Raw genomic sequence first — 113,113 nt, 5'->3', positions numbered from 1 at the left:
CCGGCGGGTCGAAGGGACACCGCCGGGTCATCGGAAAAGCGGGCACACCGTCCGTCATGAGGACCTCCCGAAGCCGCCGCACAGTTCGACAAGAAATTACATAGCTATGCTAAGCATCTTGTCGCGACTCCGCCACACTCCGTTCAGGCGACAGCGGGAAGATCACACGAACACGAGCGACAACAGCTCGTCGACGAACGGCTCCACCAGCTCGGCCCCGGTCCGGTGCAGCACGCTGTGGAACAGTGCGACCCGTCCGTGCGCGCCGACGAACACCACCGCGGCCGCGCGACCCGGCGAAACCCGCAGTGGGTGGCCGGCTTCGACGCACCGCTCGAACGCCGCGGCCAGCCCGTCGATGACGTCCAGCAGCGGCCCTTCCGCGCGCGCGTCCGGATCGGGCCGGGACGCGCCGTTCGCGAGCATCAGCCGGTAATGTCCGGGATGGTTCATGGCGAACGCGCAGTAGGCGTGGATCTGCGCCCGCACCCGGCCGACGACGTCGGTCTCGCCGAGCGACTCCTCCGCCGCGCGCATCGAGTCGCGCAGCCGCGCGTATTCGTAGTCCAGCAGCCCCTGCACGAGTTCCGCGCGGTCGGCGAAGTGCTGGTAGATGCTGGCCGGGGCGATCCCGACCGCGCGGGCCACCCCGCGGATCGTCAGCCCGTCCTCGCCGCCGAGCTCGGCGAGCAGCCGGGCGGCGGCCGCGAGGATTTCCCCGCGCAGCCGATCCCCTTCGCCCCAACGATTCCTGGTACGGCCGATTCCCGCGTTGTCCGGCACCCGCCCATTCATACGCCGGTGGCCGCCGCGGCCGTGCTCCGGGGGTCCCGGAATGACCATGGCGGCCACTCGCCGTCCTAAGTGGACTCAGGCGGTCAGGCTCGGGTACAGCCCGGTCAGGTCGCCGGAAAGCCCGGCGCGCACCCCCCGGCTGACGTCGTCGGCGAGCACCTCGTAGCGGCCCTGTTCGACACCTTCGAGAGCGAGACCGGCCACGACCGCCGGGTCGATCTTCGGGCCGTCGACGTGCTTGGCCATGTCGGTGTCCATGTACCCGACGTGCAGCGCGGTCACCTGCGTCTTCTGCGACGCCAGTTCCAGGCGCAGCGCGTTGGTCAGCGACCAGGCCGCCGACTTCGCCGCGGAGTAGGCCGCGACCTGCGGCGAGGTGAACCAGGACAGCACCGAAAGGACGTTGAGCACGGCGCCGCCGCCGTTGCGCTCCAGGATCGGCGCGAACTCGCGCGTCACGGCCAGCGTGCCGAAGTAGTGCGTGTCCATCTCCAGCCGGATGTCCTCGAGGGACCCGCCGAGCACCGACGCCCCGGTGGACGAGCCGGCGTTGTTGACCAGCAGTGTGACGTCCCCGGCGATCGCGGCGGCGGCGCGGACCGACTCGGGGTCCGTGACGTCGAGCTGCAACGGGATCACTCCCGGCAGGTCCACCGACTCCGGGTTGCGCGCGGCCGCGTAGACCTTCGCCGCTCCCCGTTCGACGAGGGCGGCCGCGAACTGCCGGCCGAGCCCGCGGTTGGCCCCGGTGACCAGCGCCACCGCACCTGTGATCTCCATGTCGAGCTCCTCTCGCATCTGGCTTGCTCGTTGCAAGCTAGCTACCGGCGACCCTACGGCGTAAACTTGCTCCAAGCAAGCCAGCTCGAAGGGATCACACATGAGCCGTCGCATCACCTGGGAGGACGCCTCCTGCCCGATCGCCCGCGCCGCCGACGTCCTGGCCGAGCCGTGGACGCTGCTGATCCTGCGCAACGCCACGGCGGGCACGACCCGGTTCGAGGACTTCCGCAGCGAGCTCGGCATCGCCGACAACGTGCTGACGACCCGGCTCGGCAAGCTCGTCGACCGCGGGCTGCTGACGAAGCTCCCCTACCGCGACGGCGGCCGCACCCGGCACGAATACCGGCTCACGCAGGCCGGTTCGGACGCGTTGCCGGTGCTCCACGCCCTCGGCGCGTGGGGTGACGCCCACACCGATTCGGTGAGCGCGTACGGCCCGATGAAGCTCGTCCACACCGGCTGCGGGCAGCTCACCCGGCCGGGCCGAAACTGCGACAGCTGCGGAAAACCACTGGTCAGGGACGATCTGGCGTGGCGCGGCTCGTGGCTGAGCGAAGGTGAGATCCCGCTGGCCGAGCCGATCTCCTGAGCCCGGCGGGGCATCCTCGTATGCGTGGCAGCGCATGTCAACACTGCAAAATGGTTGGTAAATCACCACTAAACACGCAGTACGAAAGTCGGGTCACAAGCGGCGCCCGGATACGTAAATTCGGACCACAGCATACGCAAACCCGGCAAATTCCCCACAGCTGCCCTACCGCGAGGAGCCGTCCCGATGTCCAGGAAGTACTTGCTGCCCGGAGCCGCTGTCGCACTGGCGATGATCGCCACCCCGATGACCGCCGCCCCGGCCTTCGCGGCCCCGGCCCAGGCCGAAGCGGCCACGATCGTCTACTACGACACCTCGGACGCCCCCACCTTCCGCGCCCAGATCAACGCCGGCGCGGCGAACTGGAACGCGGCGGTGTCGAACGTCAAGCTGGAAGAAAGCTCCTCGGGCGCCACGCTGCACTACACCGAAGGCAACGACCCGCAGGGTTCGTACGCCCAGACCGACGGCCACGGCAGCGGCACCATCTTCATCGACTACACGCAGGCCGAGGAGTACAACCAGACCCGCATCACGGCCCACGAGACCGGTCACGCGCTGGGCCTGCCGGACCACTACGAAGGCCCGTGCACCGAGCTGATGTCCGGCGGTGGCCCCGGCCCGTCGTGCACCAACGCGAACCCGAACGCGGACGAGTCCGCCCAGGTGGAATCCCTGTGGGCCAGCGGTTTCCGCGCGGCGGCCGGCACGCCGACCCGCATCTACGAAGTGACGATGCCGGTCAAGTGACCCGCAGCTGACGTCGTCGGGGGAGGCCGCACCGGGTACGCCCGGTGCGGCCTTCGCACGTGACGGAAGGGTCGACACGCGTGATTGCGAAGCCGACACGCGTGATTGGCGGGTCGACACGGCGTTCAGAGGCGGGAGACCAGGCGGTCCCGGGCCACTTCCAGGTGGGCGGTCATCGCCTTGCGGGCGCCGGACGCGCTGCCCGCCACCAGGGCGTCCACGATCGTGCGGTGCTCGGCGATCGTCTGCTCGCCGAACGGCTGGTTGTAGTTCAGCCGGAAGAAGTGCAGGTGGCAGTGGGTGCGGGCGAACGCCTGCTCCACCGCGACGTTGCCGGCCAGGTGCAGGATCAGCTCGTGCAGCCGGGCGTCGTGCGCGGTCAGGGCCTTGTAGTCGCTGTACGCGTCGTCGACCGGGGCCGCCGGGCACGTCGCCAGCTCGGCTTCCAGCGCGGCGACACTCGCGTCCGACATCGCCGCCGCCGCCAGGGCCGCAGACGGCGGCTCCAGCAGCAGCCGCAGCGCGTACACGTCGTCGACTTCCTTGCGGTTCAGCAACTCCGTGACGCGGTAACCGCGCAACGGCAGCCGGCTGACCAGCTCCTCGGACTCCAGCCGCGCCAGTGCTTCGCGCACCGGCGTGCCGGAGACGCCGAGCTCGCGGGCGATCTCGTCGATGTTCACCCGCGCGCCCGGCTCGATGCCGTCGTTCATGATCAGCGCCCGGATCTGCTCGTAGACGCCGTCCGCCAGCACCTGCCGGTTCGGCAGTGCCTCGAGCCGTCGTCCGGAACTCACCCTGACTCCCTCATCGCTGGTGACTACAGGCTACTGCTTGCCCAGGATCTGGCTGCTCTTCCGCGCCATCTCGGCGAAGACGTCGTCGTCGCGCTGGTGCGCGAAGTACGCCTCGAACAGCGGCCGTTCTGCGTCCTGCAGCGCCGCGCCGTTGCCGTAGACGACGGCCGGGACGAGCGAGCCGTCCTTCATCATCGTGGTGAACACCGACAGGTCGACGCCCTGGCCCTTCATCGCCGCTGCCGCCGCGTCCATCGACGCCGGGATCGACGGGAAGAACGTACCGCTCGCGCCGGCGGCCGACTGGCAGTCCGGCGAACCCATGTACGAGACCCACTTCCAGGTCAGGTCCGGGTTCTTCGTGCCCGCCCGGATGTTGTTCCCGTTCGAATTGGACAGCAGCGCGCGCTTCCCGGACGGCCCGAGCACGGTGGGCGCGATGCCCACCTTGACGCCGGGCAGCTTCGCGAACGTGCCGGCCGTCCACGACCCCGCCGTCTCCATCGCCACCTTGCCCGAGCCGATCAGGTCGGTGTCGCTGATCGTCGCCTGACCGCCGGTGGTGAACGTGCCGATCTTCGGGGAGAACCCGCGGTCGGCCAGTGAGCGCACCCAGTTCATCGTCTTGGCGAACACCGGGTCGTCGTAGCCGAACTTCGTCGGCCACGTCTGCTTGTCGGCCAGGCGCCAGCCGGTGGTCATCGCGAACGAGCTCCACGTCGACTCGCCGATGAAGTCCCGCGAGGCGAGCTGGCCGGTGCCGAAGGTGGCGACGTGGTCCTTGTCGAAGCCGGGCTGGTCGCCGCGGACGCCGTTCTTGTCGACGCTCAGGTGCTCCGCGACCTTCTCGAACGTCCCGCCGTCGTCGGGGTTCCAGGTCAGCTTCGCCAGGTCGGCAGGGGTGTAACCGGCCTTCGTGATGGTGTCGACGTTGTAGTAGATCCCGGTCGCGGACCAGTCGAGCGGCAGCGCGTACTGCTTGCCGTCGGTGAACTTCCACGAGTCGACGCCGACGGAGAACCGCTTCAGGTCGAACTTGTCGCGGGCGACGAGGTCGTCCAGCGGCAGCAGCTGGTGCTGCGCGGCGTAGGCCTGGAAGTACTGGACGCTGTTCTGGAACGCGTCGGGCGCGGTGCCCGCGACGAACCCGGCGGTCAGCTTGGTGAAGTAGTCGTCCACGTTGTACTGCGTGATCTTCACCGTGGTGCCGGGGTTGGCCTTCTCGAAGGCGGACGCGCAGCTCTGGTAGGCCGCCGCCTGCTTGTCGTCCCAGGTCCACCAGTTGACGGTGTTCCCGTTGCCACTCGCCGAGCCGCCACCGCAGGCGGCCACCAGCGCACCCAGCGTCGCCACCAGGCCGATCGCCAAAGTTCTCATCAGATCACTCCATTGTGGATGGTCATGGCCGCAGGATCGGCCGGAACCCTTCGAGTACCGCCTGGACGTCGTCCGCGCCGCCGGCGTCGTGGCCGTTGTATTCCCAGACGCCGATCTGCTTCGGGCCCTTGTAGGCGTGGTAGGCGCCGAACACCGTGGACGGCGGCACGATCCCGTCCATCAGCCCGGCGGAGAACCAGGCGGGCGCGGTGGCGCGGGCCGCGAAGCCGACGCCGTCGAAGTAGGACAGCACCTCGAACGTCCGCGCGACGGCGTCCCGCTTGTCGGCCAGGTACCGCGTCAGCTCGACGTACGGCCGCTCCCCCGCGATCAGGCTGGCGCGGCGGAAATCGCAGAGGAACGGGGCTTGGGCGTGCAGCGCGGCGACGTCCGGCACCAGCGCCGCCGTGGCCAGCGCGATGCCGCCGCCCTGGCTGTTGCCGAGCACCGCGACCCGCGCCGGGTCGACGGCGTCGAGCGCGCGCACGGCGTCCACCGCGCGGGCCGCGTCGGCGAAGATCCGCCGGTAGACGTAGGTTTCGCGGCTGTCGATGCCGCGCGTCAGGTGACCGGGGTACGCGGGTCCGCTGCCGACCGGGTCGAGGGTCACGCCGCCCTGGCCGCGGACGTCGACCTGCAGGTGCGCGTACCCGGCGGACGCCCATGTCAGCTCCTGCAGCGCGCTCCCCCGGCTGCCGCCGTACCCGTGGAACTGGACGATCGCGGGCCGTGGGCCGTCGAGGCCGCGCGGCAGCCGCAGCCAGGCGCGGACCGGGTGGCCGCCGAAGCCGGCGAACGTCACGTCGAAGACGTCGAGGGTCCGCAACGGCGTCTCGACCGGTGTGACTTCCAGGGCCAGGTCGTGGTCGCGGGCGTCGTCGAGGGTCGACGTCCAGAACTCGTCGAAGTCGGCGGGGGCGGCGTAGTCGCTGCGGTACTCCCACAGCGCGGCGAGGCCGAGGTCGGTGAGCATCAGAGTCCTTTCAGGACGGTGGACTCGCCGGCCCGCAGCCGCAGCTCGGTCCCCCGGCCGCGGTAGCGCACGCGCACCACGTCGGCCGGGTCGCCGGACAGCCGCCGCAGCACGGCGTAGACCAGCTCACCTTCGCGCCATTCGAGGTCCACCGCGAGCCCACCGCGGCAGCGCAGCCCCCGCGCCTCGCCGTTCGCCCACTCCGCGGGCACGGCGGGAAGCAGCGTGACGACGTCGTTCCGGCTCTGCAGCACCAGTTCCGCGAGCCCGGCGGGGAAGCCGTAGGTGCCGTCGATCTGGAACGGCGGGTGCGTGCTGAACAGGTTGGGCAGCAGCCCGCCCCACTCGGAGCCGTCGACCGGCGCGTCGCGGTGCCGATCGCCGGTGAAGGGCTGCGACGCCTCGCCGAGCAGCTTCCGGGCGGTCTCGCCGTCGCCGAGCCGCGCGCGCAACGCGATCTTCCAGGCCCACGACCAGCCCATCGCGCCTGGTCCGCGGCGTTCGAGCAGGGCTCGTGCGGCGGCTGCGAGGTGCGGCGTCGCGACGGCGTCGATCTGCCCGAGCGGGTAGAGCGCGACCATCTGGGACATGTGCCGGTGCGCCGGATCGTCCTCCGGGAAGTCCTCGGCCCACTCCTGCAGCCAGCCGCCTTCCGTGATCGCCAGCGGACGCAGGCGGGGCAGCGCGAGGGCGATCTCGGCGCACAACGGATCGTGGACGTCGAGCGCGTCCGCCGCGGCGAGGCAACGCTCGAACACCGCGCGGATCAGCGCGATGTCCATCGTCACCGAGTACGTCAGCGACTCCTTTGTCCCGGCTTCGGACCGGAAGAGGTTCTCCGGGGACGTCGACGGGCACGTCTCCAGGAAGCCGTCTCGTTCGACCAGCCAGTCCAGGCAGAACTCGGCGCACCCGCGCAGCAACGGCCACGCCGTCTTCTCGAGGAAGGCGCGGTCGCGGGTGAAGTCCCAGTGCTCCCAGGCGTGCTGGACCAGCCACGCGCCGCCCATCTGCCAGAGCGCCCACGACGGGTTGCCGTGCCCCATCCCGGCCGGCAGCGCCCAGCCCCACGGGTCGGTGTTGTGGTGGGTGACCCAGCCGCGGGCGCCGTACAGCTCGCGCGCGACGTCGGCGCCGGTGACCGCGAGCTTGCCGAGCAGGTCGAACAGCGGGAGGTGGCACTCGCCGAGCCCGGTCGTCTCGGCGGCCCAGTAGTTCATCTGGGTGTTGATGTTGACGGTGTAGTTGGCCGACCAGGCCGGGCGGAGGTCGTCGTTCCAGATGCCCTGCAGGTTCGCCGGCGGCGCGCCGGGCCGGGACGCGCTCGCCAGCAGGTAGCGGCCGTACTGGAAGAGGACGGTGGCGGTGAGCTGCTCGTCCGTTCCGGACAGCAGTTCGGCGACGTCGTGGGTGCCGCCGCGACGGTCGCCGATCCTGAGCGAGGACGCGCTCAGCAAGGGCCGCAGGTCGGCTTCGTGCGCGCGTCGCAGCTCCGCCGTCCCGGTCTTGATGGCCTGCTCGGCGAGGACCGCGGCGCGTCGACGGTGCTCGTCGCGAGTGTGCTGGCGGTCGCCGATCCAGGCGTCGTACGCGCTGGTCGAGCTGGTCAGGGTGATCAGGACCTGGGTGCGGGTGTGGCTGACGCGGACGGCGACCGCGGCGAAGGGGTCGTAGCCGTCCGCGGTGCCGTACCGCAGCGGCTCTTCCACCTGCGGTTCGTGCCGCGGCGCGCCGTCGACCGGGATCTCGATGCCCAGGTCCAGGCCATCTCGCGAGACCTCCCGCAGCCGTGTCGACACATCGACGTCGACGTCCAGGGGCCCGGACGACGTCAGCGCGACGCACAGCGCCTGCGCGGGACGGCTCACCCAAGTCGTCCGCTCGACGTCGTGACCGCCGATGGTGAGCCGTTCGGTCGCGACGCCGTTGTCGAGGTTGAGCGTCCGGCCGTGGGAGGTGCCTTCGGGCAGCGTCAGCCAGAGGTCCACATAAGGCAGGAATTCCTGGCTGTACGGCCCTTCGAACGCCATCAGGAGGTCTTCGGCTCGCCGGAAGTCCTTCGCGAACACGGCTTCGCGCACCTCGGCGAGCTGGTCCGGTCCAGCGTCGATGTCCTTCAAAGCAGACGCGGGACCATTCGGCGTGCCGGACCAGACCGTGGCGTCGTTGACCTGGATCCGCGTGCGGCCGGCGCCGCCGAAGACCATCGCGCCGAGCCGGCCGTTGCCGATCGGCATGGCCTCGGTCCATTCCGCGGCCGGGTGTGGCCAGGAGAGCAGGAGATCCGTCATTTCAACCCCGTGAAGCCGATGGAATTGACCAAGCGGCGGCCGAACGCCACGAACAGCAGGAGCATCGGGAGCGCGGCGACGAGCGTGGCGGCCATCAGGCCGGCCCAGTCCAGGGCCGCCTGCGGCGACGACTGCTTGAACACCGCGAGCGCCAAGGTCAGCGGGCGGACGGTGTCGTCGTTGGTGACCAGCAGCGGCCACAGGTAGTCGTTCCAGGTGTTGATGAACGTCAGCAGGCCCAGGGTCGCAATCGGGGCGGCGCTCATCGGGAGCACGATCCGGAAGCAGACGCGCAGCGGGCCGGCGCCGTCGATGATCGCGGCTTCCTCGATCTCGGTGCTGAGGCCGAGCATGAACTGGCGCAGGAAGAAGATGTTGAACGCGGAGAAGAACGCCGTCGGCAGGATCATCCCGCCGAAGCTGTTGAGCAGACCGAGGTCCTTGATCAGCACGAAGTTCGGCAGCAGCGTCAGCACCTGCGGCACCATCAACGCGGTCAGCAGCACCGCGAACAGCGCGTTGCGCCCCTTCCACCGCAGCCGCGAGAACGCGAACGCGGCCAGCGCGGAGAAGAACACCGTGCAGACGGTGAGCAGCACCGCGTAGACGATCGAGTTCCGCAGCGCCGACAGCAGGTCGATCGACGCGGCCGACCCGCCCTGCGCGGCGGCTTCGGCCGGGGACGCCAGGCCGAGCGTGCGTTTGAACGCGCCCAGCGTGAAGTCGACCGGGACCAGTGAAGACGGGTCCGTCGCCATCGCGTAGTTGTTCGACAGCGCCGTCCGGACGATCCAGTAGAACGGGAAGATCGTCACCACCAGGACGATCACGAGGTACGCCCAGGCGACGACCCGGCCCGGGGAGAACCGTCTGCGCACGACCACTCCTAGTCGGTGTCGGACTCGCCGGCGCGAGCCATCCGGAGCTGGGCGAAGGTGACGGCGGCCAGCAGCACGAACAGCGCGAGCGACATGGTCGCGGCGTACCCGAAGTCGAACTGGCCGAACGCCTTGTCGTAGATGTACATCTGCAGCACCTTCGACGCGTCCGCCGGACCGCCCTTGGTCGTCACCTGCACGATGTCGAAGATCTGGAACGAGCTGATCACCGTCAGCACCACGACCATCACCAGGATCGGCCGCAGCAGCGGCACGGTGAGCCGGCGGAACATCTGCAGCTCGCTCGCGCCGTCGATCCGGCCGGCCTCGTAGATCGTCGCCGGGATGGTCTGCAGCCCGGCGAAGATCAGGACCGCGTTGTAGCCCATGGACTTCCAGACGTTGAGCCCGGCCAGCGTCGGCACCGCCCAGCCGCCCGAGCCGAAGAACAGCACCGGCTCGCCGGTGAGCTTCGTGATGACGACGTTGACGATGCCGAGCTGCGGGTCGAGCATCCACGACCAGACCAGCGCGGTGACGACGCCGGAGATGAGGAACGGCAGGACCATCAGCCCGCGGACGGTGGCCGACACCGCGAGCCGGTGCAGGATCACCGCCGTCACCAGGGAAACCAGGATGCCCAGCACCACCGAGACCGTCACGAAGTAGATCGTGACGACCAGCGAGTGCCAGAACGTGGCGTCCCCGAAGAGTTCCCGGAAGTTGCCCAGGCCGATCCAGCGCGGCTCGGACAGGACGTGGAACTCGGTGAAGCTCAGGTACAGCCCGCGCAGGGTCGGGTAGGCGAAGAACACGGCGAACCCGGCGAGCGCGGGGCTGATGAGCAGCCACGCGATCGGCGCGTCCCGCCGGTGGGCGACCGACCCCACTAGACGGTGATCTTGTCGACGTCGTAGACGTACCCGGCCTGGTTGCCGATCTGGACCGTGTTGGCCCCGGCCTGGAGCCAGACCTGGACGGTCGTGCTCTGCGGCGTGTTCCAGTCGTCGTCGTTGCTCCCGGCGACGGGCAGCGGGAACGACGTCCCGTTGATCGTCACGATGCCGGTCCGGCTGGAGTCGGCGTCCACATAGGACAGCTGCAACAGGTAGACGCCGACCTTGGGCACGGTCACCGCCGGCAGCACGACGTAGCCGCTGCCGCCGAGGTAGCCGACCTTCTTGCCGCCCGAGCACGCGCAGTCGTAGACGGTCGCGCCGCCCTGTGGGGTGCCGTTCTCCGCCTCGTACGTCTTCGGGCCGTCGGCTGCCGGTGTCGTCAGGGAGAACTTCTGGCTCGGCGCGGACGGGCGGCCGTTCCGCTGGTTCGCGACAACCGTGAAGTCGTACGCGGTCGAGGGTTTGAGCCCGGTGACGGTCGCGTTGGCGGTGTTGGTGGACGTCATTTTGTGACCGTTCGCGAAGACGTCGTAGTTCTGCGCGCCCTTCGACGCGTCCCAGGCCAGCGAGACACCGGTGCCGGTGACGCCGGTGGCGCGCACGACACCCGGCGCCTGCAGCGTGTCGCGGTCGCGCGGGGTGACCTTCAGCAGGCGCGAGCCGTGCACCGGCAGGTCGGCGGAAGCGGTGCTTTCCCGGTGGGACCAGAGGTCGCGGATCCGGACCGGGCCGGTGATGCCGAGCTGCGCGAGGTCCGCGGTGACGCGGGCGGGCGTCGCGGCGAGGTTGAACAGGGCGACGGTGTAGCTGCCGTCGGCGTTGCGGTTCGACCAGACCTGCTGGTCGCTGGTCTGGCTCACCGGCTTGGCGGGAATCCCGGCCTGGTTGACGGCGATGACCTCGTCGTTGGTCAGGAGCTTGACGCCGTAGTCGTCGAGCTGGGTCAGGTCGTCGCCGATGTAGAGCGGCGCGGCCTCGATCGCCCAGAGCGTCATGTAGCTCTGGCGCTCGGCCTCGGTGAGGCCGTCCATCTTTCCGCTGCCGACGTCGAGGGAGTCGAGGTTGTTCCAGTGCCCGGGGCCGGCGTCGGGGATCCACTGCACGACGTCGTTCCAGCGCTGCTTGACCGAGTTGTTCCAGGTCACGAGGGTGTCGCAGTAGCACTCGACGTCCGTGTCGACGCGCCAGCCGTTGGTGTTGGCCTTCCAGACGCCGGCCTGGCGGTGGCTCAGCGCCCAGGAGACGACGAACTCCATCGGGCGGCCCGTCTTGGCGATGGCTTTGTGCCACGCCTCGACGTCGGTGGTGTTGGTGTAGTTCGGGCCGCCCTTGAAGGAACCGGGACCGACGCCGTCGAGCTTGAGGAAGTCGACGCCCCAGCCGGCCAGCAGCTGCGCCACGGAGTCCACGTAGGACTGGGCGCACGGGTTCGTGAAGTCGATCTTGTAGGCGGAGTCCCAGCCGTTGGTCTTGCGCAGGTCGGGGTAGACGAGGTCTTTGGTGTGGCAGTTCGTGGTGCCCGCGATCGGCGAGTTGCCGTCGTTGTAGGCCTTGAGGTCGAGGCCGACCGCCAGGTACGAGCCGAGCTTGAGGCCCTTCTTGTGGACGTAGTCGGCGACGTACTTCATGCCGTCCGGGAACGTCGCCGGGTTGGCCACTGGGCGGGCGTACTGGTCGAAGGCGTTGGACCAGCCGGCGTCGATGTTGACGTACTCGTAGCCGTGCTGCTTGAACTTCGCCGCGAGGACGTCGGCCTGCTGCAGGACGTGCTTTTCGGTGAGCCAGCTGGCCGAGCCGGTCGGATTGACGCCGGGGTAGTTCGTCGACTCGAGGCTCCAGCTGCTCCAGCCCAGGTACGGCTTCTGGGCGAGCGGCTGCTGCCGGTTCTCCGGGGCCGCTTGGGCCGCTTGGGCCGCTGCCGGCGCCGTGAGCAGGCCCGCGAGCACCGTCAAGCCGCCGAGGACACCCAGGGCCCGGCTGACACGGGAGGCTGCCATTGACCACTCCTTCGAGGTCGGGGTAACTACGTCAGACATCGGAGGACCACGGCCCGCATTGCAAGAACCATGGATCCTATAGGATCGACGACTGGAGATTCTGACTGCACAGGCCCGATGCTGTCAACGCTTGCGCGCGACCAAAGATCTGATGAATCGGAAGTTGTCGGGGGTGGCGGTTAGGTTCGAGGCATGTTGACCACGCTGGCTGTCGAGAACTACCGCTCGCTGCGCGACCTGGTGCTGCCGCTGTCCGGGCTGACCGTCGTCACCGGGCCGAACGGCAGCGGCAAGTCGAGCCTGTACCGGGCGCTGCGGCTGCTGGCGGACGCGTCCCGCAACGGCGCCGTGGCGGCGCTGGCCCACGAGGGCGGGCTGCCGTCGACGTTGTGGGCCGGCCCGGAGACGATCGGGCGGTCGGTGCGCGAGGGGCGCACACCGGTCCAGGGCACGGTGCGGACGAAGGCCCGCGGCCTGCGGCTGGGGTTCGCGGGCGACGAGTACGGCTACGCGCTCGACCTCGGCCTGCCGCAGCCCCTGGACACGATGTTCAACCGCGACCCGGAGTTCAAGCGCGAGGCGGTGTGGTCCGGCCCGGTGCTCCGCCCGTCGGCGTTGCTGGCCGACCGCGCGGGCCCGGCGGTCCGCACGCGAGTGGCGTCCGGCGGCTGGGGCGAGGACGTCCACAAGATCCGGTTGACGGACAGCATGCTGAGCGAGTTCGCCGACCCGAGGGCGTGCCCGGAGCTGCTGGTGGTCCGCGAGCGCATCCGCGGCTGGCGGTTCTACGACCACTTCCGCACGGACGCGGCGGCTCCGGCCCGCCAGTCCCAGATCGGCACCCGCACCCCGGTCCTGTCCCACGACGGCGCCGACCTGGCGGCGGCCCTGCGCACGATCATCGAGATAGGCCGCGCTTCGGAGCTGGACGCGGTGGTGGACCAGGCGTTCCCGGGATCACGCCTGGAGGTGGTGGCACCGGAGGGCCGGTTCACGGTCCGCTTCCACCAGCACGGCCTGCTGCGTCCGTTGGAAACCGCCGAGCTGTCGGACGGGACTCTACGGTTCCTGCTGTGGGTGGCGGCGCTGCTTTCGCCGCGTCCCCCGGAGCTGCTGGTGCTGAACGAGCCGGAGACCAGCCTGCACCCGGACCTGTTGCCGGCGTTGGCATCGCTGATCGCCGTCGCGGCGAAGGAGACCCAGGTGGTGGTGGTCTCGCACGCGCAGCCGCTGATCAGGGCGCTGTCGGAGATCGCGGAGGTGGGAGAAGTGGAGCTGGAGAAGGAGTACGGCGAGACGAAGCTCGTCGGCCAGGGACGGCTGGACCGCCCGTCGTGGCACTGGCCGGCCCGCTGAGGGCTGTCCCCAGCGGGTGGGCTCGCGTACCGGGAGGGTCGGCTCACGTACCGGAAGAGTCGGCTCACGTACCCGAAGAGTCGGCTCGCGTGCCCAGAGGGTCGGCTCGTGAGCTGACTGCCCAGGTACGCGAACCGACTGCCTGGGTACGCGAGATGACCGTCGGGGTACGGGTCCAATGGCCCTGGCTCTCCGGGCGAGCTGGGCACATGGTGAGTGGAACGTCCGCCCTGCCCGAAAGATCCCGATCATGCGCCACTTCACCGCCGCCGGAGTGCTGGTCGTCGCCGTGTTGACGGCCGCCTGCTCGCCGACCCCCGCCGCGCAGCAGCCTCAGCCGGTGCCGACCACGGTCACGGCCGAGCCGGTGACCGTCACGGAGACCGTGGTGACCACGGTGACCAACGTGGTCACCACGACCACCACCGCCCCGGCACGGAAAGCCGCGACCACCCGGCCCAAAGCCGAGGACTGCGCGACCGGCGGCTGCTTGAACGCCGCACGTGGCATGTCCCAAGCGGATGTCGAACGCGAACGCGACGCCTGGCTCGCGAAGCACCCGGGCTGGTGCGCGGCCGGCACGACCGGAGCCGTCGCACCCTGCTGAGCGTCAGCGGCCCTTGGTGCTTTCGCGGATCTCCAGAGCGAATGGTGTCTGGACGTCCTGTGGTGGCGCCGACTTCTCCCCCGTGATGCGGCGGTGCACCAGGTCGATCGCCGCTTCTGCCAACGCCGTCTTGTCCGGGGCGATCGTCGTCAGCGCCGGTAGGGAGAACGCGCTCTCCTCGTTGTTGTCGAAGCCCACGATCGCGACGTCCTCGGGTACCCGGAGTCCCAGCTCCGCCACCGCCCGCAGTGCGCCGATCGCCAGCAGGTCGTTGAAACAAAAGACCGCATCAGGCCGCGACGGCAACGCCAGCAGCGACTTCATCGCCGCCGCTCCGTAACCTCGGTGCCACTTCTCGGCCGGCGCCACCAGGGAGTCCGAATAGGACAGTCCCGCGTCGGTCAGCGCGGAGCGGTAGCCCGCCAGGCGCTGGGACGACGTCCCGCGCGCCGGGTTGCGGCCGATCGCCGCGATGCGGGTGCGGCCTAGGGAGGCCAGGTGGGACACGGCCATGTGCGCGGCCAGGACGTTGTCTATCGCGACGTGATCGATGGGGACGTCGACCGCGTGCTCGCCCAGCATCACCAGGGGGATGCCGCCCGGGTCGTCCGGAAAATCCGCGGCCTCCAGCGCCTCCGGGTGGACCAGCGCGCCGTCGACCAGGTGGGGGCCCAGCGACGACAGCGTCTTGCGCTCGCGCTCGCGCGTGCCCTGGGTCTGTTCGATCAAGACACTCCAGCCGCGTTTCTGGGCCGCCGTGATGACCAGGCCGGCGAGTTCGCCGAAGTACGGGATGGACAGCTCCGGCACCATCAGCGCCAGGAACCCGGTGCGGCCGCGACGCAGGTTGCGGGCCCCCACGTTCGGCCGGTAACCGGTCGCCGCCAGGGCTTCTTCGACGCGCCGGCGGTTCTCCGGCTTGACGAAGGCATAGCCGTTCACCACGTTCGACACCGTCTTCACCGACACTCCGGCGAGCGTGGCGACGTCCTTGAGCGTCACGGTCACGGGCGATCCCTTCACATCGGCGTGAGCCAGAGCATAGCGACAATTTGCCGGTTTACAACGTTGTTCCAACGATGTAAAAAGTACCTCAAGGCTCCCGCGGTGACTCCGATCACCCCGGTGAGCGGGCCACCACCGTCGCTGCCCGAGGAGTCGCTGTGCCGCTGTCCACCCGTCCCCGCCTGGTCCTGGTCACCGCGGCCGCCGCCGCGCTCACCCTCACCTCCTGCACCGCTCGGGAGGAGACCCCGGCCGCACCGTCGAACGGCGGCGGGCCGGCCGCGTCCGCCTCCTCCGCCGCGCCCTCCGCCGACGGCTGCACGCTGGCGAAGACCGGCTACCCCAAGATCGACCCGAAGACCGCGGTGATCGGCTTCTCGCAGTCCGAAAAGGAGGCCAACCCCTTCCGGATCGCCGAGACGCAGTCCATTCGCGACCAGGCCGCGAAGCTCGGCATCCCTGCCGACAAGCTGCTCGTCACCAACGCCCAGAGCGACCTCAACCGGCAGATCAGCGACATCAAGTCGCTGCTCGACCGGGGTGCGCAGCTGCTGATCGTCGCGCCGCTGAACTCCGACGGCCTCCAGCCGGCGCTCGACGCCGCGAAGGCCAAGAAGGTCCCGGTCGTCACCGTCGACCGCAAGGTGACGTCGGCGCCGTGCACCGACTACCTGACCTTCATCGGCTCCAACTTCGTCGAGCAGGGCAAGCGCGCGGCCGACGCGATGGTGAAGGCGACCGGCGGTAACGGGAAGGTTGCGATCCTGCTCGGCGCGTCGGGCAACAACGTGACGACCGACCGCACCTCGGGCTTCAAGGACGAGCTGGCCAAGACGCCCGGCCTGTCCGTGGTCGCCGAGCAGACCGGCGAGTTCGACCGGTCCAAGGGCCAGGCCGTGATGGAGCAGCTGATCCAGAGCCACCCGGACCTCACCGCCGTCTACGCCGAGAACGACGAGATGGGCATCGGCGCCGTCAACGCGCTCAAGACCGCGGGCAAGGCGCCGGGCAAGGACGTCAAGGTCGTCTCGGTCGACGGCACGCGCAACGCCGTGCAGCTGATCGCCGACGGCAGCTACAACGCCGTCATCGAGTCCAACCCGCGCTTCGGCCAGCTCGCCTTCGACACGCTCCAGAAGTTCGCCGACGGCCAGCCGATCGCGCCGAGCATCGTGATCACCGACGACCAGTACGACGAGACCAACGCGGCGCAGAAGGTCGGGAACGCGTACTGATGACCGCAGCCACCGAAGAGGACGTCGCGATGACGACCGCACCGGTGCTCGAGGTGGCCGGGGTGACCAAACGGTTCCCCGGCACCCTCGCGCTCGACGACGTCAGCTTCCGGCTCGCCCCCGGCGAGGTGCACGCCCTCGTCGGGGAGAACGGCGCCGGCAAGTCGACGCTGATCAAGGTGCTCACCGGCGTCTACCAGCCCGACGAGGGCGAGGTCCGCCACCTCGGCGAGCCGGTGACGTTCAAGCGGCCGATCGAAGCTCAGCGGGCCGGGATCTCCACGATCTACCAGGAGGTCAACCTCGTCCCGCTGATGAGCATCGCCAGCAACGTCTTCCTCGGCCGCGAACCGCGCACCAGAGCGGGGCTCGTCGACTGGTCCAAGATGTACGCCGACGCCCGCGAGCTGCTCAAGGGCTACGGCATCGACGACGACGTCAAGCGCCCGCTGCACACCCTGGGCGTCGGCGCGCAGCAGATGGTCGCCCTCGCCCGCGCGGTGTCGACCGAGGCGAAGGTCGTCATCATGGACGAACCGACGTCGTCGCTCGAACCGCGTGAGGTCGAGACGCTCTTCCAGGTGCTGAACCGGTTGCACGCCGAAGGCATCGCGATCGTCTACGTCAGCCACCGGATGGACGAGCTGTACCGGGTCTGCGACAGCGTCACCGTGCTGCGCGACGGCCGCGTCGTCCACAGTGGACCACTGGCCAAGCTCCCGCGCATCGAGCTGGTGTCCCTGATGCTCGGGCGTGAGATCCGCCAGATCCGCGAAGAAGGCGTCACGGCGTTCGGCGAGGAACACGACGTCGAACGCGAGCCGCTGCTCAAGGCCGAGCACCTGTCCGGCATGCGCCGGCTGCACGACGTCTCGGTCAGCATCCGGCCCGGCGAGGTCGTCGGCCTGGCCGGGCTGCTCGGCTCCGGCCGCAGCGAGACCGCGCGGGCCATCGTCGGCGCGTTCCCGCTCGACGGCGGATCCGTGCTGCTGGCCGGAAAGCCGCTCAAGAAGGGCAAGGTCGCTTCGGCGATGCGCGCGGGCATCGCGCTGCTGGCCGAGGACCGCAAGACCGACGGGATCATCCCGAACCTGTCGGTCCGCGAGAACATCGTGCTCGCCGCGCTCCCGACGCTCTCGCCGTTCGGCCTGGTCAGCAAGGCCAAGCAGGAGAAGGTCGTGAAGATCTTCATGGAGCGCCTGCGGATCAAGGCTTCGAGCCCCGAGCAGAAGGTGTCCGAGCTGTCCGGCGGCAACCAGCAGAAGGTGCTGCTCGCCCGCTGGCTGGCCACCGGCCCGAAGATCCTGCTGCTCGACGAGCCGACACGCGGCATCGACGTCGGCGCGAAGGCCGAGGTCCAGGCGCTGATCGACGAACTCGCGAAGGAAGGCCTCGGCGTGCTGCTCATCTCGTCCGAGCTGGAAGAGCTGATCGACGGCTCGGACCGCGTCGTCGTCCTGCGCGACGGCTCGGTCGTCGGCGAGCTGACCGGCGACGGCATCACCGAGGAAAACGTCCTGGCCGCGATCGCAGCGGAAGGTGACAACGATGTCTAGCGCCACCCTGACCAGGGCACCGGACCGGGCCAAGGTCACCGCCTGGCTGCAGAACTACGGCGTCTACCTGGCCGTCGTCGTGCTGCTGCTGTTCAACGTCTTCTTCACCGAGAACTTCCTGTCCGCGGCCAACTTCCGCACGCAGCTGGTGCAGGCCGCGCCGGTCTGCATCGTCGCGCTCGGCATGGCGCTGGTGATCGGCACCGAGGGCATCGACCTGTCGGTCGGCTCGGTGATGTCGATCGCCGCCGCGCTCATCCCGCTCTACCTCGGCGCCGGGCCGCTGACGGCGGTCATCGTCGCGGTGATCGCGGGCATCCTGTCCGGCCTGTTCAGCGGCTACCTGGTGGCCTACCTGGGGATCCAGCCGATCATCGCGACACTGGCGCTGCTCGTCGGCGGCCGCGGGCTCGCGCTCGTGATCGCGCACGGCCAGCTCGTCCAGCTGCGCAACGAGGACTTCCTGGCGCTGGGCACGGGTGACGTCCTCGGCGTGCCGGTCATGGTCATCGTCGCGGGCGTGCTCGCGGTGCTGGCCGGGTTGCTGGTGCAGCGCACGACGTTCGGCCGCCAGCTGGTCGCCGTCGGCGGCAACCGGACGGCCAGCTCCCTGGCCGGGCTCCCGGTGAAGCGCGTGCTGGTCGGCGTCTACGTCATCTCCGGGGCGCTGGCCGCGGTGGCCGGCGTGCTCGCGACGTCGAGGCTGGGCGCCAGCGACCCGAACGACCTCGGCCTGCTGATGGAGCTGTCCGCGATCACCGCGGTCGTCGTCGGCGGCACGCCGCTGACCGGCGGCCGGGTCCGCGTGCTCGGCACCGTGTTCGGCGCGCTGCTCATGCAGCTGGTGCACGCCACCCTGATCAAGCACAACCTGCCGGACTCGACGGCGCAGATGGTCCAGGCGGCCATCATCGTCGTCGCCGTCTACGTCGCCCGTGAGCGGAGCCGCAAATGACCGCCACCCAGACGACAGCTCGCAACGCCGCGTTCGCCGGGGTCCTGCAGCGCCAGGGCGCGGCCGTCGTGCTCGTGCTCGGCCTCGCCGCCGCGTGGTTCGCGTTCCCGCGCTTCGGGTCCGCGGACAACCTGCGCGACCTCGCGCTGCAGGGCTCGTTCCTCGCGGTGATCGCGCTCGGCATGACGTTCGTGATCATCTCCGGCGGCATCGACCTGTCGGTCGGCTCGAACTACGCGCTCGGCGGCGTGCTCGCCGCGTACGGCGCGCAGTACGGCCTGCTCGTGGCGCTCCTGCTGCCGCTGGTGGTGTGCTCGGCGATCGGCTTCCTCAACGGCGTGCTCATCGCCCGCACCGGGATGGCGCCGTTCATCGTGACGCTGGCGACGCTGCTGTTCGCCCGCGGCCTGCTGCTCGCCATCACCTCCGAAGGCGCGACGACGTTCAAGATCGAGCCCGGCTCGGCGATCCTCTGGCTCGGGCAGGGCACGATCTTCGGCATCGGCGTCCCGGTGTACCTGACGCTCGTCCTCTTCGCGCTCGGCGGCGTGCTGTTGCGGCGCACCGGGTTCGGCCAGTCGGTGTTCGCCATCGGCGGTGCCGAGCAGTCGGCGCTGCTGATGGGCCTGCCGGTGGTCCGCACGAAGATCGCGCTCTACACGCTGAGCGGCGCCCTCGCCGGCTTCGCGGGCATCCTCACCGCCGCGTACCTGCAGTCCGGCGTCACGGTGATCGGCGTCGGCACCGAGCTGGACGCGATCTCGGTCGTCGTCATCGGCGGCACGCTGCTCACCGGCGGCGCCGGGACGATCGTCGGCACGCTCGTCGGCGTGCTGCTGCGGGTGCTGATCCAGAACGTCATCAACCAGGTCGGCACGCTCGACTCCAACTACCAGACGGTGGTGAGCGGGGCCTTCCTGCTCATCGTCGTGGTGATCCAGCGCCTGCTGGCTCGGTCCCGAACCCGCTGAGCTCCCTTCCCCTCACCAGGAGGTCTCAACGATGTTTCGTCCTGCCCTCAGAACCCGCCGATGGCTCACCGCCACCGCCGCGTTCGCCGTCGCGGTGGCCGGTCTCGGCACCGTGCCGGCGGCGGCGAGTGCCGCGGCCGCACCCCAGTGGCAGCGACTGACGCCCCCGCTGTCCACGCCGTGGACGAAGGACGTCTCGCCGGCCAACGCCCTGCCCGACTACCCGCGGCCGCAGCTGACCCGCGACAAGTGGCAGAACCTCAACGGCGTCTGGGAGTTCGCCAAGGCGACCCCGGGTGAGGCCGCGCCGATCGGGAAGACGCTCGGCGAGCGGATCCTCGTGCCGTACCCGGTCGAGTCCGCGCTGTCCGGGATCATGCGCCACGAGACGAACATGTGGTACCGCCGCACCTTCGAGGTGCCCAAGAACTGGCAGGTCGGCAAGGGACAGCGGCTGCAACTGCACTTCCAGGCCGTCGACTACGACGCCACGGTCATCGTCAACGGCAAGACCGTCACCCGCCACACCGGCGGCTACGACTCGTTCGCCGTCGACGTCACCGACGCGCTGACCACGGCCAAGACCCAGGAGATCGTCGTCGGCGTCGCCGACCCGAACGACCAGGGCGGGCAGCCGATCGGCAAGCAGCGCCAGCCCGGCGACGGCATCTTCTACACGCCGTCCTCCGGCATCTGGCAGACCGTCTGGATGGAGCCGGTCGCCTCGGCGCACATCGACCGCCTCGACACCACCCCGGACGCCGCGTCCGGGTCGGTCACGATCAACGCCGTGGTCGGCGGCCCGGTCAAGCAGCGCGTCGAAGCGATCGCCTACGACCACGGCCGCCAGGTCGGGCGCGTCACCGGTGACGCGAACAAGCCGTTGAAGCTCAAGGTGGACCGGCCGCACCTGTGGACGCCGGACGACCCGTTCCTCTACGACCTGAAGGTGCGACTGTCCACAGGGGACGAAGCCGGCTCGTACTTCGGCATCCGGTCGGTCAGCGTCGGCAAGACCGCCGACGGCAAGCAGCGGATGCTGCTCAACGGCAAGTTCGTCATGCAGGTCGGCCCGCTGGACCAGGGTTTCTGGCCGGACGGCATCTACACCGCGCCGACCGACGCGGCCCTGAAGTTCGACCTGCAGCAGGAGAAGGCGCTCGGCTTCAACATGGTGCGCAAGCACATCAAGGTCGAGCCGGACCGCTGGTACTACTTCGCCGACAAGCTCGGGTTGCTGGTGTGGCAGGACATGCCGGCGATGAAGGACGACGTCGAGCCGAGCACCGCGTCGCGCGTCAACTACGAGTCCGAGATGCGGCGGATGATCGACCAGCACCGCAGCTTCCCGTCGATCGTCACGTGGGTGCCGTTCAACGAGGGCTGGGGCGACTACGAGGTCGGCCGGATCGCCGACGAGGTCAAGTCGTGGGACTCCTCGCGGCTGGTCAACGCCGAGTCGGGCGTCAACTGCTGCCGGTCCGAACCGGACAGTGGCGCCGGTGACATCTACGACGACCACACCTACACCGGGCCGGGAACGCCGGTGCAGACCGGCACGCGTGCCGCGGTCGACGGTGAGTACGGCGGGCTCGGCCTGAAGGTCGCCGGGCACGAGTTCGACCCGGCGGGCAGCTTCGCCTACGAGATGGAACCCGACAGCGCGACGCTGACCCGGCGCTACGGCGAGCTGCAGCAGCGCCTGCTGCTGGTCGCCCAGCGGTGCGGCGTCTCGGCCGGCGTCTACACGCAGACCACCGACGTCGAGAAGGAGGTCAACGGCTTCTTCACCTACGACCGGCAGGTGAAGAAGATGGACTTCGCGGCGGTCCGCGCGGCCAACCAGGCGGTCATCAAGGGCGCCACCGGAATGCCGGTGTCCGGGCCTTCGGTGCCGGCGGGCACGCCGGGGATCGACGGCATCGCCGCCTACCCGTTCGACGAGAACACCGGCACCGTGGCCGCGGACGCCGTCGGCGACCACGACGCCACGCTGGTCGGCGGCGCGTCGTGGACCGAGGGCAAGAGCGGTTCGGCACTGGCGGTGAACGGGTCGGGCCAGTACGCCGACACGGGCGCGTCGCTGGTGAACACCGAAGGCAGCTACAGCGCGGCGGCGTGGGTCAAGTTCAACGCCGTGGGTGACGGCTTCCAGACGGTGGTCAGCCAGGACGGCGACAACACCAGCGCGTTCTTCCTGCAGTACTCGGGCGCGGACCACCGGCTGGCGTTCAGCTTCGTGGGCACGCGGGCGTTGGCGCCCACCGCGCCGGAGGCGAACCGCTGGTACCACGTGGTCGGCGTCCGCGACGCGGTTTCGGGCACGCTGAAGCTGTATGTGGACGGCCATCTGGCGGCCACGAAGAGCGTCTGCCTCGGCGACGCTTCGACGGGCCACACGGTGATCGGCCGAGGCAAGTACGGCGGCGGCCCGGTCGACTACCTCGACGGTGCGGTGGACCAGGTGCACGTCTACGACCGGGCGCTGTCCGACGCGGACGTGAGTGCCTTGTACAGCAGCGGAAAGTAGCCGGTTTCGTCCGGAAAGGCCGCATCGGGAAGATCCCGGTGCGGCCTTTCCGCGTTCCCGGGTAACACCATCCGGACCCCCTCGATACGGGACTGAACCGACACTCCAGGGGGAGGCCCGATGGGGTGCCGGGCGTCGTGACCTACACCTACACCTACGGCGGGTCTGCGGTCACCGTCCCCGCCGGACCGGACGGCACGGCGAGCGCGGTCCTGACCCCGCTGACGACCGACACGCAGTACCTCGAGGTGACCAGCACCTTCGCCGACGGCACGGTGTCGGAAACGGCGTACTACTCGTTCTACCCCCGGTCCGCGGCGCCGCCGCTCACCTGTGACGCGAACGGCGGCGCACAGCCGGGCCAGGTGGTCCACTGCACGGTTACGCCGGTGCAACCGGGCCTGGCGTCGTACGGCTACTCCGTCCGGACGTGGAGCACCACCGGACCGGAGGTGGCCGTCCAGCCCGCCGCCGACGGCACGGCGGCCTTCGAGTTCACCGCGCCGGCGCTTCAGGAGCGTGAACTGCTGTCGGTGACGGTCTGGAGCGCCAACGCGGCGGGACAGCGTTCCGACACCTCGTACACCAGCTTCTACGTCACCCCGGATCCGGCGAGCCTGCCGCGCGCGGTGCGGGCGAGCTGAATCCGGGTTTGACCTGGAGTGCGCTCCAGCCCCTAGCGTCGATCCCGACGAGATCGCTGGGGGAAAGGAAACCCGACATGACCGACGAGCGCTTCGAACGTGGCCTGAAGACCCTGACCGAGATCGACGGCGAGGGTGGGCAGCGCGTCATCGACAACCTCGCCGACGTCTCGCCCGCGTTGGCTGAGGCTGTCGTTTCCTGGGGGTTCGGGGAGATCTACTCGCGGCCGGGGCTGGCGCCGCGGGATCGGCAGCTCGTCACGCTCGGCATGCTGACCGCGCTCGGCGGGTGCGAGCCGCAGCTGGACGTGCACGTCAACGCGGCGCTCAACGTCGGGCTGACGCCGGCCGAGATCGTCGAGGCGCTGCTGCACTCCGCCGTCTACTGTGGATTTCCGAAGGCGTTGAACGCGACCTTCGTGGCCAAGAAGGTCTTCGGCGAGCGCGGGCTGCTGCCGGTGGCCGGGGAGTAGGGGTGGGCTCGTGCGGGTGATCCTGTTCGGCGCGACCGGCATGGTCGGGCAAGGCGTGCTGCGCGAATGCCTGCTGGACGAGCAGGTCGAGGCGGTGCTGACCGTGGGCCGGGCCCCGGCCGGCACCACCCACCCGAAGCTCACCGAGAAGGTCGAGAAGGACCTCTTCGCCCTCGAGCCGATCACCGGCTACGACACGTGCTTCTTCTGCCTCGGCCTGTCGTCGGTCGGCGTGGCGGCCGAGGAGTACGAGCGGATCACCTACCAGCTCACCCTTTCGGTCGCGCGGACGCTGCCGGCGGACACCACGTTCGTGTACGTCTCGGGCGCGAGCACCGACAGCACCGAACGCGGCCGGGTGCGCTGGGCCCGCGTCAAGGGCGCGACCGAGAACGCGCTGGCCAAGCTGCCGCTGCGGACGTTCTTCTTCCGCCCCGGCTACATCCAGCCGCGGCACGGGATCACGTCGAAGACCCCGCTGTACCGGACGATCTACCGCGTGGCGGCGCCGCTGTACCCGGTGCTGAGCCGGCTGGCGCCGCGGGTGGTGACGACCACCGAGGACATCGGCCGCGCGATGCTGGAGGTCGCGGCCCACGGCTACGAGCGGCAGATCCTGGAGAACCCCGACATCAACGCGGCCGCCGGACGCGCGAGCTGAGCCGTCACCGGCCCCGCGCGACCAGCCCCGCGAGCAGGTTCGCCAGGCCCTCGGCCAGCGCCGTCGTGAAGAGCTCCCCGGCCGGCGGGCCGCCCAGCTCGGCGGTCACCGCCGCGACGGCGTCGGTCGGGTTGGCGTAGGGCCACAGGCCCGACACCACCACGACCACCGCCCCGGCGAAGTGCGCCGCGCCCTCGGCCGTCAGCTCGGGGACCCGCTTCCGGACCAGCTCGCCGAGCCGTTCGGTGTTCGCGGCCGCGCGGCGCTTGAAGCCGCGGGCGAACTCGAGCGAGATGTTGCGTTCCAGGACCGACCCCATCGAGCTGATCAGGTCGCACAGCAGCGGACGCCCGGCCAGCGACGTCGCGAGCGTCCCGGCGAGACGTTCTTCGCGGGCGAAGCCGGGTTCGTCCGGGCCGGGGTCGGCGAGGGTCGCTTCCAGGTCGTCGAGCCAGTCCGTCCAGGTGGCGTCGAGGACCTCGAGGAAGATCGCCTCACGGCTGTCGAAGTAGCGCAGGACGTTGGACTTCGCGAGCCCGACCCGGCAGCTGAGCTCCCGCAGGCTGATCTCGGCGACCGGCCGCTCGGCGAGCAGCTCGCGCGCGGCGGCGAGGATCGCGGTGCGGCGCGCCTCGATCTGCTCGGGCCGCCGGGCGCGCTGGAATCCGCCGCTCATGGGGCCGAGGTTACCGTCCGGGCGGGCCGCGCTGAACGATCGTTCAACTAGAATCGGGGCCATGGCCACCCGGGACCCCGCCGCGAAGCGCCGTCAGCTGCTCGAAGCCGCGCTGGCGGAGTTCGCCGCGCACGGCATCGCCGGCGCCCGGATGGACCGGATCGCGACGCGCGCGAAGTGCAGCGCGGGCCTCGTCTACACCTACTTCGGCAGCAAGGACGACCTGTTCGACGCGGTTTTCGACACGATCGTCGAGCGCACCCTCGCCGAGACGCCGATCACCGCCGACGACCTGCCCGGGTACGCCGGCCGGCTGTTCGACAACTACGTCGCCTACCCCGAAGTGACGCGGATCTCCGCCTGGTACCGCCTCGAGCGCGCCGGCACGGGCCGCACGATCCAGGCGATCGCGGACTCGGCCAAGGGCAAGGTCGAGGCCGTCCGCGCGGCCCAGAAGGCGGGCACGGTCTCGGACCGCTTCGAGCCGGAACAGCTGCTGATGATGGTGCTGACGCTGGCGGCGATGTGGTCGGCTCAGACGGTCGAGATGATCGCCACGGCCCCCGACGACGAGGCCTACCGCCGTGCGACGGTCACCGAAGCGGTCCGCAAGCTGATCAGCTGACCCCGCGTCAGAGCGGCACTTTCACGTGAAAGTGCCGGTCCTGATCAGCTGACCGCCTTCTCCTCCCGGCGGGACTTCACCCGGCGGTAGCTCCAGATCAGCAGCGCGAACAGGATCACCGACGACAGGATCAGGCTCGATCCGGTGCTCCAGCCGCTGAACGGCAGGGACTTCACCGTGCCCCAGACGATGCCCGCCGCCAGCAGGGCGAGCCCGGCCAGCACCGAGCCGGCGATCCGCAGGGGTGACGAGACGCTCTCCTCGGCCGCCTTCATCGCGCGGTCGCGGACCGGGTCGACGTACCGCTCCAGCTTCGGGAATTCCGACGCGAGCAGCAGCAGCCCGGCGAGCACCAGCAGCAGGCCGGGCCCCGGCAGGACCAGCAGCAGCACGCCGACCACCAGCAGGATCCCGCCCGCCACCGTGATCATGACGCGCTTGGCCTGTTTACCGATCCCCACTCGGCCACTCCCCTCGTTCCGTCCGATTCTTCCCGGTTGTGCCGTCGCGTGCCACTCGCGAGTACCCGGATCCGCGCCGCGGACACCACGAACGCGCAGAGCGTGGCCGCGGCGAGCCAGCTCACGACGCCCGGCCAGACGTACAGGAGCTGCCCGAACGTGCCCCGCCGGCCGGCGAACACGACGCTCATCAGCTGCGGCAGCAGCGCCAGGACCACCGCCGGCAGCAGGCTCGGCAGCAGCCGGAGCCCGGCCCGCCACCACGACGTCCGGCGCGCCGCCCACCGCCGCGCGTGGCGGACGCCGAGCACGGCGAGCACCACCGAGAGCAGGATCAGCCCGGCGAGCACCCGGTCCGCGACGACGCCGGCGGGCAGCGCGAGCTCCGGCGTCCCGCCCTGCACGAGCGTCGCGAGGCCCTGCGCCAGCGAGTCGGCGTCGTTGTCCAGGGCCAGCCCGGTGGTGGCGAGCACCGTGACGCCGTAGCCGCCGGGCAGCAGGATCTGGGCGGCGGTGTGGCCGAACCACTCGCCGTTGTGGGACGGCTGTCCCGGCCGGTAGGCACCCCAGCCGAACGCGTAGTCGCGCCCGGGCGCCGGGGTGTGCGCGAGCGCGGCCGACGCCGGCGAGAGCACGCCGCCGCCGTCCCGCTGCGCGATCAGCCACCGCGTCAGGTCGGTCGCGGTGCTCAGCACGCCGTGGCTGCCGCCGGTGAACCAGTCCGGCTCACCGACCGGGACGGCGAAGCCGAACGCCCGCACGTACCCCGGCGAGAGGCCGGCCGGCGGACTGTCCACAGTGGAGCTGGAGGTCATGCCGAGCGGCGCGAACAGCCGCGTCCGCAGGTAGTCGGCGAACGGCTGACCGGCGACGACCTCGACGATCCGGGCAACCACCTCGTAGTTCGGGTTGTGGTAATGGAACTTCGCGCCCGGCTCGTCGGCCAGGCCCGCGTCCCGCAGCCGGGAGACGGCTTCGGCGAGGGTGTGCGGCTGCGGCAGCGTCAGGTCGGGGAACGCCGAGTCGGCCATCCCGGACGTCTGGTCGAGCAGCATCCGCACGGTGATCCGGGCACCGCGCGGGTCGACGAGCCGGAACTCCGGCAGGTAGCGCGTGACCGGCTGATCGAGCCCGACGCGGCCGGCGTCGGCGAGCCGGAGCACGGCGAACGCCGTCATCGACTTGCTCAGCGACGCGATCGGCAGCCGGGTCGACGCGGTGATCGGCGCGCCCGCCGCGTCGTGGCCGTAGCCGGCGACACGCACGACGTCGGCGCCGTGCGTGACGGCGACCGCGGCGCCGGGCAGGCCGGTGTGGTCGAGGTAGGCGCGGACGTAATCGTCGATGCCCTCCCGGGCGGGAGCGGCCGAAGCCGGGGTCGCCAGCAGGAAGAAGAACGCGCCGAGCAGCGCGAAAAGCCTGGTCATGGCCCAAAAGTAGGCAGCGGACCCTCCCGCCGTCGGCTGCCGGACGGCGCGAGCCACCCCCTACTTTCGGCACCTCCTTGACGGCGCCCCCGCGAGTTCTTATATTCAACACATCGGTTGATAAACAGATTGGTTGATAAAGATGGCGGTTGACGACGAGACACTGGATCGGGCGTTCACCGCGCTCGGCGACCCCGTGCGCCGCGCGCTGATCGCCCGGCTCTCCCGCGGCGAGGCGACGGTCAACGAGCTGGCCGAGCCCTTCGCGATCACCAAGCAGGCGATCTCCCGGCACCTGCAGGTGCTGGAGCACGCCGGGCTGATCAGCCGCGGCCGCGACGGCCAGCGGCGGCCGTGCCGGCTCGTCCCGGCCGCCCTCGAAGAGCTGACCGGCTGGATCGACACCTACCGGCTGGCCACCGAACGCAGTTACCGGCGGCTCGACGCCGTCCTGGAAACCTTGGAGGAAAACGGATGAGCACCACCATCACCGCCCAGCCCGGCACCCCGTTCATCGACGTCACCCGCGAGGTCGCGGCGGCACCGGAGAAGGTGCTGCGGGCCTACACCGACCCGGACCTGATCGTGCGCTGGCTGGGCCCGCACGGCATGGAGATGGAACTGCTGGAGCTGGACGCGCGGTCCGGCGGCGGTTACCACTACGTCCACCGCGACGAACGCGGCGAGTACCGCTTCCGCGGCGTCTACCACACGGTGAGCGCCGGGAAGATCATCCAGACCTTCGAGTTCGAGGGCGCGCCGGGTGACGTCTGCCTCGAGACGATCACCTTCACCGGCCTCGGCGACGGTCGTACCCGGATCGACGGCCACTCGGTGTTCCCGTCGGTCGAAGCCCGCGACGCGGCCGTCGAAAGCGGCATGGAGGCCGGCATCACCGACTCGTACGAACGCCTCGACACGCTGCTCGAGAAGGACGCCTGATGACCGTCGCGGCGAGCTTCTGCATGTCGCTGGACGGGTTCGTCGCGCGGCCCGACAACTCCGTCGGGCCGCTGTTCGACTGGTACTCAGCCGGCGACGTCGAGGTGCCGATGGTCGGCTACCCGATGACGTTCCGCGTCGCCGAGGCGAGCGCGGGCTACCTCCGGCGGCAGCTGGCTCAGGCCGAGCACAGCGCGTTCGTGTGCGGCCGCACGGTGTTCGACCACACGCACGGCTGGGGCGGCCGCCCGCCCGGCGGCGGCACGGCGTTCGTCGTCACCCACCGCCCACCGCCCGCGGACTGGCCCGCGGAGAACCTCGCGCCGTTCACGTTCTGCCCGGACGTCGAGACGGCGATCGAGCGGGCGAAGGCCGCGGGTGACGGCAACGTCGGCGTCTCCGGGCCGGCCATCGCCCGCCAGTGCCTCACCCTCGGCCTGCTGGACGAGCTGGCGATCGACCTCGTGCCGGTGTTCCTCGGCGAGGGCGTGCGCTACTTCGAGAACCTCGGCGCCGGCGGAGCCGAGCTGGACCGGGTCGAGGTCGTCGAGGGCGAAGGCGTCACCCACCTGCGTTACCGGCTGCGCTACCGGTCCTGAGTGGACGCCAGCAGCTGGTCGAAGGGCACGAAGGACGGCGTCTCGGGCACGACCGGGCGGCCCGCGGCGAGGGTCGCCAGCTCGCCGCCCGCCCGCTCGATCCGCCGTTGCAGCGCGCCTTCACCACTGCCCCAGTCCGACGACGCCGCGTAGACGCCCGTCGCGACCGGGTCCGCCTTCAGGTACCCGAACAGCGGCCGCAGCTGGTAGTCGAGCACCAGCGAGTGCCGCTCGGTGCCACCGGTCGCGCCGAGCAGGACCGGCTTGCCCACCAGCGACTCCGCGTCCAGGACGTCGAAGAACGACTTGAACAGGCCGCTGTAGCCGGCGGTGAACACCGGCGTGACGGCGATCAGCGCGTCCGCCCCGGTGACCGTCTCGATCGCCTGGCGCAGATCCGGGCTCGGGAAGCCGGTGAGCAGGTTCTTCGTGACGTCCAGCGCGATGTCGCGCAGCTCGACGACGTTCACCTCGACCGGCGACCCGGCCGCGACCCCGTTGATGGTCGCCGCGGCCAGCCGGTCGGCCAGCAACCGGGTCGAGGACGGCACGGACAGGCCGGCCGTCACCACCGCGAGCTTCACGCCTGGCTCCCGACGAGCGCCGCGTCCTTCGAGGCCTTCAGGGATTCGTGCGTCGGCGCGTCCGGCACGTGCGCCGGGCGCATCGCGTCGAGTTCCTTGCGCAGCACCGGGACCACGTGCTCACCGAGCAGGTCGAGCTGCTCGAGGACGACCTTCAGCGGCAGGCCGGCGTGGTCCATCAGGAACAGCTGGCGCTGGTAGTCGCCGAAGTGCTCGCGGAAGGTCAGCGTCTTGTCGATGACTTCTTGGGGGCTGCCGACGGTCAGCGGCGTCTGGTCGGTGAACTCCTCCAGCGTCGGGCCGTGCCCGTACACCGGGGCGTTGTCGAAGTACGGCCGGAACTCGGTCCACGCGTCCTGCGACTTCGGCCGGATGAACGCCTGGCCGCCGAGCCCGACGATGGCCTGGTCCGCGCTCCCGTGGCCGTAGTGCTCGAAGCGCTGGCGGTAGAAGGCGATGAGCTGCTGGAAGTGCTCCTTCGGCCAGAAGATGTGGTTCGCGAAGAAGCCGTCACCGTAGTAGGCGGCCTGCTCGGCGATCTCCGGGCTGCGGATGGAGCCGTGCCAGACGAACGGCGGGACGTCGTCGAGCGGCCGCGGCGTGGCGGTGAAGCCCTGCAGCGGCGTGCGGAACTTGCCCTCCCAGTCGACGACGTCCTCGCGCCAGAGCCGGCGCAGCAGCGCGTACTTCTCGATGGCGAGCGGGATGCCCTGGCGGATGTCCTCGCCGAACCACGGGTAGACCGGGCCGGTGTTGCCGCGGCCCATCATCAGGTCGACGCGGCCGTCGGCGAGGTGCTGCAGCATCGCGAAGTCCTCGGCGATCTTCACCGGGTCGTTCGTGGTGATCAGCGTCGTCGACGTCGAAAGGACCAGCTTCGACGTCTGCGCGGCGATGTGGCCGAGCATCGTCGTGGGCGAAGAGGGCACGAAGGGCGGGTTGTGGTGCTCACCCGTCGCGAAGACGTCGAGACCGACTTCTTCGGCCTTGAGCGCGATGCGGACCATCGCCTTGATCCGCTCGTGCTCGGTCGGCGTGGTGCCGGTCGTGGGGTCCGTCGTGACGTCGCCCACCGTGAAGATTCCGAACTGCATGACCTGCTCCCTTTCCGAAGGCGCGTGCCCATCTTACATGCGCGTTCAACTACTTCCAAGCAAGAGATATTCCGCCCCGTCGGCGTCCGAGGGGCACCAGCTAAGGTCAGAGGCATGGACGCGGAGTTCGCTCGGCTGGGTTTGGCAGAACGTTCGGTACGACTTCTCACCGGCCGCGACATCTGGGCCTCGATCACCCCACTGCTCAGCCCACGCCGGAACCTGGTGGCCGCCTTCGGTCACGTCGGTCCCGGCGCGGCCGCCCTGCTGCCGTTGCAGCCGGGCGACACGCTGATCACGGACGCGGGCCTGGATTCGGTGCTCGCCGGCACGACGAGCCCGCACGCCCTGCTGCACTGGGTGAAGGCCGGCGTGGCCGTGCACTCGCTGCGCGGGCTGAACGCGAAGCTGGTGATCGCCGAGGACGACCCGGCGTTCGTGGTGGTCGGCTCGGCCGACGTCACCGCCGCCGGCCCGCGGCAGCTGTTCGAGGCGGTCACGCTCTCGACGGAGAAACACACCGTCGAGGAGGCTCAGGAGGCCTGGCTCGAATGGGCCGACCTGGCCGGGCCCTCGCTCACCGCCGGTGACCTGGAGCCGCTCCTGGAGCAGTACGGCGCCGGGAAGCTGGTCACCCCGCCGCGTCCGGCGACGCCGGCCCGCACGCCCGCGGCCCGGCCGGTCGTCACGACCCGGCAGGTGACGCCGGTCCGCCCGGCCGCCGCCACTCCCCCGCCGTCCCCGGTCCGCCCGGCCCCGCCGGTCACGCCGGTCCGCCCGGCACCGCCCGCTCCGTCGCCGGTGCGCCCGGCGGTGGCCGACACGCCGGCCCCGGCCGAACCGTCGGACGCCACACCCGTCGAAACCCCCGCGGTCACCGCTGGAAGCCCGGAACCGGTTGCGGCTCCGGCCGAAACCGAACCGGCCGAAGCCACCGACGTCCCCCGGCCGTCCTGGCCGCGCCCGGCCGAGCTGTACCTGGTGAGCATCGTCGAAGGCGGCGAACCGTCGGCCGAGGCCGAGTACCGCCTGGAGGAGCTGGCCCGCGAGCACACCCACCCCGGCGACGACGGCGAGGCGCCGTTCCGCGTCGAGCTGTTCTGGGCCGACGACGGCCAGGGCCAGGACCCGCCGCGCACGCTGCGCGCCGGCGTGCACGTGATCCGCGTCTACAGCCAGAAGCAGGGCCGGGCGCTGGTCGGGTCGCGGATCGAGGCCCCCGGCCTCGTGCTGCACGCCTACATCGACGAGTACGCCTACCCGCGCCGCACCTACTGCTACATCCTGACGCGCGAGACGGTGTCGCGGCCGGCGTTCGGGGACCTGCGGAAGGGGCTCGCCACGATCGGCGAGAAGCCGAACTTCCGGAACAGCTTCCAGGTCCCGCGGAAGATCGAAGCGGTGCTCAGCCTGTGGCCCGACCTCGGTTTCGACCCCCGCTAGGGGGCGGTTCACGCCACACCGGGGGACGGACGCGCGGAAGTTGTCGGAGCAGGCGGATATCCTGCAGTACGGTGCAGGCCGAGTCCGCACCTCACTGAACCTTCGCGAGCCACGATCCGGGAGAACGACCCTGTGACTGCCGAGACCTTGTACGGGGCCGATGACCTGACGCATCTCGAGGGTCTCGAAGCCGTCCGCAAACGCCCCGGGATGTACATCGGCTCCACCGACAGCCGTGGTATCAACCACCTCTTTTCCGAGGTGGTGGACAACTCCACGGACGAAGGTGTCGCCGGGTACGCGACGAAGATCGTCGTCACCCTGCACGCCGACAGCAGCGTCCAGGTGGACGACGACGGCCGGGGCATCCCCACCGGCACGCACGCCAAGTCCGGTTTGTCCGGCGTCGAACTGGTCCTGACCCGGCTGCACGCCGGCGGCAAGTTCGGCGGCTCCGGCTACAAGACCTCCGGCGGACTGCACGGCGTCGGCGCGTCGGCGGTCAACGCGCTGTCGCACCGCTTCGACGTCACCGTGAAGCAGGACGGCAAGGTCCACCAGATGTCGTTCAAGCACGGCGTCCCCGGCACCTTCGACGCGCCCGGCCCGAAGGCGAAGTTCACCCGCCGCTCCGGGCTGAACCTCGTCGGCAAGATGAAGCGCGGCGAGCGCGGCGGCACCTCGATCCGCTACTGGTACGACTCGCGGTACTTCGAGTCCGGCGCGGCGCTCGACGTCGAGGGCGTGCGGGCCAAGATGCGCAACACCGCCTTCCTCGTCCCGGGCGTCACGTACGTGCTGCGCACCGCCATCGAGGACACGATCAACGAGGAGACCTTCCACTTCCCGCACGGGCTGGTGGACATGGTCGACTTCCTCAGCCCGTCGGGCGAGAAGCCGGTCTGCGGCACGCTGCTGATCACCGGCGAGGGCACGTACAAGGAGAACGCGGCGGACGCGGCGGGCGTCATGCAGTCCAATGTGGAGCGCCGCGCCGAGATCGAGGTGGCGCTGCGCTGGGGCACCGGCTACGAGCGCACGGTGGAGTGCTTCACCAACACGATCCGCAACGTGCACGGCGGCACGCACCGCCGTGGCTTCGACCGCGCGATGGCGAAGGCGCTGCAGGACGCCATCTCCAAGACCCGCGGGCTGCTCAAGCCCAAGGAGGACATGCCGACGATCGAGGACGTCCTCGAGGGCATGACCGCGGTGATCCACGTCCGGCTGCCGGAGCCGCAGTTCACGTCCCAGACCAAGGACGAGCTGTCCACCGCCGGCGCCACCCGCGTCATCCAGGGCATCGTCGACAAGCACGTCAAGGCCTGGACCGAGGACCGCAAGACCAAGTCCGAGGCGAAGGTCGTGCTGCAGAAGGTGGTCGACGCCTCCCGCGTCCGGCTCACCCAGAAGCAGCAGAAGGACGCCGCCCGGCGCAAGACCGCGCTGGAGGGCGCGGCGATGCCGCCGAAGCTGGTCGACTGCCGCACCACCGGCGTCTCCCGCAGCGAGCTGTTCCTGGTCGAGGGCGACAGCGCGCTCGGGTCGGCGCGGATGGCACGCGTCTCGGAGTACCAGGCGCTGCTGCCGCTGCGGGGCAAGATCCTCAACGTCCAGAAGGCCTCACTCGGCGACACGCTGAAGAACGCCGAGATCGCGTCGATCGTGCAGGTACTGGGCGCGGGCACCGGCCGCACGTTCGACCTGACGACCATGCGCTACGGCCGCGTCATCCTGATGGCGGACGCGGACGTCGACGGCTCGCACATCCGGACCCTGCTGATCACCCTGTTCGCCAAGTACATGCGCCCGGTGATCGAGGACGGCCGGCTGTACGCCGCGATGCCGCCGTTGCACAAGCTCGTCACCAAGGGCCGCAACCCGGAGACGCACTTCACCTTCACCCAGCAGGAGATGGAGTCGAAGTTCGCCCAGCTGGAGCGGGCGGGCAAGAGCATCGTCACGCCGGTCCCGCGGTTCAAGGGCCTCGGCGAGATGGACGCCGACGAGCTGTGGGACACCACGATGAACCCGTCCACCCGCTCGGTCCGCCGCATCACCATGGACGACGCCGACGCCGCCGAGGGCGCGCTGGAACTGCTGATGGGCGAGAAGGTCGAGCCCAGGCGGAACTGGCTGGTCGCCTCCTCGGACCGGATCGACCGCGACGCCATCGACGCTTGATATTTTCGTAGCTACCAAGGAGTTCTGCCGTGGCACGCCGCAAGGGCCCCACCACCAAGGTCGATCCCAGCGCGTTCGACTCCGCCGGTGCGAACGTCTTCGACAACTCGCTGAAGACGGAGATCGAAGACTCCTACCTGGAGTACGCGTATTCGGTCATCCACTCACGCGCCCTCCCGGACGCGCGAGACGGCCTGAAGCCGGTGCACCGCCGGATCCTGTTTTCCATGCACGAGCAGGGTTACCGGCCCACGCACGCGTATGTGAAGTCGTCCCGCGTCGTCGGTGACTGCTTCGTCCGCGGCGCGCTGGTCTCGGCCCCGGGCGGATTGCGGCCGATCGAGGAGATCGAGATCGGCGACCGGGTTCTCGACAGCCGGGGCCGAGCGGTTCCCGTCACCGAGGTCTACGAGAACCCGGCGTCCGACCTCGTGCGTATCACGTGGTCGAACGGGCACACGATGCTCGTGACGCCGGGCCAGCGGTTCCGGACCGTGGCCGAAGACTCGACGCTGACCTGGACGGACGCCCGCGATCTCACCGGGCGGCTGACCGTCGCCTACGGGAACGCCCGCCGGGACGAGCGGCCGGCGGGCGGCGACCGCTACGCCTACCTCCTCGGCTTGATCACGGCCGAAGGGTTCGCGGTCGACCGCAACCGCGACGCGGACGGCCGGGTCCGGGTCCACATGTGCGACGTCGAGCCGCTCGACGCGGTGTACGCATGGGCGACGGCCAACGGTCTGGGTGTGTCCCGGGGACACCGCGCCGCGGCGAAGCCGGAATGGCGCGACCAGCACATCCTCACCTTCTCCCGCCACGATGGTCTGCTCGCGGCCGGGAGCCCGCTCAGTGACGCGAAAGCCGTTCCGGCGGAGGTCCTCGCGGACCGGTCTTCGTGGGCGCCGTTCCTCGCCGGCATCTTCGACGGCGACGGTTACATCCGCAAGAACCACCGGGAGATCGTCTACGTCAGCACGAGCGAAACGCTCGTCCGGCAGGTCTACGCGATGCTCGCGGATCTGGGGATCCACGGTCATCACTGGTCCAACCCGAAGACCGATGGTCACAAGACCCTGCTCGGCCTGTCCGTCAGCGGATCGGACGCCGCCGCGCTGGCGCGCATCCTGCTGCCGTGGACCGAGATCGGCTACAAGAAGAGCGATCTGGAACGGCTCACGGAGATCGTCTACGACTACGGCGGCAAGCAGGGCAACGACCGCCTGCCCGCCAAGGCGGTCATGGCCGAGTTCTCGACCACCCACACCGGCGGCGGCATCGCTCTGGCCGACCGCTCATTCCCCCTTCCGCAGGCCAGCCAAGACGGCTGGATCGACAAGCTGCGCCGGATCGGCTCCCCGCTCGCCGACAACCTCGACGCGCTGAAGGGGTTCTCGTTCCTCGAAGTCGTTTCGGTCGAACCGGTCGCGGCGGACGTCACCTACGACATCCAGGTCGGCACCGACGAGCACGAATTCACGGCCGAGGGTTTCGTCGTCCACAACTGCATGGGCAAGTACCACCCGCACGGTGACACCGCGATCTACGACGCGATGGTCCGCCTCGCGCAGGACTTCTCCCTGAACGCGCCGCTGATCGACGGGCACGGAAACTTCGGTAGCCCAGACGATGGACCGGCTGCTTCGCGTTATACCGAAGCACGCATGTCACCCGAGGCCATGCAGCTCGTCGGGGAGCTCGGCGAAGACACCGTCGACTTCCGGCCCAACTACGACGGTTCGCTCGAAGAGCCGACCGTGCTGCCCGCGGCGTTCCCGAACCTGCTGGTCAACGGCACGTCCGGGATCGCGGTCGGGATGGCGACCAACATGATCCCGCACAACCTCGGCGAGGTCGTCGCCGCGGCGCGGTGGCTGATCACGCACCCGACCGCGACGCTCGACAAGCTGATGGAGTTCGTCCCCGGCCCCGACCTGCCCACCGGCGGCAAGCTGCTGGGCCTGGACGAGGTGCGCCGCGCGTACGAGACCGGCCGCGGTGTCGTCCGGATGCGCGCGAACGTCGAGACCGGGCCCCTCGAAGGCAGCCGCGGGCGGCAGGCGATCACCGTCACCGAACTGCCCTACGGCGTCGGCCCGGAGAAGGTGATCGAGAAGATCACCGACGAGGTCAACAAGTCCAAGCGGCTCACCGGCATCGCCGACGTCAAGGACCTCACCGACCGCGAGAACGGCACCCGGCTGGTCATCGAGTGCAAGGTCGGCGTCAACCCGCAGGCCCTGCTGGCCGACCTCTACCGGCTCACGCCGCTGGAGCAGTCGTTCGGCATCAACAACCTCGTCCTCGTCGACGGCCAGCCGCAGACCCTCGGGCTCAAGGAGCTGCTGGAGGTCTTCCTGCGGCACCGCTACGAGGTCGTCACGCGACGCACGAAGTACCGGCGCCGCAAGCGCGAAGAGCGGCTGCACCTGGTCGACGGCCTGCTGATCGCCCTGCTGAACATCGACAAGGTGATCAAGCTCATCCGCGAGAGCGACAACGCGCAGGCCGCGAAAGACGGCCTGATGTCGCGCTTCAAGCTCTCCGAGATCCAGGCGACGTACATCCTCGACACCCCGCTGCGCCGGCTGACCAAGTACGACCGCATCGAGCTGGAGTCCGAGCAGGAGCGGCTGCGCGAGGAGATCGCGGAGCTGACGAAGATCCTCGACGACGAGTCCGTGCTGAAGAAGCTCGTCTCGTCGGAGCTGGCGAAGATCGCGAAGGACTTCCCGACCGAGCGCCGCACCGCCCTGATCGACGGCGACCTGAAGGAGGTCCTGGCCGCGTCGAAGCCGTCCGGGCCGCTGGAGGTCGAGGACGACCCGTGCCAGGTGATCCTGTCGGCGACCGGCCTGGTCGCGCGCACGGCGGCGGAGTCCGAGGAGTCGACGGAGACCCGCCGGCGCAACGGCCGTGTGAAGCACGACGCCGTCGCGGCGGTGGTCCACACGACCGCGCGCGGCCAGGTGCTGCTGGTGACGAGCCGCGGCCGGGCGTTCAAGACGGACGTCCTGCCGTTGCCGGTGCTGCCGGAGCAAGCGGGCACGGTCTCCCTGCGCGGCGGCATGGCGGCTCGCGAGCTGGTCCCGCTGGAGAAGGGCGAGACGGTCGTGGGCATCGCGCCGCTGGGCGAGCAGGCGGCGGGCTCTCCGGGCCTGGCGCTGGGCACGCGCGCGGGCGTCGTGAAGGTGTGTTCGCCGGAGTGGCCGGTCCGCTCGGACGAGTTCGAAGTGATCAGCCTGAAGGACGGCGACGAGGTCGTCGGCGCGACGTGGCTCCGCGACGGCACGGAGATGCTGGCGTTCCTGACGTCGGAGGCCTCGCTGCTGAAGTACGCGGCGTCGCTGGTCCGCCCCCAGGGCCTGAAGGGCGGCGGCATGGCGGGCATCAACGTCGGCGCGGGCGCGGCGGTGTTCTTCGGAGCGCTCCGCACGGACGACGACGAGCACGGCGAGCCGATGGTGATCACGGCGACGGGCGTGAGCGTCAAGGTGACGCCGTTCAGCGAGTACCCGGCCAAGGGCCGAGCCACGGGCGGCGTCAGGGCCCAGCGGTTCTTGAAGGGCGAGACAGAGCTGAGGGTGGCCTGGATCGGCCCGCGTCCCGCGGGTTCGGCCCGCAACGGCGACCCGGTGGAGCTACCGGAGGTGGACGTCCGCCGCGACGGCTCGGGCCACGCGCACCCGGGCCCGGACGTGGTGGGTCACCTCATCGAGCGCGACTGACGGTCGTGAGTGAGTAACAGTGTTAGAACACTGTTACTCACTCACGACCTCGCTAGGCCAGCAGGGCTTTCGCGATGTGGGTCACCTGGATTTCGTTGCTTCCCGCGTAGATCATCAGCGACTTCGCGTCCCGGGCCAGTTGTTCCACCCGGTACTCCGCCATGTAGCCGTTGCCGCCGAACAGCTGGACCGCCTCCATCGCCACCTCCGTCGCGGCTTCCGATGAGTACAGCTTCATCGCCGACGCCTCCGCCAGCGATGGGCGCTTGCCCGCGCGCAGCTTGGCCACCGTCTGGAACACCATGTTCTGGACGTTCAGCCGCGCCACCTCCATCTTCGCCAGCTTGAGCTGGATCAGCTGGAAGCGGCCGATCTCCTGCCCCCACAACCGACGCGACTTGGCGTACGAAACGCACAGCCGCTGGCATTCGTTGATGATGCCCAGCGACAACGCCGCCACGCCGACGCGCTCCGCCGCGAAACTCTCCCGCGCGCCCTCGGAACCGGACGACGACAGCAGCCGATCGGGACCGAGGCGGACGTCGTCGAAGAACAGCTCGCCCGTCGGGGACGACATCATGCCCATCTTCTTGAACGCCTTGCCCTGCACGAACCCCGGCATGCCGCGGTCGAGCACGAAGGCGAGCACCGGCCGGTCGCGCGGCGACGAGCCGTCGTCCAGCTTCGCGTAGACCACGACGACGTCGGCGTGCGGGCCGTTCGTGATGAACGTCTTCTGGCCGTTCAGGACGTACTCGTCGCCGTCGAGCCGCACGGACGTCCGCATGCCGCCGAACGCGTCCGAACCCGAGTCGGGCTCGGTGATCGCCCACGCGCCGATCTTCTCGAACGTCGCCAAGCCCGGCAGCCAACGCTCCTTTTGCTCCTGCGATCCCTTCGACAGGATCGTCGCGGCCGTCAGACCCAGCGACACGCCCAGCGACGCCACGATCCCCAGGCTCACCCCGGCCAGCTCGCTGATCGCGATCAACGCCAGCGTTTCCTGGCCTCCCATAGAGGAAGACGAGCCCGAAGACGGCGACAAGATCCGCGAGACCGCCTCCGAAGCCATTACGTCCAGCCCGAAAGCGGCAAAGAGCTTCCGGATGATGTCGTACGGTGGCAGCTGACCGCTCTCGAGCGCGTCCAGCTGAGGACGGATCTCCTTCGCGATGAACTCGCGGATCGAGTCGCGGACCAGCAGGTCCGTCTCGGACCACTCGATCACGGCAGCCTCGCCGCGATGTCGTCGATCCCCCACGGGCCTTCGGTCTCGATCACCTTGACGTCGTGCCAGCCCGCCAGTTCCGAGATCGCGCCGCCCTGGACCGCGAACACCTTGCCCGTCAAAGCGCACTTCTCAGTAGCCAGATAGGCCACCAGCGGCGAGATGTTCGCGGGCGAGAAGGCGTCGAACTCGCCTTCGGAGACCGGTGCCGCGAAGATCGCGCCCATCCCCGGGGTCGCCAGCGTCAGCCGCGTCCGGGCGATCGGGGCGATGGCGTTGACGCGGACGCCGTAGCGCTCCAGCTCGGCCGCCGCCACCAGCGTCATCGCCGCGATGCCCGCCTTCGCCGCGCCGTAGTTGACCTGGCCCGCGTTCGGCAGCGTCACCCCGGACGCCGACGCCGTGTTGACCACCGCCGCCGCGACCGGCGTACCCGCCTTCGACTGCGCTTTCCAGTACGCCGCCGCGTGGTGCAGCACCGCCGCGTGGCCCTTGAGGTGCACCGCGATGACGTCGTCCCACTGCTGCTCGGTGATCCCGGCGACGAACGCGTCGCGCAGGATGCCCGCGTTGTTCACCACGACGTCGAGCCGGCCGAACTCCGCGACCGCCTGCTCGACCAGCTCCGACGCGCCCGCCCACGACGTCACGCTCGACGTGTTGGCCACCGCCTCCCCGCCCAGCGCGCGGATCTCCGCGACGACGTCGGACGCGGGCCCGGCGGAAGCGCCGCTCCCGTCGTTGTCCCCGCCGAGGTCGTTGACGACCACCCGCGCGCCTTCGCGGGCGAACAGCAGCGCGTGCTCCCGCCCGATCCCGCGGCCCGCGCCGGTGATCAGCGCGACGCGCCCGTCGAGTGCACCCATCAGTGGTCTCCGATCTCGGCGAAGCCGTCCTTGACGACGACCTTGTCCCCTACGGTGGTCTCGAAGGCGTAAACACCAGGGCCCGCCGCCCAGATGGACGTCGAGAGGTCCTGCCCGGGCAGCACCGGCGACGCGAACCGCACGGCCAGCCGCCGCAGTCTGTCCACATCGGACCCGGCCACCTCGGTCAGCACCGCCCACGACGTGAACGCCATCGTGCAGAGCCCGTGCGCGATGATCCCCGGCAGCCCCGCGGCCCGGGCGACGTCCTCGTCGAGGTGGATCGGCATCGGGTCACCGGCGGCCGGGCCGTAGCGGAACGTCTGGTCGTCGTCGACGTGCTGGCTGACCTTCGCCACCGGCGGCTGCGAGCGCAACGAGTCGTCGAAGCGGTGGCCGGGGCCGAGCACCCCTTGCTTCTCCCCGGTGTCGAAGCCGCGCACGAAGAACGTCACGTACTGCTCGTTGACCAGTTCGCCGGAAACGGAACGGCACTCGAGGTAGACCGTCGCGCGCGTCCCCTTCGGCAGCCCCTCGTAGCCGGTCATCTTGGCCCGCGACACCAGCGCGTCGCCGGGCCGGATCGGGCGGTGGAACCGGAAGTCCTGCTCGCCGTGCAGCACCTTGCCGAACAACGACGTCGGCACGACTTCGAGGGCCGGTTCCAGCAGCGACTGGAACACCGGCACGATCGCGAACACCGGGCTCGCGACGTCACCCGCGCGGTGCGCGGGGATCGGATCATTGGTCGTCAAGGCGTATTCGACGAGCCGCTCGCGCGTGACGTCGAAGGCGACGGGGTCGGTCCACTTGTCCAGCCCGGTGGCGTCGAACTTCATGCGACCAGGGCCTTGAACTTGCCGAGGGACTCGTCGAGGTTCTTCTTGCCGTCCTTCTCGACGGCCTTGCCGAGCGCGCCGACGATCATCTGGCCGGTGAACTCGGCGTCGATCGAAGCCACCGAGCCCGGGCCGGCCGCCGCGACCGACAGCGAGAACCGGATCTTCACCCCGGCCATCCCGGTCCCGGAGATGACCAGCCGGTGCGGCGCCTCGTAAGCGTCGACGGTCCAGGTGATCGTGTTCGCCATGCCGAGCATCGTGACGACCTCGGACACCTGGGCGCCCTGCGCGAACTCGGCGGGGACGTCGCCCTTCCACTTGGTGTGGATGGTCAGCCACTTCTCGAAGTTGTTCGGGTTCGAGAACTCCGCCCACACCTTGTCCGGCGTGGCGGGCAGTTCGACGGACGCGGTGATCTGACCCATGTCTCTCCTAAGCTCGCTGGTAGGCGGTGACGACGGCGGCGCCACCGAGTCCGATGTTGTGCTGCAGTGCGGCTTGCACGCCGTCGACCTGCCGGTTGCCGGCGTCGCCGCGCAGCTGCCAGGTGAGTTCGGCGCACTGGGCGAGGCCGGTCGCGCCGAGCGGGTGGCCCTTGGAGATCAGCCCGCCGGACGGGTTGACCACCCACTTGCCGCCGTACGTCGTGGCCCCCGCGTCGACGAGCGTTCCGCCTTCGCCCTCTTCACAGAGCCCGAGCGCTTCGTACGTCAGGAGTTCGTTGGCGGAGAAGCAGTCGTGCAGCTCGATGACCTGGAAGTCGGCGGGCCCGAGCCCGGCCTGGTCGTACACCTTCAACGCGGCCTGGCGCGTCATGTCGTAGCCGACGATGTTCTTCGCGCTGCCGTCGAAGGTGCTGCGGAAGTCGGTGGTCATGCCCTGCCCGACGATCTCGACGGCCCGCTCGGCCAGGCCGTTCGTCTCGACGAACGCCTCGCTCGCGAGGATCGCCGCGCCGGAGCCGTCGGACGTCGGCGAGCACTGCAGCTTGGTCAGCGGGTCGTAGATCATCCGGGACGCGAGGATGTCGTCGAGCGAGTAGACGTCCTGGAACTGCGCGTACGGGTTGTTCACCGAGTGCCGGTGGTTCTTCTCGCCGATCTTCGCGAAGTGCTCGGCCGTGGTGCCGTACGCCTTCATGTGCTCGCGGCCGGCGGCGCCGAACATCCACGGCGCGGGTGGGAACAGCACCTCGGAGATCTCGGCGAGCGCCTGCATGTGGTTGCCCATCGGCTGTTCGCGGTCGTCGAAGGTCGACCCGAGCGAGCCGGGTTTCATCTTCTCGAAGCCCAGCGCCAGCACGCAGTCCGCGCGGCCGCCGCGGATCGCCTCCGCGGCCAGGTACAGCGCGGTCGAGCCGGTGGAGCAGTTGTTGTTGACGTTGAGCACCGGGATCCCGGTCATCCCCAGCTCGTAGACGGCGCGCTGCCCGGACGTCGACTCGCCGTAGACGTAGCCGACGTAGGCCTGCTCGACGGCGTCGTACCCGAGCCCGGCGTCCGCCAGGGCGTTGGTCCCGGACTCCTTCGCCATCTGCGGGTAGTCCCAGTTCTCACGCCGGCCCGGCTTCTCGAACTTCGTCATCCCGACGCCGACGACGTACACCTTGTTCGCCATGCAACAAACATACAGACCGGCATGTATTTATCAAGAGTGAGAGCCTGCCGCTTTCACGTGAAAGCGGCACTTTGTGCCGCAAAGCGGCACTTTCACGTGAAAGTGCCGCCCCGGGGCTAGCCCAGCGGGAGCAGCGGACCCGGGTAGCGGGCCGGGTCGAGGCAGCTGCCCAGGCCGTCGACGACCGAGCAGAAGCCCGGCGGCCGGACCGGCGTGTAGCCCGCTGGGACGCCGTGCCCGTCGATCAGCTGCCGGTACGTCGTGACCGCGTCCGTCGGACGCCGGGTCAGCGACGGATCGGTGGCGGCGTCCACTGTGTACAGACCGAAGCGGGGCTGGTAGCTGCCCCACTCGTAGTTGTCGGTGAGGCTCCAGTAGTTGTAGCCGATCACGTTCATGCCGTCGGCCTTCGCGCGCTGCACCCAGTAGATGTGGTCGCGCAGGTGGTCCGAGCGCGTGTAGCCGTCCGGACGCGCGTTGCCGTTGTCGGTCGGCATGCCGTTCTCGACGACGTAGAGCGGCAGCCCCGGGAACTTCCGCGCGTAGTACCGCAGCGCGTAGTAGATCCCGTCCGGCTGCGGTGTCACCTTCCAGAACTCGCCGCTCGCCGCGTGGATCGCGCTGAGGTTGTCGAGGCTCGCGCCGTAGTAGTAGTCCAGGCCGGCGAAGTCGAGCTTGTCGCGCACCTGGTCGAGGAACGACGCGTCCAGCACACCCTGCACCGCCGGGACGTACGCGGTGTTGCTGGAGACGAGCGCACCCGGGTCGAGCTGGTGGATCAGGTCGTACGCGGCGCGGTGGACGCGCACCAGCCGGGCCTGCGCCCACGGCAGCTTCCACCCGGCGAGCCCGCCGTTGGCCGTCTCGTTCTGCAGGTAGACGGTCGGCTCGTTGATCGTGATCCACAGCGCGCCGAGCCCCTTGTAGCGGTCGACGACGCGGCGGGCGTTGACGAGCCAGGCGTCGACCGTGCGGTCGCTGTCCCAGCCGCCCTGGTCGGCGACCCAGCCGGGGTAGACCCAGTGGTCGAGGGTGATCATCGGCCGCATCCCGGCGTCGAGGACGTGCCGGACGACGTCGTCGTAGTACGCCAGCTCGCCCTGGTCGACCTGCCCGGGCCGCGGTTCGATCCGGGCCCACTCGACGCTGAAGCGGAACACGTTCACGCCGAGCTGCTTCGCACGATCGATGTCCGCGACGTAGTTGTGCCGGAAGTCGACGGACTCGCGGTAGGGCTCCTTGATCGACGACGTCTTCGCCTGCTCGTAACGGCGCCAGTTGCTGTCGGGCGCCGCACCCTCCGCTTGGTAGCCCGAGGTCGCGACGCCCCAGAAGAACGGCTGGGTGACGGCCACCGCCGGGGACACCCCCGCGACGAGACCCGCGAGCACCGCCAGGACCACGAGGACCGCACTGCGCCGCATCGCTCCCCCATTCATGAAGGAGCTTCATGTTAGCGGCGCGGTGACTCGCCGCACATCCACCGAAGGACGGAAGACAAACGAGGTAAAGCAAGGCTAACCTCACTTCGATCTTCACCGAGCAGAAGGACGTCATGACCGCCGAAGCACCCACGCTGACCAGGACCGTTCCGCCGCGACGCGCGGTCCGGCGCTGGTACCGGCGCAAGCCCGTGCGGCGCGCGCTCGTCGTCACGCACCGGTGGACGTCGCTCGTGCTCGGCCTGCTGCTGGTCCTCGAGACCACTTCCGGCGTCATCCTGCTCTACCGCGCCGAGTACTTCCGGGCCACGCACGGCGACTTCTACGCGCACACCGACAGCTCGCGCCCGCTCGGCCTGCAGCAAGCGCGGGACCTCGTCAAGCAGGCGCACCCGGAGTTCGCCGCGGCCTGGGTCAGCGACGACGGCGGCATCATCGCCGTCGGCGACACCGACTACACCACCGCCTACGCCGTCGACCCCGGCAGCGGGCGGATCACCGGGCCGCAGAAGCTCGACGACGGCGTCATGGGCTGGCTGACGAACCTGCACGACTGCGCGTTCACCTGCAAGGACGACCCGGGGTACGTGTCGTGGCTGGCCGCGCCGGTGCCGTCGATCGGCTTCGACTGGCCGGCCGGGACGAACTGGGGGCTGCTGCTCCTGGTCGTGCTCGGGCTGCTGATGATCCTGCTGGCGATCACCGGGATCGTCGTCTGGTGGCCGGGTTTCAAGACGTTCTCGCACGGCTTCCGCGTCCGGCTCGGCAAGGGCCGCTTCGCGCGCGACTACGACCTGCACAACGTGATCGGCCTCGTGTCGGTGCCGTTCGTGCTGATGTGGGGCGTCACCGGCGCCGCGTTCTACCTGCCGCCGGTGGAAAACGCGTGGCTCGCGATCACCGGCGGCACCACGCCGGACGAGGCGAAGTACAGCTTCACGGCGAACCCGGCCGCGCCCGGCACCCCGGAGATCGGCATCGACCAGGCGTCTTCGGCCGCTTTGGCCGCGTCCCCCGGCACCGTCCGCTACCTCGTCCCGCCCTCCGAAGGCACGGACTACTACTCGGTGTCGATCGCGGATGACGGCTACCAGCCCTACGGCGCCCGCGCGTTCTTCGGCGGCGATCGCACGGTGTACGTCGACAGCCACGACGCCACCCACGTGTCCTCTGTGGACGCCGCGCCGGAGCCGACCGCGAACCGCTTCTACAGCAAGGTGTTCGAGGCCGCGCACTTCGGCTGGCTCGTCGACGGCTGGTGGCGGCTCGTCTGGGTCGTCCTCGGCCTGGCGCCCTTGGCGCTGATGCTCACGGGCATCTCGACGTGGCTCTTCCGCCTCGGCACGAAACGCCGTCGCCGCAAAGCGCGCCGGGCGTGATCGAGCCCCTGGCCTTCGCCACGACGGCGCTCTGCCTGCTGTCCGGCCTGACGGCCCTGGTCGTGAGCGCGACGGGCCGCTACCGTTGGCCACCCTGGCGCCCGCTCGCTGTCCTGATCGAACTGGCCCTGCTCGCGCAGGCGATCGCAGGCCTGGCGTCCCCTCACCACCCAGCGGAACCGGGCACGCACGTGGCCTACCTGGTGACGTCGCTGGCGATCCTCCCCGCCGCCCTCGCGTGGGGCGCCCGAGACGACACGCGCTCGGCAGGCGTGCTCCTCGCCGTCGCCCTGCTCACCTTGGCCGTCCTGGTGATCCGCCTCCAGACGACCTGGCGCTGAAAGCCGTGAAGGACTCCTTACCGGCCATAAGAGCCGGTAAGGAGTCCTTCACGGACCTTCCCCTAGCCGACCTTGAACGACTGAGCGGCGCTGCCGTTACAGGTCGCCTGGACCAGCTGGACACTGTCCGCGGTGGACGATCCCGGCACGGTCAGGCACTTGCCGGTGTGACGGACGGCGAAGTGGTAGTAGCCACTGCCTTCCGACACCGGCTGCCACTGCTGGTTGTTGCCGCCGCTGTAGGCCCACAGCTGCAGGCCGGCGTTGTCGGTCGTCGCCACGTTGGCGACGTCGATGACCTGCGCCGGGTTGATCCGGTTGTTGATCCGGTCGTACCCGCCGCTGGTCGGGGCGAACTGGAACTGCTGCGCCGTGGTGGCGTTGCAGGTGTACTGCTGGATCACGGTGCCGTTGGCGCTGGCCGCGGCCCGCGCGTCGACGCACTTGCCGTTCGCCTTGTTCGACACCGCGTACCAGGCCGACGGGTCGATCGTGCCGGCGGGCGGCGGGGTGGTCGTGCCGCCGCCACCGAGCCACTTCAGGCCGTCGAGCAGGAAGCGGTTCTGGTCGGCGCTTTCGAACGTCGAGGACAGCGCGGTGTTCGTGTCGTAGTTCATCGCGTTGTGGCCGAAGTTCGAGTAGATCATCTTGTAGCTCTTGTTGGTCCACGAGATCGGGTAGTACCCGCTGTACCAGGTCTGGCTCGGGTCGGTGCCGATCGGGAAGGTGGACTGGTCCATCGACGCCAGGATGGTGATGTTGCTGTTCTGGCGCAGGTCGTTCTGCCAGGCGTACCACTCGGACGTCGACGACTTGATCGTCGCCGGCAGGTTCACCGTCGACGGGTGGGTGCGGTTCTCGATCTTCAGCGTCTCCGGCGTCGGTCCCCAGGAGTTCGAGGTGAACCGGCCGGTGCCGAGGAAGTCGTTGTGGAACCAGTTGGCGTACGACGGCGTGGTGTCGTCGTTGTAGGCCGTGACGTGGAAGCCGTAGAACCCGCCACCGGCCTGCATGTACCGCTGGAAGCCCTGGAACTGCGCCTGCGACTGCGGCTGGTCGTCCAGGAACATGACCACCTGGTACTGGTCGGGCGTGATGGACGTCAGCTGGTTCCAGTTGGTCGTCGAGGTGTAGGTGAAGCCGTTGGCCGCCGCCTGCTGCGGGAACCAGACGTTGGCTTCCTTTTCGAAGCTGATGTGCGCGGCGTCGTAGGTGCCGCTGTAGAAGGCGAGCACCTTGAACGGCGTCGCGGCGTGGGCGACCGGCGCGGCCGGGCCGCCGAGGCTGAGCCCCAGCAAGACGGCGAAGAACGCCAATATCCGGATCAGCGGGCGGCGGGTTCTGGACGGCATACGTGTTCCTTCCGGTGGGGGCGGGGACCGATCACCAATGGCGCGGGTAGTGGAGGCCGTAGCCGAACGGGAACAGCGCGGGCTGGCCGTCGCCGACGTTGATCGGCTGCTGGTCGGCGCTGCGCATCCAGGTCACCGGCAGCTTCCCGGTCGGGTTGTAGCCGCCGAAGAGGACGTCGGCCACGCCTTGGCCCTCGCTGCCCGGCAGCCACGACTCGACGAGCCCGGCCCAGTCCCCCACCTGCGCCGCGATGTCGAGCGGCCGCCCGGACACCAGCACGACGACCGTCGGCACGCCGGAGTCCTTCAGCTTCTGCAGCGTCGCGAGGTCCGCGTCGTCCAGGCCCATCCCTTGTGGACGGTCGCCCTTCGTTTCGGCGTAAGGCGTTTCCCCCACGACGGCGACGGCGACGTCGTAGCTCTGGTCGATCCCGGTGCCGTCCTTGGCGTAGGTCACCTTCGAGGAACTGCTCGTGATGCCCTGGAGGATCGTGGTGCCGGGGATGACCGGGCCGCTGGTGCCCTGCCAGCCGACCGTCCAGCCGCCGGACTGGTTGCCCATGTCGTCGGCGCTCTTGCCGGCGACGAAGATCTTTTCGTGCCTGGAAAGCGGCAGTACGTGGTGGTCGTTCTTCAGCAGCACCTGGGATTCGCGGACGGCCTGGCGGGCCAGGTCGCGATGTTCCTTGCTGCCGATGGTCTTCAGGAACCGCCGGTCGGTCAGCGGGTGCTCGAACAGGCCGAGCTCGAACTTCTTGGTGAGGATGCGGCGGTTCGCGTCGTCGATGCGCGACAGCGGCACGCGCCCCTGCTGCACCAGCGTGCGGAGCGTGTCGATGAACTTCTGCCAGTCGTAGGGCACCATCACCATGTCGATGCCGGCGTTGATCGAGGCCTCGACCTCTTCCGGCGTGAAGCCGGTCTTGCCGTCGATCTTGTCGACGCCGTTGTAGTCCGAGACGACGATCCCCTTGAAGCCCAGTTCCTTCTTGAGGACGTCGTTGATCAGGTACGAGCCGGCGTGCATCTTGACGCCGTTCCAGCTGCTGTAGGAGATCATCACCGAGCCGACCCCGCGGTCGACGGCAGCTTTGAACGGCGGCAGGTGGATCGCGCGCAGCTCCTGCTCGCTGATCTCGGTGTTGCCCTCGTTGACGCCGCCGGTCGTGCCGCCGTCACCGACGTAGTGCTTGGCGGTGGCCATGACCGAACCGGGCTGGTCCAGTGAGCGGCCCTGCAGTCCGGTGATGACCGTCGACATCTCGGTGGCCAGCTGCGGGACCTCGCCGAACGACTCGTAGGTGCGGCCCCAGCGGTCGTTGCGGGCGACGCACAGGCAGGGCGCGAAGTCCCAGTCGATGCCGGTGCCCGAGACCTCTTCCGCGGTGGCGCGGCCGATCTTCTGCACCAGCTGCGGATCGCGGGACGCGCCGAGGCCGATGTTGTGCGGGAAGACGGTCGCACCGTAGACGCCGTTGTGACCGTGGACGGCGTCGACGCCGTAGATCAGCGGGATGCCCAGCGGCGTGGCGAGGGCGGCCTTCTGGAAGCCGTCGTACATGTCGGCCCAGGTGACGGGCGTGTTCGGCGTCGGCTGCGAGCTGCCGCCGGAGAGCAGCGAGCCGAGCCGCCCGGTGGTGACGTCGGCCGGCGACTTCACGCCGAGGCGTTCGGCCTGCATCATCTGCCCGAGCTTGTCGTCGAGCGACATGCGGCCGAGCAGGTCGGCCACCCGGACCTTGACGGGCCGCCAGGAGTCCTTGTAGGCCGGGCCGTTCCCGGCGAGGGCCGGGGTTTCCGACGTCACCAGGAGCCCGAGGGCCAGCGCGCCGATACCCAGTCTGCGTCCGAGACCCATCCGGGTCCTCCTCGTCGAGAGACCGAAATTCACGCCTTGAATTAAGGCACAGGCTTTCGACGTTGGTCCAGACCTCTGAGCGAACTCGGTTGCCACTGAGCGGGATTGCGCTTTCCGGTCACCTTCCGGCCTAATTCGGCCGACTCCGGCGCGGCGAAGCGCACGACGGTCAGCGCCCTGACGCTGGGCGGCTTGATCCGCCACCTGGCCACGGGCGAACGCCGGTGGCTGCAGATCCTGCGTTCCGCCGACGGCTCGCTGCCCGAGGGGCATGCTGGACGTCGATCGGTACTGGACGGCGCCAGCTCCACGGCCCAGCTCAACTGAACCGGGAACTGTCGGTCCTCACCGGTAGCGTGGAAAACGGGGGCTGCTCAGCGCCGGTCAGCGGTCCGAACGCAGCGAAGCCGGATCGAAGGAATCCCAGTACGCGTCTTCGTCCTCGACACTCGAAACCGGCGCCGGAGCAGCGGGAGCAGCGGGCGCGGAACCCAGGCGTTCCTCCCGCAGCCGCTGGAACTCCTCGACCGTCATGCCCGGGTCGTCGTCCTCGGCTCGGGCCGGGGCGGGCATGCCCGTCATCTGCTCGATCATGAACGTCATGTCCTCGCCCAGCAGCAGCGCGACCTTGTTGTAGCCGTCCTGGGTCGCCTCGCGCATGGCCGCCCGGGCGATCTCCACCACCAGCGGGCCCAGCCGCTCGCCCAGGTTCACCGCGGACGGCGCGAGCCACAGCCGCAGGAGCTTGCCGCGGCCGTCGACCGTCGCCTCGACCTGGCCGTCGTGGTCGTGGGCCGTGCCGGACGCCGAAGCGAGCAGCTCGTCCACCCGCGCCAGCGCCTCTTCGCGCGCCCGGGCCTGGGAAATCAGCTCACGCGTCGTGGGCATCGCGCTCACCTTCCGTAGGAGACGGACTCGGCGTCCGGGTCGTCGTCCGGGATCGGCTCGTAGCCGAGCGCCTCGAGCTGTGACGCGTCCACGACCGGCGCCAGCGCGTGGTACATCTTGTCGCCCGCGCGGCGGGTCGCGCGCTGGGCCAGCTCGACGATCTGGTCCGCGATCACCGCCGACCCGTGCCGCAGCGCGGACCGGTGGATCGTCAGGCCGGTCAGCAGCCCGCCCGGCGCGACCTGGACCTCGATGGTGCTGTCTCCCGAAGCGGCCTTGCCCACCACGGGACCCGAGCGCTCGAAGCGCGCGGCGGCGTCCGCGCCCGCCCGGTCCGCCTGTTCGGAGACGCGGGCCGCCGCCAGGTCCATGTCGAAGTCAGCCACGATGCGAAGTTACCCCGTCGGCCGGTAGAACCCGATGAACGACTGTCCCGCGTTCGTGGTGCGGATCTTGCTGATCTGGACCGGGTCGCCGGCCTCGACCATCTGGCCGTCGCCGATCACCATCGCCACGTGCCCGGACCAGACGACCAGGTCGCCGGGCAGCAGCTGGTCGATCGAGGGCACTTCGGCCCCGACCGTCTGCTGTGCCGCCGTCCGCGGCAGCTGCAGGCCCGCGTCCTGGTACGACGTCATAGTCAGGCCGCTGCAGTCGAGGCCCTGGCCACGCGCGGTGCCGCCCCAGACGTACGGCACGCCGAGCTGCGAAAGCGCGTTGCGCACGGCCTTCGCGGCGGTTTCGTTGGGCGCCATGACGGTCTTGCCGCCGGGCAGGTTGATGCCGACGCCGGTGCCGGGCTGCGGCGGGACCGCGACCGGCAGCCGCGGCTTGTGCACGGCGCCGCCGCCCCCGCCTCCCCCACCGCCCCCGCCCCCGCCATCGGAGCCGCCGCCGGAGTAGCCGCTATTGCTGTTGAAGGACGAAGCCACCTTCGTCGGCGAAGCGCTGCTCGCCGACGTCGTCTGCTCGCCGCCACCCAGCTTGGTGCCGATGTCGGTGAGCTGGTTGATCGTCTGCTCGCTGAACGTCGCGGCCTGGCCGGTCAGCTGGCCGATCTTGGTCTGCAGCTTCATCAGGATGTCGCGCGACGCGGCGCCGCGGCTCTCCGGCGGCTGGATGCTCTTGACCGCCGCCAGCGCCTTCATCGACGCCGAGATCTCCTTGATGATCTGGTCGCGGACCTGGTCGTTCTTGATCTGGCCCAGGTTCAGCGTCTCGGCGGCCTCGGCGACGGCCCGCTCGATCTCGGCGCTCTCGTCGAGCAGGTCCTGGACTTCCTGCTCCAGGCTCTTGGACGTCGCCGTCGCGCGGTCGGTCGTCGAGCCGGAGCTGGCGGACGTCAGGTTGACGCGCTGCGCCGACGCGGTGTCGTGGGTCTTGCCCATCGACGTCTGCAGCGCGACGTGGCCGTCGCGCGCGCCGCTGATCGCGGCCGGGTCGTGGTGCAGCTTGTCTGCGAACTGGTTCGTGGTGTCCAGGCCGTGCCGGACGAGCAGGTCGGCGTGCTCGGTCACGTGAGATCCGTCCCGAGCCGCCGGACGACGTCGCTGTGCTCGGCCTCGACGCCGGCGTAGTTGCGGTCGGTCTGGCGGGCGGCGTCACCCATCGCGCTCCAGCCGCCGCCGACGCGGTGCAGCTTCTCCTGCAGCGCCCGCATCCGGCCGGTGTAGGCGCCGGTCAGGCCGGACTCCGCGCCCATGTCGGAGAAACCGACCCCGACGTGCGGGCCGACGTGCTTCTCCGCCGCGCCTTTGACGTCTTCACCGAGCGGGTCGACCTCACGCGCGTACCGCGTGTACGCGCCGTCGTCGACGTGAAACCCCGAATGCGAACCGTCCACTGGCCCTCCCTGTCACCAGGGATGCGACGTGCGCCCGCCATCCCCGGTTCCCCACCCTGCGGGATAAGCCTAGTCCACGGTCCGTACCCGAGTGGGCGAATTGCCCGGACTCAGCCGAGCACTCCGGTGAGCCAGCTCTGGTCCTGCCAGTTGACGATCGCGCCGTTCGAGGTGACCGTCGGCGTGCCGAACCCGCTCTGGCCGCCGCCGAAGTCCTGCGCCAGCTTGGGGTCGGTCGAGATCTGCTGGAACGCCGCGTTGATCTGGTCGTTGTAGGTGCCGGCGTTGACCGTCTCGGCGAACTTCGGGTCGGTGATGCCGACGTTCTTGCCCAGGTCGATCAGCTGCGCCTTGTCGTAACCGCGCTTTCCCTCTTCGGGCTGGTTCGCGTACAGCGCGTCGTGGAACTGGAGGAACTTGCCGGCGTCGGCCGCGGCGAGCGCCGCGTTCGCCGAGTCGAGCGAGTACCCGGGCGGGCTCGAGCGGTCGTTGAGCAGCGGCACCATGTGGTAGCGCACCGCCAGCTTGCCGTCGTTGACCGCCTGCTCGATCTGCGTCTTGTTGTTCTTCTCGAACGTGCCGCAGATCGGGCAGAGGAAGTCGGCGTAGACGTCGATCGTGGACTTCGCGCCGGTCTTGCCGACCGTGACGGCCACGCCGTCGCGCTTCTGCGTGACGTCGGCGGCCAGCGACGTGGTGGCCTGGCCGGGGTTGATGACCTGGCCCTCGGTCTTGTTCTTGTCGGAGATCGTCCAGATCACGCCGCCGATCACGAGCGCGGCCACCACGACCACGGCGGCGATCCCGATGATCCACTTCCGCTTGTCGCCGGACGCGCCCCTGGCCTGGGCCACCGCCCTCGCTCCCCCGGCCTGTGCGGCCTGACGACGCTTCCGAGCGGTCCGCTCAGCTCCACCCACTGTGTATCAGTTCCCTTCCGCGATACCCGAGTAGTCGGGCCCGGGTTCGACAGAGTTCCCACGACCTCGCGCCAGCCAGCCGTCGATCGACAGCCAGGTGCGCGGCCGCGCCAGCAGCCAGCCGGCCAGCAGCGCGAAACCGGAGTCGCGGAGGATCTCCTGCGGGTACTCGGTCTGCCCCGCCGCCACCTGGCCACCGCCGCCGAAGCACCCGCAGTCGATGCTCAGCCCGCGCGCCCACGACTGGGCGATGCCGGCGATGAGCACCACGAGCAGCACCAGCGCGGCGCCGGCGACCCACCGGGTCGCCAGGCCCGCGAGCAGGAACAGCCCGAGCACGAGCTCGACGAGCGGCAGCGCGACGGCCACCACGTTCACGAGGGCGCCGGGCAGCACGTCGTACGCCTGGACGGCGATCAACGTCTGCCCCGGATCGGCCAGCTTCACGGCACCGGAAACGAGCCAGACGGCCGCGAGCCCGAGCCGGGCGAGCGTGCCGACGGCGTCCAGTACGGGTTGGGACGGTCGCACCACGCACTTAGGCTAACGGGAGGACCTGAGAACTTCGTGAGGGCCCGGCGGGGGCGGAGGGAGCGGCGGGATGCGGTGGCGCGTGCTGGTCTCTTCGGCGTTGCTGCTGGTCACGGCGACCGCGTGCGGTCCCGCCCACGTTTCGCCGACCGACTCCGTGGTGGCCCGCGCCGGTGCCACGGATCACCTGACCATCGGCATCCGGTTCGACGCACCGGGCCTGTCGGAGCACACCGTGGACGGCCGGTTCGTCGGGTTCGATGTCGACGTCGCAACTTTTGTGGCGGGTGAGCTCGGCGTCGACGCGAAGGACATCACGTGGCGCGAGACGACGTCGGCGACGCGCGAAACGGACCTCGCTTCGGGGACGGTCGACCTGGTCGTGGCGACCTATTCGATCACCGACAAGCGCAAGCAGCAGGTGTCGTTCGCCGGGCCGTACTTCACGACCGGCCAGGACCTGCTGGTCCGGCGCACCGCGGCCGACATCACCGGGCCGGAGACGCTCAATTCGCGCAAGCTCTGCTCGGTGACCGGCTCGACGCCCGCCCAGCAGGTCAAGGACAAGTTCGCCCAGGCCGTCCAGCTGGTCGAGTACCCGCGGTACCCGGACTGCGTCACGGCGCTGCTGGCCGGGCAGATCGACGCCGTGACGACCGACGGCGTCATCCTGGCGGGTTACGTCGCGCGGGACCCCGAGCTGCTGAAGGTCGTCGGGAAGCCGTTCTCGAAGGAGAACTACGGCGTCGGCCTGCGCAAGGGCGATACGCAGGGGGTGAGCAAGATCGACGACGCGATCGGCAAGATGGTCTCTTCGGGTGAATGGCTGCGCTCGCTCAACGCGAACATCGGCCCGTCCGGTTACCAGCTCCCACCACCCCCCGAGGTCACCGAGAAGTGAAGCTGCCCGACCTGCCCGTGCGGGCCGTGCTGCCCGACGTGCTCGCCGCGTTGGACGCGCACGGCACCGCGGTCCTCGTGGCGCCACCCGGCACCGGCAAGACGACGCTGGTGCCGCTCGCGCTGATGTCCGGCGGCGGCCGCGTCGTCGTCGCCGAGCCGCGGCGGCTGGCCGCGCGGGCCGCGGCGGGGCGGATGGCGGCGATCCTGGGCGAGCCGGTCGGCGAGACCGTCGGGTACGCCGTGCGCGGCGACCGGAAGGTGTCCTCGCGCACCCGCGTCGAGGTCGTGACGTCGGGGCTGCTGGTGCGGCGCGTGCAGGGCGACCCGGAGCTGCCCGGGGTGGCGACGGTGCTGCTGGACGAGTGCCACGAGCGGCACCTGGACGCGGACCTGCTGCTCGCGCTGCTCCTGGACGTCCGCGCCGGGCTGCGCGACGACCTGCGGCTGCTGGCGACGTCGGCGACGGTGGCGTCCGGCCGGCTGGCCGCGCTGCTCGGCGACGCGCCGGTGATCGAGGCGTCCGCCCGGACCTACCCGGTCACGACGTCCTACCTGCCGCCTGCGCGGAACGAGCGCGCCGAGCCCGCGGTGGCGCGCGCGGTGCGGACCGCACTGTCCGAAGGGGACGGTGACGTGCTGGCGTTCCTGCCCGGCGCGGGCGAGATCGCGCGCACGTCCGGGCTCTTGCATCTGTCCGATGTGGACGTCCTGCCGCTGCACGGACGGCTCACCGCGGCGCAGCAGGACGACGCGCTGCGGCCGCGTGCCCGACGGCGCGTCGTGCTGGCGACGGCCGTGGCCGAGTCGAGCCTGACCGTGCCGGGCGTGCGCGCGGTCGTCGACTCGGGGCTGGCGCGGGTGCCGCGCGTCGACCACCGGCGCGGGCTGCCCGGCCTGGCGACGGTCCGCGTGTCGGCGGCGGTGGCCGCGCAACGCGCCGGCCGAGCCGGCCGTGAGGCGCCGGGGCGGGTGTACCGCTGCTGGGCGGAGCACGAGCAGGCGACGCTGCCCGCGTACCCCGAGCCGGAGATCCGGACGGCGGAGCTGGCGCGGCTGGCCCTGGAGCTGGCGTGCTGGTCGACGCCGGACGGCAGCGGCCTGGCCTGGTGGGACCCGCCCGGCGAAGGCGCGCTGGCGGCGGGCCGCGCGCTGCTGGCCACCCTCGGCGCGACGGCGCCGGACGGCACGGTGACCGCGCGCGGTCGCCGGATGGCCGACCTCGGGCTGCACCCGCGGCTGGCCCGGGCGTTGCTCGACGGCGCGGAGGCGGTCGGCGCACGCAACGCGGCGGAGGTCGTGGCACTGCTCGACGCGGGCGGCAAGCTGACGGACGTCGACGCGGAACTGCGGCGGCTGCGCGGCGCGAGCGACGACGCGGCGCGACGGTGGAAGCGCGAGGCCCAGCGTCTTTCGCGGCTGGTCACCGGAGACGGCAAGCCCGATCCGGCGTTGATCGTCGCCCTGGCCCACCCGGAACGGCTCGCGCGGCGACGTCCGGGCGGCGAGCCCGTCTACCTCATGGCCGGCGGCACCGCGGCCGAGCTGCCGCCCGGCAGCGGCCTGGACTCCGCGTGGCTGGCCATCGCCGAAGCGACCCGTGATCCCGGGCGTGTGCACGGCACCATCCGGCTCGCCGCGGCCGCCGACGAGCGCCTCGCCGTGCGCGCCGGGGCAGTGTCCGAAGTGGACGAAGTGACCTGGGCCGACGGCGACGTCGTCGCGCGGCACGTCCGGCGGCTGGGCGCCATCACGCTGGCGTCGCGGCCGTTGAAGAACCCGAACGTCCACGACGCCCTGGTGGCGGGCCTGCGGGCCGAGGGTCTCGGGCTGCTGAAGTGGACCGCCGACGGGACCCGGTTGCGCGAGCGGATGGCGTTCCTGCACCGGGTGCTCGGCGCGCCGTGGCCCGCCGTCGACGACGCCGCACTGCTGTCCGATGTGGACAGCTGGCTGGACCTCTCCGCGGCCCGCCGTCGCGCGGACCTGGCGAACGTCAATGCCGGTACCGCGCTGAAGGCCCTGCTGCCGTGGCCGGAAGCCTCCCGGCTGGACGAACTCGCCCCGGACCGGCTGGAAGTGCCGACGGGCTCGCACATCCGCGTCGACTACGGCGGTGACCAGCCGGTGCTGGCCGTCAAGCTGCAGGAGACGTTCGGCTGGACCGGCACGCCCACGCTGGCCGGCGTCCCGGTCGTCCTGCACCTGCTCTCCCCCGCCGGCCGCCCGGCGGCGATCACCGCGGACCTGGCGTCGTTCTGGACGAACGGTTACCCGGCGGTCCGCGCCGACCTGCGCGGCCGCTACCCGAAGCACCCGTGGCCCGAGGACCCGGCGACCGCCGCTCCGACGCGCCACGTCACGCGGCGCCGCACCTGACGAAAGTCGGGGGCGGCCCGCGACCGTCGGCCGATGTCGTGACGCCGGGGAAATCCCAGACTGGGTGGCATGATCACGCTCAGGGGACTCACCAAACGCTACGGGGAGAAGACCGTCGTCAACGCGCTCACCTGCGACGTCGCGGCCGGGCAGGTGACCGGGTTCCTCGGCCCGAACGGCGCCGGGAAGTCGACGACCATGCGGATGACCGTCGGGCTCGACCACCCGCAGGCCGGCGAAGTGCGCGTCGGCGGGCGGCAGTACGCCGAGCTGCGGCACCCGCTGCGCGAGGTCGGCGCGTTGCTCGACGCCAAGGCCCTGCACCCCGGCCGCAGCGCCGGCAAGCACCTCCTCGCGATGGCGCGCAGCAACGGCATCGCGGCGTCGCGGGTCGAGGAGGTGCTCGCGACGGTCGGGCTTTCGGACGTCGCGGGCAAGCGGGCCGGGCAGTTCTCGCTCGGCATGGGGCAGCGGCTGGGCATCGCGGGCGCGCTGCTCGGCGACCCGGGCGTGCTGTTGTTCGACGAGCCGGTCAACGGCCTCGACCCGGACGGCGTCCGCTGGGTGCGGCAGCTGATGCGTTCCCTGGCGGGCGAGGGGCGGACGGTGTTCGTCTCGAGCCACCTGATGAGCGAGATGCAGCTGACGGCCGACCACCTCGTGGTGATCGGCAAGGGAAAGCTCCTCGCGGACGCACCGGTCGCCGAGTTCATCGCGGGCAACTCCCGCACGACGGTCTCGGTGCGCGTCCCGGACCCCACCGAGCGCGACGCGCTCTCCCGGCGTTTGCGAGCCGAAGGCGCCCACACGGACCTGGACGCGCCGGCCGAGCTGGTGGTCGGCGGCATCGACGTAACCCGCGTCGGCGACCTGGTGCACGAGCTGGGCATCCGGGTACACGGCCTCGCCGAGCGGACGGCGTCGCTGGAGCAGGCGTACATGGAACTGACCGCTTCTTCGGTGGAGTACGGGGTGTCGGCATGACGGCGGCGGTGTCTGTGGTGCCTGTGGTGTCCTCCGAGTGGACGAAGTTCTGGTCGGTCCGCGCGACGTGGTGGACGCTGATCGCCGGAGCCGCGCTGATGGCGTTCTACAGCGCGGTATCGGCCATCGCCCAGCGCTACGACAGTGAAGACCCGATGGGCGCCAACACGATCGCCCTGGGCGGCGGTTTCTACTTGACGCAGTTCGCGGTGATCGCACTGGCCACGCTGTTCGTGACAAGCGAGTACACGGGCGGCGGCATCCGGTCGACGCTGCTGTGGACGCCGGTGCGTTCACGGGTGGTCCTCGCGAAGGCGGCGGTGCTACTGCCGGTGCTGTTCGTCTACGGCGTGGCGCTGTCGGTCTCGGGAATGGCGTTGGCGGGTCTGGTGAAGGACGGCCACGGCCTGCCGACGTCGTTCGCGGGCGCCCTCACGACGGCTGTGGGCATGGGCGGATACTTCGCCTCGCTGGGCTTGCTGTGCACCGGAGTGGGCTGGGCGCTGCGAAGCGCGGCGGGGACGTTGGTGGTGGTGATCGTGGCGCTGGTGCCGCTGCCGCTGATCGTGGCGTCGCTGGGGTTGCCGGGCTGGGTGCCGTACTTCCCGGGGATAGCCGGGGTGAACGCGATGGTGGAGGCGGGGCAGCCGAACCCGATCACCCAGGCGGCGGCGCCGTACGCACCTTGGGTGGGACTGCTGATCTGCGCGGTCTGGACCGCGGTGGCGCTGGTCGCGGGCACTGCGGTGTTGCGCCGCCGGGACGCCTGACGCCCCCAAAGCAGCCCCCACCCTCTCCGGGGGACCGGCCCCGCTTCCAGCGTATCGGGACGGCCCGACAAAAGGCCGAAATGGCCACGTCTGAGCCGCAGTTGTCCACATCACGGCAGCGCTGTGGACAACCACCTCACGCCGAGGCCAGGCGCCGAAACCCCGCCAACGGCAAGTCCGTGAATGCCACATTGAGGGACGCTATGTCCCTCAATGTGGCATTCACGGACTTGGCGCGATGCCCAAGCCCGCCAGCACTTCCCGGGCGCCGCGGGTCAGCGCGGCCCGCGACGGCGGCGCGAGAGAGCCCGTGCCCGCGATTGCGTCGAAGATCGCGCCGTCCAGCCAGGCCACCAAGACCGTCGCGTGGCGCTCTGGTTCTGGGGAGCCTGCGGTGGCCAACACCGATGCGCACCGGCGGCGGATCAGCAATCCGCCCTTGTCGTACGCCGCACGTAACTCCGGGCGGCGGGTTGCCTCCAACGCGAACTCGTACCGCGCCAGCATTCGCGTTCGACCCGTCGTGATCGCCGCGTGGACGAAGCCCGCCAGGAACTCCGCCAAGCGGCCCGGTGGTGGCTCCAAGTCGACGTTGTCCAGCGTGACCATCCGGTCGATCGCCAGCTCCAGCAGCGCGCCCCGGGTTCGCGCGTAGTACGACGTCGACCCCGCGGGCAGCGAAGCCGCCCGGTCGACCGCTCGGTGGGTCAAGCCGCGCATGCCTTCCGCCGCAATCACCTCGATCGCCGCGTCACCGATTGCCGAAAGACGGTCCACGGACCCACTCTACAGGTGTAGAGTCCTCTACACCTGTAGAGGAGGAGCTATGCGCGCGGTGGTGGTCGGCGGCGGTATCGGCGGGCTCGCGGCGGCGGTCGGATTGCGACGGGTCGACTGGGACGTGACCGTCCTGGAGAAAGCACCCGAGATCACCAGCGTCGGCGCCGGGATCTCGCTCTGGCCGAACGCCCAGCGCTGCCTCGACGTCCTCGGCGTCGAGGCTCCCCTCCAGGAACAGCGCGACGGCGGCTTAAGAGACAAGCGCGGTCGCCGCATCACCGGCTGGGACGCGGCCGCCTTCACCAGGCACCACGGGCTTCCCTTGGCCGCGATCCATCGCCGGGATCTCATCGACGCGCTCGCGCGAGCACTGCCCCGAGAGACAATAATGACCGGCGCCGAAGTCACCGAAGTCCGCGAAGACGGCTTCGTGCGCTACAGCGGCGGAGAACTCCACACCGACCTCGTCGTGGCCGCCGACGGGATCAACAGCCGGATCACCAAGGGACCGAAGCCGGTCTACAGCGGCAGCACGGCCTTCCGCGGCGTCGCCCACCGACCCGGGACGCCGCTGAGCACCAGCTGGGATCGCGGCGCCGAGATCGGCGTCCTCCCGCTGGTCGACGGGGACGTCTACTGGTGGATCTCCTACGTCGTCCGGGCCGGCGAACGACCCGCCGACGTCAAGGCCTACCTCCAGCAGCACTTCGGCGGCTGGCACGACCCGATCCCGGCGCTCATCGACGCGACGCCCGCCGCGGACATCCTCCACCACGACCTCTACTACCTCGGCACGCCGCTGACCAGCTACGTCCGGGGCAAGATCGCGCTGCTCGGCGACGCCGCCCACGCGATGCCGCCGTTCCTCGGCCAGGGCGGCTGCCAGGCCCTCGAAGACGCCGTTGTGCTCGCCCACGCCTTGTCCACAGAGGACACAATCCAAAAAGGACTGAAAAAGTACGACCAAGAGAGACGAAAGCGCAGCCAGAAAGTCGCAAGGGACTCCGTCCGGGCCGGGAAGATCGGCCCGCAGCTCACCAACCCCGTCGCCACCACACTGCGCAACGCGCTCCTGAGACTGACCCCGGCCAAAGCCACGGCCCGGATCGGCGCCGGGATCAGTGGCTGGCAGCCGCCGGGTCTCCCCCGACCAGTCCCGCCTCGTACGCCGTGATCGCCGCCTGCACCCGGTTCTTCACGCCGAGCCGGGTCAGGATGGTGCTGACGTGCGCTTTCACCGTGCCCTCGACGACGAACAGCTTCGCCGCTATGTCCGCATTGGACAGTCCGGATCCGATGAACACCAGCACTTCCCGCTCCCGGTTGGTCAGCAACGCGATCCGCGACCGGGCCGCCGACGCGCGCGCGAGGCGGCCGCCGGACAGCCGGGCGATGACCCGCTGTGCCACCTTCGGCGAGAGGAACGCGGCGCCGTCCGCGACGGCGTGGATGCCCGCCAGCAGCTCACGCGGGTCGCCCGACTTGAGCAGGAACCCGCCCGCGCCCAGGCCGAGCGCGCGCTCGATGTAGTCGTCCTCGCCGAACGTCGTCAGCATGATGACGCCGGTCGCGGGCCGCAGCCGCCGGATCTCGGCGGCCGCGCCCAAGCCATCGAGCACCGGCATCCGGATGTCGAGCAGCACGACGTCCGGGTGCGTGGCCAGCACCTGGGAGACCGCCGCGCGCCCGTCGGCGGCTTCGGCGACGACCTCGATACCGCCGTCCGCGGCCAGGATCGCCGCCACCCCCGCCCGCATCAACGCCTCGTCGTCGGCCAGCACGACCCTGATCACGAAACCCCCTCGGCGAACTCGTCCTTCGAAACCAGCTTCCCGTCGGCGAAACACAGCCGATAGGCGGCGTAGTCGTTGTTCAGGAACGATCTTCCGGTGCCGTAGTACTCGCACGCGGCCCCGGGCATCGGCGGCAGCGGCGGCTCGCCGCGCGTCGGCCGGGCGCTGCGCTGGGTGCCCGGCAGCAGCGGCGCGACCTCGGCGCGCGGCTGCCCGAGCCGCAGCCGGTCGTAGACCGGACCGGGCAGCTCCGAGGAGTTCCAGAGGTACAGGAACGCGATCCCGGCCACCCCGAGGACCACCGCGAACAGCCCGAGCGGGATGCCGACGGCCTGGATCAGGCTGCGCCGGACGTCACGCCGCGCCAGTTCCAGCGCCCGCGCGGACGTCGACTGCCCGACGGCGTCGTCGGCGGCCTCCCGCAGCTCCGCGGTCTCCTCGACCGGCGCGGCGTCGTGCGGCAGCGTCGCGGTGACGGCGAACCCGCCCGCGTGCGGGCCGGCCTGCAGCGTGCCGCCGACCAGCCGGACGCGCTCGCGCAGCCCGATCAGCCCGCGGTGCCCGGACGCGGCGCCCGGCAGCGGCCCGGCGGGCGGCGGCGCGTTGACGACACTCACCTCGGTCTGCGCGCCGGAACTGGTCACCCGGACCGTCACGGCGGCGCCGGGCGCGTGCTTCGCGACGTTCGTCAGCGCTTCCTGGACGACCCGGTGGGCCGCGAGGGCGACCATCGGCGGCGCCTGCTCGCTGTCCACTGTGGATTCGATGAGCAGCCCGGACGACCTGGCCCGCGCGATCAGCTCGCCGAGGTCACCCTGCACCGGCTCGACGGGCGCGGCGTCCTCGCGCAGGACGCCGATGATCTCGCGCAGCCGCTCGGTGGCGGCCGCGGCGCTGGTGCGCAGCTGGGCGGCCGCCCCGCGCTGGCCGTCGTCGAGGCCGCCGGCGACCTCCAGGGCCGCCGCGCGGACGGCGATGAGGCTCAGCTCGTGGCCCAGCGAGTCGTGCATGTCGCTGGCGATCCGCGCGCGCTCGCGCAGCCGCGCCTGGTCGGCGACCAGGCGCTGGCGGCTCTCCATCTCCTCGGCGCGGCGCCAGCCGGTGCGGGCCAGCTCCCCGCGCAGCCGGACGTAGCGGCCCAGCAGCCACGGCGACAGCCCGGCGAACACCAGCATCGTGACCAGTTCGGCCCAGTCACCGAGGCCGTCCTCGCCGACGAGCAGCGAGAGCGGCAGGCCGAGCACCGCGACGGCGCCGCCGAGCAGCAGGCCCGGCCGCGCCCGCGGCATCCGCAGTCCGGCCTGGTAGCACATCGCGACCAGCACGAACACCACCCAGACCGGCAGGCGGTTGCCGTACGGGAACGGCACGACCAGCGTCCCCACCAGCGCGATGCCGAGCGACACGACCGGGTGACGCCGGGCGGTGGCCACCGAGCCAAGGACGACGGCGAAACCGCCGGCCATCTCCCAGTACGCCCGGGTGTCCACCGTGTCCGAGACGACGATGAACGCCAGGAACAGCGCGAGGACGGCGTCGAACACCACCCGCCACCGTCGCCTCGTCACCTCCTGCACAAAAGCGACGCTACAAGCGGGCCGCGGCGGCGACCACTGCCGAAAGTCAACCTTTCAGGGCGTCCAGGAAGGCCAAGGTCTGCGGCCAGGAGAGCGCGAACGCGTCGGCGTTGACCGCGGTGCCGTGCCGCGAGGAGTCGCTGAAGCCGTGCTCGGCGCCCGGGAAGTGCTGGGTGAACGTCGCGCCCGTCGCGCGGGACTGCAGCGCGGCCTGGAGCCGGTCGAACGTCTCGTGCGAGACGACCGTGTCGGCCTCCGGGTACGAGACGAGCACCGGCGCGGTGATCGCTGTCGACAAAGCGACCGTGTCGAGGGTGTGGTTCGGCGGCAGCGGGTCGCGGACCGTCGGGTGATAGGCGACGACGCCGGAAAGCCGCTGGTCACGGGCGGCGAGCAGGAGCGCGAACCGGCCGCCCAGGCACCAGCCCATGACGCCGGCCGACGTGCAGCCGAGGTCGCCGAGCAGGTGGTCGAGCAACGCCGTCTGCTCGGTCAGCGCGACCTCGTCGGACAGCTCGCCGAGCTTCGCGCCGAGGTCCTCGCGGGACGTGTTGTCGGTGCTCGCGCCGTGGAAGACGTCCCAGGTCAACGTCGTGATCCCGCGGCCGGCGAGTTCGTCGGCCCAGGCCCGGACCTGCTCGCCGATGCCGGTGATCATCGGCAGCAGCAGCATCCCGGCCCCGGAGCCACCGGCCGGGCGGGCCAGGTACGCGGAGAGGTCGCCGACACGGGTGGTGGACGTCTCGATGCTCATATCCGCACGGTAGCGCCCCCGGTGCTGCATCATGATCCACCATGGCCGAGCGCACCCTCGCCGATCAGTTGGGCGGCGAACTCCCCGAAGGCATCGAGGCCCTCGAAGAGCACGAGCGGCAGGACCTCGCCGACGCGCTGCGCGACGCGCGCAGACGGCAGGCGAAGGCGTTGGCCGAGGCGGGCGAAGAAGGTCTCCGGTACGTCCCCGCGTTGCTGCGCGGCGCGGTCCGGAAGGCAGTCGGACTGTGAATGACAAAGCTGTGACGGACAACTACGAGGCCGAAGCCGAGATCCTCAAGCTGGCCCGCGTCCTCGGCGTCGAGCCGGAGCGGCTCGAGTACCTCGCGCGCGTCGACGCCGGCGACCTGCGGGTGTTCCGCGAGCGCGTCACCGACACGCTGTTCGACGCGAACCTCGCCGTGCTGCAGCGGATGGCGCTCGCCGCGCGGATCGTGCCGGGCGCGGTGCTGGCGAAGATCGCCGAGAAGGTGTTCGGCCCGCTGCTGTGCGCCCGGATCGCCGGCGTGGTCGACGTCGCCCGCGGCGTCGACGTCGCGAAGCGCCTGAGCCCTCGGTTCCTCTCGGAGGTCGCGGCCGACCTCGACCCGCGCCGCGCGAGCGCGATCATCTCGCGCATCCCCCTGGAGACCGTGCTCGCCGTCGCGGCCCAACTGGCCGACCGCGCGGACTGGATCACGCTGGGCCGGTTCGTCGGGCACCTCCCGGACCCGACCGTCCGGCGCTGCCTCGAGGAGATCGACGACCCGGGCCTGCTGCGGATCGCGTTCGTCCTCGACGACAAGAACCGCATCGACCACGTCGTCGGCCTGCTCCCGGCCCACCGCCTCGGCCGCGTGATCACCGCGGCCGGCGCCGACGAAGACCTCTGGACGCCGGCGCTGGACATGCTGAACCACCTGAGCGCCGAGCGCCGGAACACCCTGGCCCCGATGCTCGGCGGGCTCCCGGACGGCCTCCGGGAACGCGCTCAGGCGACGATCAAGTAGATCCCGTACCCGACGATCGCCAGGCAGACGGCGAAGCAGAGGATCGCGCCGGCCAGCGGGCCGGTGCCCGAGCCGCCAGCTTCACGGGCCGATTCGCGCTGCGAGAGCCCCACCACTCCGAAGGAGAAGAGGCTCGTCAGCACGACGACCGAAGCGAGCGCGACGACGAAGACGAGACCGAGGGAACCCCAATCGATGTTCACGGCGCTCCTCAGACGTTGGCCGGCTGCGGGGCCGGCTCCGGCTCGGTGATGGTGTTGGCGCTGATCGGGTTCCGCCGCGACGCGAGGTAGATGCCCACCGCGATGACGACGCCGGCGAGGCCGATCAGGACCGTGCCCCAGGTGCCGAGCGTCGACACCTCGGCGGCGATCGCGCCGACGATCGCGGCCGCGGGCAGCGTCAGCGCCCAGGCGACGACCATCTTGCCCGCGACGCCCCAGCGGACCTCGGCGAGCCGCCGGCCGAGGCCGGAGCCGATGATGCCGCCCGAGCAGACGTGCGTGGTGGACAGCGCGAAGCCGAGGTGCGCCGAGGTGAGGATGACGGCCGCGGCGCTCGTCTCGGCCGCGAAGCCTTGCGGCGTCTGGATTTCGGTGAGCTTCTTGCCCATCGTCTGGATGATCCGCCAGCCGCCGAGGTAGGTGCCGAGCGCGATCGCGGTGCCGGCGGTCAGGATCACCCAGATCGGCGGGTTCGAGCCCGGCGCGAGCGAACCGGACGCGATCAGCGTCAGCGTGATGACACCCATCGTCTTCTGCGCGTCGTTCGTGCCGTGCGCGAGCGAAACCAGGGACGCCGAGGCGATCTGACCGGCCTTGAACGTCCGGCCCACGGTGTCCTTCTTCGCCCGGGCGGTGATCCGGTAGACGAGGAAGGTGCCCAGCGTCGCGACGAGCCCGGCGACGATCGGCGAGGCGAGCGCCGGGATGAGGACCTTTTCGACGACCTTGCCGAAGTGGACGGCGTCCGAGCCCGACGCGATCCAGGTGGCGCCGATCAGCCCGCCGAACAACGCGTGCGACGAGCTCGACGGCAGCCCGATCAGCCAGGTCACCAGGTTCCACACGATGGCCCCGACCAGGCCGGCGAAGATGATCACCGGCGTCACCTTGGTGTCGTCGACGATCCCGCCGGAGATCGTCTTCGCGACCTCCACCGACAGGAAGGCGCCGACGAGGTTCAGCACCGCGGAGACCCCGACCGCGACCCGCGGCTTGAGGGCGCCGGTGGCGATGGACGTGGCCATCGCGTTGGCCGTGTCGTGGAAGCCGTTGGTGAAGTCGAAGGCGAGCGCCGCGACGATCACCACCAGCACGATCAGCGAGAAGTCCATGCGGGGCTCATTTCCGTCGCCGGAGGCTGTTCGTGAGCAACGCTACGGATCTGCCGGCCGGAACCCGATCCCGGTGGTGTGACGGCTCCCTGAACACTCCGTGAACCCGAAAGCGCTTACCGGGACGATCCGCCCATTTCCGGCAGGTAGGGCCAGCCCGACCACGAAGAGGGTGGTGCGGCCCAGTGCGGCCCGCCGCCGCCCCTGCGACCGTCGGGGTCATGAGCAGACTGGGGCCGGGTTGGCCGATCGCCGCGACAGTGGCGTCGGGTGTGTTGTTCTTCTTCGGCACGGGGCTGGACCCGGTCGCCGCGCTGGCGTGGTTCGCACCACTGCCGATCCTGCTGCTCGCGCCGCGGGTGTCCGGGGTGACGGCGGCGCTCTGCGCGTTCGTCGCCTACGCCGCGGGCAGCACCGGCACCTGGAGCTACTTCTGGCATTCGCTGGCCGTCCCGCGGCCGGCCGCGATCGCGATCCTCGCCGGCAGCGCGGTGCTGTTCGCACTGGCCGTCGGCCTGTTCCGGCTGCTGGTGCGACGTCGTCACGCGGTGCTGGCGGTGCTCGCCGCGGCCGGCCTGTGGACCGTCGCGCTCTACGCGGTCTCCCTGCTCAACCCGACCGGCCTGATGGGGACGTTCATGACGACCCAGGCCGACCGGCCGGTGGTCCTGCAGCTCGCGTCGGTGACCGGCGGCTGGGGCGTCGAGTTCCTCGTGCTGGCCGTCCCGGCCGCGGTGGCCGCGATCTGCGCGCCCGGCGTCACGGGCCGGTCCCGGCTGGTCTCGGTGGTGGCCGTCGCCGCCGCGCTGACCGGGCTGTTCTTCTGGAGCACCGCGCGGCTGAGCAGCCCCGCCGGGACCACGGTGAAGGTCGCGCTGATCGCCCCGGCCAAGGCGGCCTGGGCCACGGACGTCACGACGCCGCAGGGCGCCGCGCTCGTCCAGTCCTATGTGGACGCCATCGGCGCGTTGCCGGACGGCGTGCGCGTCGCGGTGCTCCCGGAAGCGGCCTTCGCGGTGGACGACGCGTCCCGGGCCGGGTTCGCCGAGCAGCTCCGCCGCACCGGCGTCGAGGTCGTCACCGGCGTCTACGACACGACGTCGCAAGGCCGGTTCAACGCGGCGCTCGACGTCCCGCCGTCCGGGCCGGCGGTCGAGTTCCACAAGTGGCACAACGGGGATTCGAAGAACATCGCCGACGGCACAGATCTCGCGTACCTCGCCGGGTCGGCGAAGATCGGCCTGCTGGTCTGCATGGACGTCAACTTCGGCAACCCCAGCGGCGACTACGGCGCGGCCGGCACCGGCCTGGTCCTGATCCCGGCGTCCGACGAGGACGTCGACGGCTGGGAACACAGCCGCACGGCGCTGATCCGCGGCGTCGAGAACGGGTTTTCGGTGGCGTGGAGCGCGTCCCGCGGGACGCCGATGCTGTCCGACGCGCACGGCCGCGTGCTCGCCGACACCCACACCGGAGACCGGCCGTTCTCGGTGGTGACGGCCGACGTCCCGCTCGGCAGCGGCGGCACGCCGTACGCCCGCTTCGGCGACTGGTTCGCGTGGCTGTGCGGGCTGCTGGCGCTGGCCGGCATCGCGGCCGCGGCGAGCCGGGAACGCGTCGACGCCTAGTCCGCGGCGCGGGCCACCACGGCCGCGCCGAGCAGTGTCACGTCCGCCGTCGACGTCGGGTCCAGGCCGGTCAGCGCCTGGACCCGCCGCAGCCGGTAGTCGACGGTGTTCGGGTGGACGTGCAGCTGGGCCGCGGTCGTCCGGCGGTCGCCGAGACGCAGGTACGCCCGCAGCGTGTCGAGGAGATCCGCCTTGTCCGCCAACGGTTCCAGCATCTCCGCGAGCCGGTCGCGGGCCTCGCTGGGACAGGACAACTGGTACTCCAGCACGACGTCGTCGAGCCGGTACACGCCGGGCGCGCGGCCGAACGTCCGGGCCACCGCGAGGATCCGGCGGGCGCAGGGGGCGGCCGCGGCGACGCCGTCGGGCTCGGTGACGACCACGCCCGCCGTCACCGGGACGGCCGCCGCGCGGGCCATCTCCCGGACCACGCCGTCCAGCCACGGCCGGTCGCGCTCGGGCAGCAGCGCCAGCCCGCCGTCCGTGGTCAACGACGTCAGCATCGGCTCGCGGACCTGCCGTTCCAGCTCGGCGCGCAGCCGCCGCAGCTTCCGGCGGGCCGCGACCAGCGGGTCGACGTCGGCCGACGTCTCGTCCGGGTGCGCGCCGAACCCGAACGCCACGACCAGGTAGGACGGCGGCAGCCGCAGCCCGGCCTGGTCGGCCGCGGCCTGCGCGGGCTCCCCGCCGAGCAACGCGGCCAGCAGGCTCTGCCGCGCCGAGTACTCGTCACCGGAGATGGACTGCTGCTGGGCGAGATAGCCCGCCGCGACGGCCGGGGTGATCAGCTCGAGGTAACGCAGCAGGAGCGCGTTGACCGCCATGACGTCGGCGAGGTCTTCGGGCCGGGCGTCGGCGGTCGTCGTGTCCCAGGTGACCTGGATGCCGACGTGGTACGCGGTCAGGACCACCTCGATCGGGATGCCCTCCTCCGCACGCCGGGCCGCCGACTCGCGCAGGAACGCGACCTCGGCCGCCGTCGGCAGCGTCTTCGACCGGAGCACGCCGACGAACGAGCGCAGGTTCTGCTCGATCACGCGGCTGATGTCGCCGGCCAGCTCCTCGCCGGGCATCAGCCGGTACGCCGTGAGCCGGGCGACCAGCTCCTCGATCACCGCACGGGTCAGCGCCGGCAACGCCCCGGTCAGCCGGTCGGCCAGGTTCTGACCGCCGACCCGGAACGCTTTGTCATCCGTCACAACCGGCCCCGTCCAACTCTGAGCGTCGTCCCATGTCGCGGACGACCCGTTGTGCCACATCATGACAGGAATCACTTACTGACGGGTAACTGGAGGCAACGGAAATGCGGGTCACCAACGGCGGTGTCAAGCGAATCCTGACCGCGCTCGTCGCGGCGGTCACCCTCGGCGTCGCGGCTCCGGCGGTCGCCGAAGCGGCGCCGAGCAGCGGCTGGAACAACTGGTCGTGCAAGCCCTCCGCGCAGCACCCCCAGCCCGTCGTGCTCGTGCACGGCCTCGGCGCGAACGACACCGTCAACTGGTTCTTCCACGCGCCGAAGATCGCCGCGCAGGGCTACTGCGTCTACTCGCTGACCTACGGCACCGGCGTGCTCGGCCCGCTCGTCGGCGGCCTCGCGTCCATGCGGGACAGCGCCGCCGAGCTGGGCCGGTTCGTCGACCGCGTCCGGAGCACGACCGGCGCGGCGAAGGTCGACATCGTCGGGCACTCCGAGGGCAGCACGATGCCCGCGTACTACCTCAAGTTCGGCGGTGGTGCCGCGAAGGTCGCGCACTTCGTCGGCTTCGGCGCGAACTACCGCGGCACCACGCTCGGCGGCCTCGACGCGCTCGCGAAGGGGCTCCTCGCCACGGTCCCCGGCCTGCGGGGGATCCTGACGACAGCGTGCGGCTCGTGCACCGAATACCTGGCTCCCACGGCGTTCCTGGACGACCTCGCCCGCGGCGGCGTGCACGTCGCCGGGCCGGCGTACACGAGCATCGTGAGCCGCTACGACGAGGTCGTCACGCCCTACACCAGCGGCATCCTCAACGAGCCGGGCGCGACGGACATCGTGCTGCAGGACTTCTGCCGCACCGACGTCTCCGGCCACCTCGGCCAGGCCGTCGACCCGAACGTCACCGGCCTGATCCTGCACGCGCTGGACTCCCGCTACCAGCCGCGCTGCACGCCGTTCATCCTGCCGCTGTGAGCCGTCGTGAGTGGTAATTCGGGTTAGAACCCTCATTACCACTCACGAGGCGTCAGACCGGGAGCGGGTTCTGGCCCATGAACCGCCGGCCGTTCGCGGCGGACTCCCGGACGGCCGCGAAACCGTAGTCCACCATCGCGGACTCGTACGCCGCCACGGCGTCGAGCAGCGGGGCCCCGGCCAGCGCGGACGCCAGCGCCGCACCGTCACGCAACGCGGTGTTGGCGCCCGCGCCGGCCGCGGGGCTCATCGCGTGGATCGCGTCGCCCACGAGCGTCACCCGCGACGGTGACCACGGCTCGATCGGCACGCTCGTGCGGATCGGCTGCGGGAACGTCGCGGTGTCGTCCCAGTGCTCGACCATCGCGCGGGCCCGCGGCGAGAAGTCCTTCACCAGCCCCAAAGCCAGCTCCTGCAGCTCGGCCGGCGTCAACGCGGCCAGCTCGGCATCGCTCAGCCCGACGACCTCACGACGCGCTCCGACCGCGCACGTCATGTACGGCTCGTGGTCCCGCAGCTCGAGCCCCGGCACGAGCCGCGCGGCCGCCTCGGCGACGGGCTCCGGGTAGTCGACCGGCGCGAACCCGACCATCGTCCGATCGGGGGCGACGACCATCGAGAACACCGCGAACATCTCGGGGTCGAACAGCTTCCTCGTGTGCGCGGTGAGCGGAATCCGGCCGTACAGCTGGAGAAGCCCGGTGTCGACGACCTCGGCGTGCGGCAAGTACTGGCGCCGCACCGGGGAGTTGACGCCGTCCGCGCCGACCAGCAGCTCACCGTGCGCGGAAGTATCGTCGGCGAAGTGCGCGGTCACCCCACCGGCGTCGGCCGTGTAGTGCGTGAACCGCTTGTCGTAGCGCACATCCAGGCCGTGCAGCAGGATCTGACGCACGGTGAAGCGGTTGATGTTGAGGTGGGGTCCGGTTTTGTTGAGGACCAGCTCGTCGACGCGCCGCAGCCGCTCGTCGTAGATCTGCGTGGCGGGCAGCGCCCGGCCGGCCGTCGCCCGGAAGAGTTCGTGCAGCTCAGGCGGTAGGACCTCGCGCAACGCCGAGTCGCCGACGTGGTCGATGTGCAGCCGGTACCCCTGCACCCGCGCGCCGGGCGCGGCGTCACGTTCGTAGACCTGACAGGCGATCCCGGCGCGGCGCAGGCCCTGGGCGAGGCTCAGGCCACCCATCCCGGCACCGATGATGATGACAGACACACTTGTCCCTTCGTCGCTGGCGATGAAGGGACGCACGGGTGAGCGCTGGAACGAGTGCCCGGACTAACCCATACCGGACCGTGCGTTCGCGCGTCCTCTGCGATCCACGTTAGCGCACGAGATCTCCGGCGCGCCACACCACTTTCGTGAGCGGAACTCCGGGGCGGTAGGCCAAATGTGTGACGGACGGCGCGTCGAGCACGTGGACGTCGGCCCGCGCGCCGGGCCGCAGCACGCCGACGTCGTCGCGGCGCAACGCCCGCGCGCCGCCCGCCGTCGCGGCCCAGACGGCCTCTTCGATCGTCATGCGCATCTGCAGCACCGCCGTCGCGACGCAGAAGGCCATCGACGTCGTGTACGAGCTGCCCGGGTTGGCGTTGCTGGCCAGCGCGACCGTCGCGCCCGCGTCGAGCAGCCGTCGCGCCGGAGCCAGTGGTTGCCGGGTCGAGAGGTCGCACGCGGGTAGCAGCGTCGCGACGGTTTCGGACGCGGCCAGCGCCTCGACGTCGGCGTCGCTCAGGTACGTGCAGTGGTCGACGCTCGCCGCGCCCAGCTCGACCGCCAGCCGGACGCCGGGGCCCTCCCCGAGCTGGTTGCCGTGCACCCGCAGGCCCAGCCCGCGTTCCGCGGCGGCCTTGAGGACCCGCGCCGACTGGGCCTCGTCGAAGGCGCCCGTCTCGCAGAAGACGTCCGCCCAGCGCACGCTTTCCGCTACGGCGTCGAGCATCTCGCCGCACACGAGGTCCACATAGGACTCCGCGTCGGCGCCCGGCGGGACGAGGTGCGCGCCGAGGAAGGTGACCTCGTCGGCGACCTCGCCGGCGATCCGGGCGCTGCGCGCCTCGTCCGCGACGGTCAGTCCGTACCCGGTCTTGGTCTCCAGGCAGGTCGTCCCCTGCCGGGCCGCTTCGTCGACGTGCCGGCGCAGGTTCGCGGCCAGCTGCTCGTCGGACGCTTCCCGCGTCGCGCCGACGGTGATCGCGATTCCGCCCGCGGTGTACGGCTTTCCGGCCATCCGCGCCTCGAACTCGGCCGTGCGGTCGCCGGCGAAGACGAGGTGCGTGTGACTGTCGACCCAGCCCGGCAGCACCGCGCGGCCCTCGACGTCGACGTGCTCGTCGGCGTCCGGCGCCTGCGCGCTCGGGCCCACCCAGGCCACCTTCGTGCCGTCGAGCACGAGGGCCGCGTCGGTGAGGCGGCCCAGCTCGGGGTCGTTGGTCGTCAGCTCGCCGATCCCCGTGATCACGACAGCCACAGTGCCTCGATCTCCTTCGCCAGAACGGTTTCCGGTCGTTCGATCAGCTGGTGCGCCCCGTCGCGGACGACGTCGCGGCCCGCGACGACGACGTGCCGGACGTCGGCCCCGGACGCGGCGAACACCACCCCGGACGGCTCGATCCCGGCCGTCCGCACGGAGTCCAGCGCGACCGTCACGAAGTCGGCGCCCGCGCCTTCTTCGAGGCGCCCGACCTCGGGCCAGCCGACGGTCGTGTGGTCGGTTCCGGCGGCCAGGAGTTCCTCGGCGCTGAACCGGCCGCGTTCCTCGCTCGCCAGCCGGTCGTCGAGTTCGAGCGCGCGGGTCTCCTCGAAGGCGTCGACGACGGCGTTGCTGTCGCTGCCGACGCTCAGCCGCACGCCCGCGTCCCGCAGCGCGCGAGCCGGGCCGATGCCGTCGCCGAGGTCGCGTTCGGTGGTCGGGCAGAAGCACGCCCCCGCGCGAGCGGCGCCGAGCCGGTCGATGTCGGACGTCGTCAGGTGCGTGGCGTGCACGGCGACCAGGCGATCGGTCAGCACGCCGTGGTCGTCGAGGAGTTCCGCCGGGGTACGGCCGTAGGCGGCCAGGCACTGCTCGTTCTCGGCGCGCTGCTCGGAGAGGTGGATGTGGACCACTCGCGCACTGTCCACAAGCGACAACTGGTCGGCCGGAACCGCGCGTACGGAATGGATCGCCGCGCCGACGCGGAACAGGTCGTCCTCTTTCAGCGAGGCGACCCGTTCAGCCCACCGCGAAGCCGAGCCGTCGGAGAACCGCTGCTGAACCTCGTCCGGCGCGACGCCGATGCCCCCGGCGAGGTAGCACGTGTCGAGCAGGGTAAGCCGGATCCCGGCGTCCCGCGCGGCTTCCCGCAGCGCCTCCCCCATGGCGTTCGGCGACGCGTACGGCGTGCCACCGGGCGCGTGGTGCAGGTAGTGGAACTCGCCGACGCTCGTGTAGCCACCCAGGACCATCTCGGCGTAGACCCCGCGGGCCAGCCGGTAGTACGAGTCCGGATCGAGCCGCGACGCGAGCGCGTACATCCGCGCACGCCACGTCCAGAAGGTGCCGCGCTCGTGGTGTGTCCGGCCGCGCAACGCCCGGTGGAACGCGTGCGAGTGCCCGTTCGCGAACCCGGGCAAGGTCAGTCCATTCAGGACGGTTCCAGTGCGCGGCGAGTCCGGCGTGACGCCGGTGATCCGCCCGTCGGCGACGTCGATGCGCACCCCGCGCGCGATCCCGCCGGGCAGCCATGCCTGCTCGCACCAGTACGTCATCGCGTCAGCTGCTCCAGCGCGGTGGCCAGGGCCTGCGCGCCCGCCTCGACGTCGGCGGCCTCGGCGAACTCCTCCGGCGAGTGGCTGATGCCGGTCGGGTTGCGCACGTAGAGCATCCCGGCCGGGACGAACCCGGCGAGGATCGCCGCGTCGTGACCGGCGCCGGTCGGCAGCTCCGGCACGCCGCCGAGCCAGCCGCCGAGGTCCCGGCGCAGGGCGTCGTCGAACACGACGTCGCCGGAGTACGACTCGCGCGTCACCCGGACCTGGCAGCCCTCTTCCGCCGCCGCGGCCGACGCCGCGCGGCTGATCTCGGCGACCAGCCCCGGGGTGCCCTCGCCGGGCACCCGCGCGTCGAGCCACAGGTCCACTGTGGACGCGATGACGTTGGTGCCGCCGGGTGTCGGCACGAGCCGGCCGACGGTCGCACGCGCGTCCGGCACGCCCGAGGCCAGCCGGCGGACGGCGGTGACCGTCGCGGCGGCGGGCAGCATCGGGTCCGCGCGGTCGGCCAGCAGGGTCGCTCCGGCGTGGTTTCCCTGTCCCTCGAAGGAGAACCGCCACCGGCCGTGCGCGATCACGGTGCTGCCGACGGCCACCGGCGCGCCGAGGTCGATCAGCCCGCGCCCCTGCTCGACGTGCAGCTCGAGGAACCGCCCGATCCGGTCGAGCCGCTCTTCGTCCGGCCCCATCCGCGCCGGGTCGATCCCGGCCTTCTTGGCCGCTTCGGCGAACGTGACGCCGTCGGCGTCCCGCAGGCCACGCGCCTTGTCGGCGTCGATGGTGCCGGTGAGCAGCCGAGAGCCGAGGCACGGGACGCCGAACCGGCCGCCCTCCTCCTCGGCGAACACGACGACGGCGAGCGGTTTGCGCGGCCGGAAACCCTTGGCCCGCAAGGTTTCCACGGCGGAGAGGGCGCTCGCGACGCCGAGCGGGCCGTCGAACGCGCCGCCGCCGGGCACCGAGTCGAGGTGGCTGCCGGTGACGACGGCGTTGCGTCCCGGCGGCCCCCACCAGGCCCAGATGTTGCCGTTGCGGTCGGTCTCGACGTCCAGCTCGAGCCCCAGCGCGCGGTCGACGAACCACTCACGCAGGTCGTGCTCCGGCGCGTCGAAGGCGTGGCGGGAGTAACCGCCCCGCTTCGGGTCGCGTCCGACGTCGTCGATCTCGGCCAGGAAACCAGAAGCGGTCACGCATCCCCCTGCATCGGCACCCGCACGCCCCGCTCGTCGGCGACGTCGGCCGCGCGATCGTAACCGGCGTCGACGTGCCGGATGACGCCCATTCCCGGGTCGTTGGTGAGCACGCGCTCCAGCTTCTGCGCGGCCAGGGCCGTCCCGTCGGCCACGCTGACCTGGCCCGCGTGGATCGAGCGGCCCATGCCGACGCCGCCGCCGTGGTGGATCGACACCCAGCTGGCGCCCGACGACGTGTTGACCAGCGCGTTCAGCAGCGGCCAGTCGGCGATCGCGTCGGAGCCGTCGGCCATGCCCTCGGTCTCGCGGTACGGCGAGGCGACGCTGCCGGAGTCGAGGTGGTCACGGCCGATGACGACCGGGGCCTTCAGCTCGCCGCTGGCGACCATCTCGTTGAACCGCAGGCCGGCCAGGTGCCGCTCGCCGTACCCGAGCCAGCAGATCCGCGCCGGCAGGCCCTGGAACGCGACGCGCTCGCCGGCCAGCTTGATCCAGCGGGCCAGGGATTCGTTCTCCGGGAACAGTTCCAGCATCGCGCGGTCGGTCGCCGCGATGTCCTCGGGGTCACCGGACAGGGCCGCCCAGCGGAACGGGCCGTTGCCCTCGCAGAACAGCGGGCGGATGTAGGCGGGCACAAAACCGGGGAAGTCGAACGCGCGCTCGCAGCCGCCGAGCTTCGCCTCACCGCGCAGCGAGTTGCCGTAGTCGAAGACCTCCACACCCTTGTCCAGGAAGCCCAGCATGGCCTCGACGTGCTCGGCCATCGACTCGCGCGCGCGGTCGGTGAACTCGTCGGGCTTCTTGGCCGCGTAGTTGTGCCAGTCGGCGACGTCGACGCCCTTGGGCAGGTACGACAGCGGGTCGTGCGCGGACGTCTGGTCGGTGACGATGTCCACCTCGACACCGCGGCGCAGCAGCTCCGGCAGCACCTCGGCGGCGTTGCCGACGACACCCACCGACAGCGGCCGCTTCTCCCGCTTTGCCTTGGTGACGCGGGAAATCGCGTCGTCGAGGTCGTCGGCGACCTCGTCCAGGTAACGCGTCTCGACGCGGCGGTGCGCGCGCTGCGGGTCGCACTCGATGACCAGCGCGACGCCGTCGTTCATGGTGACCGCGAGGGGCTGCGCGCCACCCATGCCGCCGAGGCCGGCGGTCACCGTGAGCGTGCCCTTCAGGGACCCGCCGAACTTCTTCTTGGCGACAGCGGCGAACGTCTCGTAGGTGCCCTGGAGGATGCCCTGGGTGCCGATGTAGATCCACGAGCCGGCCGTCATCTGGCCGTACATCGTGAGGCCCTGCTGTTCCAGGCGGCGGAACTCGGGCCAGGTGGCCCAGTCGCCGACGAGGTTCGAGTTCGCGATGAGCACGCGCGGCGCCCACTCGTGCGTGCGGAACACGCCGACCGGCTTGCCGGACTGCACCAGGAGCGTCTCGTCGATGTCCAAAGTGGTCAGTTCGCGGGTGATCGCGTCGAAGCTGGCCCAGTTGCGGGCGGCCTTGCCGGTGCCGCCGTAGACGACCAGGTCTTCGGGCCGCTCGGCGACGTCGGGGTCGAGGTTGTTGTGGAACATCCGCAGCGCGGCTTCGGTCTGCCACGACTTCGCGGTCAGCTGGGTGCCGCGGGCGGCACGGACGACACGGGACGTGCTGGTCATCAGACCTCCAGGTAGGCGGTCGTGAGTGCGTAACAGTGTTCTAACACTGTTACGCACTCACGACCCGAGACGGGCGGCGTCGAGGACGGCGCCGGAGCGGACGAGTTCTTCGGCGGCCGCGATCTCGGGCGCCAGGTGCCGGTCGGGGCCGGGGCCCTCGACCTTGGTGCGGAGCAGGTCCCGGACGCGGCCGGTGACCGGCGACGGCTCGAGCGGCGCCCGGAAGTCGAGCGCCCGGGCGGCCGTCAGCAGCTCGATGGCGAGCACGGTCGTCAGGCCGTCGACGGCCTTGCGCAGCTTCCGCGCGGCCGACCAGCCCATGGAGACGTGGTCCTCCTGCATGGCGCTGCTCGGGATCGAGTCGACCGACGCCGGGACGGCGAGCCGCTTGAGCTCGCTGACGATCGCGGCCTGCGTGTACTGGGCGATCATGTGCCCGGAGTCGACGCCGGGATCGTACGCGAGGAACGGCGGCAGGCCGTGCGAGCGGGCCTTGTCGAGCATCCGGTCGGTGCGGCGCTCGGCGATGCTGGCCAGGTCGGCGATCGGGATGGCGAGGAAGTCCAGCACGTACGCCACGGGCGCGCCGTGGAAGTTGCCGTTGGACTCGACGCGGCCGTCCGCCAGCACGACGGGATTGTCCACAGCGGACGCGAGCTCCCGCTCGGCGACGAGCTCGGCGTGCGTGAGGCTGTCGCGCGCGGCGCCGTGGACCTGCGGGGCGCAACGCAGCGAATACGCGTCCTGGACGCGGTTGCAGTCCGGGCCACGGTGGCTCTCGACGATCTTCGAGCCCTGCAGCGCGTGCCACATCCGCGCGGCGCTCAACGCCTGGCCGGGGTGCGGGCGCAGCGCCTGCAGTTCGGCGGCGAACGCGCGGTCGGTGCCCAGCAGCGCCTCGACGCTCATCGCGGCGGTGAGGTCGGCGATGTCGAAGAGCCGGTGCAGGTCGGCGGCGGCGAGCAGGAGCATGCCGAGCATGCCGTCGGTGCCGTTGGTGAGGGCCAGGCCCTCCTTCTCGGCGAGCACGACCGGCTCGATCCCGGCGTGCTTGAGCGCCTCGCCGGCCGGCACGACCGCACCGCGGTACTCGACGTCGCCCTCCCCCATCAGCGCCAGCGCGACGGCGGCCAGGGGCGCGAGGTCGCCGGAGCACCCGAGGGAACCGTACTCGTGGACGATCGGCGTGATCCCGGCGTTGAGCAGGGCCGCAAGCGTTTGCGCGGTGCCCGGGCGGACGCCGGTGTAGCCGCTGGCGAGGGTCCGCAGCCGCAGCAGCATCAGCCCGCGGACGACCTCGGTCTCGACGGCCGGCCCGGCACCGGCGGCGTGCGAGCGGATCAGGCTGCGCTGCAGCGCGGTCCGGCTCTCGACCGGGATGTGGCGGGTGGCCAGCGCGCCGAAGCCGGTCGAGACGCCGTAGGTGGGCGTGACGGCGTGGGCGAGGTCCTCGATGTGCTGGCGGGTCGCGGCGAGGTTCTTCTCGGCCGCGTCCGTGAGCCCGACCGGCGCGTGGCCGCGGACGACGTCGACGACCTGGGCGGCGGTCATGGGTTCCGCACCCAGGAGCACTTTTTCCGGCATGGGCCCATTGGACAGCGTCTTTCCCGCTGGTGGGATGCCCCACGGGGTGGTTCCGTCTGGGATCCCAGACAGTAGGCTTGGAGCATGGGCGAGAGCAGCGAAGTTCCGGCGCTGCGGCGCGGGCTGGCGGTGCTGCGGCTGCTGGCGACGCGCCCCGGCCCGGTCACGGCGTCGGCGATCGCCCGCGAGGCCGGCCTCCCCCGCTCGACGACCTACCACCTGCTCAACGAGCTGGAGGCCGCCGGTTTTGTCGTGCACCTGCCCGCGGAACGCCGGTACGGCCTGGGCATCGCGGCGTTCGAGCTGGGCTCGGCGTACCTGCGTCACGACCCCCTGGAACGGCTCGCCGGGCCATTGCTGCGCAAGCTCGTCGACCGCGCCGGGCACACCGCGCACCTCGGCGTCCTGCACGGCAACGAGTCGCTGTACCTGATCAAGGAGCGCCCGGCCCGCCCGGAGACGCTGGTGACGGAGGTCGGCGTCCGCCTGCCGGCCCAGCTGACGGCGTCCGGCCGCGCGATCCTCCGGCACCTGCCCGCCCCGCACGTCCGCGCGCTGTTCCCGTCGGCCTCGACGTTCGTCCGCCGCACCGGCCGCGGCCCGGCCACCCTGGCCGAACTGCGCCGCACGCTCACCGCGGAACGCCGCCTGGGCTGGTCGATCGAAGACGGCCACGTCACGGCGGGTTTCGCCTCGGTGGCCAGCCCGGTCTTCGACCACGGCGCCCGCCCGCTGGCCGCGATCAGCGTGACGTTGCGGCACCACTGCACGACAGAGCCGTGCGAAGAGACGTGGCCGGACCTGGCGGCGGAGGTAGCGGCAACGGCAGCGGAGCTGACCACCCGCATCGGCGGCCACCCGGGTTAGCCGTCGAGCGATCCGGCAGCGTCCCGGATGCCGGCGCCCATCGCCAGCATCAGCTCCGGAGCCCGGACTGCTCGCGCGTCGTTGGCCAGCCTGCTTAGCACGTCGTCGTCCTCGACGATCCGGAGCAGCACCTGCACTCCTTCGTCGTCGAGCAGCCCGGGCAACTGCGAGCCCAGGAGCCAGGCGCCCGCGAGCTCGTGATCGAAACCGAATCGCCCGAGCAGGTCCACGTACTCGTCGTACAGAAGATCGAAGTACGTCCCCGATGAGTACCAGGAGATCATCGTGGCGAGGTCGATCGCGTCGCGAGTGGTGAGAACACGGCGATCCCACCAGGTCAGCAGCTTGAGCAAGGCCAGCGCGGGCACCGCGGGAACCCGGACGGTGAGCCCGCCGGGCAGGAGAACGGACTCAGCTGACGCCACCGCCTCGCGCATGCCGCGGACGTTCATCCGATGGTCGTCGGGCCAGAGGATGGTGCGGTCCGGCTGTTCGATGCCGCCGTAGGGCAGCACGTCGACTTCGATCCCGCCGACGAGGAACGAATGCTCGCTGCGGCCGTGCTTTTCGAGCTTGCCGGCGAGCCGTCGGAAATCGTCCCAGCTGCTGACCTCGGCGGCGATGTCGACGTCCCGGGTGGCCCGCTCGGGTGACCGTCCGATCAACCCCAGCGACAGGATCGTGCGCGCCGTCGCGCCGACCACCAGGTAGTCCACTCCGGCCGCTTGGGCCGCGGCGTCCACCTGGGTCAGCGCCCGGGTGGCCAGCAGGATTTCAGGATCGGCCGAGGCGGATAAGTCGATCGTCACTGGTTCGGATCCGGTCTCCGTGTTCGCGCTGGCGGGGATCTCCCGAAGCCAGCAGGTCGGCGTAGATCAGTGGGGATGGCACCGTCCAAGCATCGGGTTCGGGTCCGTGCCAGAACCGTTCCCGGATGTGGACGTTGCCCCGGTCCTCGGCCCGGACCAGGCGGTGCCGGCCGATGAACCGGGCGGGGAGCTGTTCGGCGTAAAGCGTGAGGGAGGCGGGCCGCAGGTGCGGGTCGATGAGGCCGGCCCCGGCCTCTCCCCCCACCTGGATCCCCAGCGAACGCATCTCGGATTCCGAGTCCGGCCACCACGAGAGGTCGTCCACGGAGAACTCACCAAGAGCGAGCGCGGCGTGCAGGTTGATCGAATATGCCTCCGACCAGTGGTCGAGCAACTCGCCGCCGCGGGCCAGCCGGCGGCCTTCCGCCCCTGCGTAGAGGTAACCGGCCCCGGTGAGCTCGTCGATCACCGCCTTGACGGTTCCCAACGAGGCTCCGCTCGCTCCGGCCAGCACCCGGTACGGCTGGGCCGCCATGTCCGGCCAGCTGAGGATGACGAACACCACCCGCAGACCCGCCCGGCCGAAAGCACCGGCCCCGCTCGGCGAAGTTCGCGAACGCGGGACCGCCGGATTGCGACGTCCCCGGACATCGACGAGGACGTCGTCCCAGGCGAGGTGGGCGTTGCCCGCGGTGTCCACGTAGTCGATCCCCAAGGCACGCAGCCGCTCGGCGACCGGTTCGCTGATGTAGGTCGTGACCAGCAACGCCGGGAACCGCGTGGACAGGTTGAGGCTGGTGGCCAGCTCAGGCGTCAGTCGAGGCTTGATCTCGACCCCGTAGGTCCGGGTGGCCCCCGACCCCGCCGTGAGCCGCAGCACGGCGTCGACCCGGTGCCTCTCCGCGGGTTCGGCGTGTTCCACGGCGAGCACCTCACCGCGGAGCCCGAGCTCGCCCAGCCGCTCGACTGCCACACCCGCCAAGCTTTTCGCGTTCAACGAGCGAGCATGTTCATTTGAATTGAACATGCTCTTATTCTGAACACTCTTCCTCTTCTCCGCAACCCGCCGGGCTGACCTCCACCCGGCGGCGTCCCGGCTGGTGCGATCGGGGCAACTGTCACCGAACGCCTCGATTCCGCTCCGCTCGGTGATTACCGTGGTTGCGCAAGAGGACACCGGTCGTGGGGGCACGAGGGGAACCGGCGATGGACGACGGCGTGGCATCGTGGCAGCCGGGGCACCGATGGTGACCCGGGTGGGCTTCGGCGCGGTCCTGGCCGTCGCCGAGTTCCGGGCGATGTGGGCCGCCGAGCTGCTGTCCATCTGCGGTGACCAGCTCGCCCGCGTCGCGCTCGCCGTGCTGGTGTTCCAGCGGACCGACTCGGCCGCGCTGACCGGCCTGACCTACGCGCTCACCTACGTCCCGTCGCTGCTCGGCGGGGTGCTGCTGGCCGGCGCGGGCGACCGGTGGCCGCGTCGCGACGTGATGATCGTGTCCGACCTGGCGCGGGCCGCGCTGGTCGCCGTCATCGCGATCCCCGGCGTTCCGCTGTGGGTGCTGTGCGTGCTGGTCGCGGTGATGACCGCGCTCGGCGGGCCGTTCAAGGCGGCGCAGCAGGCGCTGCTGCCGTCGGTCCTCGAAGGCGAGCGCTACCTCGTCGGGATGGCCCTGCGGAACGTCACGATCCAGGGCGCCCAGCTGGCCGGGTTCGCCGGCGGCGGGCTGCTGATCGCGGCTCTCGCCCCGACGGCCGCCCTGGCCCTGGACGCCGTGACGTTCCTGCTGTCGGCCGCGCTGCTGGCCTCCGGCGTGCGACGGCGGCCGGCCGTGGCCGCGACGACGACGTCCGGTGGCCGCGCCTGGCTGGCGTCGACGACGGCCGGCGCCCGGCTGATCTGGCACGATCCGGCGCTGCGGACGCTGGTCGCGCTCAACTGGCTGGCCGGCTTCTACATCGTCCCGGAGGCGCTGGCCGCGCCGTACGCGGCGGGCATCGGCGCGGGCGCGACGCTCGTCGGGCTGATCATGGCCGCGGACCCGGCGGGCAGCGTGCTCGGCGGGTTCGTCTTCGGCAAGTGGATCCCGGAAGCGACGCAGGTCCGCGTGCTCGGCTGGCTGGGGATCGCGGCCGGGCTGCCGCTGATCGTGTTCGTCGTCCGGCCGGGGCTCGTGCCGGCGGTGGTGCTGCTGGCCGCGTCCGGGCTACTGGCGACCGGCTACAACATCCAGGGCACGGTCTCGTTCATGCGGCGGGTGCCGGACGAGCACCGCGCGCAGTGCGCCGGTGTGAACTCCGCGGGCCTGATCACCGTGCAAGGGGTGGGCGCGGCGGCCGCCGGTGTGCTGGCCGACGTGCTGAGCCCGGCGCACACCATCGCGGTGGCCGGCGCGGCGGGGGCCGCCGTGGCCGTGCCGATCGCGCGAGCGTGGCGCCGGGTCAGACTGCTGGACTCGGAGGGAGAGCGATGACATCAGTTGTCGCGACCGCACATGGCGCGCCTCCTTTCGCCGGCTCGACCCGTACCGCCTGCGTTACCGGGCGGACACCATGAGTATGCGGAGCGGCGGTGGAGCATCGCGCGTTGTGCCACGCTTTCGTGACGTCTTCGTCTCGCCACGGCGCTGGGCGCTGTGGCGGCAAGGCCCACGCGTAGTCACGTACTGCCTGGTCAGCGAGGTACTGGCGGTGGTGCTGACGCTGAAGCCGTCGCCCGTCGAAGTCGATCGCCGCACGCTGGCGATCCTCGGGGTCCTGCTGGCGCTCGGCGTCCTGCAGTCGGAGACGGGCCGCCGGGTCGAGCGCATCCGCCGCCGCGTCTCGGGCACGCCGCACATCAACATGACGTCGGTCTGGACGTTCGCCGGAGTGCTGCTGTTGCCGCCGCTGCTGCTCGCGGTGCTGGTCGGCGGCTTGTACCTGCACCTGGCGCTGCGCAGCTGGTACCGCCTGCAGCGCGTCCCGGCGTCCCGGACGATAAGCAACGCCGCGATCATCCTGCTGTCCTGCTACGCGGCACAAGGCGTGCTCCGCCTGGCCGGCCTCGACGACGTCCGCTCGGCGATGAGCCACCCGTGGCCGGGCACCTTCGCCGTGGCCGCGGCAGGCGTGACGTTCTTCGTGGTCAACGCGCTGCTGGTGCTCCCGGCGCGCCGGGAGATCGGCCGGACCCCGGAGGCCTTGTTCGGCACGTGGGCCGACAACGGCCTGGAGGTGGCCACGCTGTGCCTGGGCGCGTTGAACGCGGTGGTGGTCGCGATGCTGCCGGGCCTGGTGGTCCTGGTCCTGCCCCCGCTGCTGTTGCTGCACCGCACCGTCCTGGTGAGACAGCTGGAGGTGGCGGCCCACCGGGACGACAAGACGGGCCTGTACAACACGAGCGGCTGGCACGCCCAGGCCGAGCGCACGCTGGCCGGCGCGGCCCGCCAGCGCGGCACGTTCGGCCTGTTGATGCTGGACCTGGACCACTTCAAGCAGGTCAACGACACGTACGGCCACCTGGCCGGTGACGCGGTGCTCAAAGCGGTGGCCGAAGCGATCATCGCGGCGGTGCGAGGCCGCGGCGACGCGGTGGGCCGCTTCGGCGGCGAGGAGTTCGTCGTGCTGCTGCCCGGGATAGCCCACCCGGACATCAGCGCGGTGGCCGAGCGAATCCGCCGCGCGATCAGCGCACTGACAGTCCCGGTGGGCAAGCTGCGGGTGACGGGCCTGTCGGTATCGATAGGCATAGCCGCGTACCCCACAGCGGGAACGGCGTTACAACGACTCCTGGACGCCGCGGACACCGCTCTCTACCACGCGAAAGCCACGGGCAGGAACAAGGTGGTCCACGTAGCGGACCTGGTCTAGCGGGAAGTTATGAGGCGCGGACGAATCGGCGCCGCCCGGAAGAGGCATCAAGCCCCAACATGGCGAGCAGTTCGGCACACTCGGTGACGTCCGAGGAGTGCCCGGCAACGGTGATGACGGCTTTGTCGTTCTGCTCGGCAAGCCGTTCGGCTTCCTCAGCCCGGATAACACCCATCCGGCTGTCTTCGTCGTTGGCGGTGGAGCTGCCATTGGATCGGGCCCAGGTCATCTGGCACCTACTTCCGGCACGGGCATCCCCGGCCGAGACTCGACCGGAACCCACAACCTTCGTCGACCTACAGCATGACACCCCGAGTGAAATCACCCACAAGGAGGTCCCCCACAGCACCCACAGTAAACGCTCCAACACGACAACCTGAGCCCCGACACACCCACAAGAACGGCCCCTCACACCCCCACCAGAACCACAGGCAAACACCCACACACCCAGCGCAACCACCGCCGACGACAAGACAGCTCACTACACGCCAAGCACGCCAGAAAGCACACCAAGCAGCCGAGCCAGGCCGATGCTCCAAGACCCCTGGCGCAGCCGACGGGTGCTCCAAGACCGCCGACGCAGCCTCACCGACGACATGTCCGAGACGATGTACGAAGCCGAGGGCATCGGCCTCGACCAGCGGGTGTTCGTCTACGACTGCCAAACGGGCATTCCAAGACCCAGCGCAGCAGGCCAAGCACTCCAAGATTCCCGACGCAGCCAGATAGGTGTTCCAAGACTCCCAGCGCAGCTAGACAGGTGTTCCAGGCCTCCCAGCGAAGCCAGACGGGAGCTCCAAGACCTCCAGCGAAGCCAGACGGGACGTCCAAGACCCCCAGCGAAGCCAGACGGGAGCTCCAAGACTCCCAGCACAGCCAGACGGAACGTCCAAGACTCCTGGGACCACCAGACAGGCGCACCAACACACCCGGGCCAGCCGCGGCGGCAGGGGCAAGGGGCGGCAGCCCCAGGGGGGTCCAGGGGGCGGAGCCCCATGGCGGGGGTCTGGGGGTCCGACCCCCAGAGACAATGGACGAAACCGAAGAGAAGGCCCAAGCTCCGAAGGAGCGAGGGCCTTCTCGAAGGTGGAGGTGCCGGGAATTGAACCCGGGTCCTCTGGCGTATCGACAGGACTTCTCCGTGCGCAGTCCGCTTCGTCTCTACTCGGCCCCTTCAATCACGCGAACAAGCTGAAGTGACGGGCCCAGCCACTGTTTGCTTCACGGCAGGTCCCCGTGGCCGGGACTGCCGCTGAGCCTCCTAGCTGATGCCGGTACCCGGGTCGGAGGCACACCCGGGCCGACAGAGACGCACTCGCTCAGGCGGCGAGGGCGTACTCGCGCTGATTGGAATCGGCGCTTATTCGATTGCGATGACGCTTACGGTGGTCTCTCGCCTGCACCGGCACGCTTCTCCTGGCTCAACGTCCAAAGTCGAAACCGTTCACCCCCTTGATGGGACACAACCCGTACAGCATAACGCGTGGCGCCAGCCCTTTAGTCCAGGGCGGGGTAGGGCCAGCCCTACCGGCGGGATGCCCGCGCGCACCATGTCGGCCGGCGGCCCGGCGAACGATGCTTGGGGGCATCGTGGGACTGAAGGGAGCCAGGTCATGGCTAGCGAGAGGCGGGATCCGCCGTTCGGCGGTTCGGTGGTTTTCCTGCTGATGAACCTGCCGTTGGGGGTGGCGGCGTTCACGGTCTTGACGTCGTTGACGGCGGCCGGGCTGGCGACGGTCGTCGTGTGGGTAGGAGTTCCGCTGCTGGCGTTGCTGGTGCTGGGGGTGCGGGGCGCGGCGCGGATGGAGCGGGCGCGGGTCTACGCGTTGCTGGACCGGTACATCGATCTGCCGTACCTGCCGTTGCCGGCGGGGAAGCAGAGCCTGCGCTGGAAGGCGCGGCTGAAGGATCTGTCGACGTGGCGGGACCTGCTGTACTTCTTCGTGTTGTTCCCGCTCGGGCTGATCGAGTTCACGCTGGTGACGGCGTTCTGGTCGACGAGCCTGGCGCTGGCGGGGCTGCCGATCTACTTCCGGTGGCTGCCGGGTGGGGCGTACTACTTCCCGTCGGACGACCTGCGGTGGCTGACCGTGGACTCGACGGTGGAGGCGCTACCGTGGGCAGCGCTGGGGGTGCTGTTCATCGCGCTGTCCGTGGCGCTGACGAAGGCGCTGGCGGGGACGCACGCCCGGCTCGCGAACGCGCTGCTCGGCCCGACCGTGGCCCAGCGCCGTCGGATGGAGCGCTGGTGGGAAGAAGCCGAAGAGAAGCACCTGGTGGCGGGATGACGCCGGAGCAACGCCAGCTCGAGCACCCGCGGCCGCACCCGGCTCGCACGATCGGGTACATGCTCCTGAGCTTCGTCTTCCGGCTCCTGCAGTTCGTGCTGATCGTCACGGGGATCTCGGTGGGGGTCGGCACGGCGGTGGTGTGGGTCGGGTTCCCGATCCTGCTGGCGACGACGAGCTTCATCCGCTGGTCGGCGGATCGGGAGCGCGGCTGGGCCGGGCGGATGCTGCGGGTGCCGTTGCCGCCGGTGGAGCGGCGGGCCTACGACGGCGAGCCGGTGCTGCGGCGGTGGCTGATCCGGCTGAGCGACCCGACGACGTGGCGGGACCTGGCGTACCTGATGGCGGCGTTCCCGCTGGCGTGCGTGGAGTTCGCGATCGCCATCGCGTCGATCGTGCTGCTGCCGATGGCGATCTGGGTGACGCCGTGGCTGGGCTGGCTGCACGGGGAGCTGGCGATCGCGTTGCTGGGCCCGAACCGCACGAAGCGGCTGGAGCAGAAGGCCGAGCGGCTGCAGGCTTCACGGGCCCGGGGTGTCGACGCGGCCGAGGCGGAGCGCCGCCGCATCGAGCGTGACCTGCACGACGGCGCGCAGCAGCGGCTGGTGGCCGTCGCGATGAGCCTGGGCCGCGCGAAGTCGAAGTTCGACCACGATCCTGAAGGCGTCCGCGAGCTGATCGACGAGGCGCACGCGGACGCGAAGCTCGCGGTGTCGGAGCTGCGTGACCTGGCCCGCGGGATCTACCCGGCGGTGCTGGGCGACCGCGGCCTGGACGCGGCGCTGTCGGCGCAGGCGGCGAAGTCGCCGATCCCGGTGGACGTCACGGTGAACGTGGAGCCGCGGCCGCCGGCGGCGGTGGAGACGACGGCGTACTTCATCGTCGGCGAGACGCTGACGAACATCGCGAAGCACTCCGGCGCGAAGGAGGCCGAGGTGAAGGTGTGGCGCGACGACGCGCACGTCGTCGTCGAGATCACCGACAACGGCCACGGCGGCGCCGAGATGCGGCCCGGCGGCGGCTTGGCCGGTCTGGCCGACCGCGCCGCGACGATCGACGGCGTGATCACCGTCGTCAGCCCGGTCGGCGGGCCGACCGTGATCCGGGCTGACCTCCCCTGTGAATGGTGAATAGGCTGGGCCCCGATCATCGGAGAACCTGGGGGCCGGATGCGGGTAGTGATCGCCGAGGACGCCGTGCTGCTGCGGGCCGGGGTCACCCGCCTGCTCGCCGACGAGGGCATCGAGACGGTGGCGGCCGTCGACAACGGGGACGAGCTGCTGGGCGCGGTCCTGGAACACCGTCCTGACCTGGCGATAGTCGACGTCCGGATGCCTCCGACGTTCACCGACGAGGGCCTGCGCGCCGCCCTCGCGGCCCGCAAGGAGGTGCCGGGCCTCCCGGTGCTGGTGCTCTCGCAGTACGTCGAGGAGTCGTACGCGGTCGAGCTGCTCTCGGGCGGCGCCGGCGGCGTCGGCTACCTGCTGAAGGAGCGCGTGGCGGACGTCGCGGACTTCCTGGACGCGGTCCGCCGGGTGGCGAACGGCGGCACGGCGATCGACCCGGACGTCATCGCCCAGCTGATGGCCCGCGGCCGCCGCAACCCGCTGGACGCCCTGACCGCGCGCGAGTCCGAGGTGCTCGGTCTGATGGCCCAGGGCCTGTCGAACACGGCGATCGCGAACTCGCTCGTGGTCTCGCACGGCGCGGTGGAGAAGCACATCGGCAACATCTTCTCGAAACTCGGTCTGGAGGCGAGCGCGGAGGAACACCGTCGCGTTCGTGCTGTCCTCACCTATCTCGGCCGTTGAGTGGACGTTCAGTGACCAAAAGTCCCGTAAGGTGGACGCTGGGTCACCCGTTCTGACGGCGGCGTCCTCGAGTCCCCTCACCTACCATGAGCGGACCCGCCGACGAGAGGAGTGCGCGGATGTCCGACGAAACCCGCTGCGTCCGCTTCTTCGGCGGTCCGCTCGACGGCCGGGTCCAGGAGCTCGGGGAAACCGAGCCCGTGCCCGGCGCCGTCATCAAGCACATCCACCTCCACGACGGCCCGAAGATCGAGACGCGCTACGAGCTCGGCCTCACCGAGGACGGCTGGGAGTACCGGGTCGCCGCGTCGTCGCGCAGTGAGGCCGAACCCGACGGCATCCGGGAGTCCTGAGCCGTCCGGCGGTAGGGACAACCCCCGCTCCGGCTGGGGGTGAACAGGACCCCGAAGAGGGCGGTCAGCACCGCTGTTCCAGCAGGTCGAAGCGGCCAAGCTCTACTGCATGCAGACAAGCCAGGGGGTCGCACGAGGCGGCCGGGACAGGTTTCTCGACGTCGTCCGGGCGGGGGCCATCCTCGCCGTCATCGCCCAGCACTGGGTCATGCCGGTGCTCTCCTACTCCGGCGGGCAGCTCGCCACCGGCAACGCGCTGGCGACGCCGGGCTGGTGGGTCGTCACCTGGCTGTCGCAGGTGATGCCGCTGGTCTTCTTCGCCGGGGGCGCCGCCAACCTCATCTCGCTGCGCCGCGCGGACTCCCCGCGCCAGTGGCTCGCCGCGCGGATCCGGCGCCTGATGGTGCCGGTGCTGCCACTGCTGGCCGTCTGGCTGGTCGTGCCGGACTTCCTGCGCGGCCTGGGCATCCCGCCGCAGCCGTTGCAGGTCGCCAGCGCGATCGCCGCGCAGCTGCTGTGGTTCCTCGCGGTGTACGTCCTGGTCGTGCTGCTCACGCCGGTGATGGTCGCCGCGCACCGCCGCTGGGGCCTCAAGGTGCCGCTGGTGATGGCGGTGGCGGGCGTGCTCGTCGACGTCGCGCGCTTCAACGACCTCGGCTACATCGGTTACGCCAACGCGATCTTCGTCTGGGTCGCGGTGCACCAGCTCGGCTTCCACTACGTCGAAGGCCGGCTCGGTTCGCTGACCCGCCGCGGCGCGCTGACGCTGTCCGCCGCCGGCTTCGGCGTCACCGCGCTGATGGTCGCGTTCGGCCCGTACCCGGCCAGCATGATCGGCATGCCGGGTGCGCCGGTGTCGAACATGAGCCCGCCGACCGTGCTGCTCGCGTTCCTCGCCGTCGGCCAGATCGGCCTGCTGCTCGCCTTCCGCCCGCAGCTCAACGCGCTCGCCGAGCGGCCGGGCGTCGGCACCGCGCTCAGCTGGCTCGGTGCGCGGTTCATGACCGTCTACCTTTGGCACATGCCGGCGCTGATCGTGGTGGCGGGCGTGACGGTGTACGGCCTCGGCTACGAAACCCCGGCGCCGGGCACGGTGCTCTGGCTGGTCATGGCGCCCGCGTGGTTCGCGGTGTGCGGCATGGTGCTGCTGGGCCTGCTGCGGCTGTTCGCCCACTTCGAGACCCAGCGCGACACGGTCGCGGTGACGGCGAAGCTGCCGCAGCTGATCGTCGCCGGGCTGATGGTGTCGGGTGGCCTGCTCGGCCTCGCCGCCCACGGTTTCGCGCCGCTGTCGGACGGCATCGTGCACGGCCCGGTGCCGTGGGTGCTGCTCGCGACGGCCGGCTTCCTCTTGGCGGGCAAGCACATCCCGGCGACAGACCTGGGCACCCGCCTGCTGGGCCGCGCGGTCGCCGTCAGCGAACAGGCGACCATCAGGCGCTGAGGCCAAAGCCGTGAAGGCCTCCTTACCGGCTCTTATGGCCGGGAAGGAGGCCTTCACGGCTTTCAGGCGTTGAGCAGGCGCAGCGGGGTGTCGTGGAGGACGGCCCGCAGGAACGGCTCCCCCAGGCGATCGTCGGCCGCCCAGCCGGCGATCGCCTGCAGCTGGGTCGCGTAGGAGTACGGGATGTTCGGGAAGTCGGTGCCCAGCACCACGCGGTCGGCGACGTCCGCCAGCCGCGACGTCCAGTCCGCCGGCAGCGGCGACATCGCCTGGGCGAACGGCACGCCGACCATCGTGGTGTCCAGGTGCACCCGCGGGTACTTGGCGAGCAGCTCGAACGCGGCGCCGAACTCCGGCATCGCCGCGTGCGCGAGCACCGCCGTCAGCCGCGGGTGCCGGGCCAAGACCTCTTCGAAGACCTGCAACCCGGTGAAGTCGCCACGCAACGGACCGTGTCCACAGTGGACGACCACCGGCACGCCCGCGTCGGCCAGCGCGCCCCACACCGGCGTCAGGTGCTCGTCACGCGGGTCGTACGCGCCGACCTGGACGTGCGCCTTGAACACCTGCGCACCCGCCCGCAGCGCACCGTCCACAGCGGACCCCGCGCCCGGCTCCGGGTAGAACGTGCCGGTCGGCACCGCGTCCGGCACCCGCGACGCGAACTCGAGCGCCCACTCCGTCAGCCACTGCGCCATCCCCGGCTTGTGCGGGTAGACCAGCGGCGCGAACCGCTGGACCCCCAGCGTCTTCAGGGTGGCGATCCGGTCCTGCTCGTCGGTGCGGTAGTGCACCGGCCACTCGGTGCCGTAGTGCGTCGTGGCCCGGTCGAAGTACGCCCAGACCTTGTCCATCACCGGTTTCGGCAGGAAGTGGACGTGCAGGTCGACCAGGCCCGGCAGGCCGAGCGACGCCGTCCAGCGGGCGACGTCGGCGTCGTCGGCGGGCCCGGCCGTCACTCCGTGAACCGGCCCTTCAGCGCGCGGCCCATGGCCTTGCTGATGTCCCGTTCCGCGTCGCGCTTGGCGAGTGTTTGCCGCTTGTCGTAGGCCTTCTTGCCCTTCGCGAGGGCGATCTCGACCTTGACCTTGCCGTCCTTGAAGTACATCGACAGCGGCACCAGCGAGAGCCCGCTCTCCTTGGTCTTGCCGATGAGCTTCTCGATCTCGCGGCGGTGCAGCAGCAGCTTCCGGGTGCGTCGCGGCGTGTGGTTGGTCCACGTGCCCTGCGTGTACTCCGGGATGTGCACGTTGCGCAGCCAGACCTCGCCGTCGTCGACGGTCGCGAACGCGTCGGCCAGCGACGCCTTGCCCTCGCGCAGGCTCTTGACCTCGGTCCCGACGAGCACGAGACCGCACTCGTAGGTGTCGAGGATGGAGTAATCGTGCCGAGCCTTGCGGTTCGACACGATCACCTTCTGGCCAAGTTCCTTGGGCATACGACCACTCTACGTGATGACCTGGGCAACAAGCAGCTGCCTTTTTCGGACGGACGCGCTAGTGCCGGACGTACAGGCGCAGCGTCACGTAACCGGTGAGAGCGGAGATCAGCACGGACACCCCGAGCAGGATCGGCGCGACCGGGAACAGCAGTTCCAGCATGGTGATCTTCGGGAACACGTCGCCGGTGAACACCGAGTCCAGGAAGCCGGCCTTGGTGATGATCAGCATGATGATCCCGAGGATCGCGCCGACCGCGCCGGCGACCACCGCCTCCAGGAGGAACGGCAGCTGCGTGTACCACCGCGTCGCGCCGACGAGCCGCATGATGCCGACCTCCGTGCGCCGCGTGAACGCGGACACCTGGATCGTGTTGGCGATCAGCAGCAGGGCGGCGATGGCCATGATGAGCGCCGCGCCGAAGGCCATGTTCCGGACGCCGTTGAAGGCGTTGAACACGCGGTCGAGGAACTTCTTCTGGTCGTCGACCTTCCGCACGCCCGGTTTGGTGCTGTAGGCCTGCACGATCGACTCGCTGCGGTCCGGGTCCTTCAGCTTCACGTGCAGCGAAGCGGGCAGCGAAGCGGGGCCGGTGAGGGCGACCAGCTCGGGCTGGCTCTCGAAGATCTTCCTGAACCGGTCGTAGGCCTGGTCGCGGTTCTCGAACACGACCGACTCGACGCCGTCGTTGCCCTGCAGGTCCGAGCGCAGCGACTCGCACAGCGACTGGGTGCAGTTCTTGTCGTTCGCGCTGATGTCGTCGGTGAGGTAGACCGAAACCTCGACGTCGGCGAGGAAGTTGGACTTCATCTTGTCGATCGTCCGCACGGCCAGCAGGCCGCCGCCGAGCATGGCGAGCGACACGGCCGTGGTCAGCATCATCGCGATGGTCATCGTGATGTTCCGGCGCAGGCCGGTGATTACCTCACTGAAGACGAAACTGGCGCGCATGTCGGGTGCAGGTCCTTGGGGTCGGGGGCGTGCGGGGGTGGGCGGTCAGCGGCCGATGCCGTAGACGCCGCGGGCGTCGTCGCGGACCACCCGGCCGAGCTGCAGCTCGACGACGCGGCGGCGCATGGAGTCGACGATGCCGTGGTCGTGGGTCGCCATCAGGACGGTCGTGCCGGTGCGGTTGATCCGCTCCAGCAGCAGCATGATGTCCTGGCTGGTGTCGGGGTCCAGGTTCCCGGTCGGTTCGTCGGCGAGCAGCACCAGCGGCCGGTTCACGAACGCGCGAGCGATCGCCACGCGCTGTTGCTCACCACCGGAGAGCTCGTTGGGCAGCCGGTCCGCCTTGCCGTCGAGGCCGACGAGCTCCAGCACCTCGGGGACGACCTTCTTGATGGTCGGGCCGGGCTTGCCGATGACCTCGAGGGCGAACGCGACGTTCTCGGCGACGGTCTTGTTGGCCAGCAGGCGGAAGTCCTGGAACACGCAGCCGATGGTCTGCCGCAGGCGGGGAACCCGGCGGCGGGCCAGCTTGGCGACGTCGAAGTTGGACACCACCACGCGACCCTTGCTCGGCGTCTCTTCGCGCAGCAGCAGCCGGAGGAAGGTCGACTTCCCCGATCCCGAGGGACCGATCAGGAAGACGAACTCACCCTTTTCGATGTCGACGGACACCCGCTCGAGCGCGGGCCGCGTCGAGGTCTTGTAGACCTTGGAAACCTCTTCGAGCCGGATCACGATTCGGCATACTACCCACCGGTCTCGTGAAGCCCCGGTTGCCCGGGCCACCCGGGTGGAGCAAGGGGCGTTTGCGCACGGTGAGCGGTCACGCGAACACCCCTTGCACCGTTAAACGGCCGCGGACTGCTTCCGCCAGCGGATGCCGGCGTCGAGGAACCCGTCGATCTCGCCGTCGAGCACCGCGGACGGGTTGCCGACCTCGAACTCGGTCCGCAGGTCCTTGACCATCTGGTACGGGTGCAGCACGTAGGAGCGCATCTGGTTGCCCCAGCTGGAGCCGCCGTCCTTGAGCGCGTCCATCTCGGCGCGCTCTTCTTCCTTCTTGCGCAGCATCAGCCGGGCCTGGAGGACCTTGAGCGCAGCGGCCTTGTTCTGCAGCTGCGACTTCTCGTTCTGGCAGGAGACGACGATGCCGGTCGGCAGGTGCGTGATGCGCACCGCGGAGTCGGTCGTGTTGACGCTCTGGCCGCCGGGGCCGGACGAGCGGTAGACGTCGACGCGGATGTCCTTCTCCGCGATGTCGACGTGGTCGACCTCTTCGACCTCGGGCAGCACCTCGACGTGCGCGAACGACGTCTGGCGGCGGCCCTGGTTGTCGAACGGCGAGATCCGGACGAGCCGGTGGGTGCCCTGCTCGACCGAGAGGGTGCCGTAGACGTAGGGGGCGGTCACCGTGAACGTCGCCGACTTGATGCCCGCCTCTTCGGCGTAGGAGATGTCGTAGACGTTGGTCGGGTAGCCGTGGCGCTCGGCCCAGCGCATGTACATCCGGAGCAGCATCTCGGCGAAGTCCGCGGCGTCGACGCCGCCGGCCTCGGAGCGGATGGTGACGACGGCGTTGCGGTCGTCGTACTCGCCGGAGAGCAGGGTGCGGACCTCGAGGCCGTCGATGGCCTTGCCCAGCTCGGTCAGCTCGCCCTCGGCCTCGCCCATGCTGCCGGCGTCACCCTCGTCGCCGGCGAGCTCGTACAGCACGCCCAGGTCGTCGAGCCGCTGGCGCAGGTCGTTGACCCGCCGCAGCTCGCTCTGCCGGTGGGAGAGCTGGCTGGTCACCTTCTGCGCCGCTTCGGGGTCGTCCCAGAGGTTGGGGCTCGAAGCCTGCTGCTCCAGGTCGGCCACCTGCGCGCGCAACGCGTCGAGGTCCATCACCGACTCGATCTGCGTCAGCTTGCCGGTCAGGTCCTTCAATGCCGCGTCGAACTCATCACTCACGTTTGTCGAGGTTACGGCAAAACCCACGACCGGTCGCGAGCACCGGTCGTGGGCGGGGTCAACCTCAGGCCGACGGGATGGCGTCGAGCAGCTTCAGGGCGGCCTTGGCCTGAGCCTGAGCGAACTCGGCGACGGCCTTTTCGTAGGGCCCTTCGGCCGACTTCGTGGCCGTCTTCGCGTCGTCGAGCTGCTGGCCGTAGCTGGTGCGCGCCGACTCGAGCAGCGACCCGCGCTGCTTGGCCGTCAACGAACCGGCGTGCACGAGCCGCAGGATCAGCGGGCTGCGCAGGTGGTCGGGACCGGCCTCGGACGTCAGCCAGGTCTTGAAGGCCTTCTTGCCGGCGGCGGTGATCAGGTACTGCTGACTGGAGCGCGGGCCCTGCTTGCCGAGCCGGACGAGACCTTCCTTGGACAGCGCCGGGAGCTCCCGGTACACCTGGCTGCGGGTGACGCTGAAGAAGGCACCGAAGCGCTCACCGGCGCCCGCGACGAGCTGCCCGCCGGTGGCGGGACCGTCGTGGAGCAGACCGAGCAGGGCGGCGGCTGTTGCATTCAATTCGGACACGCCCTCTACATTCCCACTTATCGTCGCCTGTGTCCACAGTGGTCAGCGGATCTGTCCATTGTGGCTAGTGAGATCCCCTCGTTCGGCCCAATCCGCTCTGGTCCACAGTGGACCCCGGACACGCAGCGCTACCACGGTGACCACGCATTGGTCCGACCAGCCGCATCCGGACGGTGGTGACAACCACCAGGCAGGTGAGTTCGCCGGGCGGCCGTCCCCGCTTGGCCCACAGTGGACACGCACCGCAACCATCGGGAACGAGAGCCCGGCTGGCGGAATTCGTAGCGATTCGACAGTTTCACGGAAAAGTCGGCGGCGAAAGTCGTACGAACATGACAAAAAGAGGCGCGTTCCCGGTTTCCCGAGAACGCGCCTCCTGGTGGTAGCGGGGACAGGATTTGAACCTGCGACCTCTGGGTTATGAGCCCAGCGAGCTACCGAGCTGCTCCACCCCGCGCCGTTGTGGTACTTGAGAAAGATTACACGGTGCGTTCAAGGCGTTCACAGGGGGGTCCCAAAACTCGCTGACCAGGCGTTATGCCAGCCCGAGCCAGCCGCGAGCGCCGCCGAGGACGATCTCCAGGCCGTCCTCGAACCGCGCGTCGACGTCGGTGAGCACCGAGCCGCCGGGCGCGCCCCGGTAGCGCTCGTCCAGCTGGCCGGGCGTCGGGTAGACGGCCTGCTCTTCGATGGTGAACCCGACGACGAAGCTGTAGACGGTGAAGAGCACCTGGTCCGCCCGCCGCGCGTCCAGCCCGGCGTCGATGCTCCGGCGGAACGCGTGCTCGCCGACCAGGCTCAGGTCGCCGAGGTAGGTCCCGGCGAAGACCTTCCCGCCGTCGCGGTAGGCCAGCATCATCCGGCGCGCCGCCCGGGCGCGGTAGGCGACGGTCTCCCACTCCCCCAGCGGCTCCGGCGGCTCCCGTTCGGCGTCGGCGTACATCTGCGTCGCCATCTCGTCGAGCAGCTCCTGCTTGTTCTTCAGGTGCCAGTAGAGCGCCGGCGCCTTGACGCCGAGCTCGGTGGCGATGAGCCGCAGCGTGAGGCCGTTCAGGCCGACCTCGTTGAGCAGCCTGAGCCCGGCACGGGCGATGTCCCGCCTGGTCAGGGCCATGTCCACGATCTCCTCAGCGTCCGAACTTGACAGCTTAACGATGTTAAGGGCATCCTCGGGGCACGTCAATTTAACGTTGTTAAGGGGATCTCATGGACGAGCTGACGGCGGCGGTGGTCGTCGCCGGGGCGGGGCCGACCGGGCTGATGCTGGCGAACGAGCTGGCACTGGCCGGAGTGGACGTCGTGGTGCTGGAGCGCCTGGCGGAGCGGACGGGGCTGTCGAAGGCCCTGAACCTCCAGCCGCGCACCGCGGAGGTGCTGGACCTGCGCGGCCTGCTGGGCCGGGCGGAGCGGCGGTCGTTCGCGACGGTGGGCGAAGGCCACTTCGCGATGATCCCGGTGAGCTACGCCGGCTGGGACACGCGCCACCCGTACCAGCTGGGCATCCCCCAGGCCCAAGTGGAGGCGGCCCTGGAGGAGCGGCTGGCCGAGCAGGGCGTGAAGGTCCTCAGAGGCCAGGAGCTGAAGGAGTTCACCCAGGACGAAGAGGCCGTCACGGTCACCACCACCACGACGAGAATCCGAGCGTCCTACCTGGTGGGCTGCGACGGCGGCCGAAGCGCGGTCCGCAAAGCGCTGAACCTACCGTTCGAAGGGATCGACGGCCGCGGCCACGGAGTGGTGGCGGACGTCCGGTTCGCGGCCACCCCACCGGGAGCCCAGAGCGAGTGGCGGTCGATGCGCAACATCGTCACCACGGACGGCATCGGCAAGTACACGGGCCTGATCCCGCTGTCAGAACCGAACCTGTACCGCCTGGCCTACGGAGACCGCCTGAACCGCCCGGCGAACCTCCGAGCGGAGGTAACGGACGAAGAAGTCCGCGACGTGATCACCAAGACGTACGGCGCGGAGACGAAGGTCGAAGAGATCCGCTGGGCATCCCGCTTCGGAGACGACTCGAGACTGGCCGCAAGGTACCGGGTAGGCCGAGTACTACTGGCAGGCGACGCAGCCCACACGCACTTCCCAGCAGGAGGCCAGGGCCTCAACCTGGGCATCCAGGACGCCATGAACCTGGGCTGGAAACTGGCAGCACAACTAAAAGGCACGGGCCACAAAGACCTACTGGACACCTACGAACAAGAACGCCGCCCAGTAGCAGAGGCGGTAGTACAAAACGTAGCGGCCCAGTCAGCCCTGATCCCCTCAACCCCAGAACTTCTGGCGCTACGAAAGCTCTTCCGAGCAATGTCCGAACTCCCCCAAGCCCAACATTACTTGTCAGGCCTGATATCAGGCCTGAGCATCACCTACAAAGCCCCCCAGAACGCCCACCCGGCAACAGGAACCCGCCTACCAGACTTCAAAACCAAGACAGGCAACGCAAGCGACTGGTTCCACAAGGGAAAGTTCGTCCTACTGACAACAACCGAAACAGAAAGCCCCCACTCAGACGTCAAAGTGGCCGCAGTGGACAAACTCCCTTGGCCAGACGTAACAAGGGCCCTGATCCGCCCAGACGGCTACGTAGCAAACACAACGGGAGAAACAGAGCCGTGGCTGACCTGACAGCCTGACCACCCGAAGGGGGGTCCAGGGGCGGCGAAGCCCCCCTGGCGGGGGTCTGGGGGTTCGACCCCCAGGGGAAATGCGAAGGAGGCCCGGTCGACGTTCTCCGTCGACACAGGCCTCCCACATCCGTAGCGGGGACAGGATTTGAACCTGCGACCTCTGGGTTATGAGCCCAGCGAGCTACCGAGCTGCTCCACCCCGCGTCGTGTTCCCTACTTTACGCCCTGGTTTCGGGCGGGCGCAAAGCAGGGTCACTTAGGACGTCGACCTCACCCGCCGGGCTGGCTGGTGGGTGTGGTGCTGGGTGTCGCGCTGGGTGTGGTGGCCGGTTGTGCCTTGGCCGACTGGTAGGCCTTCGCGGCCGCGTCGAGGGCGGCCAGTGCCGCGCCTTGGTCGGCGAAGTTGCCGGATTTCTGGGCGGCTTGGAGTTTGACGATGGCCGACTCGATGTCGGCGGCGGCCCTGTCGAGGGCCGCGTTGCCGCCGCCGGTGTTGGGCGGTGTGGTCGTCGGCGTGGTCGGCGTGGTCGTCGGCTGGCCGGACTGGGGCGGCGTGGTGGTGGCCGCTCCGGTGCCGGTGCCGAAGACCTGGTCGAGGGCTTCCTGGAGGGTCGCGCCGTAGCCGACCTTGGGTCCGTACGAGACGAGGACGCGGGCCAGCTGTGGATAGCTGTTCTGGTTGCGCTGCCGGATGTAGACGGGTTCGACGTAGAGGAACCCTTCGGCGACCGGGAGCGTGATCAGGTTGCCGTAGATCGGGATGACGTTGGGGTTGTTGAACAGGGTCCGGTCTTGCGCGACGCGTGGATCGCTCTGGAACCGGTTCTGGACCTGGACCGGGCCGTCGACCTGGGTGGCTCCGGTGGCCGCGCTGGGTAGCTGGAGGACGCGGATCTTGCCGTAGTCGACCGGGTCGGAGGACACCGACATCCAGGACGCGAGGTACTGGCGTTGGAGGCCGGTGAGCGAGCTGGTCAGCTGGAAGGTCGGCTGGGTCTGGCCCGGGGTGTCCGCGAGGACGTAGTACCCGGGCTGGTTGGCGGCGCCGGCCGCGGCGGGGTTGGCGCCGCCTTCCGCGGTCGGGTCCTGCGGGACGCTCCAGAAGGCCTGCTGGGAGTAGAACTCCTGCGGGTTGCTCACGTGGTAGCGGGACAGGAGCTCGCGCTGGATCTTGAAGAGGTCTTCGGGGTAGCGGAAGTGGGCCCGCAGGTCCTCGGAGATCGCGGAGCTGGGCTTCACGAGTCCGGGGAAGACCTTCTCCCAGGCGTTGAGGACCGGTTCCTTGTCGTCGATCGAATACAGGTTCACGGTGCCGTTGAAGGCGTCGACCGTGGCCTTGACCGAGTTCCGGATGTAGTTGATGGAGCTGTTGCCCTGACGGGCGACGCCGTTGAGGGAGTCGTTGGTGGCCGCGCCGAGCTGCGTCTGCTGCGAGTACGGGAAGTTGTTGATGGTGGTGTAGCCGTCGATGATCCACTGGATCTTGCCGTCGACGACCGCCGGGTACGGGTCGCCGTCGAGGGTCAGCCACGGCGCGACCTTGCTGACGCGGTCGCGCGGGTCGCGGTTGTACATGATCTTCGAGTTGTCGCCGATGGCGTCGGAGAACAGGATGTTCCGTTCGCCGTACTCGGCGGCGAAGGCCAGGCGGTTGAACCAGTTGTCGATCGAGACGCCGCCGGTGCCCTTGTACGTGTAGCGGTCGGTGGCGGTGTCGTACTCGCCGGGCGCGTTGCCCGAGGTGCCGCCGACGATGGCGTAGTCGGAGTCCGCGGCGGACAGCTCGCCGTAGTAGATCCGGGGTTCCTTGACCTCGATGCCGGGGGCGCTCCCGTTGGCGCCGGCGCCGGTCGGGTTCTGGGTGTCGCTGGTGGTGGCGATCGGGTAGCCGCCGTCGGAGTTGGCGTCCTTGACCGCGCGGTCGATCGTGTTGGCCGGCGCGGCGACGAAGCCGTTGCCGTGGGTGTAGACGAGGTGCTTGTTGATCCAGCTGGTCTGGTTGCCGGTCAGGCCCTCGGTCTTGATCTCCTTCGCCGCGACGATGTAGTCCTGCGTGGTGCCGCCGACGGTGTAGCGGTCGATGTCGAGCTTGGCCGGGAAGCCGTAGAAGTTCTCGCGGCCGACGCGCTGGGTGAAGGTGTCGGAGAGGACGTTCGGGTCGAGCAGCCGGATGTTCGACATCGTGCCGGTGTCGGACTTGACCTCGCTCGCGGTCGCGTCGGACTTGCCCGAGTACTGCTGGTACTGGACGTCGGTCAGGCCGAACGCCTTGCGGGTGGCGTCCATGTTGCGCTGGATGGACGTCGCTTCCTTCTCGTTTGCGTTCGGCTTCACCGAGAACTGGTCGAGGATGGCCGGCCAGGCGACGCCGACCAGGATGCTCGACAGGATCAGCAGGACGAGGGCGATGGCCGGCAGCTGCAGGTTGCGCAGGAACGCACCGGCGAAGAACGCGATCGCGCAGATCACCGAGATGCACAGCAGGATCAGCTTCGCGGGCAGGACCGCGTTCAGGTCGGTGTAGGTGGCGCCGATGAACAGCGGCGCGCCCCGGTCGGATAACAGCAGGTTGTACCGGTCGACGAAGTACTCCGCCGCCTTCAGCAGCACGAAGAGGCCGACCGTGATGGCGAGCTGCGCGCGGGTCGGGCCGGCGAGCTGGCCGCCCTTGCCGGCGAGGCGGATGCCGCCGAAGACGTAGTGCGAGATCAGCGCGCCGAAGAAGGAGATGACGACGGTGATGAACAGCCAGCCGAGCAGCCAGTTGAAGAACGGCAGGTCGAAGGCGTAGAAGCCGATGTCGTTGCCGAACTCGGGGTCGGTCTGGCCGAACGAGGTGCCGTTGAGGAACAGCTGCACCACCTGCCAGTCGCTTTGGGCCGACAGCCCGGCGATGAGGCCGGTGAGCACCGGGATGCCGATGCCGAAGAGGCGGATCCGGGCGACGATCGCGGAGCGGTAGCGCGCCAGCGGGTCGTCGGCGCCGGAGATCGGCACGAACACCGGCCGGGAGCGGTAGGCGATCATCAGGCTGATCGCGAGGGCCCCGCCGACGAGCAACCCGACGGCGAAGAAGAGCACGACGCGAGTGACCACCTGGGTGGTGAACACCGATCGCGCGCCGACCTCGCCGAACCACAGCCAGTCGACGTACGTGTCCAGCAGGCGGGCCCCCAGCAACAGCGCGAGCACGATCACCGCGGCGATGATGAGGAGGATCCGGCTGCGCCGGGACAGCTTCGGCAGGCTCACCGGGGGCCGAGTCGCCACGGTGCACGCTCCTGTCTTCGTGAATGCTTGTTACACGGAGACGCGTGCGCCTCCTGATGACCTAACTCTACGGATGCCGCAGGAAGTTCCCGGGACCCGCCCAAACCGGACTCGCGACCGCGTCGCGCGGGGGCGCCTGCCACCATGTGCGCATGAACGAACCGCACCCGGCCGTCCCCGGTGTCGCCGCACTCGCCCGTGAGATCGAGGAGTTCATGGCCGCGGCCGGCTGGGACCAGCCGCCCCAGCTGTTCGCGCTGGTGCCGACGGCGGCCCTGCTCGACGAGCAGCCGGAGCTGGCCGGGCAGCTGGACCGGGCCAACCCGCTGACGCCGGTGGCGCAGGAGGCCCTGCCCGAGGGCGACCTCGCCGAGGCGCTGGGCCGGATCGCCTGGCCCGACCTGGTCATCGGGTGCGCGCTGGCGCAGGAGATCATCGTGCTGCCGCCGGGCTCGGAGTCGGAGCTGCCCGACGTCGCCGAGGCGGACGCGGACAGCCTGCGCCGCGCCGCCGCCGACCACCCCCAGCGGACCGAAGCCCGGCTGGTGGCCGCGGTGCTGCGCGAGGGCGCGCGCTCGTGCGTCATGCGCCTGCGCGGGATCGGCACGGCCGAAGACGGCGACGAGTCCGTCGACGAGATCGTCGAAAGCCCGGACCTGGCCCCGAATCTGATCGAAGCGCTGAAGGCGACACTGATGCCCTGACGGCCGCTGGGTGCCCGGCCGCTCAGCACGACGCGGTCGGCCGTCCCGCCTTGAGGTTGGCCAGCTGGGCGAGCGCGTCGTCCAGTGTGGACACCTTGATGAGGTTCAGCCCGGACGGCGCGGTCGTCTTCGCTTCGGCGCAGTTGTGCTCGGGCACGAGGAAGTCGGTGGCCCCCGCCTCCCGGGCGCCGACGACCTTGAAGGAGATCCCGCCGATCGGGTCGACCTCACCCGTCTCGGTGATCTCGCCGGTGCCGGCGATGTGCCGCCCGGCCGCCAGGTCGCCGGGCCGGAGCCGGTCGATGATCGCCAGGGTGAACATCAGCCCGGCCGACGGGCCGCCGACGTCCTGCAGCGAGATCGTCACGTTGAACGGCGCGTCGGCCCGGTCGACCGCGGTGAGGCCGATGAAGCCCTCCTTGCGGTCGGGGCGCGAGGCGAGGGTGAGCGGCACCGTCCGCTCCGGCTGGCCGTCGGACTGGAAGGTGATCTGGACGGTCTGGCCGGGCAGGGTGCCGGCCAGCGCGGCCCGCACGTCCGCGGCCTCGACGATCTTCTTGTTGTTGACGGTGATCAGCTTGTCGCCGGGGGCCAGCACGTGGTCCGCGGGGCTGCCGGAGACGATCTCCTTCGCCAGCACCTTGACCGGGTAGCCGAGCTTGCGCAGCGCGGCGACCTGGGCGTTGGTCTGCGAGTCCTGCAGCTGCTGGATGTTCTCCTGCTTGACCTGCTCGTTGGTCTCGCCCGGCTTGAAGTACTCCTCGCGCGGCGCCAGCGCGTACCGGCCGCTCGCCCAGAAGCCGAGGCCCTGGAACAGGGTCACGCCGTCGTGCAGGGAGACGGTCGTCATCCGCAGCTCGCCGGTGGTCTGGAAGGTGTCGTGACCGGCGACCTGGATGACCGGGTTGCCCGCCGCGTCGCGACCGAGCGTGTCGTAGGTCGGGCCCGGGCTGATCGCCACGAACGGCACCGGCACGACCGAACCGAGCACCACGAACACCAGGAACAGCGAGCCGCTGACCACGAGCGTCCAGCCCCGGCGGGTCATCCGGCGGGCCTCTCCGGTCCGCTCCGGCGGCGTTTCCGGCGGGGTCGTCGCGGGGGCGGTCTCCTCGGAGGACTTGGTCACGCCCGACAGCGTACGGTGACCGTGTTCGCTTCTCGGTGAAGGCCACGCACATGGGTCCGGTTGACGCGCTTCGGGGCGCCCGACCCGCGTACGGTGGACCCATGAGCAAACCCCCGTTCGGCTTCGGACCTTCCGATCCCGACAAACGAGGTGAGAACGACCCCTCGGAGGGCGGGCAGCAGTCCGGCGCCGAGGCCTTCAACCAGCTCGGTCAGATGCTGAGCCAACTGGGCCAGATGCTCAGTCAGGCCGGTACTTCCAGCGGGCCGGTGAACTACGATCTCGCCAAGCAGATCGCCCTGCAGAACCTGGGCAGCGCCGGCAACACCGGCGAGAGCCGGCTCGGTTTCTCCGGCAGTGACGACTCGAACGCCGCCGTGCGTGACGCGGCCCACCTCGCGGAGATGTGGCTCGACCCGGCGACGTTCCTGCCCGCGGGCGCGACGTCGACGGTCGCCTGGTCGCCGCGCACCTGGGTGGAGAAGACGCTCCCCACGTGGCAGCGGCTCTGCGACCCGGTCGCCCAGCGGATCTCGGGCGCCTGGATGGAGGCGCTGCCCGAGGAGGCCAAGCAGGCCGCCGGCCCGTTGATGCAGATGATGGGGCAGATGGGCGGGATGGCCTTCGGCTCCCAGCTCGGCAACGCGCTGGCGCAGCTCGCGTCGGAGATGCTGACGTCCTCCGAGATCGGCCTCCCGCTGGCACCTCCGGGGACATCGGCGCTGCTGCCGGCGAACATCGAGAAGTTCGCCGAAGGCCTGGAGCTGCCGAACAGCGAGATCCTCGTCTTCCTGGCCGCCCGCGAGGCGGCCCACCAGCGGCTCTTCACGCACGTGCCGTGGCTGCGCCAGCGGCTGCTGGCGACGGTCGAGGAGTTCGCCCACGGGATCTCGGTCGACACGTCGGCGCTGGAGTCCCTGGCCGGCCAGATCGACCCGTCGAACCCGGCGAGCATCGAAGAGGCCATGTCGTCCGGGCTGCTGGAGCCGCAGACGACGGAGGAGCAGAAGGGCGCGCTGAACCGCCTGGAGACGTTGCTCGCCCTGGTCGAGGGCTGGGTCGACGTGGTCGTGGCCGAGGCCGTCGGTGATCGGCTGCCGGGCGCGGACGCCCTGCGCGAGACCCTGCGCCGCCGCCGCGCGACCGGTGGTCCGGCCGAGCAGACGTTCGCCACCCTGGTGGGCTTGGAGCTGCGCCCCCGCCGCATGCGAGCGGCGTCGACGCTGTGGAACATGGTGGGTGAGCAGCACGGCATCGAGAAGCGCGACGCCCTGTGGTCCCACCCGGACCTGATGCCGACGGCCGAGGACCTCGACGAGCCCCTGGACTTCTCGGCCCGAGTCGGCCAGAGCGGCACAGCGGACGACCTGGACCCGATGGCCGAGCTGGAGCGCACGGAGCGCGAAGAGCGAGAAAAGGCCGAGCCCCCGTCCACAGACACCGACACCGACACCCCAGACGACAAAAGCTGAGCTTCACACCAGACCGGGCGCCCCGCACCAGCGAGGCGCCCGGTTCTGCATCCAGCCTCACGCCCCATCGCGTCGCCCCAAATCACCCGTGTCGACCCCCCAATCACGCGAGCCGACCCTCCAATCACACGAGTCGACCTCCCAGTCACACGTGTCGACCCTCCAATCACGCGAGTCGACCTCCCAGTCACGCGAGTCGACCCCCCCCTAAGCACGCGAGCCGACCCTCCGAGTGCACGAGCCGACCCTCCAGGTTACGCGAGTCGTCCGCCCAAGTACGCGAGTCGACCCCTCAGGTACGCGAACCCACCGCCCAGGCACGCCGGCCGAACGTCCGAGCAGGGAAACCGACCCCTCCAAGCCTCGAGTTCGCCAACCCGACCGCCGCCACGCCCCCAACGTCAACCGGGGTGACCCGCACCTGCGGATCACCCCGGTTCCGTCCGAAACCGTCACGCGGTCAGTCCTCGGTGGAGATCCCCCACCCGGCGGCCGCCGACAGTCCTTCCAGGTACCCCATCGCGCGCTCCGCTTTCGGGTACCGCTGCACCAACGCCCAGAACGCCGCGTCGTGCCCGGGCTCGCGCAGGTGCGCCAGCTCGTGCACCAGGACGTAGTCCAGGACCCACGGCGGGACCTTCCGCAGCCGGTCGCTGACCCGGATGGTCGCGTCGACCGGCGTGCAGGACGCCCACCGCGTGCGCATCGGCGGCACCCAGCGGACGCTCGCCGGCACCGCGGTGCCGCCCAGGTACTTGCCCGACAGCTGCGCGCAGCGCGCCAGCAGGGCTTCGTCCGACGCCTTCGGGGACGCCGGCCGACGTGGTTCCGAGCGCTGCAGCTTGCGCTCCATCTCGGCGACCCAGTGTTTCTCCTCCGCCCTCGTCATCCGCGCCGGGATGAGCACGACGAGCGTGTCGTCGTTCCAGTACGCGGTGACCGTCCGGTGCCGGCGCTGGCTGCGCCGCACTTCGACCTTGTGTTCGGGTGTGTCCGACGAGGGGTTCTCGTCCCCTCGGCTCCTCAGTGAGGGCATCCGTGCTTCGACCACTCGACAACGGTAAGGCCACCCACCGACAACTCCGAGCTTCTTAAGGTCACAGACCCGAGTTATCCACAACTACCTCCACTTGTGGACAACTCGGCCGTTCCGGGTCCTTCCGAGGTCCGAGGGTCGCCGGTGGATGCGATTCTGCGGACATGCTGCTCTCCCCCGCGGACATGCCACCGGTCCCGCTGCCCGCCTTTCCGGCCCTGCTCCCGGGCCTGACCGTGCTGGAACGCGGCCCGGACGAGATCCAGATCGGCCTCGACCCGCGCCACGGCGTGGCCATCGAAGGCCTGCCCCCGAACCTCGTCACGCGGTTGCGGCTGCTCGACGGCCGGGCGCCCGTCGAGCGGATCCTGCTCGCCGAGAGCGAACACCGTGATCAGCTGCGCACGCTCCTGCTCCAGCTGACCGCCCTCGGCCTGGTCACCGAGGCCGGCGCGCCCGACAGCGCCGTGCTCCGCGGCGAGATCGGCCTGTGGTCGCTACGGGCACGTCACCACCAGGCCGCGCTGGCCGACCGACGGCGCGCGACGGCGATCTCGGTCCAGGGTGACGGCCGCGTGGCGGTCGCCGTGGCGGTCCTGCTGGCCAACGCCGGGATCGGGCACATCGAGCCGCGTTTGCCCGGCGCGGTGACCGAGCACGACCTCGGCTCCGGCTTCACCGAGGCGGACCTGGGCCGGCCGCGGCGCCACGCGCTCGCCGACCTGATCCGCCGGATCGACGCGCGGGTGCGCGTCACGCGGCTCCACGACCGCTACCCCGACCTGGTGCTGCTCACCGACGCCATCGTGCCCGCGCCCGAGGTCGTCGCCGAGCTGATGGACGACGGCGTGCCCCACCTGGCGGTCCGCGTCCGCGACGGGACCGGCATCGTCGGGCCGCTGGTGGTGCCGGGCCGAAGTTCGTGCCTGCGCTGCGCCGACCTGCACCGGACCGATCTCGACCCGTGCTGGCCACGCGTCGCCGGCCAGCTCGCCGGGCGGCACCAGCGGCCCGACCTCGGCGCGGTCCAGGCGTGCGCGTCGCTGGCCGTCGCGCAGTCCATGCGGCTGCTCTCCCCCGCCGAGCTGGCGCCGCCGTCGTGGAACGCGACCCTCGAGATCGACGCCTTCGACGGCCGCATCCGCCACCGCGGCTGGCCGCCGCACCCGAGGTGCGGGTGCGGTCCACCCGCGGCGCAACAGGAGACGTAGGCCACTAAGACGCCGCGAGCAGGCTGCGCGCGGACGCGTGCGCAAGGCAGAATCGACGAGGTGACCGACTTCCGCGACGCCGCCGATCGTGACACCGCGATGCCGAGCAAGGGTGCGGCCCGCACCGCCAAGCTCGCCAGCCTCCCGCTCGGGATGGCCGGACGGGCGGTCAGCGGCTGGGGCAAGCGGCTGGCCGGCCAGAGCGCGGAGCAGGTGAACGCCACGCTGTCGGCCAAGGCCGCCGAGCAGCTGTTCGAGGTGCTCGGCACGCTCAAGGGCGGGGCCATGAAGTTCGGCCAGGCGCTGAGCGTGTTCGAGGCCGCGGTGCCGGACGACATGGCGAAGCCCTACCGCGAGGCGCTGACGAAGTTGCAGGCCGCGGCCCCGCCGATGGCGGCCCGGCAGACCCACCGGGTCCTCGCCGAGCAGCTGGGCCGGACCTGGGCCGGCCGCTTCACCTCGTTCGACGACGAGCCGGCGGCGGCCGCGAGCATCGGCCAGGTGCACCGCGCGGTCTGGCACGACGGCCGCGAGGTCGCCGTCAAGGTCCAGTACCCGGGGGCCGACGAGGCGCTGCGCAGTGACCTGCGGCAGCTGCAGCGGTTCAGCAGGCTGTTCCAGGCGTTCGTGCCCGGCACCGAGGTGAAGCCGTTGCTGGCCGAGCTGGCCGCGCGGATGAACGAGGAGCTCGACTACCAGGCCGAGGCCCAGCACCAGCGGGCTTTCGCGAAGGCGTTCGACGGCGACCCCGGCATCCTGGTGCCGCGCGTCGTCGCCAGCGCGCCGAAGGTCGTCGTGACGGAGTGGGTCACCGGCACACCGCTGTCGAAGGTGATCGCCGACGGCGACCGCGAGACGCGGAACCTGGCCGGCCAGCTGCTGGCGGAGTTCCACTACTCGTCGCCCGAGCGCGTCCACCTGCTGCACTCGGACCCGCACCCGGGCAACTTCATGATCACCCCGGACGACCGGTTGTGCGTCATCGACTTCGGCGGCGTCGCGCGGCTGCCCGAGGGCATCCCCCGCCACCTGGGCGAGATGACCCGGCTGGCCCTCGACGGCGAGTCCACCGAGCTGATGCGCCTGCTGCGGGAGAACCGGTTCATCCGGCCGGACAGCGACCTGACCGCGGACGAGGTGCTCCGTTACCTGGCGCCGTTCACCGAGCCGCTGGCCGAGCCGACGTTCCACTTCACGCGCAAGTGGATGCAACGGCAGGCGTGGCGGGTCGGCGACAGCCGCGGCAACGACTTCAAGGTCGGCCGCTCGCTCAACCTGCCGCCCGAGTACCTGATGATCCACCGGGTCACCGCGGGCTCGACGGGCATCCTCTGCCAGCTCGACGCGGAGATCCCGGCGCGGGGCATCGTGGAGCGCTGGCAGGCCGGTTTCGCCGGCTGAGTTGTCCACAGGCCGGGCCGCGAACGGGCGGATTCCGGCGAGTTGTCCACAGCTCGGGGAAACGGGGTTCCACCCGGTTGGCGGAGCGTTCATGCTCGATGCATGACCGCTACGCATCGCACCGATCCGCTCGCCCTCGGTAACTCCGGCACCGGCGAAGTGATGAACCTCGAACAGCTACGCAGGGCCGGGGTGTCCGATCGAAGAACCCGGCGGCTCTGCGGCCCCGGCGGGCCGTGGCGCCGCCTGCACCCCGGTGTCGTCCTGCTGCGCAACACCACGCCGACGCGGCAGCACCTGCTGCACGCCGCGATCGCGCGCTACGGGTCGAAGGTGGTGATCAGCGGCGCCGACGCCCTGCGGGCCCACGGCGTGAAGTGCCCGGCGACCGGCGAGATCGAGCTGCTGGTGCCCGACTACTGCCGTGTCATGGCGAAGGCGGGGATCCACGCGACCCGGACGTCCCGGTTGCCGGACCCGGTGCTGGTGGACGGCCTGCCGTTCGCCCCACCGGCCCGCGCGGCGCTCGACCTGGCACGGGCGGAACCCGACCCGGCGCAGATCCGGCAGCTGCTGACGCTGCCGCTCTACTGGGGACTATGCGACCGCCAGCAGCTGCTGGCGGAGCTCGAGGCGGGCCCACAGCGCGGCTCGTCGGCGGTCCGCAAGGTCCTGCGCCGTCTGGACGAAGGCCCGATCCGCGCGCACGGCCTGGCGGCGCGAGTACTGGACACGGCCCTGCTCCCACCGCCGAGCTGGGACGTCACGATCTGCGACCGCCGAGGCCGCCGCATAGGCGAGGCCGACGCGTGGTGGGACGAGATCGGCTTGGCCTGGCAGTACCGCTGCGGCCCCAGCTCCACGGGCGGCTTCACCCACCTGGCCCTGGCGGCCACGGGAATCATCCTGGTCCGCTGCACGGTCCGGCAGTTACGCCAGGTCCCCCGCGACGTGGCGAAGGAGCTGGTCCAGGCCTACGGCGAAGCATCAAGAACACCACGCCCCCGAGTCCGGGCACTGACCACACCACTGACCGGAGACGCAGCATGAACCGGGCATCCGCACCCGCTCGGGACACGCCCCGAGCCCCAGCCTCGCTCGACCGCGCGGCGCAAACCGGGCCAAGGCATCCGCGCCACTCGAGACACGCCCGCGAGCCCAGCACAACTCCAGCCTCGACCGACGACGCGGCACAAGCTGGCCAGAGGCATCGGCGCCGTTCGGGAACACTGCCCTCGTCCCAGCCACCTGCCCGGCCCTTATCGACGACACCGCACAAGCCGACCGAAGGGCATCCGCACCAGGCGCCGAACCGCGGACGAGTCAGATCCTGCTTCAGTCTTCGGTCGTCGGATCGGCAGGTCGGGTGCGCAGGCAGCGCGGCGAGCGCGGCTACGCAGCGGGGCGCGACCCGGCAGCGCGGCGAGCGCGGCTGCGCAGCGGGGCGCGACCCGGCAGCGCGGCTGCGCGGCGGGCGCAGGCATCGCGGCAGCGAAGCCGAGGCCACGCTTGCCGACCTGCTCGTTGATGATCTTCTCTGGCCCGGCGAAAGCGCATGGGCTCGTCACGCTGACCGGCCGATCGTCAGCGCGACTCAGCCAGCCGCCGAGTCGGCCGCTGCTGAACAGCACCAACCCAACAGCCGACTCCCGCGGAGGAACCTCGTGATCACCAGTACTCGTCCGGCAGCTTGCCCTCGATGTCGCGCACATGCTGCCGCGCGCAGTCCGGGCACAGCCACCGCAGCGTGCCGCGCTCGCGGGTGGACACCCAGGCGAGCGCCGTAGCCGGGTCGTCGTCGGCGCCGCGGGTGCGCCCGCAGCGTGTGCACGCGGCCGGCTCCGGCGCGCTCATCGGGACCGTCCACTGTGGATCGCCTTGGCGCCCAGCACGTACAAGTCCGTACGGCTGCCTAGGAAGTCCGGGCCAGCGGGGTCAGTGAGGGCGGCGATCGTCGCGCGGTCGTCGGCGTCGAGGCGGTCGCCCGCCGACCCGGCGAGCCAGCCGACGCGGTGCACCACGTACTCGCGCAACAGGTCCGAGCCGGGCATCGGGTGGTCGATGAGCGCGCCGAACGACTCGACGTCCTCGAGCCCGGCCTCGCGAAGCGCGCGCGGCCAGCCGTAGGGCATGGCGACGCTGCCCGCGATGCCGGCCCGCATCCCGGCGAACCACTCGGCCCGCGCGGCGAGCAGCCGATGCTCCAGCCCGGGCCGTCCGATTCCGAGATCCCAAGGGAGACAACGCATTTCGAGCCCGCCTTCGGAAATGGCGAGCACCGCACCCGGCCGCAGCAACCCGGCCAGGGTCCGCAACGCGGCCTGCTGATCGCCGACGTGGTGCACCACCCCGGACGCCCACACGAGGTCGGCGGCCGGCACCCGGTCGGCCAGCCGAGGGTCGGCGAGGTCACCGTGCACGCCGACGACCTCGACGTTCTCACCGGCGACCGTGGCCACAGCCCGCTGCGCTTCGGCGAGCAACGCGGGTGTGGCGTCGAGCAGCACGACGGTGCCCCCATCACCAAGGGCCAGCTCACGCGCGAAGTGCACGCTCATCCCGCCGGCCCCACACCCGACATCGACCACGGTCGGCCGACCAGCCGACCCGGAAAGGAGCCGCCGCGCGACGGGCGCGAGTGCCTCGGCATCGAGGGCGTCGGCCATGCGCAGCTGGGCGAGGCGGTCCGCCCAGTCGATGTCGTCGTGGGTGTGTCCGGGCATCACCCCATTCAACACCGCCACCCGGTAGAAAGGCGCGCTCGAACAACCAGACACCAACCAGACGAGGCGGGGCGGGGGCGGGGGCGGGGGCCCCAGGGGATCGTGTCTCCCCACTGATCAGCGCCCGACCCCACCCGCACCGGCGACCATCGGCGGGCGCAAGCCGTCGCCGGTGCGAGCGTGATGAGGGCGCGCCGAAGGCCGGCCCCGCGGCGTCGACAAACCAGAGCCAGCCGACACAACCACACGCAACCCCATTGACCTGCACAAACCCAGGCAGGCCCCTGCCGCCGTCGGGGCGGCAGGGGCCTGCTCTCAGCTCTGGTTCTCGTACCGCTCCGCGCGCTGGGCCGCCCATCTGGCTACTCGGCTCCACCGGCGGATGGCACGGGCGCTACCTCGGGCCCGCTGGGTGCGGATGCCCTCCTCCAGATCCCGTATTCGGGCCCTGGACAGTTCTTCGTAAAGCAACATCTCGCTGATCTCCTCGATCTCGGTCTTCGTCAACTGCAGGTGCACGCGTTTGCGCGCTTCGTGGTCCCTTGTGGTGATCGGTTCGACGCTCATGCGGCGGCGCTCCGGTGCTCGCCGCTCTTGGCGGCGACGGGCTCGACGGTGGTGTTCTTGCGCGGACGGCCACGGGGCCGCTTGCGCGCGATCACGACGCCGCGCTCGAAGATCTCGCCACCCCAGACGCCCCACGGCTCACGCCGGGCCAGTGCGCCGGCCAGGCAGGCCTCGCGAACCGGGCAGTCGGCGCAGGACGCCTTGGCGCGCTCGAGCTCGGCCGGGGACTCGGCGAACCAGAGGTCCGCGTCGCCCGAGCGGCAGGGCAGAGCCACGTCCGGGACGGTGACGGGGTCGAGCAGGTCGGCGAATATTGCCTCACCCGCGGTGTAGGCGATGGCCGAAGACATGTGGGTTCCTCCTGGTGTCGTACGGGTTTCGGTTTTGGGCGTGGAGCTGGGCAATGCTGTTCCTCTTGGGTTGTGCAGCCAAAAACACGAAGGCCGCGGATCCGGGTTTTCCGGTTCCGCGGCCTTCGTGAGCCTCAGTGTCCTGACTGGGTCAGGAACTTCGCTCCCGTATCGACAACGGAACACGGAACTGCTTGATGGTCGGCAGATCGGCCTGCGGGTACGCGGCGAGAACGCCCTCGGTCCCGAAGACGACGACATCGCCGGTGGTCCAGCCCCGCATGACGCGACGCGTGCCACGGATCTCGTGCGCGCTCACGGGCAGACCGGTGCCCGGGCGCTGTGCAGCCGCGACTTCCGCGGCGCAGGACAGACGGGTGCCCGGGTTCGTGAGCGTCAGATTGATGGTCATTTCACCGGCACCTCCTTCGTCTGTACTCTGCACACGCGGCCGCGGAGCGGCACTTCACGTGGATCCCCAGCCGAGCCCTTCGGGCTCGGTACTGGCAGGTTATTGCCCCCCACCACACCGGGGCAACTTAATTACGGGGAAATCCTCGAAGATACGAAGATCGCCCCTGAGCAGCGGGTTCGCCGCGTGGATCATGGTCCGAACGCGGTCAAGACCTCATCAGGACCGCCGTCAGGACCCCATCGACGCGCGGACGACGCCGAGGATCTCCGTGCCGAAGCGTTCGAGCTTGGTCGCGCCGATCCCGGAGATCGACACCAGCGCCGACTCGTCGACCGGGCGCTGCTCGGCGACGGCCATCAGCGTCGCGTCGGTGAACACGACGAACGGCGGCACCTTCAGCTCCCGGGCCCGGTCCGCGCGCCAGGACTTCAACCGCTCCAACAGGTTCTCGTCCACCGACGACGGGCAGCGACCGCAGCGGCCGAGCTTGACGTCGAGGGTTTCCAGCAGCGGCCCGCCGCACACCCGGCAGCGCGTCTTCACCGGCGCGGCCTGCTTCTGCTGCGACCGCGCGGCCCGGGCCGCCGGGTGGTCCTCCGGGATCAGGCCGTAGAGGAACCGGCTGCGACGGCGGTTGCGGCGCGCGCCCGGCGTGCGGGCCAGCGCCCACGACAGCCACAGGTGCTCGCGGGCCCGCGTGACGCCGACGTAGAACAGCCGCCGCTCCTCCTCGATCGCCGCCTCGTCGTTGTCGGCGTGCAGGATCGGCACGGTGCCCTCGGCGAGGCCGACGAGGAACACCGCGTCCCATTCGAGGCCCTTCGCCGCGTGCAGCGACGCGAGCGTCACGCCCTCGACCGTCGGCGGGTGCTGCGCCGCGGCGCGCTGCTCCAGCTCGGTGTTGAAGCGCGGCAGGTCGGCGTCGGCGACCGTCGAGGCGAGCTCCTCGGCCAGCTCGACGATCGCCAGGAGCGCGTCCCACCGCTCCTTCGCGGCGCCACCGGCGGGCGGCGACTCGGTGAGGCCGACGCGGGAGAGCACCGAGCGCACGGTCGTGACCAGGTCGGAGCTGCCGTCGCCGCTCGCGGTCCGCAGCGCGGACATCGCCTGCCGGACCTCGGCCCGGTTGAAGAACCGTTCGCCGCCGCGGACCAGGTACGGGATGCCGGCCTCGGCGAGCGCCGACTCGTAGGCCTCGGACTGGGCGTTGACGCGGTAGAGCACCGCGATCTCGCTCGCCGCGACGCCGCCGTCCAGCAGCTCGCGCACGCGCCGCGCGACGGCACCGGCCTCGACGTGCTCGTCGTCGAACTCGGCGAAGCGCGGCTGCGGGCCGGACGGGCGCTGGCCGATCAGCTTGAGCCGTGAGCCCGCCGGCCGGCCGCGGGCGGCGCCGATCACCTGGTTCGCCAGCGCGACGACCTCGGGCGTGGACCGGTAGTCGCGTTCGAGCCGGACGACCGTCGCCTCCGGGAAGCGCCGGGTGAACTCCAGCAGCGACCGCGGCGACGCGCCGCCGAAGGAGTAGATGGTCTGGTTGGCGTCGCCGACCACCGTCAGGTCGTCACGGCCGCCGAGCCACGCGTCGAGCAGGCGCTGCTGCAGCGGCGTGACGTCCTGGTACTCGTCGACGACGAAGCAGCGGTAGCGGTCGCGGAACTCCTCGGCGACGACGCCGTGCTCCTCGAGCACCGCCGTCGTGTGCAGCAGCAGGTCGTCGAAGTCGAGCACCTGCGCGGTGTTCTTCAGCTCTTCGTAGTTGCGGTAGACCTCGGCGACCTGGGCGGCCGGGGCGGGGATGTCCCGCTGGGCGCGCGCGGTGACGGCCGGGTAGTCGTCCGGGCTGATCAGCGACGCCTTCGCCCACTCGATCTCGCTCGCCAGGTCGCGCAGGATCTCGATCTCGGTGCCGAGCTTGGCCCGGGTCGCGGCCTGGCCGACGTAGCGGAACTTGTTCTCGAGCAGGTCCCACGGCTGGCCGCCGACCACGCGTGGCCAGAAGTAACGCAGCTGACGGCGGGCGGCGGCGTGGAACGTCAGCGCCTGCGCGGCGTCGACGCCGAGGCCGCGCAGCCGGGCGCGCATCTCCCCCGCGGCGCGCGTCGTGAACGTGACGGCAAGCACCTGACCAGCGGAAACGTGCCCGGACATGACGAGGTGGGCGATGCGGTGGGTGATCGTGCGGGTCTTGCCCGTGCCGGCGCCGGCCAGGACGCAGACCGGCCCCCTCGGGGCACTGGCGGCGGCGCGCTGCTCGGGGTCGAGACCATCGAGCAGACGGGTGCGGCTCTTCGGGGAAAGTACGCCAGTCACGTCCCGCATCCTCGCAGAGGGGGACGGGGAATCCGGGCAGGGGCACGCGGCCGTATCCTGGTCAGATGGCGGGACAGCAGGACAAGGAAGCGGCCAAGCGGGCCAAGAAGGAGAAGCGCGCGGCGAGCAAGGCCCGGCGTGGCCAGCTCTTCGAAGCCTTCAAGATGCAGCGCAAGGAAGACCCTTGGCTCATCCCCTGGATGGTCGGCTCGATCGTCGTCGTCGCGGGTGTGGCCTTCGGGATCGGCTTCTTCTTCGACTCCCAGTGGGTGTTGCTCCCGCTGGGCATCATCCTCGGCGCGCTGCTCGCCATGATC

At 70.5% G+C, this 113,113-nt stretch carries 108 protein-coding genes, 2 tRNA genes and 1 other RNA gene (2 of these 111 cut by a window edge); 46 read left to right on the top strand and 65 right to left on the bottom strand.

Features of this window, described 5'->3' with window-relative positions:
* From OHS58_RS44225 to OHS58_RS44215, 3 genes are all read right to left on the bottom strand, one after another.
* Positions 1–58: the 5' end (the start) of a cytochrome P450 gene (locus tag OHS58_RS44225; protein ID WP_328646240.1), read on the bottom strand. It extends 1,136 nt beyond the left edge of the window; the window shows 58 of its 1,194 coding nt (coding positions 1–58); the start codon lies at positions 56–58; its stop codon lies beyond the left edge, outside the window.
* 104 nt (positions 59–162) lie between these two features.
* On the bottom strand, positions 163–726 hold the full coding sequence (locus OHS58_RS44220; protein WP_328649955.1) for a TetR/AcrR family transcriptional regulator: 564 nt from the start codon (positions 724–726) through the stop codon (positions 163–165).
* 144 nt (positions 727–870) lie between these two features.
* On the bottom strand, positions 871–1,575 hold the full coding sequence (locus OHS58_RS44215; RefSeq protein WP_328646239.1) for an SDR family oxidoreductase: 705 nt from the start codon (positions 1,573–1,575) through the stop codon (positions 871–873).
* A 100-nt stretch (positions 1,576–1,675) separates the two neighbouring features.
* On the opposite strand from OHS58_RS44215, the gene OHS58_RS44210 reads away from it, so the two are divergent.
* Together OHS58_RS44210 and OHS58_RS44205 are read left to right on the top strand one after the other, a co-directional pair.
* Positions 1,676–2,167, top strand: coding sequence for a winged helix-turn-helix transcriptional regulator (locus OHS58_RS44210; RefSeq protein WP_328646238.1), 492 nt, complete (start codon positions 1,676–1,678; stop codon positions 2,165–2,167).
* Between the two features lie 186 nt (positions 2,168–2,353).
* On the top strand, positions 2,354–2,917 hold the full coding sequence (locus OHS58_RS44205) for a snapalysin family zinc-dependent metalloprotease (protein ID WP_326955688.1): 564 nt from the start codon (positions 2,354–2,356) through the stop codon (positions 2,915–2,917).
* Between the two features lie 125 nt (positions 2,918–3,042).
* Here OHS58_RS44205 and OHS58_RS44200 read toward each other — a convergent pair whose 3' ends face one another.
* Genes OHS58_RS44200 through OHS58_RS44170 form a run of 7 tightly spaced genes read right to left on the bottom strand, consistent with a single transcriptional unit; the run spans position 3,043 to position 12,129 of the window.
* Complete coding sequence (locus OHS58_RS44200; RefSeq protein WP_328646237.1) at positions 3,043–3,714, bottom strand: GntR family transcriptional regulator; 672 nt, start codon at positions 3,712–3,714, stop codon at positions 3,043–3,045.
* 30 nt (positions 3,715–3,744) lie between these two features.
* A complete protein-coding gene (locus OHS58_RS44195) occupies positions 3,745–5,091 on the bottom strand; it encodes an ABC transporter substrate-binding protein (protein ID WP_328646236.1) in 1,347 nt (448 codons plus the stop codon).
* 22 nt (positions 5,092–5,113) lie between these two features.
* The gene (locus tag OHS58_RS44190) at positions 5,114–6,064 is read right to left on the bottom strand and encodes an acetylxylan esterase (RefSeq protein ID WP_328646235.1); all 951 of its coding nucleotides are present in this window, start codon (positions 6,062–6,064) and stop codon (positions 5,114–5,116) included.
* The gene (locus tag OHS58_RS44185; RefSeq protein ID WP_328646234.1) at positions 6,064–8,355 is read right to left on the bottom strand and encodes a glycosyl hydrolase family 95 catalytic domain-containing protein; all 2,292 of its coding nucleotides are present in this window, start codon (positions 8,353–8,355) and stop codon (positions 6,064–6,066) included. Before OHS58_RS44185 ends, OHS58_RS44190 begins: the two co-directional genes overlap by 1 nt.
* On the bottom strand, positions 8,352–9,233 hold the full coding sequence (locus OHS58_RS44180) for a carbohydrate ABC transporter permease (protein ID WP_328646233.1): 882 nt from the start codon (positions 9,231–9,233) through the stop codon (positions 8,352–8,354). Before OHS58_RS44180 ends, OHS58_RS44185 begins: the two co-directional genes overlap by 4 nt.
* Positions 9,234–9,241: 8 nt before the next feature.
* Positions 9,242–10,123 carry a carbohydrate ABC transporter permease gene (locus OHS58_RS44175; RefSeq protein ID WP_328646232.1) on the bottom strand — a complete coding sequence of 294 codons (882 nt, stop codon included), beginning with the start codon at positions 10,121–10,123 and terminating at the stop codon, positions 9,242–9,244.
* Entirely contained in the window at positions 10,123–12,129 is a 2,007-nt protein-coding gene (locus OHS58_RS44170) for a fibronectin type III domain-containing protein (protein ID WP_328646231.1), read from the bottom strand. Before OHS58_RS44170 ends, OHS58_RS44175 begins: the two co-directional genes overlap by 1 nt.
* 192 nt (positions 12,130–12,321) lie before the next feature.
* On the opposite strand from OHS58_RS44170, the gene OHS58_RS44165 reads away from it, so the two are divergent.
* Both OHS58_RS44165 and OHS58_RS44160 read left to right on the top strand, forming a co-directional pair.
* Complete coding sequence (locus tag OHS58_RS44165; protein WP_328646230.1) at positions 12,322–13,485, top strand: AAA family ATPase; 1,164 nt, start codon at positions 12,322–12,324, stop codon at positions 13,483–13,485.
* Positions 13,486–13,735: 250 nt separating this feature from the next.
* On the top strand, positions 13,736–14,092 hold the full coding sequence (locus OHS58_RS44160; RefSeq protein WP_328646229.1) for a hypothetical protein: 357 nt from the start codon (positions 13,736–13,738) through the stop codon (positions 14,090–14,092).
* 3 nt (positions 14,093–14,095) lie between these two features.
* On the opposite strand, the gene OHS58_RS44155 is transcribed toward OHS58_RS44160, so the two are convergent.
* Entirely contained in the window at positions 14,096–15,100 is a 1,005-nt protein-coding gene (locus OHS58_RS44155) for a LacI family DNA-binding transcriptional regulator (RefSeq protein ID WP_328646228.1), read from the bottom strand.
* A 155-nt stretch (positions 15,101–15,255) separates the two neighbouring features.
* Between OHS58_RS44155 and OHS58_RS44150 the strand changes: the two genes are divergently transcribed.
* From OHS58_RS44150 to OHS58_RS44115, 8 genes are all read left to right on the top strand, one after another.
* Positions 15,256–16,332, top strand: a complete 1,077-nt coding sequence (locus tag OHS58_RS44150) for an ABC transporter substrate-binding protein (protein ID WP_328646227.1) — start codon at positions 15,256–15,258, stop codon at positions 16,330–16,332.
* Positions 16,332–17,888 (top strand): sugar ABC transporter ATP-binding protein, encoded by a 1,557-nt coding sequence (locus tag OHS58_RS44145; RefSeq protein ID WP_326955696.1) that lies wholly within the window; start codon positions 16,332–16,334, stop codon positions 17,886–17,888. Before OHS58_RS44150 ends, OHS58_RS44145 begins: the two co-directional genes overlap by 1 nt.
* Positions 17,881–18,843 (top strand): ABC transporter permease, encoded by a 963-nt coding sequence (locus OHS58_RS44140; protein WP_326946514.1) that lies wholly within the window; start codon positions 17,881–17,883, stop codon positions 18,841–18,843. The genes OHS58_RS44145 and OHS58_RS44140 overlap by 8 nt, the downstream gene beginning before the upstream one ends.
* Positions 18,840–19,814, top strand: coding sequence for an ABC transporter permease (locus tag OHS58_RS44135; RefSeq protein WP_328646226.1), 975 nt, complete (start codon positions 18,840–18,842; stop codon positions 19,812–19,814). Before OHS58_RS44140 ends, OHS58_RS44135 begins: the two co-directional genes overlap by 4 nt.
* Positions 19,815–19,845: 31 nt before the next feature.
* Complete coding sequence (locus tag OHS58_RS44130) at positions 19,846–22,344, top strand: LamG-like jellyroll fold domain-containing protein (RefSeq protein WP_328646225.1); 2,499 nt, start codon at positions 19,846–19,848, stop codon at positions 22,342–22,344.
* 125 nt (positions 22,345–22,469) lie between these two features.
* Entirely contained in the window at positions 22,470–22,988 is a 519-nt protein-coding gene (locus OHS58_RS44125; protein WP_328646224.1) for a hypothetical protein, read from the top strand.
* A 77-nt stretch (positions 22,989–23,065) separates the two neighbouring features.
* Positions 23,066–23,461: a carboxymuconolactone decarboxylase family protein gene (locus OHS58_RS44120; RefSeq protein ID WP_326955699.1), complete on the top strand. Its 396-nt coding sequence runs from the start codon at positions 23,066–23,068 to the stop codon at positions 23,459–23,461.
* 10 nt (positions 23,462–23,471) lie between these two features.
* Positions 23,472–24,122 (top strand): epimerase, encoded by a 651-nt coding sequence (locus tag OHS58_RS44115; protein WP_328646223.1) that lies wholly within the window; start codon positions 23,472–23,474, stop codon positions 24,120–24,122.
* Positions 24,123–24,126: 4 nt separating this feature from the next.
* Here OHS58_RS44115 and OHS58_RS44110 read toward each other — a convergent pair whose 3' ends face one another.
* On the bottom strand, positions 24,127–24,798 hold the full coding sequence (locus OHS58_RS44110; protein ID WP_328646222.1) for a TetR/AcrR family transcriptional regulator: 672 nt from the start codon (positions 24,796–24,798) through the stop codon (positions 24,127–24,129).
* A 61-nt stretch (positions 24,799–24,859) separates the two neighbouring features.
* Between OHS58_RS44110 and OHS58_RS44105 the strand changes: the two genes are divergently transcribed.
* Complete coding sequence (locus OHS58_RS44105) at positions 24,860–25,423, top strand: TetR family transcriptional regulator (protein WP_326946508.1); 564 nt, start codon at positions 24,860–24,862, stop codon at positions 25,421–25,423.
* Between the two features lie 44 nt (positions 25,424–25,467).
* Here OHS58_RS44105 and OHS58_RS44100 read toward each other — a convergent pair whose 3' ends face one another.
* On the bottom strand, positions 25,468–25,884 hold the full coding sequence (locus OHS58_RS44100) for a PGPGW domain-containing protein (RefSeq protein ID WP_326946507.1): 417 nt from the start codon (positions 25,882–25,884) through the stop codon (positions 25,468–25,470).
* Positions 25,851–27,311 carry a serine hydrolase domain-containing protein gene (locus tag OHS58_RS44095; protein ID WP_328646221.1) on the bottom strand — a complete coding sequence of 487 codons (1,461 nt, stop codon included), beginning with the start codon at positions 27,309–27,311 and terminating at the stop codon, positions 25,851–25,853. Before OHS58_RS44095 ends, OHS58_RS44100 begins: the two co-directional genes overlap by 34 nt.
* 142 nt (positions 27,312–27,453) lie before the next feature.
* Between OHS58_RS44095 and OHS58_RS44090 the strand changes: the two genes are divergently transcribed.
* Genes OHS58_RS44090 through OHS58_RS44080 form a run of 3 tightly spaced genes read left to right on the top strand, consistent with a single transcriptional unit; the run spans position 27,454 to position 28,852 of the window.
* Entirely contained in the window at positions 27,454–27,789 is a 336-nt protein-coding gene (locus OHS58_RS44090) for an ArsR/SmtB family transcription factor (RefSeq protein WP_328444466.1), read from the top strand.
* Positions 27,786–28,253 (top strand): SRPBCC family protein, encoded by a 468-nt coding sequence (locus tag OHS58_RS44085; protein ID WP_328646220.1) that lies wholly within the window; start codon positions 27,786–27,788, stop codon positions 28,251–28,253. Before OHS58_RS44090 ends, OHS58_RS44085 begins: the two co-directional genes overlap by 4 nt.
* Complete coding sequence (locus OHS58_RS44080; protein WP_328646219.1) at positions 28,253–28,852, top strand: dihydrofolate reductase family protein; 600 nt, start codon at positions 28,253–28,255, stop codon at positions 28,850–28,852. The genes OHS58_RS44085 and OHS58_RS44080 overlap by 1 nt, the downstream gene beginning before the upstream one ends.
* Here the strand turns inward: OHS58_RS44080 and OHS58_RS44075 are convergent.
* Positions 28,840–29,436: an FMN reductase gene (locus OHS58_RS44075; RefSeq protein WP_328646218.1), complete on the bottom strand. Its 597-nt coding sequence runs from the start codon at positions 29,434–29,436 to the stop codon at positions 28,840–28,842. The genes OHS58_RS44080 and OHS58_RS44075 overlap by 13 nt on opposite strands.
* Positions 29,433–30,530 carry an LLM class flavin-dependent oxidoreductase gene (locus tag OHS58_RS44070; protein ID WP_247061372.1) on the bottom strand — a complete coding sequence of 366 codons (1,098 nt, stop codon included), beginning with the start codon at positions 30,528–30,530 and terminating at the stop codon, positions 29,433–29,435. The genes OHS58_RS44075 and OHS58_RS44070 overlap by 4 nt, the downstream gene beginning before the upstream one ends.
* A 114-nt stretch (positions 30,531–30,644) precedes the next feature.
* Here OHS58_RS44070 and OHS58_RS44065 point away from each other — a divergent pair, with 114 nt between their 5' ends.
* The 3 genes from OHS58_RS44065 (at position 30,645) to OHS58_RS44055 (ending at position 37,885) form a co-directional block, all read left to right on the top strand.
* A complete protein-coding gene (locus OHS58_RS44065; protein WP_328646217.1) occupies positions 30,645–31,973 on the top strand; it encodes a hypothetical protein in 1,329 nt (442 codons plus the stop codon).
* 132 nt (positions 31,974–32,105) lie between these two features.
* Complete coding sequence (locus tag OHS58_RS44060) at positions 32,106–34,157, top strand: DNA gyrase/topoisomerase IV subunit B (protein ID WP_326955707.1); 2,052 nt, start codon at positions 32,106–32,108, stop codon at positions 34,155–34,157.
* Positions 34,158–34,186: 29 nt separating this feature from the next.
* Positions 34,187–37,885: a DNA topoisomerase (ATP-hydrolyzing) gene (locus OHS58_RS44055; RefSeq protein ID WP_328646216.1), complete on the top strand. Its 3,699-nt coding sequence runs from the start codon at positions 34,187–34,189 to the stop codon at positions 37,883–37,885.
* Between the two features lie 52 nt (positions 37,886–37,937).
* On the opposite strand, the gene OHS58_RS44050 is transcribed toward OHS58_RS44055, so the two are convergent.
* The 6 genes from OHS58_RS44050 to OHS58_RS44025 all read right to left on the bottom strand — a co-directional run bounded on the left by OHS58_RS44050 (position 37,938) and on the right by OHS58_RS44025 (position 43,862).
* Complete coding sequence (locus OHS58_RS44050) at positions 37,938–39,113, bottom strand: acyl-CoA dehydrogenase family protein (protein WP_328646215.1); 1,176 nt, start codon at positions 39,111–39,113, stop codon at positions 37,938–37,940.
* On the bottom strand, positions 39,110–39,979 hold the full coding sequence (locus tag OHS58_RS44045) for an SDR family oxidoreductase (protein WP_328646214.1): 870 nt from the start codon (positions 39,977–39,979) through the stop codon (positions 39,110–39,112). The genes OHS58_RS44050 and OHS58_RS44045 overlap by 4 nt, the downstream gene beginning before the upstream one ends.
* Entirely contained in the window at positions 39,979–40,818 is an 840-nt protein-coding gene (locus OHS58_RS44040; protein WP_328646213.1) for a MaoC/PaaZ C-terminal domain-containing protein, read from the bottom strand. Before OHS58_RS44040 ends, OHS58_RS44045 begins: the two co-directional genes overlap by 1 nt.
* Complete coding sequence (locus OHS58_RS44035; RefSeq protein ID WP_328646212.1) at positions 40,815–41,246, bottom strand: type II toxin-antitoxin system Rv0910 family toxin; 432 nt, start codon at positions 41,244–41,246, stop codon at positions 40,815–40,817. Before OHS58_RS44035 ends, OHS58_RS44040 begins: the two co-directional genes overlap by 4 nt.
* A gap of 7 nt (positions 41,247–41,253) precedes the next feature.
* Positions 41,254–42,438, bottom strand: a complete 1,185-nt coding sequence (locus tag OHS58_RS44030; RefSeq protein ID WP_328646211.1) for a lipid-transfer protein — start codon at positions 42,436–42,438, stop codon at positions 41,254–41,256.
* 116 nt (positions 42,439–42,554) lie between these two features.
* Positions 42,555–43,862, bottom strand: coding sequence for a family 1 glycosylhydrolase (locus tag OHS58_RS44025; RefSeq protein WP_328646210.1), 1,308 nt, complete (start codon positions 43,860–43,862; stop codon positions 42,555–42,557).
* A gap of 131 nt (positions 43,863–43,993) precedes the next feature.
* On the opposite strand from OHS58_RS44025, the gene OHS58_RS44020 reads away from it, so the two are divergent.
* Both OHS58_RS44020 and OHS58_RS44015 read left to right on the top strand, forming a co-directional pair.
* A complete protein-coding gene (locus OHS58_RS44020; protein ID WP_328646209.1) occupies positions 43,994–45,259 on the top strand; it encodes a PepSY-associated TM helix domain-containing protein in 1,266 nt (421 codons plus the stop codon).
* On the top strand, positions 45,256–45,600 hold the full coding sequence (locus OHS58_RS44015; protein WP_328646208.1) for a hypothetical protein: 345 nt from the start codon (positions 45,256–45,258) through the stop codon (positions 45,598–45,600). Before OHS58_RS44020 ends, OHS58_RS44015 begins: the two co-directional genes overlap by 4 nt.
* Positions 45,601–45,662: 62 nt before the next feature.
* Here the strand turns inward: OHS58_RS44015 and OHS58_RS44010 are convergent, their stop codons facing one another.
* Both OHS58_RS44010 and OHS58_RS44005 read right to left on the bottom strand, forming a co-directional pair.
* Positions 45,663–46,952 (bottom strand): ThuA domain-containing protein, encoded by a 1,290-nt coding sequence (locus OHS58_RS44010; protein WP_326946489.1) that lies wholly within the window; start codon positions 46,950–46,952, stop codon positions 45,663–45,665.
* A 31-nt stretch (positions 46,953–46,983) separates the two neighbouring features.
* Positions 46,984–48,810 (bottom strand): glycoside hydrolase family 3 protein, encoded by a 1,827-nt coding sequence (locus OHS58_RS44005; RefSeq protein WP_326946488.1) that lies wholly within the window; start codon positions 48,808–48,810, stop codon positions 46,984–46,986.
* Between the two features lie 105 nt (positions 48,811–48,915).
* On the opposite strand from OHS58_RS44005, the gene OHS58_RS44000 reads away from it, so the two are divergent.
* The gene (locus OHS58_RS44000; protein WP_328646207.1) at positions 48,916–49,137 is read left to right on the top strand and encodes a hypothetical protein; all 222 of its coding nucleotides are present in this window, start codon (positions 48,916–48,918) and stop codon (positions 49,135–49,137) included.
* A gap of 57 nt (positions 49,138–49,194) precedes the next feature.
* On the opposite strand, the gene OHS58_RS43995 is transcribed toward OHS58_RS44000, so the two are convergent.
* The 6 genes from OHS58_RS43995 to OHS58_RS43970 all read right to left on the bottom strand — a co-directional run bounded on the left by OHS58_RS43995 (position 49,195) and on the right by OHS58_RS43970 (position 52,995).
* Positions 49,195–49,698, bottom strand: a complete 504-nt coding sequence (locus tag OHS58_RS43995; RefSeq protein ID WP_326946487.1) for a YbaB/EbfC family nucleoid-associated protein — start codon at positions 49,696–49,698, stop codon at positions 49,195–49,197.
* Between the two features lie 5 nt (positions 49,699–49,703).
* Entirely contained in the window at positions 49,704–50,084 is a 381-nt protein-coding gene (locus OHS58_RS43990) for a YbaB/EbfC family DNA-binding protein (RefSeq protein WP_326955720.1), read from the bottom strand.
* A gap of 9 nt (positions 50,085–50,093) precedes the next feature.
* Positions 50,094–51,215, bottom strand: coding sequence for a C40 family peptidase (locus OHS58_RS43985; RefSeq protein WP_328646206.1), 1,122 nt, complete (start codon positions 51,213–51,215; stop codon positions 50,094–50,096).
* Entirely contained in the window at positions 51,212–51,541 is a 330-nt protein-coding gene (locus tag OHS58_RS43980; protein WP_328646205.1) for a hypothetical protein, read from the bottom strand. The genes OHS58_RS43985 and OHS58_RS43980 overlap by 4 nt, the downstream gene beginning before the upstream one ends.
* A gap of 110 nt (positions 51,542–51,651) precedes the next feature.
* Entirely contained in the window at positions 51,652–52,395 is a 744-nt protein-coding gene (locus OHS58_RS43975) for a DsbA family protein (protein WP_326946483.1), read from the bottom strand.
* A 72-nt stretch (positions 52,396–52,467) separates the two neighbouring features.
* A complete protein-coding gene (locus OHS58_RS43970; RefSeq protein ID WP_326946482.1) occupies positions 52,468–52,995 on the bottom strand; it encodes a MauE/DoxX family redox-associated membrane protein in 528 nt (175 codons plus the stop codon).
* Between the two features lie 67 nt (positions 52,996–53,062).
* On the opposite strand from OHS58_RS43970, the gene OHS58_RS43965 reads away from it, so the two are divergent.
* From OHS58_RS43965 to OHS58_RS43950, 4 genes are all read left to right on the top strand, one after another.
* The gene (locus OHS58_RS43965; RefSeq protein ID WP_328646204.1) at positions 53,063–53,893 is read left to right on the top strand and encodes a glutamate ABC transporter substrate-binding protein; all 831 of its coding nucleotides are present in this window, start codon (positions 53,063–53,065) and stop codon (positions 53,891–53,893) included.
* Positions 53,890–56,271 (top strand): ATP-dependent helicase HrpB, encoded by a 2,382-nt coding sequence (gene hrpB / locus OHS58_RS43960; RefSeq protein ID WP_328646203.1) that lies wholly within the window; start codon positions 53,890–53,892, stop codon positions 56,269–56,271. The genes OHS58_RS43965 and hrpB overlap by 4 nt, the downstream gene beginning before the upstream one ends.
* Positions 56,272–56,340: 69 nt before the next feature.
* Entirely contained in the window at positions 56,341–57,255 is a 915-nt protein-coding gene (locus OHS58_RS43955; RefSeq protein ID WP_328646202.1) for an ATP-binding cassette domain-containing protein, read from the top strand.
* The gene (locus tag OHS58_RS43950) at positions 57,252–58,025 is read left to right on the top strand and encodes an ABC transporter permease (protein ID WP_328646201.1); all 774 of its coding nucleotides are present in this window, start codon (positions 57,252–57,254) and stop codon (positions 58,023–58,025) included. Before OHS58_RS43955 ends, OHS58_RS43950 begins: the two co-directional genes overlap by 4 nt.
* A gap of 222 nt (positions 58,026–58,247) precedes the next feature.
* Here OHS58_RS43950 and OHS58_RS43945 read toward each other — a convergent pair whose 3' ends face one another.
* Positions 58,248–58,802 (bottom strand): TetR/AcrR family transcriptional regulator, encoded by a 555-nt coding sequence (locus OHS58_RS43945; RefSeq protein WP_328646200.1) that lies wholly within the window; start codon positions 58,800–58,802, stop codon positions 58,248–58,250.
* A 49-nt stretch (positions 58,803–58,851) separates the two neighbouring features.
* Here OHS58_RS43945 and OHS58_RS43940 point away from each other — a divergent pair, with 49 nt between their 5' ends.
* On the top strand, positions 58,852–59,979 hold the full coding sequence (locus tag OHS58_RS43940) for an FAD-dependent monooxygenase (protein WP_328646199.1): 1,128 nt from the start codon (positions 58,852–58,854) through the stop codon (positions 59,977–59,979).
* Here the strand turns inward: OHS58_RS43940 and OHS58_RS43935 are convergent.
* From OHS58_RS43935 to OHS58_RS43925, 3 genes are read right to left on the bottom strand one after another with little or no spacing between them, the layout of a single operon-like run.
* On the bottom strand, positions 59,924–60,598 hold the full coding sequence (locus OHS58_RS43935; RefSeq protein WP_326946475.1) for a response regulator transcription factor: 675 nt from the start codon (positions 60,596–60,598) through the stop codon (positions 59,924–59,926). The two genes, OHS58_RS43940 and OHS58_RS43935, sit on opposite strands and share 56 nt — an antisense overlap.
* Positions 60,595–62,175: a sensor histidine kinase gene (locus OHS58_RS43930; RefSeq protein WP_328646198.1), complete on the bottom strand. Its 1,581-nt coding sequence runs from the start codon at positions 62,173–62,175 to the stop codon at positions 60,595–60,597. Before OHS58_RS43930 ends, OHS58_RS43935 begins: the two co-directional genes overlap by 4 nt.
* A 46-nt stretch (positions 62,176–62,221) precedes the next feature.
* Positions 62,222–62,929 carry a dienelactone hydrolase family protein gene (locus tag OHS58_RS43925; RefSeq protein ID WP_328646197.1) on the bottom strand — a complete coding sequence of 236 codons (708 nt, stop codon included), beginning with the start codon at positions 62,927–62,929 and terminating at the stop codon, positions 62,222–62,224.
* 41 nt (positions 62,930–62,970) lie between these two features.
* Between OHS58_RS43925 and OHS58_RS43920 the strand changes: the two genes are divergently transcribed.
* The gene (locus tag OHS58_RS43920) at positions 62,971–63,180 is read left to right on the top strand and encodes a hypothetical protein (RefSeq protein ID WP_326946472.1); all 210 of its coding nucleotides are present in this window, start codon (positions 62,971–62,973) and stop codon (positions 63,178–63,180) included.
* A gap of 11 nt (positions 63,181–63,191) precedes the next feature.
* Positions 63,192–63,938: a hypothetical protein gene (locus OHS58_RS43915; protein ID WP_328649954.1), complete on the top strand. Its 747-nt coding sequence runs from the start codon at positions 63,192–63,194 to the stop codon at positions 63,936–63,938.
* On the opposite strand, the gene OHS58_RS43910 is transcribed toward OHS58_RS43915, so the two are convergent.
* Positions 63,920–64,141 (bottom strand): hypothetical protein, encoded by a 222-nt coding sequence (locus OHS58_RS43910; protein ID WP_247061331.1) that lies wholly within the window; start codon positions 64,139–64,141, stop codon positions 63,920–63,922. The two genes, OHS58_RS43915 and OHS58_RS43910, sit on opposite strands and share 19 nt — an antisense overlap.
* Before the next feature lie 8 nt (positions 64,142–64,149).
* On the bottom strand, positions 64,150–65,274 hold the full coding sequence (locus OHS58_RS43905; RefSeq protein ID WP_247061330.1) for an inorganic phosphate transporter: 1,125 nt from the start codon (positions 65,272–65,274) through the stop codon (positions 64,150–64,152).
* 221 nt (positions 65,275–65,495) lie between these two features.
* Here OHS58_RS43905 and OHS58_RS43900 point away from each other — a divergent pair, with 221 nt between their 5' ends.
* Positions 65,496–66,902, top strand: a complete 1,407-nt coding sequence (locus OHS58_RS43900; RefSeq protein ID WP_328646196.1) for a nitrilase-related carbon-nitrogen hydrolase — start codon at positions 65,496–65,498, stop codon at positions 66,900–66,902.
* Here the strand turns inward: OHS58_RS43900 and OHS58_RS43895 are convergent.
* Positions 66,899–68,101 carry a PucR family transcriptional regulator gene (locus OHS58_RS43895; RefSeq protein WP_328646195.1) on the bottom strand — a complete coding sequence of 401 codons (1,203 nt, stop codon included), beginning with the start codon at positions 68,099–68,101 and terminating at the stop codon, positions 66,899–66,901. The genes OHS58_RS43900 and OHS58_RS43895 overlap by 4 nt on opposite strands.
* A gap of 104 nt (positions 68,102–68,205) precedes the next feature.
* On the opposite strand from OHS58_RS43895, the gene OHS58_RS43890 reads away from it, so the two are divergent.
* Positions 68,206–69,072: an esterase/lipase family protein gene (locus OHS58_RS43890; protein ID WP_328646194.1), complete on the top strand. Its 867-nt coding sequence runs from the start codon at positions 68,206–68,208 to the stop codon at positions 69,070–69,072.
* A 52-nt stretch (positions 69,073–69,124) separates the two neighbouring features.
* On the opposite strand, the gene OHS58_RS43885 is transcribed toward OHS58_RS43890, so the two are convergent.
* From OHS58_RS43885 to hutH, 6 genes are all read right to left on the bottom strand, one after another.
* A complete protein-coding gene (locus tag OHS58_RS43885; RefSeq protein WP_328646193.1) occupies positions 69,125–70,282 on the bottom strand; it encodes an FAD-dependent oxidoreductase in 1,158 nt (385 codons plus the stop codon).
* A gap of 109 nt (positions 70,283–70,391) precedes the next feature.
* Positions 70,392–71,537 carry an imidazolonepropionase gene (hutI, locus tag OHS58_RS43880; RefSeq protein WP_328646192.1) on the bottom strand — a complete coding sequence of 382 codons (1,146 nt, stop codon included), beginning with the start codon at positions 71,535–71,537 and terminating at the stop codon, positions 70,392–70,394.
* Positions 71,525–72,814: a formimidoylglutamate deiminase gene (locus tag OHS58_RS43875; RefSeq protein WP_328646191.1), complete on the bottom strand. Its 1,290-nt coding sequence runs from the start codon at positions 72,812–72,814 to the stop codon at positions 71,525–71,527. The genes hutI and OHS58_RS43875 overlap by 13 nt, the downstream gene beginning before the upstream one ends.
* Complete coding sequence (locus OHS58_RS43870; protein ID WP_326946463.1) at positions 72,811–74,007, bottom strand: allantoate amidohydrolase; 1,197 nt, start codon at positions 74,005–74,007, stop codon at positions 72,811–72,813. The genes OHS58_RS43875 and OHS58_RS43870 overlap by 4 nt, the downstream gene beginning before the upstream one ends.
* Entirely contained in the window at positions 74,004–75,665 is a 1,662-nt protein-coding gene (hutU, locus tag OHS58_RS43865; protein WP_328646190.1) for a urocanate hydratase, read from the bottom strand. The genes OHS58_RS43870 and hutU overlap by 4 nt, the downstream gene beginning before the upstream one ends.
* 57 nt (positions 75,666–75,722) lie before the next feature.
* Positions 75,723–77,249, bottom strand: coding sequence for a histidine ammonia-lyase (gene hutH / locus OHS58_RS43860; protein WP_326946461.1), 1,527 nt, complete (start codon positions 77,247–77,249; stop codon positions 75,723–75,725).
* An 84-nt stretch (positions 77,250–77,333) separates the two neighbouring features.
* Here hutH and OHS58_RS43855 point away from each other — a divergent pair, with 84 nt between their 5' ends.
* Positions 77,334–78,116, top strand: coding sequence for an IclR family transcriptional regulator (locus OHS58_RS43855; protein WP_328646189.1), 783 nt, complete (start codon positions 77,334–77,336; stop codon positions 78,114–78,116).
* Here OHS58_RS43855 and OHS58_RS43850 read toward each other — a convergent pair.
* Both OHS58_RS43850 and OHS58_RS43845 read right to left on the bottom strand, forming a co-directional pair.
* Positions 78,113–78,925: a nucleotidyl transferase AbiEii/AbiGii toxin family protein gene (locus OHS58_RS43850; RefSeq protein ID WP_328646188.1), complete on the bottom strand. Its 813-nt coding sequence runs from the start codon at positions 78,923–78,925 to the stop codon at positions 78,113–78,115. The genes OHS58_RS43855 and OHS58_RS43850 overlap by 4 nt on opposite strands.
* Complete coding sequence (locus tag OHS58_RS43845) at positions 78,891–79,898, bottom strand: type IV toxin-antitoxin system AbiEi family antitoxin (RefSeq protein ID WP_328646187.1); 1,008 nt, start codon at positions 79,896–79,898, stop codon at positions 78,891–78,893. Before OHS58_RS43845 ends, OHS58_RS43850 begins: the two co-directional genes overlap by 35 nt.
* Positions 79,899–80,169: 271 nt before the next feature.
* Here OHS58_RS43845 and OHS58_RS43840 point away from each other — a divergent pair, with 271 nt between their 5' ends.
* Positions 80,170–81,396 (top strand): MFS transporter, encoded by a 1,227-nt coding sequence (locus tag OHS58_RS43840; RefSeq protein ID WP_328649953.1) that lies wholly within the window; start codon positions 80,170–80,172, stop codon positions 81,394–81,396.
* 85 nt (positions 81,397–81,481) lie between these two features.
* Entirely contained in the window at positions 81,482–82,774 is a 1,293-nt protein-coding gene (locus OHS58_RS43835) for a GGDEF domain-containing protein (RefSeq protein ID WP_328649952.1), read from the top strand.
* A gap of 7 nt (positions 82,775–82,781) precedes the next feature.
* On the opposite strand, the gene OHS58_RS43830 is transcribed toward OHS58_RS43835, so the two are convergent.
* Complete coding sequence (locus OHS58_RS43830) at positions 82,782–83,003, bottom strand: hypothetical protein (RefSeq protein ID WP_247061315.1); 222 nt, start codon at positions 83,001–83,003, stop codon at positions 82,782–82,784.
* An 855-nt stretch (positions 83,004–83,858) separates the two neighbouring features.
* Positions 83,859–84,226, bottom strand: a transfer-messenger RNA (tmRNA) gene (ssrA, locus tag OHS58_RS43820).
* Positions 84,227–84,387: 161 nt separating this feature from the next.
* Here ssrA and OHS58_RS43815 point away from each other — a divergent pair.
* The 5 genes from OHS58_RS43815 to OHS58_RS43795 all read left to right on the top strand — a co-directional run bounded on the left by OHS58_RS43815 (position 84,388) and on the right by OHS58_RS43795 (position 88,670).
* Positions 84,388–85,062, top strand: a complete 675-nt coding sequence (locus OHS58_RS43815) for a sensor domain-containing protein (RefSeq protein ID WP_328646186.1) — start codon at positions 84,388–84,390, stop codon at positions 85,060–85,062.
* On the top strand, positions 85,059–86,192 hold the full coding sequence (locus OHS58_RS43810) for a sensor histidine kinase (RefSeq protein ID WP_247061289.1): 1,134 nt from the start codon (positions 85,059–85,061) through the stop codon (positions 86,190–86,192). Before OHS58_RS43815 ends, OHS58_RS43810 begins: the two co-directional genes overlap by 4 nt.
* A 39-nt stretch (positions 86,193–86,231) precedes the next feature.
* The gene (locus tag OHS58_RS43805; protein ID WP_247061287.1) at positions 86,232–86,873 is read left to right on the top strand and encodes a response regulator transcription factor; all 642 of its coding nucleotides are present in this window, start codon (positions 86,232–86,234) and stop codon (positions 86,871–86,873) included.
* 119 nt (positions 86,874–86,992) lie between these two features.
* Positions 86,993–87,226, top strand: coding sequence for a hypothetical protein (locus tag OHS58_RS43800; RefSeq protein ID WP_247061285.1), 234 nt, complete (start codon positions 86,993–86,995; stop codon positions 87,224–87,226).
* Positions 87,227–87,335: 109 nt separating this feature from the next.
* Positions 87,336–88,670, top strand: a complete 1,335-nt coding sequence (locus OHS58_RS43795; RefSeq protein WP_326955747.1) for an acyltransferase family protein — start codon at positions 87,336–87,338, stop codon at positions 88,668–88,670.
* A gap of 62 nt (positions 88,671–88,732) precedes the next feature.
* On the opposite strand, the gene OHS58_RS43790 is transcribed toward OHS58_RS43795, so the two are convergent.
* The 8 genes from OHS58_RS43790 to OHS58_RS43755 all read right to left on the bottom strand — a co-directional run bounded on the left by OHS58_RS43790 (position 88,733) and on the right by OHS58_RS43755 (position 94,689).
* Positions 88,733–89,629 carry an amidohydrolase family protein gene (locus tag OHS58_RS43790; RefSeq protein WP_247061281.1) on the bottom strand — a complete coding sequence of 299 codons (897 nt, stop codon included), beginning with the start codon at positions 89,627–89,629 and terminating at the stop codon, positions 88,733–88,735.
* A complete protein-coding gene (gene smpB, locus OHS58_RS43785; RefSeq protein ID WP_247061279.1) occupies positions 89,626–90,108 on the bottom strand; it encodes an SsrA-binding protein SmpB in 483 nt (160 codons plus the stop codon). The genes OHS58_RS43790 and smpB overlap by 4 nt, the downstream gene beginning before the upstream one ends.
* A 58-nt stretch (positions 90,109–90,166) precedes the next feature.
* Positions 90,167–91,060: a permease-like cell division protein FtsX gene (gene ftsX / locus OHS58_RS43780; protein WP_326946456.1), complete on the bottom strand. Its 894-nt coding sequence runs from the start codon at positions 91,058–91,060 to the stop codon at positions 90,167–90,169.
* A 45-nt stretch (positions 91,061–91,105) separates the two neighbouring features.
* A complete protein-coding gene (gene ftsE, locus OHS58_RS43775) occupies positions 91,106–91,795 on the bottom strand; it encodes a cell division ATP-binding protein FtsE (protein WP_247061275.1) in 690 nt (229 codons plus the stop codon).
* Between the two features lie 111 nt (positions 91,796–91,906).
* Positions 91,907–93,010, bottom strand: a complete 1,104-nt coding sequence (gene prfB, locus OHS58_RS43770; RefSeq protein ID WP_247061274.1) for a peptide chain release factor 2 — start codon at positions 93,008–93,010, stop codon at positions 91,907–91,909.
* A gap of 64 nt (positions 93,011–93,074) precedes the next feature.
* Positions 93,075–93,575, bottom strand: coding sequence for a PadR family transcriptional regulator (locus OHS58_RS43765; protein ID WP_247061271.1), 501 nt, complete (start codon positions 93,573–93,575; stop codon positions 93,075–93,077).
* A 380-nt stretch (positions 93,576–93,955) separates the two neighbouring features.
* Positions 93,956–94,032, bottom strand: a tRNA-Met gene (locus OHS58_RS43760).
* A gap of 78 nt (positions 94,033–94,110) precedes the next feature.
* On the bottom strand, positions 94,111–94,689 hold the full coding sequence (locus OHS58_RS43755) for a TetR/AcrR family transcriptional regulator C-terminal domain-containing protein (protein ID WP_328646185.1): 579 nt from the start codon (positions 94,687–94,689) through the stop codon (positions 94,111–94,113).
* Positions 94,690–94,781: 92 nt separating this feature from the next.
* On the opposite strand from OHS58_RS43755, the gene OHS58_RS43750 reads away from it, so the two are divergent.
* On the top strand, positions 94,782–96,203 hold the full coding sequence (locus tag OHS58_RS43750; RefSeq protein WP_328646184.1) for an FAD-dependent monooxygenase: 1,422 nt from the start codon (positions 94,782–94,784) through the stop codon (positions 96,201–96,203).
* 132 nt (positions 96,204–96,335) lie between these two features.
* On the opposite strand, the gene OHS58_RS43745 is transcribed toward OHS58_RS43750, so the two are convergent.
* Positions 96,336–96,409, bottom strand: a tRNA-Met gene (locus OHS58_RS43745).
* Positions 96,410–96,475: 66 nt separating this feature from the next.
* A complete protein-coding gene (locus tag OHS58_RS43740; RefSeq protein ID WP_326946453.1) occupies positions 96,476–99,475 on the bottom strand; it encodes a UPF0182 family protein in 3,000 nt (999 codons plus the stop codon).
* Positions 99,476–99,627: 152 nt separating this feature from the next.
* Here OHS58_RS43740 and OHS58_RS43735 point away from each other — a divergent pair, with 152 nt between their 5' ends.
* Positions 99,628–100,179: a PPA1309 family protein gene (locus tag OHS58_RS43735; RefSeq protein ID WP_326946452.1), complete on the top strand. Its 552-nt coding sequence runs from the start codon at positions 99,628–99,630 to the stop codon at positions 100,177–100,179.
* 22 nt (positions 100,180–100,201) lie between these two features.
* On the opposite strand, the gene OHS58_RS43730 is transcribed toward OHS58_RS43735, so the two are convergent.
* Positions 100,202–101,308 (bottom strand): YlbL family protein, encoded by a 1,107-nt coding sequence (locus OHS58_RS43730; RefSeq protein WP_328646183.1) that lies wholly within the window; start codon positions 101,306–101,308, stop codon positions 100,202–100,204.
* 101 nt (positions 101,309–101,409) lie between these two features.
* On the opposite strand from OHS58_RS43730, the gene OHS58_RS43725 reads away from it, so the two are divergent.
* The gene (locus OHS58_RS43725) at positions 101,410–102,780 is read left to right on the top strand and encodes a zinc-dependent metalloprotease (protein ID WP_326946450.1); all 1,371 of its coding nucleotides are present in this window, start codon (positions 101,410–101,412) and stop codon (positions 102,778–102,780) included.
* Between the two features lie 460 nt (positions 102,781–103,240).
* Here the strand turns inward: OHS58_RS43725 and OHS58_RS43720 are convergent, their stop codons facing one another.
* Complete coding sequence (locus OHS58_RS43720; protein WP_326946449.1) at positions 103,241–103,750, bottom strand: M48 metallopeptidase family protein; 510 nt, start codon at positions 103,748–103,750, stop codon at positions 103,241–103,243.
* A 230-nt stretch (positions 103,751–103,980) separates the two neighbouring features.
* Between OHS58_RS43720 and OHS58_RS43715 the strand changes: the two genes are divergently transcribed.
* The 3 genes from OHS58_RS43715 (at position 103,981) to OHS58_RS43705 (ending at position 107,478) form a co-directional block, all read left to right on the top strand.
* Entirely contained in the window at positions 103,981–105,027 is a 1,047-nt protein-coding gene (locus tag OHS58_RS43715) for a hypothetical protein (protein WP_326946448.1), read from the top strand.
* 60 nt (positions 105,028–105,087) lie between these two features.
* Positions 105,088–106,428 carry an ABC1 kinase family protein gene (locus tag OHS58_RS43710; protein WP_328646182.1) on the top strand — a complete coding sequence of 447 codons (1,341 nt, stop codon included), beginning with the start codon at positions 105,088–105,090 and terminating at the stop codon, positions 106,426–106,428.
* 162 nt (positions 106,429–106,590) lie between these two features.
* A complete protein-coding gene (locus OHS58_RS43705) occupies positions 106,591–107,478 on the top strand; it encodes a hypothetical protein (RefSeq protein ID WP_328649951.1) in 888 nt (295 codons plus the stop codon).
* A gap of 618 nt (positions 107,479–108,096) precedes the next feature.
* Here the strand turns inward: OHS58_RS43705 and OHS58_RS43700 are convergent.
* From OHS58_RS43700 to OHS58_RS43675, 6 genes are all read right to left on the bottom strand, one after another.
* Positions 108,097–108,282, bottom strand: a complete 186-nt coding sequence (locus OHS58_RS43700; protein ID WP_247061260.1) for a hypothetical protein — start codon at positions 108,280–108,282, stop codon at positions 108,097–108,099.
* Entirely contained in the window at positions 108,279–109,151 is an 873-nt protein-coding gene (locus tag OHS58_RS43695; protein ID WP_328646181.1) for a class I SAM-dependent methyltransferase, read from the bottom strand. Before OHS58_RS43695 ends, OHS58_RS43700 begins: the two co-directional genes overlap by 4 nt.
* Before the next feature lie 315 nt (positions 109,152–109,466).
* Entirely contained in the window at positions 109,467–109,718 is a 252-nt protein-coding gene (locus OHS58_RS43690) for a hypothetical protein (protein ID WP_247061256.1), read from the bottom strand.
* Positions 109,715–110,068: a WhiB family transcriptional regulator gene (locus OHS58_RS43685; RefSeq protein WP_326946444.1), complete on the bottom strand. Its 354-nt coding sequence runs from the start codon at positions 110,066–110,068 to the stop codon at positions 109,715–109,717. The genes OHS58_RS43690 and OHS58_RS43685 overlap by 4 nt, the downstream gene beginning before the upstream one ends.
* Positions 110,069–110,219: 151 nt before the next feature.
* Positions 110,220–110,480, bottom strand: coding sequence for a hypothetical protein (locus OHS58_RS43680; RefSeq protein ID WP_247061252.1), 261 nt, complete (start codon positions 110,478–110,480; stop codon positions 110,220–110,222).
* A 231-nt stretch (positions 110,481–110,711) separates the two neighbouring features.
* A complete protein-coding gene (locus OHS58_RS43675) occupies positions 110,712–112,805 on the bottom strand; it encodes an ATP-dependent DNA helicase UvrD2 (protein ID WP_328646180.1) in 2,094 nt (697 codons plus the stop codon).
* Positions 112,806–112,861: 56 nt separating this feature from the next.
* Between OHS58_RS43675 and OHS58_RS43670 the strand changes: the two genes are divergently transcribed.
* Positions 112,862–113,113, top strand: the start of a protein-coding gene (locus tag OHS58_RS43670; RefSeq protein WP_328646179.1) for a DUF4191 domain-containing protein. Its footprint extends 477 nt past the window's final position; only the first 252 of its 729 coding nucleotides appear in the window; it begins with the start codon at positions 112,862–112,864; its stop codon lies off the right edge, out of view.

This window comes from Amycolatopsis sp. NBC_00348 (genome assembly GCF_036114655.1).
Lineage (GTDB): Bacteria > Actinomycetota > Actinomycetes > Mycobacteriales > Pseudonocardiaceae > Amycolatopsis.
This window is presented reverse-complemented; position numbering and strand designations above follow the sequence as displayed.

Coding starts and splice junctions, on each gene's coding strand:
- OHS58_RS44215 (WP_328646239.1), bottom strand. CDS start 1,575: ATGGAGATCACAGGTGCGGTGGCGCTGGTCACCGGGGCCAACCGCGGG.
- OHS58_RS44210 (WP_328646238.1), top strand. CDS start 1,676: ATGAGCCGTCGCATCACCTGGGAGGACGCCTCCTGCCCGATCGCCCGC.
- OHS58_RS44205 (WP_326955688.1), top strand. CDS start 2,354: ATGTCCAGGAAGTACTTGCTGCCCGGAGCCGCTGTCGCACTGGCGATG.
- OHS58_RS44195 (WP_328646236.1), bottom strand. CDS start 5,091: ATGAGAACTTTGGCGATCGGCCTGGTGGCGACGCTGGGTGCGCTGGTG.
- OHS58_RS44190 (WP_328646235.1), bottom strand. CDS start 6,064: ATGCTCACCGACCTCGGCCTCGCCGCGCTGTGGGAGTACCGCAGCGAC.
- OHS58_RS44185 (WP_328646234.1), bottom strand. CDS start 8,355: ATGACGGATCTCCTGCTCTCCTGGCCACACCCGGCCGCGGAATGGACC.
- OHS58_RS44170 (WP_328646231.1), bottom strand. CDS start 12,129: ATGGCAGCCTCCCGTGTCAGCCGGGCCCTGGGTGTCCTCGGCGGCTTG.
- OHS58_RS44165 (WP_328646230.1), top strand. CDS start 12,322: ATGTTGACCACGCTGGCTGTCGAGAACTACCGCTCGCTGCGCGACCTG.
- OHS58_RS44160 (WP_328646229.1), top strand. CDS start 13,736: ATGCGCCACTTCACCGCCGCCGGAGTGCTGGTCGTCGCCGTGTTGACG.
- OHS58_RS44145 (WP_326955696.1), top strand. CDS start 16,332: ATGACCGCAGCCACCGAAGAGGACGTCGCGATGACGACCGCACCGGTG.
- OHS58_RS44140 (WP_326946514.1), top strand. CDS start 17,881: ATGTCTAGCGCCACCCTGACCAGGGCACCGGACCGGGCCAAGGTCACC.
- OHS58_RS44135 (WP_328646226.1), top strand. CDS start 18,840: ATGACCGCCACCCAGACGACAGCTCGCAACGCCGCGTTCGCCGGGGTC.
- OHS58_RS44130 (WP_328646225.1), top strand. CDS start 19,846: ATGTTTCGTCCTGCCCTCAGAACCCGCCGATGGCTCACCGCCACCGCC.
- OHS58_RS44120 (WP_326955699.1), top strand. CDS start 23,066: ATGACCGACGAGCGCTTCGAACGTGGCCTGAAGACCCTGACCGAGATC.
- OHS58_RS44110 (WP_328646222.1), bottom strand. CDS start 24,798: ATGAGCGGCGGATTCCAGCGCGCCCGGCGGCCCGAGCAGATCGAGGCG.
- OHS58_RS44105 (WP_326946508.1), top strand. CDS start 24,860: ATGGCCACCCGGGACCCCGCCGCGAAGCGCCGTCAGCTGCTCGAAGCC.
- OHS58_RS44095 (WP_328646221.1), bottom strand. CDS start 27,311: ATGACCAGGCTTTTCGCGCTGCTCGGCGCGTTCTTCTTCCTGCTGGCG.
- OHS58_RS44090 (WP_328444466.1), top strand. CDS start 27,454: ATGGCGGTTGACGACGAGACACTGGATCGGGCGTTCACCGCGCTCGGC.
- OHS58_RS44085 (WP_328646220.1), top strand. CDS start 27,786: ATGAGCACCACCATCACCGCCCAGCCCGGCACCCCGTTCATCGACGTC.
- OHS58_RS44080 (WP_328646219.1), top strand. CDS start 28,253: ATGACCGTCGCGGCGAGCTTCTGCATGTCGCTGGACGGGTTCGTCGCG.
- OHS58_RS44070 (WP_247061372.1), bottom strand. CDS start 30,530: ATGCAGTTCGGAATCTTCACGGTGGGCGACGTCACGACGGACCCCACG.
- OHS58_RS44065 (WP_328646217.1), top strand. CDS start 30,645: ATGGACGCGGAGTTCGCTCGGCTGGGTTTGGCAGAACGTTCGGTACGA.
- OHS58_RS44045 (WP_328646214.1), bottom strand. CDS start 39,979: ATGGGTGCACTCGACGGGCGCGTCGCGCTGATCACCGGCGCGGGCCGC.
- OHS58_RS44040 (WP_328646213.1), bottom strand. CDS start 40,818: ATGAAGTTCGACGCCACCGGGCTGGACAAGTGGACCGACCCCGTCGCC.
- OHS58_RS44035 (WP_328646212.1), bottom strand. CDS start 41,246: ATGGGTCAGATCACCGCGTCCGTCGAACTGCCCGCCACGCCGGACAAG.
- OHS58_RS44030 (WP_328646211.1), bottom strand. CDS start 42,438: ATGGCGAACAAGGTGTACGTCGTCGGCGTCGGGATGACGAAGTTCGAG.
- OHS58_RS44025 (WP_328646210.1), bottom strand. CDS start 43,862: ATGCGGCGCAGTGCGGTCCTCGTGGTCCTGGCGGTGCTCGCGGGTCTC.
- OHS58_RS44020 (WP_328646209.1), top strand. CDS start 43,994: ATGACCGCCGAAGCACCCACGCTGACCAGGACCGTTCCGCCGCGACGC.
- OHS58_RS44010 (WP_326946489.1), bottom strand. CDS start 46,952: ATGCCGTCCAGAACCCGCCGCCCGCTGATCCGGATATTGGCGTTCTTC.
- OHS58_RS44005 (WP_326946488.1), bottom strand. CDS start 48,810: ATGGGTCTCGGACGCAGACTGGGTATCGGCGCGCTGGCCCTCGGGCTC.
- OHS58_RS43995 (WP_326946487.1), bottom strand. CDS start 49,698: ATGCCCACGACGCGTGAGCTGATTTCCCAGGCCCGGGCGCGCGAAGAG.
- OHS58_RS43965 (WP_328646204.1), top strand. CDS start 53,063: ATGCGGTGGCGCGTGCTGGTCTCTTCGGCGTTGCTGCTGGTCACGGCG.
- OHS58_RS43955 (WP_328646202.1), top strand. CDS start 56,341: ATGATCACGCTCAGGGGACTCACCAAACGCTACGGGGAGAAGACCGTC.
- OHS58_RS43950 (WP_328646201.1), top strand. CDS start 57,252: ATGACGGCGGCGGTGTCTGTGGTGCCTGTGGTGTCCTCCGAGTGGACG.
- OHS58_RS43940 (WP_328646199.1), top strand. CDS start 58,852: ATGCGCGCGGTGGTGGTCGGCGGCGGTATCGGCGGGCTCGCGGCGGCG.
- OHS58_RS43925 (WP_328646197.1), bottom strand. CDS start 62,929: ATGAGCATCGAGACGTCCACCACCCGTGTCGGCGACCTCTCCGCGTAC.
- OHS58_RS43920 (WP_326946472.1), top strand. CDS start 62,971: ATGGCCGAGCGCACCCTCGCCGATCAGTTGGGCGGCGAACTCCCCGAA.
- OHS58_RS43905 (WP_247061330.1), bottom strand. CDS start 65,274: ATGGACTTCTCGCTGATCGTGCTGGTGGTGATCGTCGCGGCGCTCGCC.
- OHS58_RS43900 (WP_328646196.1), top strand. CDS start 65,496: ATGAGCAGACTGGGGCCGGGTTGGCCGATCGCCGCGACAGTGGCGTCG.
- OHS58_RS43890 (WP_328646194.1), top strand. CDS start 68,206: ATGCGGGTCACCAACGGCGGTGTCAAGCGAATCCTGACCGCGCTCGTC.
- OHS58_RS43875 (WP_328646191.1), bottom strand. CDS start 72,814: ATGACGTACTGGTGCGAGCAGGCATGGCTGCCCGGCGGGATCGCGCGC.
- hutU (WP_328646190.1), bottom strand. CDS start 75,665: ATGACCAGCACGTCCCGTGTCGTCCGTGCCGCCCGCGGCACCCAGCTG.
- hutH (WP_326946461.1), bottom strand. CDS start 77,249: ATGCCGGAAAAAGTGCTCCTGGGTGCGGAACCCATGACCGCCGCCCAG.
- OHS58_RS43855 (WP_328646189.1), top strand. CDS start 77,334: ATGGGCGAGAGCAGCGAAGTTCCGGCGCTGCGGCGCGGGCTGGCGGTG.
- OHS58_RS43840 (WP_328649953.1), top strand. CDS start 80,170: ATGGTGACCCGGGTGGGCTTCGGCGCGGTCCTGGCCGTCGCCGAGTTC.
- OHS58_RS43835 (WP_328649952.1), top strand. CDS start 81,482: ATGCGGAGCGGCGGTGGAGCATCGCGCGTTGTGCCACGCTTTCGTGAC.
- OHS58_RS43830 (WP_247061315.1), bottom strand. CDS start 83,003: ATGACCTGGGCCCGATCCAATGGCAGCTCCACCGCCAACGACGAAGAC.
- OHS58_RS43815 (WP_328646186.1), top strand. CDS start 84,388: ATGGCTAGCGAGAGGCGGGATCCGCCGTTCGGCGGTTCGGTGGTTTTC.
- OHS58_RS43810 (WP_247061289.1), top strand. CDS start 85,059: ATGACGCCGGAGCAACGCCAGCTCGAGCACCCGCGGCCGCACCCGGCT.
- OHS58_RS43805 (WP_247061287.1), top strand. CDS start 86,232: ATGCGGGTAGTGATCGCCGAGGACGCCGTGCTGCTGCGGGCCGGGGTC.
- OHS58_RS43800 (WP_247061285.1), top strand. CDS start 86,993: ATGTCCGACGAAACCCGCTGCGTCCGCTTCTTCGGCGGTCCGCTCGAC.
- OHS58_RS43795 (WP_326955747.1), top strand. CDS start 87,336: ATGCAGACAAGCCAGGGGGTCGCACGAGGCGGCCGGGACAGGTTTCTC.
- smpB (WP_247061279.1), bottom strand. CDS start 90,108: ATGCCCAAGGAACTTGGCCAGAAGGTGATCGTGTCGAACCGCAAGGCT.
- ftsX (WP_326946456.1), bottom strand. CDS start 91,060: ATGCGCGCCAGTTTCGTCTTCAGTGAGGTAATCACCGGCCTGCGCCGG.
- OHS58_RS43755 (WP_328646185.1), bottom strand. CDS start 94,689: ATGGCCCTGACCAGGCGGGACATCGCCCGTGCCGGGCTCAGGCTGCTC.
- OHS58_RS43750 (WP_328646184.1), top strand. CDS start 94,782: ATGGACGAGCTGACGGCGGCGGTGGTCGTCGCCGGGGCGGGGCCGACC.
- OHS58_RS43735 (WP_326946452.1), top strand. CDS start 99,628: ATGAACGAACCGCACCCGGCCGTCCCCGGTGTCGCCGCACTCGCCCGT.
- OHS58_RS43725 (WP_326946450.1), top strand. CDS start 101,410: ATGAGCAAACCCCCGTTCGGCTTCGGACCTTCCGATCCCGACAAACGA.
- OHS58_RS43715 (WP_326946448.1), top strand. CDS start 103,981: ATGCTGCTCTCCCCCGCGGACATGCCACCGGTCCCGCTGCCCGCCTTT.
- OHS58_RS43705 (WP_328649951.1), top strand. CDS start 106,591: ATGAACCTCGAACAGCTACGCAGGGCCGGGGTGTCCGATCGAAGAACC.
- OHS58_RS43700 (WP_247061260.1), bottom strand. CDS start 108,282: ATGAGCGCGCCGGAGCCGGCCGCGTGCACACGCTGCGGGCGCACCCGC.
- OHS58_RS43695 (WP_328646181.1), bottom strand. CDS start 109,151: ATGCCCGGACACACCCACGACGACATCGACTGGGCGGACCGCCTCGCC.
- OHS58_RS43690 (WP_247061256.1), bottom strand. CDS start 109,718: ATGAGCGTCGAACCGATCACCACAAGGGACCACGAAGCGCGCAAACGC.
- OHS58_RS43685 (WP_326946444.1), bottom strand. CDS start 110,068: ATGTCTTCGGCCATCGCCTACACCGCGGGTGAGGCAATATTCGCCGAC.
- OHS58_RS43680 (WP_247061252.1), bottom strand. CDS start 110,480: ATGACCATCAATCTGACGCTCACGAACCCGGGCACCCGTCTGTCCTGC.
- OHS58_RS43675 (WP_328646180.1), bottom strand. CDS start 112,805: ATGCGGGACGTGACTGGCGTACTTTCCCCGAAGAGCCGCACCCGTCTG.